This window comes from Acinetobacter sp. ABJ_C4_1 (assembly GCF_044538495.1).
GTDB classification, from domain to species: domain Bacteria; phylum Pseudomonadota; class Gammaproteobacteria; order Pseudomonadales; family Moraxellaceae; genus Acinetobacter; species Acinetobacter nosocomialis_A.
This window is the reverse complement of sequence record NZ_JBIUCQ010000005.1, coordinates 115,343-230,685: the sequence shown is the minus strand read 5'-3', so window position 1 is coordinate 230,685 and position 115,343 is coordinate 115,343. Positions and strand designations below refer to the sequence as shown.

Sequence of the window (115,343 nt, the reverse complement as noted above, 5' to 3'; positions counted from 1 at the left end):
AACCTTTAATTTTTTTATTACCAAGAAATCATCCACTCGCCAAATACGAACGTATTCCAGTAAAAGCACTGCATGGTATTGATTTTATTATTCCTGCTGCTGAACAATCTAACACTCTACACAATACGATTTTGGAATTTACGAAAACCAATGGTATTGACCTGAATATAGTACAAAAGGCCGATAGTATTTTACTCAATATTAATTCTATTGGTTCAGGTTTAGGCTGTACGATTTTACCAGCTTATGTCGCACCTTTAGGTGTTTCTAATACTGTAGTTCGTCCTTTAGATGTTGAATTACCATCTTTAGATTTATTTGTGAGTTATCGTAAAAATACAGAGTCTGTAGGTGTTAAAAAGTTTATTGATCAACTCAATAAAGTATTCCATCTCGACAAAAATCTAGATTAAGCACTATCGAGTAAATATATCTTTATTATTAAATAATAAATGGTCTAAAGAATCTAAATTAAAGTATGAAGTAAATTAAATTGAAATTTATTTGATACTTTTTATCGATTAATTAATTTGCAATAAGTTTTCTTATATTTTAGATTATCAATAAATATTAAAATAAAAAAGATAATCTAAGGTATAAAGCATATATAAAACTTAATGTTAAATTAACCAAACAGTAAAAAATAATATATTTACTATAAGCATAAGGAGCGTTGATTAAATGGTAGGACTATTACAGCACTTAGGACGTAGTATACAAAACCGCCCTCACTTCTTTATTGCTTTATTTGTTGGTTTTATTGCCGCGAGTTTACTGACATGGTTCACTTCATGGAAATGGTCTACCATTTTATTGGCAAGTTGGAATGGTGCTATCAGTTTGTATTTACTCCATGTTTGGAAACTGATGAAAAGTGCCGATCATTCACAAATGCAACAGCAAGCTAAAAAACAAGACGAAAGTAAATGGGTCATTATGCTCATTGTTTTACTTGCAATTTCTATGTGTCTGGTTGCTATTTTAGTACAGCTATCTCAGTTGCCCTCTGATCATTATGCAAAATTAGGACATGTCGCTTTGGCTTTGCTCACCATTGTTTCAGCATGGCTTTTTATGCATACCGTTTTTGCTCTACATTATGCTCACGATTTTTATATGGCTTTGTCCAGAAATGAAGAAAATGGTGGACTAGAGTTTCCGGGAACCAAAAATCCAACGTATCCCGACTTTTTGTATTTTAGTTATATTATTGGTACCTCAGCACAAACAGCAGATGTATCGGTCACCACCAGACATATGCGTTTGCTCAACTTATTTCATATCGTACTCGCATTTGGCTTTAACACGACCATTTTGGCGATTTGTATTAACGTGGCTGCTGGCTTTCTTACAAATTAAAGTCATTTGAAATTAAAAAGTCACCCATTTGGGTGACTTGTAAAAATATTCGGTTTACAGCAGTTGCCCCATAGTACTTTGCTTTAAGCCTTCGCGTTGTTTGATCGTTTCAACATAACGGGTAATGGCAGGATGTGATTCAATCGCATTCATTTTTAATTGCCATAGCAGCATTGCACCGACACTTACATCTGCTGCGGTGAACTGTTCACCACATAAATATGGATTTGCTTCACTTAATCCTTGAACCAAAGCTTGGTAAGCATCGTTGTAATCACCATAACCAACAAACATTTTTTGCTCAGGAGTTACTTGTATTCCTAACGCTTTATCGACGCCAGCTGCTTCCCAAGGGCCTGCCATCATAAACAACCAGCGATAGTACAAACCACGCTTTGGATCATTCAAGGCTGGTGCTAAACCTTTGTCACTAAACTTGTCCGCTAGATATGCACAAATTGCCCCTAACTCATAAATAACGACATCGCCATCTACCAATACAGGTACTTTTCCAAAAGGATTAAGTTTTAAATATTCTGGTGATTTCATCTCAGTTCGGTATGCGACCTCAATACGCTCACATTCAACACCAAGCTCGACTAAAAGCCAGTCGATAACTACACCACGCGATTCTTTGTTAGTATAAAGTTTAAGGCTCATTTTTATGGCTCCTTGTTTATGGTGATGCTAGTCTACAAGTATCTTTTGTCAGTTTTTGTCAGTAGTCCTTTTCGACTCTTGTGCCCACCACTGCTGGAAAAGTTGCTGTTTAAATGATGGATATAACTCTTGGGTTAAACTCAAGTGTTGAATACGATCCATTCTAAAATGCCGAAAGTCCTGTCTTAGTTCACACCATGCAGCCAACACAATTTTGTCATTAAAATAACCCAAGGCAAAAGGCCACAAAGTTCGAACGCTACTTCGCTGTTGTTCATCATGATAATGCATCAAAATTTTGACTTGCTGCCGAATGGCTAAACGTATCTGTTCGACTTGTTTTTCATCTACAGGCAGCCAAGTGTTAAATGCTCTTAAAGTCGTCTGCTGTAATAAATATTGACGATGCTCAGGCAAAACAGAATTTAATTTAGCTAAGATTGAAGTAGATGCCGATTGTAAAGATTGATCAGGCACACTCTTCAACCAATACAACGCCAAAAAAATAGCTTCAACTTCATTTTCATTGAGCGTCATTGGTGGCAATACAATATCTTCTTTAAGCTGAAACCCTAAACCCGCCGATGCATCAATTCTCACACCTTGGGCACGTAGACTATCAATATCACGGTAAATACTACGAACACTAATTCCCATGCGTTCAGCCAAGACTTGAGCAGTAACTGGATAACGGAATTCACGAAGTTGTTGTAAAAGATTTAACAAACGAATAGAACGGCTCATTTTTCTCGTCTTATTGTTATTGGACATACAATAAGAGGGAATAAATTCCCCCTTCTTATATCATTCTAAATTACGCTACATCTGCATTAGATAACTTTGCGTACCCTCTTAAAAAGTTATGCAGCTCAGGTACATCTTTAGCAATCATTAAAGGCTGAAACTGTTGTAGAACTTCGATCGAATGCACACCATAGCCAACACCAATACGTGGCATACCTAAACGCTGTGCCATCTCAAGATCATAGCTACTATCGCCAATCATGACTGCACGCTCGACACTTACTCCAGTTACAGTCAATATTTCTTGCAACATGAGTGGATCTGGTTTTGAACGAGTTTCATTGGCTGCGCGAGTAACATCAAACAAATGAGTACTTTGTGTTTTTGCAATCACACGGTCTAAACCACGGCGGTTTTTACCTGTCGCTACAGCAAGTTTTAAACCTTGGGCTTTTAAATCATGGAGTAGCTCAGAAATACCCTCAAACCATGCATCACTTGTCGAGTTTGCAATATAGTGATCGCCATATGCTTTTAAAATCGATTCATGTAGCTCTGGCGCTTCCGGAAATAAAGTTTGCATCACTTCCGGTAAACCTAAACCGATAATACTTTTTGCAGCTTCATCAGTCAGAGTTAACTCATGCTGCTCTGCCGCATGCTGTAAACTTGCAACAATCTGACCAACAGAATTATATAAAGTACCATCCCAGTCAAAAATCACTAATTCGGTTTTCAGACTCATTTTGCTACTCTCAAAGCCTCTAATAACTGGGTCATGTCTTCTGGTAAAGGTGCTTCAATCGTCGGATAACCCGGAATATCTAAACGCATCGCATGTAAACACAAACGGCGTGCTTCAGGACCCGCATAAGCAGTGTTGTGTCCATATTTATCATCACCCACCAAGGGATGTCCAATACTTAAACCATGTACACGAATTTGATGAGTACGGCCTGATAGAGGTGAAGCATGTACCAACGTGGCATTTTTAAAGCGTTCTGCAACCACCCATTCAGTTTTACTTGGCTTACCTTCTTTAGATACACGTACACGACGCTCGCCATTTGGTAACTCGTAACGAAATAAAGGCGCATCAATAAGTTGTTTATCAAGGCTCACCTGACCTTTTACAATGGCTGCATAGGTCTTACGAATTTTGTGTTCACGCAACATATCTTGTAGCAACTTTAAAGTGCTACGCTTTTTACTAATCATGACCAGACCAGATGTGTCACGGTCAATACGGTGAATCAATTCTAAATATTTTTTACCTGTCGCCGCGCGTAGTGCCTCAATCAAACCATATGCCACACCACTACCACCATGTACGGCAATACCTGATGGTTTATTTACAACTAATAGTCCTTCATCTTCGTAAACTACACGGCTTAATAAACTTTGTGCCACACCGTCGCTTACAGGAACAGCAGTTTCATCTTTTTGCTCATAGCGAATAGGAGCAACGCGAATCTGGTCCCCAATAGCAAGTTTGGTCTCGGCTTTAATACGTTTTTTATTTACGCGAACCTGACCTTCACGAATCAAACGATAAATTCGACTCTTTGGTACACCCTTCAAACGTGAAAACAGGAAATTATCGATTCGTTGTCCTGCTTGATGCTCATCCACCTCAAACCAAGTGACACTTTGCCATTGCTGTGTAGAATTCATACTAATATTTAAACCTGAAATTTTACGAAATTTGATTAATAAATGACCGATTAGCTTAGTTTTTTCACAAGAAATCTAAGCTTAGCCCATAGGCAGATGCTGCAAGGTTTGATATAGTCAGCGCACGGATACCACCGTAAGTGAACATCTAAAGGGAAATTTCCCTGATTGAAACCTCAATCAAAATGATGCTTTCATCACCAGCTCGGACAGGTCCTAAAGAATTATGCCGACGCCGAAGGCTTATTATATCGGCAAAATGACAAACTGTTGCGTTTAATTCAGTTTGTTCAAAAAAATATGTTACCAACTCTAGTTGGTTATGGAACGTAAACTGATACACATCAGACAAATCGATCCTTAATGTTGCCTTCAGGCTAAAGCGTTGATGCATTGGAACTGCCGAAAGCACCGATACGATGAGCATTCCGTATCAAACTTCCAATAAAGAAGTCACTTCGCGCCCAATGACAGTGAAAGTCATTAACCAATGCACCGCTCACCCGCCAGTGAAGCAAAAGGGAATTCCGATTTAAAGGTTGAAGCAGTATTGCCTACATCACAGACGAGAATCGAAGCTAAGGCTAAATGTAGCCGGTAACAGATGACTCAGACCACAAGTATTTTGAGATCTGGGAAATGATCCGTCATGTTCGATGTTCGTTCAGAACCTTTAAGTTTGTTAGGTTTGTTTGTGTGAGTCACTATTAGGTGTCACACCCATGAAACGTATGTTGATTAATGCAACTCATGCCGAAGAAGTTCGCGTTGCACTTATCACTGGTAATCGTCTTTACGATTTTGATTTAGAGAATCGTACCCGAGAACAGAAAAAATCCAATATCTATAAAGGCCATGTCACCCGCGTAGAACCTTCATTAGAAGCTGTTTTTGTTGAATACGGCGCAGGTCGTCAAGGCTTCTTATCTATGCGTGAAATTGCGAATAGCTATTTTCAGGCAGACCCACGTCAAACTTCAAACATTCGTGAACTTATTACTGAAGGCACAGAGCTTTTAGTTCAGGTTGAAAAAGAAGAACGTGGTAATAAAGGTGCAGCCCTTTCTACTTTTATTTCTCTTGCAGGCCGTTATTTGGTTCTTATGCCAAACAACCCGAAAGGTGGTGGTATTAGCCGTCAAATTTCAGGTTCAGTGCGTGAAGAGTTAAAAGAAATCTTGGCATCTTTAAATGTACCTCGTGGTATGAGCGTTATTGTACGTACCGCTGGTATTGGCCGTACTCAAGAAGAATTACAGCTCGATTTACAACACTTGCTTGACCTTTGGGCACAAATTCAAAGTACAGCAAGTTCAGGCCCTTCTCCGATGCTTGTTCATCAGGAAGCTGGCGTTGTAACACGTGCGATTCGTGATTACTTACGTGATGACGTTGCTGAAATCTTAATTGATAGCGAGCAAGCTTATAACGAAGCATATAACTTTGTTAAAGCAGTGATGCCACGTCAATTAGACAAATTAAAAACTTATACTTTAAACGAGCCATTGTTCGCTCATTTTGGTATTGAAAGCCAAATTCAAACTGCTTACGAGCGTGAAGTAAAACTTCCTTCTGGTGGTTCAATCGTGATTGACCAGACTGAAGCTTTAGTTTCAATCGACATTAACTCTGCGAAATCAACTCGCGGACATGATGTTGAAGAAACTGCACTGAACACCAACCTTGAAGCAGCAGAAGAAATTGCTCGTCAACTTCGTCTTCGTGATATTGGCGGTTTAGTTGTCATCGACTTCATCGATATGACTAAAGAACGCAACCAACGTATGGTTGAAGCAAAACTTCGTGAAGCAACCCAGAGCGATCGTGCCCGCATCCAGTTCGGTCAGTTGTCTCGTTTTGGCTTAATGGAAATGAGCCGTCAACGTTTACGTCCATCGCTTGAAGAAGCAACAGGTTATGTATGCCCTCGCTGTCATGGTACAGGCATGGTTCGTGACCTACGTTCGCTTTCTCTTTCAATCATGCGTAAAGTTGAAGAGATTGCTCTTCGTGAACGTCATGGTGAAGTTCAAGTTGAAGTTCCAGTTGAAATTGCAGCCTTCTTGCTTAATGAAAAGCGCCATAGTCTGGTGTATTTAGAGCAAACTTCTGGTGTACGCGTAACTGTATTACCTCACCCACACTTAGAAACTCCACATTACGAAATTGCTTATAACCCAGACGGTTTTGCTCCATCTAGCTATGAACGTACTGAAGCAACTCGTTCGAGTGAGAAAGAGTTAGGTTATGAGTCTTCTGAATGGCATTTAGAAGAAGCAGATCATGGACATGCTCATGTAACAGCTCCTGCTTCAAAAAATGGTTCTGCTCAGAAAAAGACAAGCCATGCAACTCAACCTGTAGCACAACAGCCTGCAGCTCAAAAAGCAGCAAGTCCTTGTGCATGGTTAGAAAACTTATTTGTTCAAAAACAAGCGCAAACTGTTGATCAATCTCGTTCAGCACAAAATGCAGCTGCTGCAATTGAGCAAATGGTAAATACTGGTGCTGTTAGCCGTGGTCAGTTCGGTCAAGTAGCTGTACCTGCTGTTGCAGAAGTTGCACCAGTTCAAACAAATAACGCTTATATTTCACAATCACCTGTGAAACAAGAAGTTCGTGAACATGTTGAAAAAGATGATAAATCTCAACAACAACGTCAGAACAACAAAAAGCGTAAACATAAAGAGCAACGTGAACAACATCATCAGGCTCATGAACAACAACACCAAGTTCATGAAGAAGTGGTTCAGTTGTCACGCCAAGAGCAACGTGAGTTAAAGCGTCAGCAAAAACGTCAACAACAGCAAGATCAGCAACATCAAAATAATGATGTACAACAAACTGAAAATGTTGTTCCACGTCGTGATCGCAATAATCAACAACGTCCAAACCGTCCAAATCGCCACCGCGATCCAAGCGTATTAAATGAAAATCAAAATACGCCGGCACCAGTTGTTGTTGATGAAAAACAAATTAAAGTTGATGTGATTGATGCGCCTAAGCATGATGTCATGAACACTGCTTTAATTATCAATGTTGATCAAGGTCAAAGCGAAATTGTTGCGCTTACACCTGAACGTCAAGTTGAAGTTGTGTCTGCTCCTGCTGAAGTTGCTCCAGAGCCAACACCAGCTCCTGCTGTAGAAGAGAAAGCTGTTGTTGCTGAAGCAAAAAATGAAGCTCAGCCAACTGAACAAGCTGCTCAGCCACAAATCCAACGTGCTAGCAATGACCCTCGTATGCGTCGTCGTCAGCAACGTGAGGCTAAACAAGCTAAAGCTGCTGTTCCATCTATTGCGCCATCGCAAATTCCAACTTTGGCACAATACACAATTGGTAGCTTAATTCGTCATGTATATGGTGAAGACTGCACTGTATTGATTGAACAATTTGGTTTAGTACCAACGTTTAATCGTGCTTTGCAGAAGTTTGCAGAACAGTACGCAAGTACCTTAGTAGTTGAAGTAACTTCTGAAGCAGAAGAGAAAAAACCGGTAACTCGTGATGCAGAACTTCCAAGCCATAAACCAGCTGAAGAAGCAGAACCAGCACCAGTGCTTCCGCTTACTCCATCGCAAGCACCGACCCCACGTGTTGCAAATGACCCACGTGAACGTCGCCGTTTAGCAAAATTAGCTGCGGAACAAGCATTTGAGCAAGTGAAACAACAACACTCTACTCAAGAAGAAGTAGCTGCGCCTGCTCCTGTAGTAGAAGAAACTGTTGTTACTCCTGTTGCTGAAACACAAGCGCCTGTTGAATCAAAGCAACAACCGCTTGAGCTTGATCAGTCAACTGAAGTTGCACAGCCTGAAGCTCCTGTAGCAAAAGAACCTGCACCATCAAAAGCAGCAAGCAAAGCGAAAGCAGCCGTTGAAGAAACAGCAGCTCCAACTGAAGCAACAGCTGATGCTGAGTCAGAAGACGCTAAAGCCGACAAGGACAAACCAAGTCGCCCTCGTCGTCCTCGTGGCCGTCCGCCAAAAAAAGCTAATCCTGTAGCTGAGTAAGCCATTTGCTCAATTGCAGCTAATTTAAACAAACCTAGTCATTTCGATGACTAGGTTTTTTTTGTTATTTTTAACCAATTAGGTTGATTGCACTAGAAGAAAAGTTTTAAAAGCATGGTGAACCATGAAAACTATTGGACTTTTTGCCCACACAACCTTTTTTGGATTGATCGAAAAATAAATAGGATTGATATGAGCCAGACAACACAGACCGATATCATTACGCTTGGTGATGTTGCCACAAGACTTCCTAGCTTCATTCCCAAAGTACCCCATATCCTAAATGGTCTTAAACAGGCTTATTTAAGAACATCACATACTCCAACAGGTTTGGGTATTGCTTTTGAAAAAGCTGTTAAACGAAATCCGAAAGGCACGGCATTATTATTTGAAGATCAAAGTTATTCTTATGAAGCTTTAAATGAATGGGCAAACCAGATTTCCCATTACTACCTTTCCCTCGGAGCGCGTAAAGGGGACGTCATTGCTGTAATGATTGAAAACCGCTCTGAGCTAATCGCAACAATTGTTGGTTTAGCTAAAATTGGGGTGACCATTGCACTTGTGAATACCTCCCAAGTCGGTAAAGTTCTCGCTCATAGCATCAATCTAGTAAAACCAATTGCCGTTATTGCTGGTGAAGAAGTTCGAGCTGCTATTGATGAAATTCGCCAAGACTTAAATGTGCCTAAAGACCGTTTCCATTGGTTCGCAGATCAAGCAACTCGTCAAAACTCAGGTACAGCACCTCAAGATTATGCGAATCTAGCTGAACAAATTGATCAATTTCCAAAATTCAACCCATCGACTACTCGTTCTGTGACGGGTAATGATGGTCTGTTCTATATCTATACGTCTGGTACAACAGGTTTACCAAAGGCTGTTATTTTCAAGCATAGTCGCTGGACATTAGCGTATGGCACTTATGGCCACATCTTAAACTTAGGCCCAGATGACGTTATGTACGTCACCTTACCGCTTTACCATGCAACAGGTGTGGTGGTTTGCTGGTGTGGCGTCATCGCAGGCAGTGCAACACTTGCAATTCGACGTAAATATTCGACCAGCGCATTCTGGAAAGACGTTCAAAAATTTAATGCGTCTGCAATTGGTTATGTTGGCGAACTTTGTCGCTACTTAATGGATGCTCCTGTTACCGAACTAGACCGTAACCACCGTGTCACCAAAATGATCGGTAATGGTATGCGCCCAAATATCTGGGACAAATTCAAACAACGTTTCGGTGTTAAAGAAGTTCTTGAACTGTATGCATCAAGCGAAGGTAACGTTGGATTTAGCAATATTTTCAACTTTGACAACACAGTTGGCTTCTCTCCTACACCATATGCCATTGTTCAGTTCGATAAAGAGAAAAATGAACCAATCCGCGATAAAAACGGCTGGTGTCAAAAAGTTAAAGCAGGTGAAGTGGGCCTATTAATTGGCAAAATTACTAGTCGCTCTCCATTTGATGGTTATACAGACCCTGAAAAGAACAAATCAGTGATTTGGAAAGATGTGTTCAAAAAAGGCGACTCTTATTTCAACACCGGTGATTTAGTTCGAGATATTGGTTTCCGTCATGCTCAATTTGTGGACCGTCTAGGCGACACTTTCCGCTGGAAAGGTGAAAACGTATCAACGACTGAAGTTGAAAACATGGTATGCGAATACGACAAAATTGCAGAAGCTGTCGTTTATGGGGTAGAAATTCCAAATACCAATGGCCGTGCCGGTATGGCAGCGATCACTCTCGCAGATGGTGAAGAGCTAAATGATGCAGATTTAACCGAAATGGTATCTGTATTTAAGAAGTGTTTGCCTGCTTATGCTATACCGGTGTTTTTACGTGTACAAAAAAAGGTCGAAACAACAGGTACTTTTAAATATCAGAAGAATAAACTGAAAGAAGATGCGTTTAATCCGAGCAAAACTTCTGAACGTTTACTCGCTTTATTGCCTGGTGCAAGCAGTTACTGTGACATCACAACTGAAATTTTTGACAATATTCAGGCATATAAATACCGTTTTTAGTTCATTTTTTAGCTAAACAAGAGGAAATCGTGCTTTTTATAGGCAATCATGCAAATGTTTTTAAATTTCCTCTTGTGTTAGTTGAATAACTTGCTAAAATACGCGACATCAAAACAAAGGTGGTGTTAGAAAACTTTTAGTTATCTTGCACTTCACATTCAAATGATATTTGAATGTTTGTTCAGGGTCGTTAGCTCAGTTGGTAGAGCAGCGGACTTTTAATCCGTTGGTCCCGCGTTCGAGTCGCGGACGACCCACCACTTATCTGTTTTGAACCTATTTGGGTCGTTAGCTCAGTTGGTAGAGCAGCGGACTTTTAATCCGTTGGTCCCGCGTTCGAGTCGCGGACGACCCACCAAATTCTAAAAAGCCTCTCACAATTTGAGAGGCTTTTTTTTTATTGTTATCTTATTTTCTTTTTATGACTAAAAGATGACGATGCATTTGCGATTTAAAACCTCTCCTACCCAATTCATAAAAACTTCTAATCGCTTTGGAATATAACTTCGGTTCGGATATAAAATATTAAGTGGAAGTGATGGTGCACTATAAGCACTAAGCACCTCAACCAAGATTCCCTGCTCAATCTTGTCTTGAACATCATAGTAAGGAACTTGAATAATCCCCAAACCTGCACAGGCCGCAGTACTATAAGCTTCGGTATTATTTACGCTTAAAATACTATCCATCTTCACGGTTCCCCCCTGATATACAAATTCACCCTGCTTTTCGCCTACGGCTCCAGCATAGTTAATCAGTTTGTGCTGAGATAAATCTTCTAGTTGTTCAGGCGTACCATACTCTTTTAAGTAATGGGGACTTGCACAGTTCACCATGACCAAATGACCAATCAATCTTGCAATTAAACTGCTGCTATCTAGCTCACCTACCCGAACAACACAGTCAATCCCCTTTTCAATTAAGTCAGTCATATCATCAGAACTATTGAGCTGCAGATGAATATCCGGATAGCGTTGATAAAAATCTGATAGATCAGGAATAATCACTTGATGCACAATCCGACTGGGCATTGAAATTTTTAATGTGCCGCGATAATGCTGTTTTTGCGTCTGGATCAGTTGTTCTAATTGTTCATAGTCAAACAACAGGTTTTGGCACTCTGGCAATATTCGCTGTCCATCTTGAGTAAGACTGACTTTACGGGTGGTGCGGTGAAATAAGCGTACTCCATAGTGAGTTTCAAGTTGTTGAATGGCACTGGTTACCGTTGAGCGAGGTAGATCGAGTCGATGTGCCACTTCACTAAAGCTTTGCCGTTTAGCGACTTCTGTAAAAATAAAAAATTGCTGCAACCGATCCATTTAATTGTTCGTATTTTCTGAATAGTTAAACCAAACTAGCATAATTGATCAAAAATTACCGCCAATCTAGACTAAAAACACATTAAAACAAGTCATCATAGGAACAACCATCATGGCAACTCATACACTTAAAGATAAAATTGTACTGATTACTGGCGGTGCAAAAAACTTAGGTGGACTCATTAGCCGTAAATTTGCAGAACAAGGCGCAAAAATCGCAATTCACTACAATAGTTCAGAAACACAAGCGGATGCCGAACAAACACTCGCAGATGTAAAAGCATTCGGTGTAGATGCTGTTTTAATTCAGGCAGACCTAACTCATATCGATAACATCGAAAAACTTTTCGTAGATACCAAACAGCATTTTGGTGGAATTGATATTGCCATTAATACAGTTGGAAAGGTTTTAAAGAAATCATTTTTAGAAACCACCGAACAAGAGTTTGATAGCATGAGCGATATCAACTCAAAAATTGCCTATTTCTTTATTCAATCGGCAGGTCGTCATTTAAATAACGGCGGCAAGATTTGTTCAATCGTGACTTCTCTTCTTGCAGCCTACACTGGACTCTATTCAACCTATGAAGGTTTAAAAGCACCTGTTGAGCATTACACACGTGCTGCATCAAAAGAATTTGGAGATCGCCAAATTTCTGTGACTGCTGTTGCACCCGGCCCCATGGATACACCTTTCTTTTATGGACAGGAGTCTGCAGAAGCAGTCGCTTACCATAAATCTGCTTCAGCTTTAGGTGGACTCACCAAAATTGAAGATATCGAACCTCTAGTTCGCTTTCTAGTGACCGACGGTTGGTGGATTACGGGTCAAACCATTTTTGCAAATGGCGGTTATACCACTCGCTAAAATCAAAAAAGCCGCATCTCATTGTGCTGCTTTTTCTTTAAGACTATTTGATTATAAAAACTCTTCGAGTACCGAATTTAAGAAAATATGCCCCTGCTCTGTACAAGCTAAACGAGAACTATCTTCTACCAATAACTTTCTCGAACGTAGTGAAGTAAGTACCTCTTTTAGGTCATCTAAACTTAAACCTGTACGCTGCTCATACAACTCAGCTTTTACTCCATCATTTAAGCGTAAAGCATTCATCATAAACTCAAAAGGTAGCTCATCTGCCTCAATCTTTTTCATTTGCAAATGTTCGGCAGGAACTTTAGCTAAATAGTCTTTTGGCAAACGTGTCTTTTGGAAACGATACACGCCATCTGGCTGTGTTACTTTGCCATGTGCACCTGCACCAATCGCAAGGTAATCACCAAACTCCCAGTAATTTAAATTATGGTCTGAAGGTTGTTCTTTACGCCAAGCCGACACTTCATAGTTTATAAAGCCATTTGCTTTTAAATAAGTCTCGCCTTGCTCTTGAATATCTTCTAACACTTCATCTTGAGGTAAAACAGGCTGAGTTCGGAAAAATACGGTATTTGGCTCAATGGTAAGTTGATACCAACTGATATGTGTCGCGCCATGCTCTACAGCCATCTTTAAATCATAAAGTGCTTGCTCTAACGTTTGCTCAGGCAGACCATGCATTAAATCGACATTAACTCGCTTAAAACCTGCTTGTCTTGCCTGCTCTATTGCATCCATAGCATTGTTTGCCGAATGAATACGTCCAAGCTTTTGCAAGTGATCGGTATTAAAAGTCTGTACACCAATCGACAAACGGTTAATACCTGCCTCTAAATAGCCTGCGAACGGGTCATGTTCTAATGTTCCGGGATTTGCCTCTAAGGTAATTTCACAGTCATCTTCAAAGTTAAGCCGTGACTTAAGCTGTTCAAATAGCCATGCATAACCTTTGGCAGAAATAAGTGAAGGCGTTCCCCCACCAATAAATACACTGTGAATTGAACGCCCTTGGGCCATCTCGACTTGAGTTTCAAAGTCGGCTACCAATGCTTTTAAATAAGTTTGCTCGAGTTCTGCCGAAAGCGCGCCATCAGGCACCGCATGTGAGTTAAAGTCGCAATAGGGACATTTACGCACGCACCAAGGCATGTGGATATATAAAGATAAAGGAACAGAAGCAGGATTTAATACGGCCAAGGAACAGGGTCCAATTTACACAATATTTCTATTTTAACATGACTGCATCAATGGGCTTATGAAAACATACCTTAATTGCTTTAGACTGTTTTTAAACATACTTAAATATTGATAAAAATGATGAAATTCTCTAGTCAACTTTTCCTGATCTTACCATTAGCTATGGGAATCGGTGTTGCCATGGCTTTTCAGACTGCAATTAATGCTCAGCTTCGTGAGCAATTACACTCACCTTTGCAAGCAGCATTGTTATCATTTTTCATAGGTACTATCGTCTTAGCCATTATGGTGTTCTTCCAAAGTGCCGAGAAACCGAGTTTAAGTGAAATATCCAATATTCCATGGCTTCTCTGGACCGGAGGATTTCTTGGGGTTTATGCAATTAGCATGAGCATTTATACTGCACCTAAGCTTGGTTTTTTAACCTTTACAGGGTTAGTCGTTTTTGGGCAATTGGTCATTTCTATGTTACTTGACCATTTTGGCTGGTTAGGTACCGAAAAGACACCTGTTACATGGCAACGGTTTCTAGGTGGAGTGGTCATCTTTGTTGGTGTATTACTTACCTTGCAACGCTAGTTTCATTTTTTATATTTATAAAGAGTACCTTTTGTGTCGAATGTCACGTCGTTTCGGTCTGAATTAAAACAACTCTTCCATTTAATGTTACCTATTTTAATTACGCAGTTTGCTCAAGCAGGGTTCGGGTTAATTGATACCATTATGGCTGGGCATTTATCTGCCGCAGACTTAGCCGCTATTGCGGTAGGTGTAGGCTTATGGATTCCAGTCATGCTCTTGTTCAGTGGCATCATGATTGCAACCACACCATTAGTTGCCGAAGCAAAAGGCGCTAGAAATACAGAGCAAATTCCTGTCATTGTTCGTCAGTCATTATGGGTTGCCATTATTTTAGGTGTAATGGCTATGCTCATTTTGCAGCTTATGCCGTTTTTCTTGCACGTGTTTGGCGTACCAGAAAGTTTACAGCCTAAAGCCAGTTTATTCTTACATGCAATTGGTTTGGGCATGCCCGCTGTAACCATGTATGCAGCGCTACGAGGCTATTCCGAAGCATTAGGCCATCCCCGCCCTGTCACGGTCATTAGCTTACTAGCCTTAGTGGTTTTAATCCCGCTTAACATGATTTTTATGTATGGCTTAGGACCAATACCTGCTTTGGGTAGCGCAGGCTGTGGTTTTGCAACATCCATTTTACAGTGGCTGATGCTCATTACGTTAGCAGGCTATATTTATAAGGCTTCGGCTTATCGAAACACATCTATTTTTAGCAGATTCGATAAAATTAACCTGACTTGGGTTAAAAGAATTTTACAGCTCGGTCTGCCAATTGGTTTAGCTGTGTTTTTTGAAGTGAGTATTTTTAGTACAGGGGCATTGGTCCTTAGCCCTCTAGGAGAAGTCTTTATTGCCGCACACCAAGTAGCGATTTCAGTCACTTCGGTATTGTTTATGATTCCACTTTCTCTTGCCATTGCTTTAACCATTCGCGTGGGGACGTATTATGGCGAAAAGAACTGGGCTTCCATGTACCAAGTACAAAAAATTGGTCTAAGCACAGCAGTATTTTTTGCTCTATTGACCATGTCTTTTATTGCTCTAGGCCGTGAACAAATTGTCTCTGTTTATACTCAAGATATAAATGTTGTGCCGGTTGCCATGTATTTGCTCTGGTTTGCAATGGCATATCAATTAATGGATGCCCTACAAGTCAGCGCTGCTGGCTGTTTAAGAGGTATGCAAGATACTCAGGCACCGATGTGGATCACCTTAATGGCGTATTGGGTAATTGCTTTTCCAATCGGTCTTTATTTAGCGCGTTATACCGATTGGGGCGTAGCTGGTGTGTGGTTAGGTTTAATTATTGGTTTAAGTATTGCTTGTGTTTTATTGCTCTCACGACTCTATTTGAATACCAAACGTTTAAGTCAAACCTAATAAAAAAGCCGATGAAACATCGGCTTTTTTTATTTTATGCAGTCTTTGCCCGTGGGCTTGCTCCAATTTGCCAGACAAATGGTAAATCCGTACGGTTTACTTCCCAATCCCCAATTACTTTTTCTTTGTAAATAAGCGGATTATGTGAAGACACTGTCCGAGCATTACGCCAAAAACGGTCAAGTTGTTTCACTTGGCTGCTCGCCGATGCCCCTAAAGCATTAAATAACTGGCTTGTTAAATCGAGTACTAGATTAGAAATCACCACCTGCCCTTGTGCCGACTCAAGCTCGGCATCTACATTGAATTGATGCTCTTTCACTTCGGATTCGGCAAAATGGCTTTCATAGGCTTTTTGCAGTGCCTCAGCGGTTTTTAACGTAATTGCTTCACTTGCATACGCTTGAGCTGAGGCTTTGCCGACCACTTGTAAAACTTGTGGGTCGTGACGAACCAAGTCACCATTACCATGACTAAAAATACGTTTACGTTCACGAATTTCCTGACTAAACGTCTCAACCGCGGCACGCGCAATACCCGTTAAAGTTGCAAGATGCACCACCTGATAAAAAGCGGTCTGATATTTAAAACGTTGGTCAAATGGAATAAGGTGTGAAGCTGGCAAATGAACCTGATGTACTTTTAAAGTACCACTGCCCGTTGTCTTTTGGCCAAAACCATCCCAGTCATCAATCACGCTCACCCCTGTTTCAAGGCGGTAAATAGCAGCAATCACATGACGGTCATTTACTTCATCGTAAGCAAATAAATCAATCCAGTCTGCAAAGATACTACCGGTTGAATAGTACTTTTCACCATTTACCACCAAGTTACCCGAAGCGTCTTTGGTGACACGAGTAACGACATCGCCGATCTGTACGTTTCCAACTTCTGTCCATGCATTCCCGACTAAATCACCTTGTACAAAGCGCTGAAACCAGACTTCCTGAGAATGTTCTTTATGAGCAACCAAGCGATCTTCAACAAATGCAAAATGACCTCGTAGAGCTTGCACAATATTGGAGTCAGCTTCTGCTAACTCTGCCAAAAGCTGGAACAGTTGAGGTAATGAAACCCCATCTCCACCATATTTACGGGGTATTCGTACAGCGCCCAACTTGGCTTCTTTTAACCACTGAATCGGTTCAAAAGGCAAGATTCGCTCTTTTTCCCGTTGAATTGCGCCTTGAGCAATTTTTTCAAAAATGGGACGGAATCTGTTTGCAACCTTTTCGTAATCAGCACCGACCGACAGTTCTTCTAATTCAATTTGAGCTGTTGTCATCGTTATTCTCCTAATTTTGTTTTTTCTTTCAATTTAGCTCCATGCATGACGAGGTGGCTGAACTCCATTGAGATAATAGTTACCAACAATGTGATATTTCCAACGCACAGGGTCATGCAAAGTGTGGGTACGGGCATTGCGCCAGTGACGGTCAAGGTTGAGTTCAGATAAAGTAGAACGTGTACCCGACAACTCAAAAAGTTTATTGGCTGCCAAAATAGCAATTTCTGTGGTGAGTACTTTTGCCTCGGCAACTAATAGGGTGGCTTGGTTTACATGTTCTTCGGTGGTGTTGGCAATGGCCTGATCAATTGCATCTCCAGCCAAATCCAATACCGCTTCTGCTGCACGCAGTTTGATTTTTAGGTCACCAATATTTGCAATGGTGTAAGGGTCATCACTGGCTTTTTCCAGACCTGAATCAATCCATGCACGGCTATGGTTTTTGACATATTGAATCGTTTCTTCAATTGCACCACGTGCAATACCGGCATCGACCGCAGCCTGAATAAACTGAGAAATAGCACCTGCTGGTGTTGGGCGCTCAAATGCTTGGTAAATTGGAACTAGATATTCTTCACGTACTGGCACCTGATTCAGCTCTACCGTGCCGCTAGCTGTAGTACGTTGTCCAAAACCAGACCAGTCATTAATAATATTGACCCCAGATGTTTCACGTGGCACAAGTGCAGCATAAGGTTGCCCTAGTTCATTTACAGCAACAATTGGAATCCAATGTGCGAGCAAGGCACCCGTTGCAAAGAATTTCTTGCCGTTAATTTCATAACCGTGCTCGGTCTTTCTTAATGTGGTAGTGAGGTCTGCTACTGTCTTACTGTGTTTTTCGGAAAATGCATTCCCAAAACGAATTCCTCTTAACACCAAGTTAAAGAAGAACTGTTGCTGTTCAGGTTTCGCATCTAGTCTTAAATGTTCAATAAAAGCCAAGTGGTTTTGAGGCAACTGAGCAAGAGAAGGGTCAACACTCGCAATTGTTTTGATCACTTCCGCTAAAGTTCGATACTTGACTTGCGCCCCACCAAATTGCTTAGGTACTGTAATGGCCCATAGACCACTTTGTGAGAACTGTTGAATTTCATTTAAGGGTAAACGACGTTCTCTGTCTCGATCAGATGCTTCTTGTGCAAACTCTTGAGCAAGTTGCTTGGCAATCTCAATTGCTTCTTCATCAGAACGAATAATATGTGCATCTTTCGACTGCTCAAACACAGATAAAGGAACCGCTTGAGAGCGCCCATAGGACGAATTTAGACTGGTCATAACTTTTATTGTCTCTATTTCTTATTTAACATGTCCTTCACCTTAGCACTAAAAAAACAGTGACTTTATAGATATTAAAGCTTTGTTTATGAAATGAATTTTGAAAAGCTTTTCACATTTTTTACTTTAAAAATAACATTTTGTTTTTCGAAAATTTTCTTACATGCGATAAACAATTTCATATAGGCTTTTTAAGTTTTGTCACCTATGATCAAAACTAGACAATATTATGTTGTAGTCAACGAGGTATCGAAGATATGGCAAAGAATGCAAGTTCACCTGGCAAACGATTTATGAAACTTGCAGGAATGACCGCGAGCATTGCAACAAAAACCGTTTCTAACTCGATTCGAAACCTGACTGCGGATGAAGAACAGAAACTGGCTGCAAAAACTAAATTGTTTCAAGATATCGGTCTACAGATTGCAGACACCTTAGGAGAAATGAAAGGTGCTGTCATGAAAGTTGGGCAAATTGCATCGCAATATAAAGATATCTTCCCACCCGAAGTTGCAAAAGCAATATCAAAACTACAACGCCAAGCTCCAGCTATGCCTTTTTCTGCGATTCAGCAACAAGTTGAACGTGAGCTTGGAAAACCCCTCAACGCTGCCTTTAAATCTTTTGATGAGCAGCCTTTTGCCGCTGCATCAATTGGACAAGTTCACAAAGCAGTTTTGCCAAATGGCCAACAAGTTGTGGTTAAGGTTCAATACCCTGGTGTTGATGAAGCCTGCGAAAGTGACTTAAAACAAGTACGTTTAGCACTTCGTTTAATGGGTGTTCTTAAAATTGATAAAAAGCTACAAGATCAGCTTTTTGCAGAGATTCAAGATAGTCTATCAGCAGAGCTTAACTATGAAATCGAAGCTCAAAATCTTGAAGTCTTTAAAACTTTTCATAGTAAATTAGACGACAAAATTATTATCCCGACTGTTTATAAAGATTACTCTTCAAGACGTATTTTAACCTTAAGCCTTGAACAAGGTGACAGCATTGAAACTGCTAGTTCTTGGCCTATCGAAATTCGAAACACAATTGGCCGTCGTCTAATCCGCGCTTTAGGTCAAGAAATGTTCTTTTTAAAACGTTTCCACTGTGACCCTCACCCAGGTAACTTTGCCTTCCGCCAAGATGGCAGTGTGATTATTTATGACTATGGCAGTGTTAAAACACTTTCCAATGAAATTGTGTATAGTTTCAAACGACTGGTGAATGCAGCTCGCCATGAAGATATCGATTTAATTGAAACAGAATTACTCGAACTACATTCACTAGCAGAAAAAGGTAAATTCCCGAGCGATCTTTATAAACTCTGGATTGAAGTGTTATTGCGCCCGCTTACCACAACCTATGATTTTGCAGAGAACTCATCACATCATGATGGCATGCTACTCGTGAAGAAATCTTTAAAATATTGGGATGTCTTTAAGCCTTCACCAGATACATTAATGGTCAATAGAACCATTTCAGGACACTACTGGAACCTCATTCACTTAAAAGTGCATGACAATCTTAACGATCTATTTGAAGAGCTTGTACCACTTTCTAACTAACTTAATTTACTTATCAATGTAGCCTTTTTAGGGTTACATTGACTTATTTAGTGTTATGTTATAACATTTCTTTAATCAAAAATAATTTAGGACAATCTCTCATGCGTAAAGATATTCATCCTGCTTACCAACAAGTGTTATTTCATGACACCAATGCAGACGTATACTTCTTAATTGGTAGTACTATTCAGACGAAACAAACCAAAGAATATCAAGGACAAGTCTATCCTTATGTGACTCTTGATATTTCAAGTGCTTCACATCCTTTCTATACAGGTGAAGTACGTCAAGCGAGTAATGAAGGCCGCGTGGCAAGCTTTAACAAACGCTTCGGTCGCTTCAATCGTAAGAGTTAATCTTGCGTTAAGATTTAACCAATACACTTAAATCATTGGAAGCCTAAGACTATCTCCTCCACTTAGGCTTCTTTTTTTATGTGGATTTTTTCTATACTTCTTTCAGTTGTGTATAAACTAAAACTTATCCACATCTTGTCTAAAAAATATTCTCAATTTTCCAAATATCCCATCATTTTTTTATAGCTCCCAAGCTTTCAAAGCGTGTATTCGATGCTATGCTTAAGCCCCATTTGATAGGAAGTTTAAGATTATGGCACAAGAGTTACTTGCCCAATTACAAGCAGGCACAGCAAAATTTTCAGACGTTTTAGCTCATATTGAAGCACGTTACCAACATACTCCAACGGCTTTTCAAAATGGTGCACAGCATAACGCTGCGACTGAAAATCAAGGCAGTGCAAAAGTTTTCTCTTTTGCCAAGTTACAAGGTTTAGACCAAGCTCAAACTTTAAGTTTATTTGCAGAACACTATGCATCTGTATTAGCTACGCCTGAGGGCACTGACCATCAAAATATTCGTCAGTTTATGCAAAATGGTTGGGATGGTGTGAAGTTTGAAGGTCAGGCTTTGGCTGAAAAAGCTTAATCATTTTTTAGCACAGCCTCAAATTATGAGATTTTCTAAAGCCTGTTAATAGGCAATGCCTCACTTTTGAGGGCAAAAGTGACAAAACCCTTTGTTCCGCTGATGCTACATCCATGTAGCACAGCGAAACGACGGCATCCATGCCGTCTGTCACGATAGTAAATGATTAATTATTAATTAAATTATTTGATTAATCTCTTATATTCGATACTCGGGAAGTCATCAACAGCCTGACTCAAATCAGCCATATAATGTTTTTGCAACATATTTGATAATTGTAAACAGATAACAGGTTCTGTTGATGAAAATGGTTTTGCCTACTTTTGCCAAAACAAAAGTAGGTCGAGCCGACGGCTAATCCAGATATAAAACTTTATTGAAAAGACTCAGCGGTAAACATTTCAACCAAAACAAACACTCAATGTCCCGCTACCCAATAATAAGTCGCCAACCCCAAACACGTAAAAATTAAAGAGCCAATTAAATGAATAGAAATTGCCAACATTGCCATTCCCAACTTACCACTTTGCAATAAAGTCACAATCTCAATCGAGAACGTTGAAAATGTAGTTAAAGCACCACAAAAACCAGTAATCACAAAAAGCTTATAGTTTGGACTTAAATCACTATGAGCAAAATAAGCCATCGCAAAACCAATAATAAAACCACCGACTAAATTAACCGTGACAGTACCCAATGGAATTTGCGGATAAATTGGGTTGAGTTTTAAACCTAAAAACCAACGCAACCATGCCCCTAACACTGAACCTACGGCAATTGAAAGTAAAGGATAATACATAGAACCACCCCTTTAGTAAGATGCTAAAAGAGCAAATAAAAATGCTGGGAAAAGTGACATGGCGTACTCCAAAAATAAGCAGAGTACGCAATAACCTACGTACCCAGCGATATAAATACATGAGGGTAACGTAGGCATCATTAGCCAATACGGCGGTTTTTCAAGGGAGGAATGCCATCTCCCCGTTTTAAGTATATTAAATCATCTAAAATTTGATTAAAACATACTTTTTAAATCATGGACGTTCATCGTATTGTGGTAAATCGTCACAAATGCTTTCCCACTCTGCTTTTGAAGCAGCAAAAATATGCATTGTCGGCTTCTGGTCTAATGGTGTATCGAGTGACCCAATTCTTACACGATATAGTTCAGGCTGGGCATCACGCGAGCTAATAAGCGGTGAACCACATTCGCTACAAAACCAGCGATACACACCATTCACAGCAAATTTTTTGACAAGGTCTTCACCTTGGGTAATTTTAAAATCTGTACTTTTAACAGGAGCATTGGTGGCAAATGCTGTTCCATTGGATTTTCGGCATCGTTGGCAGTGACACTGAATAATATCTCCGATATCGCCCTTAATTTCATAGCGAATACCCTGACATAAACAACTTCCTTGATAAACTGATGATGCTTGAGACATGTTCTCATAAATCCTATTATTATTGATCGCTCAAAAATAACACTTTTCACATATCAAACATAGTACCGAATTTGCCGTTATTTCTCTAAGAATGAATGCACACCTTCACCAGCCGCTCGTCCTGTAGCAAAACATGCTGTAAGCAAATAGCCGCCTGTAGGAGCATCCCAATCCAGCATTTCACCACAACAAAAAACACCTGAGGTTTGTCTAAGCTCTAAGCTTTCAGTTAATGCATTCTGCTTAACACCACCAGCACAGCTAATTGCTTCCTCAATAGGTCTAAAGCCATCTAGCTTAATTTGAAGTGCTTTAATTTGCTGTGCTATAGCCTCTGGTTGGCTCCATAGCGCTTTATCAACCACTTCTCTAATTAAGTTAATTTTGGCCGTGTCTAAGCCTGCTTTACGCCAAATATTAGTGAGCGATTGTTTTTTACTAACCTGCAATTTTTTAACTAACTGCGTAAGTTCTACATCGGGCAATAAATCCAAAAATAGATTTAAGCTTTTCCCTTGTTTTTGTTGTTCTCTTAAAGCTCGTCCAAGTTTATAAATGACACCACTTTCTAAACCATAGTAAGTAATCACAATATCGCCATGAGTAACTTGGCTAGGCTCAACCCACGCATTGATACGCTTTAAAGGTTCACCAAAACAGCTTTCCATAAAAGCTGACCAAGTGTGCAATACTCCTGCATTACTTGCTTGAAAAGGTTCAATAGTGGATTGATCCACCCATTGCTGCCATGCACCATCACTACCTAATTGTGACCACGACACCGCACCGCAAGCCAACACGACTGCATCGTATTGCTGAGTAAAAGTCTCGCTGCTTTGATTATTTTGGTTTTCTAAAGTCACGGTTGTACCTTGCAAATTAATACAACGATGACGATAAAAGAATTTAACCTGCTGTTCTGCTAAACGTTTTAACCAAGCACGCAGTAAAGGAGCAGCTTTCATTTCGACAGGGAAAATACGACCGGAACTACCCACATACGAGTCTATTCCTAGACTTTTCATCCAGTTCTGAATCCAGACTGCATCCCATTTTTCAACCCACGGTTTGAGCCATTCTGCATGGTCATAACGTTCAATGAACTGGGCTAATGGTTCAGCATGCGAAATATTTAAGCCCGTTTTGCCTGCCATCAAAAACTTACGCGCAGCCGAAGGTTTTTGCTCAAACACATCAATTTCATAATCATACTGGCTCAGTACCTCAGCTGCCATTAAACCAGCCGGACCAGCACCGATAATGGCAATGCGCTTACTCGCCATGTGTTTGCCCTTGCAGTGGCGCAAACTCATCAAATCGAGTTTTATAACCATCAGGCTTGGTCATAATGAGCTGCTGACAAAGCTCGCCACGCTCTAAATATTTAATTTCAAAATGAGTGCGCGCAGAGGTTTGCACAATTTTTTCTTTTTGGTAAGGCAGCTTCCACACATTTAATAACTGTTGTTCAGCTTCTTCAATATATTCAGGAATATTACTTGCTAAAGTAATGGTTCCACCTGTTTTCAGACGTGATAACAGGAACTCAAAAAATGGCATATTCAACCAGCGTTGTGCTGGATTATGCGGTTCTGGGTTTGGATAAAGAATAAAGAAATGTTCAACTTGAGCAGGGTGTAAAGCATGTACCACCCACGGCAAAGCATCTGCATGTACAGGTACCAGATTATCTCTTGGTTCCAAACCATGCTGCTTTTGCATTGCCAAGAATTTTTCGCGGGTTCGTTCAATCGCATATAACGTGTGCTGTGGATTTTGCCCACTAAATAGCAAAGCATGTTTACCTTTGCCCGCCCCAATTTCTACACAAATTGGAGTATTTTCAATTGAGGTAAAATCACGAGGCGCTTGCATACGTTGTGCTTGAAATTGACGAATCTGCATAATCACATCAAACTAAATAAAAATCGGCACAAGTCTAACAAGTCACCTGACTTTTGCCTAATCTATTTCTCTTCACTTTGAGGATATCGCTTTATGCCACGTACATTCCCCTGCCCACGTTGTGGTGAACCAAGTGTTTGGGAAGGCAATGAATTTCGTCCATTTTGTTCTGAACGTTGTAAACTCATTGATTTAGGCGCTTGGGCAAACGATGAATATAGACTGCCTACCCAAGATGCTCCTCAGCAAAACAAGGGTAGTCAGCATGAAGATGATTATGAGGATTAACCCGCTTTACCTGCGACAAACGGGTTAAATTTTTTTTCATAGCCAATGGTACTCATTGGACCATGACCTGAAATAAATTGAGTTTGATCTGGCAAGCTAAAGCATTCACGTTGAATCGATTCAATGAGTTGCTCATGGTTCCCACGTGGAAAGTCTGTTCTTCCTATTGAGCCTTTAAACAGGACATCGCCAGTCCAGAGTAAGCCATGATTCTTGTTATAGAACATGACATGCCCTGGTGTATGTCCTGGTGCAAAACGCACCTCAAACTCATCTTCACCTAGTTTTAGCACTTCGCCGCCTTCAAGCCATTGATCAACTTTTACTGGCTGTGGAATTGGAAAGCCATAACGTGCTGAAACTTCCTGAATCATATCTAGCCAGAACTGATCTTCTTTATGCGGACCAACAACAGGAACACTCCATTCTTGTGCGAGTTCACCTACTGCCCCTGCGTGATCTAAATGCCCATGAGTGAGCCATAGTGCCTTTACTTTTAAACCTAAAGCTTCTACTTCTTTCTTCAAAACAGCAGCGTCACCGCCTGCATCAATCAAAACTGCTTCTTTTGTTTCACTGTCCCAAACTAAAGAACAATTTTGAGCAAAAGCGGTAACTGGAACAATTTTGACTTGCAGCATAAGAACCTCTGGCTAAAACGCAATTAACGGTGGGCTAAGGTATGGGTAAGGGCATCAAGATTAGCCTGAACTAAACCTGCAAGCAAATCAATATGAGCCTGATCACTATTTAAAGCGGGAATGTAAGCATAGCTTCCGCCACCTGCTTGTTGAAATAGTTCAGCATTTTGAATCGCTAACTCTTCAAGCGTTTCTAAACAGTCGGCAGAAAAAGCAGGACTTAAAACCTGAACTGACTTAACACCTTGCTTTGCCCAATCTTGTAAAAGCTGGTCGGTATAAGGTTTCACCCATTCTTGTTTTCCAAAACGTGATTGGAAGCTAATTGCCCATTCATCCTCTTTTAAATGCAAAGCTTCAGCGACTAACTTTGCAGTAATGCGACAACGGTCTGCATAGGGATCACCTTTATCTGCATAAGGCTGTGGAATACCATGAAATGACATCAGCAATTTCTCAGGCTTACCATGCTGTGCTTGATAAGCTAAAACACTTTCTGCCAGTGCTTGAATAAACATGGGGTGCTGGTAGTAGTCTTTAATAATGGTCAAACCCGGCAAATTGCGCTGAGTAGGAATCCACTTAGCAAATGCATCGTATAACGGTGCTGTCGACGTCGCAGAATACTGAGGAAATAAAGGCAATAAAATGACATGCTCTTGTGGATGAGCTGCCAATTTTTCTAAAACTTTATCAATACCTGGATTACCATAAGTCATTGCTGGTAATACAGTTAAATCAAATTGTTTATTTTCACGTTCTAAATAAGCCTGCACACGTTTTGTTTGCTCAAACACAATTTCACGCATTGGCGAATCGGTAGACCATACCGAAGCATAGGCATGCGCTACTCTTTTTGGACGAAAAGGCAAAACAAACAGATTCAAAATAATCCACCAAATGAATTTTGGAATTTCAATCACACGTGGATCAGATAAAAACTGCTTTAAAAAACGGCGCACCGCTGGGACAGTTGCCTCATCCGGTGTGCCTAAATTCGCTAAAATGACAGTAACTTTCGGTTTTTGTTCAAACGACATGCGCAAATGCCTTTCAGTTCATCTTATGACACTAATGTAACAGTTTTCATGGTCATATCTAAATTGAATTGCTCTAAGCTTTTAATCGAGTCACCCGATGATTCCATTTATAACTCAGCAAGAGCTTTTGCGCTTTTGTCGTCACCTTCCATAAGTTATGTTGTTGATCAGTCTTGGTTGGAACAATCCAGCCTTGTGATTGCATTTGATTTTTAATGCGGAATAGCGCCTTATGATTAATCTGTGCACCAGCCACCGCATGTGCTCTTGGCAGCTCCTGACGAGCATCCTCTAGTCCCGCATGATTGAGATACTCATTAAGACAAGTTCCAAAGTTTTCTTCTGGCATGGCTGTTTCAAAATGTTTAGCCAAAATACTTAAAAGTTGTGACCAAGTCATTTGTCTCTGGCGCTTCAGCTCTTTAAAGTTACCATCTTGAAAAGCTTGAATCTGATATTCAAACGCAAAAACATCTTGCGGAGCCACTTCATTAGTTTGAGTTGATGACTCTGTGAGTTGTTGCTCTAACTGTAATACTTTATTTTTTAACCGATTAATTTCATCTTCTAACTGATGCGCTTGACGTGCAGGAACCCAGCCCTGTCCCACATGTTGTTCAACCATTAAAGGTATATTTAAACGGACAGCTAGCTCTAAATCACGTGGGCTTTTAAAGTAAAATACGTGGTGAGCTTCATGTAATAATTTTTTTCTAAATGCAAGAAATTTTTCTTTAAGCTGCGGATGCGCCTCTTGTAAATGCATATCCCTGCTTTCAGGTTGTTCATGCATAAATACCACAATAGGTTTAGCTCGACTTAAAGCATATTCATACTCTAAAGCAAAGTAACTAGCGCCAGAAATAGATTGTTCACCATACTGGCTACCTAACAGTAAAACAACATAATCCGATTCATCAATTTGCCGACGGGCAAGTGTTGTAGTTAAAGGACTTCTATACTCTAAACCCCAAGCAAAAAAACCCATACTGACTAAAGTTTGAGAGAGAACCATACGTTCAGGTTGCATCTCGCGACCTGACGTTGAAATAAAAATCTGATAGCGTGTATCGAGCATAACAATACCCTTACCCTTATCGCCCCATAATCTTAATATGGCCTAAATAAGCCAAGACTATGAACCGCCCCAAATAAGAAAAAATAAATATAAAAAAACGCTTTCTTCTGAATGCCTACAACAGAGCTTAACTCAGATTGTGCAGCGTCCATGTCAATTCTTGTGGAATCATATTCTGTAAAACAGGTTGCAATGCATCAGCATTATTACCACTTACATAACATTCAATACGTGCAACATTCTGACGTATTTGGTCACATAATAACTCATTTTTTATTAAAATACGGGCTGTTTGTCGGGCAACTGCTAATCCCGAATCAACCAGTGTGAATTGGTTATCAAAAAGATGATGAATTGCTTCATTTAAGAACGGATAATGCGTACAACCGAGCACTAAATAGTCAGCCCCTTGATCGGCTGCAGGCTGTAAAACCTCTTTTAATGCATTCAAACAAACAGGACTCATTTGCTGCCCTGCTTCGACACAAGGAACAAGTTCCAGATTAGTTAAAGTCATGACCTTAACACCCGCTGGAACAGCAAATTTTTCCACAACATCTTTAATGAGTTGCCCACGAAAAGTAGCAGGCGTTGCCAATACTGCAACTACTTTAGAACGGGTTTGTAATACGGCAGGTTTTAATGCTGGTACTAAACCAACAATTGGAAAGTGCTCGCCATAATGTTCACGTAAATGGTCAAGACTAAATGCAGAGGCAGTGTTACATGCTACCACCGCAATTTTACAGCCTTGACGATATAGCCAATCAACAGCTCGGGCTGTGAGTTCTCTGATTTCGTCATCAGAACGCGGGCCATAAGGAACATAGGCCGTATCGGCATAATAGACAATACGTTCGTTTGGCAAATATCTGGCAATTTCCGCTGCAACCGACATTCCTCCAATACCTGAATCAAAAATACCAATAGGGGCATCTGCTGATGCTTTAGGCATAGATTCTAATTCAGTAAATAAAGGCTGTATGGCTGTCATGGGAGTACTAGAGTGTCGCAAAATTTCACTCTATAAAGCTTAAACCTCAAGTGCCTAATTGCAAGTGCAAATTACCACTTTTTAACTGCAAAATGGTTTCACCTTTATCATTTTCGGTCAGTGTTCCATAGTTCACGAGATGATAAAAAGCTTGGCGTTGAATAAGCGCATTAATACCAAATCGGACATGCACATAAGGGCGTAATTCGCCTGCATATTCGCGCATAAAAATCGGGTGTTCTGCATCAACCAAAATCACATCTTGATTGGTCGTCGTCAGTTGTAAAAACTGATCACCTGAAATTTCAACCTGATCCACCTGATTGACCAATAAAGGTTCATCTTCAACTTCGATTTCAATTTGTTCTACAGGGGTTTTCAGGTAGAATTTACCCTCTTCTTTCCATAGGACTTTGGTAAACAAATCCAATAGGGCTTGGCGCTTGATTAATTGACCTTCGTGCCACCATTCTCCATTGGCTTTAACCGTTAAATCCATTTTACCGCAATGCTTTGGATGCCATTGCTCTAAAGGTGGGATTGACCTTTTGTGACTTTGCTGTACATCTTTTAAGTATTGTGCAATGTTCATTAAGTTTTTATCATCAGATAACGGTATTTTTCCCATATCCGATGGGGAATTATTTTGATTTACCATAGTTTATGCCTTGCTGACGAGAAAATATGACGACTCAGCCAATTGGCTAGATCATGGTTTAAAACTATACTAGCCAAAACGATAAAAGGCACAATAGCATATTTGCGCCTATGGATTAAAACTCACGGCAGCACCGGATGATCTGACATTACGGTTGCCACCTTTAAGTATTGAGGAGTCCTACATGGAACACATCGAACGCGAATCGATGGAGTTTGACGTTGTCATCGTAGGTGCAGGACCTGCAGGTCTATCTGCTGCGATTAAGATCCGTCAATTAGCGATTGAGAATAACTTACCCGATCTTTCAGTTTGTGTAGTTGAAAAAGGCTCTGAAGTAGGTGCGCATATCTTATCTGGTGCTGTACTTGAACCGCGTGCTATTAATGAACTTTTCCCGAACTGGAAAGAAGAAGGCGCGCCTCTTAACGTACCTGTAACTGAAGACAAGACATTCTTCTTACTTTCAGAAACCACGTCTAAAGAAGCACCACATTGGATGGTTCCTAAAACCATGCATAATGACGGTAACTATGTTATTTCATTAGGTAACGTGGTTCGTTGGTTAGGTCAAAAAGCTGAAGAATTAGAAGTTTCTATCTTCCCTGGCTTTGCTGCATCTGAAGTGCTTTACCATGAAGACGGTACTGTAAAAGGTATTCAAACTGGTGACATGGGTATTGGTAAAGATGGCGAACCAACGCATAACTTTACTCCGGGTTATGAGCTTCACGCTAAATACACTCTCTTTGCTGAAGGTTGCCGTGGTCACTTAGGTAAACGCCTCATTGCAAAATATAACCTTGATAAAGATGCTGACCCTCAGCATTACGGTATCGGGATTAAAGAACTATGGGAAATTGACCCAGCAAAACATAAGCCGGGCTTAGTGATGCATGGCGCTGGTTGGCCATTGGCTGAAACTGGTTCTTCTGGTGGTTGGTGGTTATACCACGCTGAAAACAACCAAGTGACTTTGGGTATGATCGTGGACTTGTCTTATGAAAATCCACACATGTATCCATTCATGGAAATGCAGCGCTGGAAAACTCACCCACTGATTAAACAGTATTTAGAAGGTGGTAAGCGTATTTCTTACGGCGCACGTGCTGTAGTGAAAGGCGGTTTCAACTCATTGCCTAAATTGACTTTCCCAGGTGGTTGCTTAATTGGTGATGATGCAGGCTTCTTAAACTTTGCAAAAATCAAAGGCTCACACACTGCCATGAAATCAGGCATGTTATGTGGTGAAGCTGTATTTGAAGCGATTGCTGCTGGTGTAGAAAAAGGCGGTGACCTTGCGATTGCTCGTGTTACTGAAGGCGAAGATTTATTCGTTAAAGAATTGACTTCATACACTGACAAATTTAACAACAGCTGGTTAAAAGAAGAGCTTTATAATTCTCGTAACTTTGGCCCAGCAATGCATAAATTTGGTCAATGGATGGGTGGTGCATTTAACTTTATCGACCAAAATGTCTTTAAAGTACCATTCACTTTACATGACTTGAAGCAAGACTTTGCAGTATTAAAAACTGTTGATGCAACCAACTTTAAGCCAAACTATCCAAAACCAGATGGCAAGCTTACATTTGACCGTTTATCTTCGGTGTTTATCTCAAACACTGTACATGAAGAAAACCAGCCAGCTCACTTGAAGCTTACTGATCCTTCAATTCCAGTGAACGTAAACTTACCAAAATGGGATGAGCCTGCACAGCGCTACTGTCCTGCTGGTGTTTATGAAATCATGGAAAATGATGATGGTTCTAAACGCTTCCAGATTAACGCAGCAAACTGTGTTCACTGTAAGACTTGTGACATTAAAGACCCATCTCAAAACATCACATGGGTAACGCCTGAAGGCGGCGGTGGTCCAAACTATCCAAATATGTAATTCCTTAAAAAACTCCCCTCAAATGAGGGGAGTTTTTTTATTAGAATATCTTCGATTTTTTACCAAATACCATAACTGTTGGTCCAATGGCTGTATGTGCAGCGCCATAGTCCTGATGAATCTCAATTCGATAATCATCACATTGATAGATATATTTATTGTTCTTTTGTACCCAACCTTTTTGGGGAACCTTAAAATTTTTGAGAATTCTACTTTTAAAAAGATCTAAGTCCGTCTCATAACTTGCCATAGGGCCATCAAGAAAACTCAAACTAAATGAAGTAATCACTTCGCTATTCAGATCGTAAGCAATATGATCAATCCAAGTCACCCCTGTTTTTTTGATCTGGGCATCAACTCCATCGGCAAACTCTAAATGGTAACTATCTCCTCCTAACACCACTTGCTTTACTGAAGGGTGAAGCTTTTGAAACTCACGAATATTTTGCCCAACCTTTAAACCTGCGACATTCATAGTTTGTACAGGAATTTCACAGGATTTTGCATATGCGATTGAATTGAATAAGGCATAAATAGCAAACCCTAAGCATAGATGAGAACTTTTCATCTTTAAGTCCTGAAATGAAGTGTATTCACTGTTTTATTTTTTATTAGATTCAATAATATGGAGCTAAAGCTTTAAATATTTGCTTTAGCCCTTTTTCACCAGGTAATGAAATTCTTTATGACCATTTTCATCTAAGCGTTCTTCTTGCAAAAGCAACTCGTGACCTAAATGCATACAAAATTTAGGAATATCCCACGAAGTCGAATTGTCTGTTGCGAAGACCTCAACCACGTCTCCAGATTTAGATTTACGAATGGCTTGATGCAACATCATGACAGGTTCCGGACAACGTAAACCACGTGTATTGAGTTGTACAGTAGGTGAAATAGGTTGTTCTGACATAACAAACTCGAACAAATAGAATTTTCACATTTTAGCATAAACCGATCACGGACTTATGAACTGTAACTGGTGTTTACATAACAATATGTGTTTTGTCTTTTACTTTGTTTTATAGATGCATAAGGGCCTTTTCTTCGGTATGATCAATGTATTCATTTGATACATTGAGTCTTTAGGAAAGATCATGCAAGAGGAACCGAGTCCGTCGTGGGGAATGCGAGGCTTACGAAAGTGGTTAGGTACAGCGCCAGAAACCCGAGATGAATTATTAAAACTAGTCCAAAATTCACGTCGTTTTTTAGAACCTGATACTGTTGCCATGCTTGAAGGTGTTCTTGACCTTCCTGCTACAAAAATTCGTGAAGTCATGACGCCACGAACAGCAATGATCAGTATGCAAGAAGATGATCAGTTACTTGATATTCTTCATGTATTGGTTGAGTCTGCTCACTCACGTTTTCCCGTTTTCTCGGCTGACCAACCCGATAATGTTGTCGGTATATTACTGGCAAAAGATTTACTGCCATTTTTGACTGAACCAAATACCAAATTAGATATTGGCTCGCTTATGCGCCAGCCATTATTTGTGCCTGAAAGCGCACGTTCAGATCAAGTTCTTCGTATGCTCAAACACACCCAAACCCATATCGCGATTGTCATTGATGAATATGGTTCAACGGCTGGGCTTGTTACGCTTGAAGATATTCTTGAAGAGATCGTGGGTGAAATTGAAGACGAACATGATACTGCTGATGAAGATGCACAGTACATTGTTCCAGACAGCGACCATACTGTAGCGAATGCATGGATGGTGCAGGCACTTACACCAATTGAACACTTCAACACTGTTTTAGATGCTGATTTTTCTGACGATGAAGTAGAAACTGTCGGCGGTTTATTGCTTCAAGAAATTGGTTTAGTCAGTGATTTACAAGGTCAGACTGTTGAACTTGGAAAGTGGTTATTTACGATTGTTGAAGCAGATGCCCGCACTATTCATCTGATTCGAGCTGTACGTCAATGAGAGCATACTTTGAAAAGCTGTTAGATTCTTCGCAACAACAAAAACAGCTTCCTTTAATTTTTCCATTGCTCATTGCTTTATTTTCAGGTGCCGTGTTCAGCTTTGCACTGGCACCTTATTATTGGTGGTGGCTGGCAATTTTGTCTCCTGCCCTACTCTATGCGACATTGCATAAACGCTCAGCCAAACAAGCATTTGCGATTGGCTGGAGTTATGGTTTTGGTTTATGGTTTGTAGGGGCTTTCTGGCTCTATACATCTATCCATGTATATGGCGATACCAATGCCTTTTTAAGCGTATGTATGATTGCTGTTATGGCTCTTGTGATGGGCTTATTTACAGCATTTCAAACTTGGGTTTATCGACGCTTCTTCCCTGAAACACCGCTGACTTTCGCACCTCTCTGGATTATTTTTGAGTGGGCTAAAACTTGGGTATTTACAGGTTTTCCGTGGCTATTTGTAGGTTACGCTTTTACCGAACGCCTACTTGATGGCTATGCACCGCTATTTGGTATTTATGCAATTTCTTTCGTGGCAATTGTATTGGCGTGTGCTTTAGTTGAAGTTCTACGTAAGCGTATTTTCTGGGTTATTCCTTCTGCCCTATTAGTTTTAGGTGCATGGGGAGCATCATATATTCAGTTTGTACAACCTAAAGCGGCTAAACCACTTAGTGTTTCGCTTATTCAAGGTAACATTCCACAAGATTTAAAATGGCTAACCGAATATCAAGTTAGAACATTAGAAATTTACGCAGGTTTGACTCAATCTGAATGGGGCCGTGACCTCATTGTATGGCCTGAGTCTTCAATTCCACTCTTCCAAACCGATATTGAACCGTTTTTGGATGCCATGGATGCACAAGCGAAAAAGAACCATACTGCGTGGGTAACTGGCATTCCTTATTGGGATGTCGCGAAATCACATCAAGTTGGTAGTCCTCAGTATTACAACAGTATTATGGCTTCTGGTAGCGACTCAAGCGGTCTCTATAAAAAGCAGCGTCTCGTACCTTTTGGTGAATATATTCCACTTTCAGGTTTACTGTCTTGGGTTTTACCAGCCATGCAAAATGATATTAGCATGAGCGGTTTTACACGTGGCGAGAGCAACCAGAAACCACTCTTAATTAAAGGGCATGCGCTTGCTGCTGCAATTTGTTATGAAGTGGCTTATCCGAACCTGACACGACGTAATGCAGAAGATAGCGACTTCTTGGTAACTGTATCTAACGATGCTTGGTTTACCGGAACAGCTGGCCCATGGCAACATTTACAAATGGTGCAAATGCGTGCGAAAGAAAATGGGCGCTGGTTTATTCGTGCAACCAACACAGGCGTAACAGCGTTTATCGATCAAAATGGTCATATCACTGAACAAGCACCAATTGATAAAGAGTTTGTCTTGAGAGGTGATTTACCAGCCATGCAAGGCCAAACTCTCTATAACCGCTTAGGTGATTATCCAATTTTAGGATTTGCGGTATTACTGCTGGTTTTAGGTTGGATCTATCGTCCACGTAAAGTTGATGTATCTTTTAAATCACGTCGCTAAGTTATAATAGCTTTGTACCCAGAGGAACTTCAAACTCTGGGATACAAAGTGCAACATCCCCATCTGCGTTATGAAACCCTGTCACTAAGCATTCTGACTGAATAGGACCAATTTGTTTCTTAGGGAAATTCACGACAGCAACCACTAATTTACCAATCAAATCTTGTGGTTGATAAAGTTTAGTAATCTGAGCACTTGATTTACGTACCCCCAACTCTTCACCAAAATCTACATGTAAAATATAGGCAGGTTTACGCGCTTTTTCAAAAACCTCAGCTTGAATAATTTTACCAACGCGAAGTTCTACTTTTAAAAAATCATTCCACTCGATCTGTTCCACTTTATATTTCTCATATTCTTAAATCTTCAAATCAAAAATACACAATATAAAAAAATAAATTATTTATATTTAATTTGAAAATTCCATGTTAAATTAAGTCCGCTGATTCAAAAGCCGTAAACGTTTACGTCAATCAACGTTCCAACATACCTCCAACAAGGCTTGGAGCTATTTATTCAAAGTATTTTTATATTTTGAATGGCGCGGGCGTTTGTTGGTTTACGGAGTCAAAATGGAAAACCAAAAAACTTTCTATAATTTTAAGAAACTTCCAAGTCGTTATACAGCTATTGTTTTACCTTTTCTTCTATCCATCATTATGACTTTTGTAGTGTCCATGGTCAGCACTTTACGAAGTTTAGGACTAGAAGGCTTTTCTATAAATGTCTGGATGTCTGCATGGGTCATTTCTTGGTTAATTGCTTTTCCAACGCTGCTTTTAGTCTTACCCGTCGTCCGTAAAATCACGGCACTATTGGTTGAGCCTGCTTAAACAAAAAAATAAAACGTAGATCCTGCCTCTACGTTTTATCTAAAAATTTGGTTTTAAATATCACTAAAAAGCGATTGATAATTCTAAAGATAAATAAGCAACTAAGCTTGATAAAAAGACCATAGGTACATAGCGATAAGCTTTAAAAACTAATTGCTCATATTTAGAAGAGATCTGTTTAGCTTGCCATACACTCGCTTTTAATGCCGTAAAGAAGCTCACCATTAACCACGCACTCACAATACTTAATGCAAAGAAGCCAATCATGATTTGACTACTGCCTTCTGTACTCAACCATAGCTTTAATGAAACTTCGGCAATCGGTAATAACGCTAAAATCAATAGGACAGACTTAAGCATTACCCAATGAAACTGGTTTAGTTCATCAAGTACGAGAAATGCTTTCATTTAATCTCTCCTATAAGTTTATAAAGTGCTTTTTTATTTATTATGCAAAGCTTTTATTTAAATATATAGCTTATTTCCTCTCATATTTTAACTTTCTTGTAACTATTAAATATGGGAATAATTCTTATTTTAAATCTCAAATTTAACTATTAACTTTATTTATTAATTTTCAAATAGTTATTATATTTTCGTGATTAAGAAAGATTATCAATTCGCATTATCGTTTTATCTTTTTAAACAAATCGATAATCTCTCTTACATTTTAATTAAGGCTGGTAATAAATATCGGCATCGTTACCTTCACCACCTTCTTTACCATCTGCACCAAATGAATATAGGTCAAAAGGATGGCCGTCTTTTCCAGGAATGACGTATTGAATATCATTTTTCCAACTATCTTTAGGGTAACCACCTTTCACATAACCACCCGGCATCCAGTTTTTTGCTGTAGCAGGTTGGTTAATAAGTGCATCTAGTCCACCTTCTTGCATAGTTGGGAAATGCCCGTTATCAAGCTTGTACTGATCTAAAGCACCCGCTACGCCCTTTAATGTAATTTGAGTCGTATCGATTTTAGCTTTTTCACTACGGCCCATGACGTTCGGTACGATTAAAGCAGCCAATACCCCTAAAATCACAATCACAACCATAACTTCAATAAGGGTAAAGCCTGAGACACGTTTCATTCGAGCACCATTCGAACGTGCCGCAAGTCCGAAAGCACTTGAGGAATAAACATCTGATACAGAGCTATGCTCGGAATGGCTCGTTGGCTCAAGCTGATTTGAAACCACAGATTCACTATGTTGCTTCATCACTGTTTCGCTTTGAATATTTTTTACTTTCATCATTATCTCTAATATCAAAGTTATTAAATCATATTGTTCATATTTACGATTGGCAGCATAACCGCAATTACAATGACCAGTACAATACTTGCCATTAGAACTAGCATAAGCGGTTCAAGTAATGCCAATAAGGTTGAAATAAATGTCGTCACCTCACGGTCTTGCATAGTCGACGCACGTTCTAGCATACGGTCAAGCTCACCTGATGCCTCACCACTTCGGATCATTTGTACCATCATTGGTGGGAAATAACCACTGCGCTCCAATTGCGTACCCAAGTTACCACCTTCTGTGACCCGTTCAGCGGCATGAGCAATTGAGTCGCGGATCACCCAGTTATTGGTCACAGCCGCACCAATTTTTAAAGCGTCCACCAATGGCACGCCTGAACGAGTCAAAATAGACAAGGTACTGGCAAAGCGTGCAGCATTAATACCACGGGACAGTTTACCGAATAATGGCAATTTGAGTGTTAAGCGATCAAAAGCATAATGACCAGCCGTTGTTTTTAAAAACCGCACAAAGGCAACTACACCTACAACAGCAAAAAGGATGATAAAAACCCATGCATGACGAATAAAATCACTCGCTTTCATTAAAGCGACTGTAATCCATGGTAAGGCATCTTTGCTTTGATCGAAGGTTTTTACAATCTCTGGGACGACATAGGTCATTAATCCCATCACAATACCAAATGACATCAGCATTAAAATGATTGGGTAAATCATGGCACCCTGAACTTTCTTCTGCATAGCAAAACGGTTTTCGGTGTAGTCAGACAACTGATCTAAAATCAGATCTAAATGTCCTGATCGTTCACCTGCTGCAACCGTTGCAATATAAAGGTCAGGAAAACGCCCTGACTGTTGCATGCCTTGCGCAAGTGAATGCCCTTCCAATACTCTTGAACGAACCGAAAGTAAAAGATTTTGCACATGGGCTTTTTCACTTTGTCTGCTCACGGCGCGTAAGGCTTCTTCTAGAGGAATTGCAGCAGCAACCAAAACGGAGAGTTGTCTGGTCATCAGTGCCAAATCATAAGCACTAAACTTTTTCTGGAATAACCCGTGGCTTTGATGCTTATCTTTTTGCTCAACCGGGTCAACGCTAATCGGAGTCCATGCTTTATCACGTAATTGTTGGCGAATCTGACGTGCTGAGTCTCCCTCAAGCACCCCCTTTTGCTGCTTCCCTGAAGCATCAATAGCAGTAAATTGATATGCAGGCATGGTAATGTTCTAATTTTCCAAAAATAATAGTCGCTGCTGTTGCATCTATGCTACGCAATCATTCATATTCATTCTATAGCCTGTGTAGAATACCCAAGTCCTCTTCACGACGCTATGCCGTTTTTTAAAATTGACGAAATGAGCCTCTATGACCATAACGCCAAAGCCTGATTCAGTTGTTTATCGTGTGCGTGTTGCCGTACCTGTGCATCTGTACGACACTTTTGACTATACACTCACCAAAGCACAATATGAACGGGCTCAGGTAGGTTCCCGCGTCGCAATTTCATTTGGACGGCAGAACCTGATTGGTATCATTACTGAAAAAGTTGACCCACAAGAATCATTTACAGGCACCTTTCAGCTTAAAGCCATTTCTGAACTTTTAGATGATGAACCTATTTTAGATGAACAAGTTTTAAGTTTATTGACATGGTCAGCACAATATTACCAATTTCCGATTGGTGAAGTGATGCAGACTGCCTTACCCGCATTATTGCGTCAGGGTAAACCGATGGATGTGTTGTTTCATCTATGGAAAATCATTCCTTGTGACAATGTTGAAGCCCTGTTAAAGCGTTCCATTAAGCAACAAGATGCATATCAAATTTTAAAATTGCACCCTACAGGTACTACAGAGAATATTCTTAACTTGAGTGGCGTAGAAACGGCTACACTCAAAGCGCTGCAAAAGAAAGGACTGATAGACTGTACACTTGAGCCTCATGACTTTAGCCCAGCACCTGTGCAATTGGCTCAAATGCCACTTACGTTAAATGATGACCAAAAGAAGGCAACTCAGCACGTCATTAATGTGCAGCATCAATACCAAGCATTTTTACTAGATGGCTTAACTGGAAGTGGTAAAACCGAAGTTTATTTGCACATCATGCATGAGGTGCTAAAGCAAGGTAAGCAAGTCCTAGTATTGGTTCCTGAAATTGGCTTAACCCCTCAAACTATTTCGCGCTTTAAGTCTCGTTTTAACTGTGACATTGCTTTATTACATTCAGGCTTAAATGACTCTAAACGCTTACAAGCATGGCAACAGGCACAAACTGGAAAGGCGTCTATTATTTTAGGGACTCGTTCAGCCATTTATACGCCACTGCCACGTTTGGGCCTCATCATTTTAGATGAAGAACACGACCTGTCTTACAAACAGCAAGAAGGTTTCCGTTACCATGCCCGTGATGTCGCGCTTTATCGGGGCCACTTACAAGGCTGCCCTGTTATTTTAGGTTCGGCGACTCCAAGTATCGACAGTTATTACTTAGTAGAAACTGGCAAGTTAACTTCACTGCAACTTAACCAACGTGCAGGCCATGCGCTTTTACCTAAAATGCATTTGATTGACCTTAAAATTGTCAAAAAGCAGCATGGTATTAGTCAGCCTTTAATCGAGCAGATTAAAAATACCCTAGCAAGAAAAGAACAGGTTTTAATCTTTTTAAACCGACGTGGTTATGCACCTGTATTGGTGTGTGAAAGCTGTGGATGGCAAGCAAATTGTCCACATTGTGATGCACATTTTACGTTGCACACTCAGCCTTATTCTTATTTACACTGCCACCACTGCGGCACGGTTCATCGCTTGCCCGATCATTGCCCTGAATGTCAGCAAAAAAGCTTAAAAACTTTAGGTGCAGGAACCGCTAAGGTTGAAGAGCACTTACAAGAACTATTTCCAGATCATGATGTGATTCGAGTCGATCGTGACAGTACCAGTCGTGTCGGAAGCTGGCAAAAAATCTATGATCGTATTCATCAAAACAAACCAACAATTTTACTCGGCACTCAAATGTTGGCAAAGGGTCACCATTTTCCACATGTCACATTAGTTGCCATTTTAGATATTGATGCAGGTTTACTCAGTGTAGACATCCGTGCGCCAGAACGTACGGCGCAACTGATTGTGCAAGTCGCTGGTCGTGCAGGTCGTGGTGAACACAAAGGCCATGTTTATTTACAAACCTTAAGACCTGATCATCCGTTACTTACCACACTCATTGAAAAAGATTATCGCGCAGTTGCCAAACAAACGCTGGCTGAACGTAAAGTAGCTTTGCTGCCACCTTATCGTTATGCAGTACTAATACGAGCAGAATCCAAGGATCGTGACTATACCTTACAATTTTTAAATGAAGCTGCCGAGCAACTTCGTCAAGTGGCTGGTGAGATTGTTGATATTTGGGGACCTATTCCAGCGCCGATGGAACGTAAAGCGGGACGCTACCGTGCCCACATGGTGATTTTATCTGCTGACCGTGCTCGTCTGCATTTTTACTTAAGACAATGGTGGGCTCAATTGGTTCATGCACCAAGACAGCATCAACTTAGACTCTCTATTGATGTTGACCCGCAAGAATTTAGTTAGATGATTTGAATATGATGGTGTGAAGAAGCCTTTTTGGCTTTACACTTAAAAAGATCAATACATTCGGGGTAATGAATGTCATTCCTACTGCAAGCAACAATTTTTCTTGGAGCTTCTCTGATTTTAGTCCCTTTGGGTAAACGCTTAGGGATTGCAACAGTTTTAGGTTATTTATTTACGGGCATCCTTCTTGGCCCAAGTGTTTTAAATATTGCCCATGACCCTGAAGCCATTATGGAATTGGCTGAGTTTGGGGTCATCTTACTTATGTTCCTCATTGGCTTAGAGTTACGTCCACAACGTTTATGGGAAATGCGTGACTCCATTTTCGTGATGGGAAGTTTGCAAGTGGTGATTACGGGCGTAATTCTCATGCTCACCGTATTGCTACTATTTCAGCAACAACTTGCTGCTAGCTTTGTCATTGGTTTTGCGCTTGCGCTGTCTTCTACTGCGTTTGTATTACAGTTACTGACCGAAAAACAACAGCTCAATACCACCTACGGTCAGCAATCGTTTTCAATTTTGCTTTTCCAAGATATTGCAGCGATTCCTTTACTGGCAGTGATTCCACTGTTAGCAGGAACTGAATCTACCCATCACGGTATTGCTTACTTTGCTGCCATCATCGCGACATTCAGTGGTCTGTTCCTATTTAGTCGCTATGTCATGCGTCCATTTTTCCGTTTCGTTGCAAAAAGTGGTGCAACTGAACTGATTACCGCAGTAGGGTTATTTATTATTCTTGCTGTTGTGCTACTCATGGATACTTTAGGGATTAGCACAACTCTAGGCGCTTTCCTCACTGGTGTACTTTTAGCCGACTCAGAATTCCGTCATGAACTTGAAGCAAGTATTGCTCCATTTAAAGGACTATTACTTGGTTTGTTCTTTATGACTGTGGGTATGACTACGCAACTGTCGTTATTGATTGAAATGCCTTGGCTCATTATTGGTGGAGCGATTGGCCTACTCGTCATCAAAACCCTCGTGTTAACTGCCATTGCCCGTTATAAAAAATACAGTTGGAACAATAGTCTGCTGCTTGGAACTTGCTTGGCTCAAGGTGGTGAATTTGCTTTTGTCATTTTAAGCCTTGCGAAAAGTGAAAAGATTTTAACCGATGCTTTATTAGAGCCTGTTACGCTAATTGTGACGCTATCGATGGTCCTGACACCAGTGATTTACTGGATTATGGCAACTAAAATCATTCCTTTGTTTAATAAAGAACGTCCACCTGAATATGATGAAATTCCTCAGCAAGATAATCCAATTATCATTGCTGGATTTGGTCGATTTGGACAAATTATTGCGCGTATTGCCCGCTTGCAGCACTTAGGCTTTACTGCGATCGACAACAACCTTCACCAAGTGGACTTTGTGCGTCGATACGGCGGTAAACTCTATTACGGTGATGTCACGCAACCTGATTTACTTCGCTCGGCAGGCATTGAAAAAGCCCAAGTATTTATTCTCGCAATTGATGATGTCGAAGACTCTATGAATGTTGCACGACACTTAAGATTGAACTATCCACACATAAAGCTACTAGCACGTGCTCGTGACCGCCATCATGTACACTTGTTAAGAGATTTAGGGGTTGAACATATTTGGCGTGAAACCTACTTATCATCTTTAGGTATGGCTTATCGCGCTTTACGCGAACTCGGTATTTCCGATGAACAAGCTTATAACAATATCGAAATCTTTCGAGATTATGATGAGAAATTACTCATACAGCAGCAAAGCATTTATACCGATGAACAAAAGGTTTTTGAAACCCATCGTAATGCGCTGGCTGAACTTGAGCATCTATTTGAAAGCGATGCACAGCAAGCCACATCAAGACATGACGTTAACTTAAAGCGTCATTTACAACCAAATCGTATCGACATTACACGAGATCACGAAGAATAACTTGAGATTTCGCAAAATGGCTATATTAAGGACTTATTCACATTGCCTAAATGATTGCGACAATCGGTACAAAAGTTGCCGTTGTCCTGCTTGCAGCTTCGCTGCATTCCCTAAGCTTGATTAAAACGAAGTTGTTATAATCTGCTTAGGGCCCTGGAGAATATTATGTCTGATTTACGCCAACGCTTTTATATAGAGGACTTTCCTGTTCGCGGTGAAGTAGTTCATCTAGAAGAAGCATTACAAACTATTTTAGCTCAACGCGACTACATGCCTGCGGTTAAAATTCTACTAGGCGAGATGTTGAGCGCGACTGCATTACTTGCAAGTACTTTAAAAATCAAAGGCCGTATCAGCTTGCAAATCCAGGCTAGCGGCTCTTTTAAATGGGCTATGGCTGAATGTAACCATTTAGGCGAAGTTCGTGCTTTAGCAGACTACGAAACAGATCCACGTTTTGTAGAAGCAACTGACAGCAGTACAGTCCTTGGTGCTTTAGTTAATCCAATTTTATTTATTAACATCGAACCTGAGCATGGTGAGCGTTATCAAGGGATCGTACCTCTTGACCAAACAAATCTAGCGGGTTGTTTGATGCAGTATTATGATTTATCTGCTCAAATTCCAACTCGTATTGTATTGGCAAGTACAGCTAAACGTTCTGGTGGTTTACTCATTCAGTTATTACCTCGTCATGATGAAGAAGAGCAAAAACTGGTTGATGAAGACCTATGGCCACGTTTGACCATGCTGACTGAAACGCTTAAGCCTGAAGAATTAACAGAACTTTCAGCAAATGAGATTTTGTATCGTCTCTATAACGAAGAAGAAGTACGCTTGCCAGAAGTTGAACACTTAAAATTTGGCTGTACGTGTTCTAAAGAACGTTGTGCTAAAGCATTACTTCAAATTGGTGTTGATGCTGTTCATGAAACACTAGAAGCTCAGAACCCAATTCAAATGGATTGCCAGTTCTGTAACACTCGTTACGAGTTCACTGCTGAAGAAGCACTAGGTTTATTTGGCGAACATTTGAGTTAAATACTCACCTCATAAAAAGGCGGGCAAACCGCCTTTTTATTTATCTATAGTTTTTGATGATAATTTTCAGCATCTTATTTTAAATCAGTTAATATGAGCTTACTTTATAGCCTAATAAACAAGATGCTTATATTTCATGAATTATTTTGATTATTTTCTCTTTATTTTTAGTGTCATTATTATGATTGCTACCCCTGGCCCAGTCATGATTTTAGTGGCAAGCGCTGGGCTTAAAGGCGGCTATAAAAAAGCACTCGAAACCATTTTTGGTACAAATCTCGCATCACTGGTTTTAATTTTTATTTCAGTACTCGTACTTAAAGGTGTACTCGGTATTAATGAAAGCTATTTAAATATTATTCGTGTTTTAGGCTGCCTCTATATTGGCTATTTAGGATTTAGTATTCTTAAAGAAGTCATCCAAGCTCCGCATCCTGAGGCTATACAAACTGTTTCTGCCCAAAATGGTGGTTTTAAAAAAGGCTTTTTGGTCGGTATTTCAAACCCTAAAGATATTATTTTCTTTTCGGCTTTCTTTCCTCAATTTGTCTCTATTTCACCTAACTTAAATTTCAGCTTGACCGTTCTTACGCTGACATGGATTGTTTTAGACTTTTTAACCCTATCTTTGGTTTATGTATTTTTCCGTCGCCTATCTAACAGCCACCTATACCCTAAAATACTCGGCTTATGCGGCCTATTACTTTTACTGATTGCTGTTTACGGTTTATATCAGACGTTCATTTAAGCAATGAGAGGCATAACCTTAATCGATTTATGTCTCTTCCACCTTGCTTCCCCATTTTTGTAGGAGAACAACTCTTATACAATCTAGCTCATTGAAAGCCTTAAAAATTGTTTCATAATGAAATAAACAACACCATCGTGATAAAACATTATGGCCAAAAATTATTATGAAGAATTAGGGGTTACACGAGAAGCCTCTGCTGATGAAATTAAAAAAGCATATCGGAAATTAGCTCGTAAATATCACCCCGATATCAGCAAAGAAAAAGATGCAGAAGAAAAAATGCAGGCGATTAACGTTGCTTATGACACGTTAAGCAATGCAGAAAAAAAAGCTGAATATGACCAAATGTTAGACCACCCACAGGGCTTTAATGGCTTTGGTCAAGGTGCAGCTCAAGGTGGATTTGATGGCGCGCGTTTTTATCGTCAGGGCTTTACAGGCGGCGGTGGTGAACAAGCTGATTTTAGCGGTTTTGAAGACTTATTTGGTCGCTTTGGTGCTGGTTTTGGCGGTGGGCAACAACAATACCAAAGACAACAACGTAGTTACCGAGGTGAAGATCAACATGCCAGCATAGAGGTCGATCTTGATATTGCCTATCATGGATCAACACAACAGATTACCTTACAAATTCCGACTGTGAATGTTTATGGTGAGCCTGAGGTACAACGAAAAACCCTACAGGTGAAAATACCTAAAGGGATGAAGGAAGGCCAACAAATTCGTCTAAGCGGACAAGGACAAAGTGGTATCAATGGTGGTGCCAACGGCGATCTTTATATCGAAATTCAATATAAAGATACAGATCGTGTTCATGTCGAAGGCAGTGATGTATATTTAACTATAGATGTAGCACCGTGGGAGGCAGCATTAGGTCAAGGTATTGAAGTAAAAACACCTGCTGGGTCATTACATGTCAATTTACCTAAAAATGCAAAACAAGGACAACAGCTACGTTTAAAAGACAAAGGGATACCAAATAAAACGCCAGGCCATCTTTATTTAATTTTAAATATTGTATTCCCACCTGCGCATTCTGAAAAAGAAAAAGAAGCGTATCAGCAATTGGCAGAAGCCTTTGCTTCATTCGAACCTCGTTCATCTCATTAGGGAGCAAGATCATGACAACCATCCATTATCGAGAAATTGTATGTGACGGCCACACCTTTAGTGCTGAAGTCGTTGATGAACAATGTACATTTGATCTGCAACAATTTGCTCAAGCCTGTGGTCAAAGTCCAGACTGGATTCTAGAGCTCATTGAGTACGATATTTTAGCGATTGAAAATACCCCTGAAAAACATCAGTTCATGGGTGAAGATGTCGTTCGCGCTCGTAAAGCGTATCGTTTACAACGAGACTTTGATGCAAGTCTAGCAGCAGTTGCGGTGATGTTAGATTTGATTGATGAAGTGCAACAACTTAGAAAACAGTTGAAGCATTTTCATTGAGGAATAGCATTAATACAGCATAAAACCCTAGTTGAAATCTGATAGCTGGGAAAGCCATCTGCAACCTGCGTGGTATCAATCAGATAGTACTTTTGTAATACTGTTATTTAAAAATAAGTATTGAACAGGTTTTGCAGATGGCAATGGTTTTGCCTACTTTTGCCGAAACAAAAGTAGGTCGAACCGAAGGTTAATGACTATATTAAATAACAACTCAGCAAGACCCCGACGTGCAAAAATAAAAATTTATTTTAATCGAGTAATCTTCTCTAATTCCTTCACAGTCTGTTTAATCGGCTCATATTCCAAAAACCAAAACAAATTCATCCGTTCTTCACGATGCTGTTGCGCCAATAAATCAATAACACTTTTCTCACCACGCCCCACCAAATGCTGTCGATAGAAGTAGTACAGCAATAAAACCGTACTGAGCAACATGACACCGAGCATAATCCAGAAACCTACTGGCGATTTAAGCCCCGGAATAAACTCAAAGTTCATCCCGTAAATACCGGTTAGAAGTGTGAGAGGTGCAAACACAGCGGTAATAATGGCAAGAATACGCATATTCTCATTGGTCTGGTTTGCAATCGCTGAGAAATGCAAATCAATTGCCGACTGAATCGCGCTACGTAAACGTAAAGTATGCTTTTGAATACGTTCGACATGACTCATTAAATCATTCAAACGAACTAAGAGAAGATCTTGAGAACTATGTGTCCGCTCACCAATCACATGATGATAGTTTTCTACAATTTCATCTCGAAACTCTTGCAAAGTTTCGATTTGCTCTTCGCATAAATTTTCGACCTGTTGAAAGGCCATGTTTTCATGAAACAGTTGATGCCATTGTTTAAAACGGCGATTACCCTGTAATAGTTGTTGTTGCCAGTGCTCGACCCTTCTGGTTAAAGGTGAACGAATATCAAGATAACCATCCACCATGCTATTCAGTAGACGTAAACATAAATCTACAGGTGAATTAGGCAGCTTACGGGTTTTGTTTTGTTCTTCTAGAGTTTTACATAAAATATTTTCAAGACGCTGAATATAGTTTTCAATCGACTTATTGCCCTGCTCACGTACACTAATGAGAACTTTAGGGGTAAAAATAAAACTAATTGGCGTGGTGGCTAAGCCAAATACACTCTCATGTGATTCCCCATTTTTAATTTCATCATCAGGGGTAACAAGCTTTCTAAAAATAAGCAGGTCATATTCTTCAAGCGTATCGAAAGCGCAAGGGTGCTCAATATTCGCAATATCTCGCATATGAAATTCATTAATTGCGACATCTGCAAGCTGCTGAATTTTATGTTGCCATTCTTCATTATGGTTAACAACATCAGATCTCACACTATCAATCCAGAAAAACTCCAGAACATGTTCAGTGTGCTTTTCTCGGCTCAAAAAAACATAGCCATCCTTTTGATGACGATAAAAATAATAAACCTGCATACCACGTCGATCTATTTTTGTGTTACTTGCATCATGCCATAAAAAAAGCCCGCATCAAGCGGACTTTTTTTAGTGAGTTAAGCAATTATGCTTGCTCAATATCTTTCATAGTCAATTTGATACGACCACGGTTGTCAACATCAGCAACTTGTACTTTCACTTCCTGACCTTCTTTAAGAACGTCAGTTACGTTCGCAATACGCTCATTCGAGATTTGCGAAATATGAAGAAGACCATCAGTACCTGGCATAATGTTTACGAACGCACCAAATTCTACGATACGGATAACTTTACCGTCATAGATTTTACCTGGTTCAACTTCAGCAGTAATCGCTTGGATTTTTGCAATCGCAGCTTTAGCAGCAGCTTTAGTTTCACCAAATACGCGAACTGTACCGTTATCTTCAATATCGATTGCAGCTTTAGTTTCTTCAGTAATTTGACGGATTGTTGCACCACCTTTACCAATTACGTCACGGATTTTGTCCGGATTAATTGTAATTACTTCAAATGTTGGAGCATGCATTGAAATTTCAGGACGAGCGCGTGAAATTACTTTGTTCATTTCATTAAGGATGTGCATACGACCAGCAAATGCTTGGTTTAACGCAACTTCCATAATTTCTTCAGTAATACCTTCGATCTTGATGTCCATTTGAAGTGCAGTAATACCGTTTGCAGAACCTGCTACTTTAAAGTCCATGTCACCAAGGTGGTCTTCATCACCTAAGATGTCAGAAAGTACAGCGAAACGCTCGCCTTCTTTCACTAAGCCCATTGCGATACCAGCAACTGGAGCTTTAAGTGGAACACCTGCATCCATAAGAGATAATGATGCGCCACATACAGAAGCCATTGAAGATGAACCGTTAGATTCAGTAATGTCAGATACAATACGGATCACGTACGGGAAGCGGTCAGCGGCAGGAAGAACTGCTTGAACACCACGACGTGCTAAACGACCATGACCAATTTCACGACGCTTAGGACCAGACTCACGACCTGTTTCACCTACAGAGTATGCAGGGAAGTTGTAGTGCAACATGAAGTTGTCAGTCTTAGTACCAGAAAGCGTATCAACCATTAACGCATCACGTGTGTTACCCAAAGTTGTTGTTACCAACGCCTGAGTTTCACCACGTGTAAATAATGCAGAACCGTGTGCACGGTCTAATACGCCAACTTGAACGTCGATCGCACGAACAGTTTTAGTATCACGACCATCAATACGTGGCTTACCAGACAAGATGTTGTCACGTACGGTACGGTATTTAAGGTCTTCAAATAATTCGTTTACTTCGTCAGCAAGACCAGTTTCGTCATTTTCAGGAACGAACTGAGCTAAAGCTTCTGCATAAAGTGCATCTAATGCTGCATAACGATCTTGTTTAACCGCAATTGTATACGCTTCAGAAATTTTAGCTTCGAAAGCTGCTTTTAATTGCTCACGAAGTGTTTCATTTTTAGCTGGAGCAACCCAAGTTGATTCCACTGCACCAGCAGCAGCAGCAAATTCTTTAATTGCTTGAATCGCGATTTGCATTTCGTCATGACCGAAAAGCACTGCACCAAGCATTTGGTCTTCTGAAAGTTCTTTTGCTTCAGATTCAACCATTAATACAGCCGCTTCTGTACCAGCAACCACAAGGTCAAGGTCAGACTGAGCCATTTGTTCAAAATTCGGGTTTAAAACATATTCGCCGTTAATTAAACCAACACGAGCTGCACCGATTGGGCCACGGAATGGTGTACCTGCAATTGCTAATGCAGCAGAAGTACCTAACATTGCAGCAATGTCAGCTTCCATAGTTTTGTCAGAAGAAACAACTGTTGCTGTTACTTGAATTTCGTTGAAGTAACCTTCTGGGAATAATGGACGAATTGGGCGGTCAATAAGACGTGAAATTAAAGTTTCAGCTTCAGAAGCACGGCCTTCACGCTTACCGTAACCACCAGGGATACGACCAGCTGCATATTGTTTTTCTTGATAGTTAACTGTTAACGGGAAAAAGTCTTGACCCGCTTTTGCTTTAGATTGAGCAACAACTGCAACTAAAACAGTTACGCCGCCCATTGTAATTAAAACTGTATTTGCTTGACGTGCAACGCGACCCGTTTCTAAAACGACTTGATGTTGACCGAATTGGAATTCTTTACGAACGATGTTAAACATTGACATGTATTGTATTTTCCTAATTTTATTCTAGTGAGACCCCTAAGGTTTGGCATTCAGACTACAACTATTGGTAGATAAATGACAAAGCTTAGAAGCCATCACACTAGACCAAAAATTTTAAATAATATTAAACGCAAAGAAGGAGCGCACAAGCGCCCCTTCTATAAATCGCCTAACGGTTGATTAGGCGAAACTTTCTTTCCAGAAACAAAGCATAGCAACATGCGATAAACCGAAAACAAAGCAAAATCGAATTAACGACGTAGACCTAAAGCACCGATCAAAGCAGTGTAACGCTCGTGGTCTTTACCATTTAAGTAGTCAAGTAATTTACGACGTTGGTTAACCATACGGATCAAACCGCGACGGCTATGGTGGTCGTGTTTGTGAGCTTTAAAGTGACCTTGTAAATCATTGATTTGAGCAGTCAATAAAGCTACTTGTACTTCTGGTGAACCAGTGTCGTTTTCAGCGCGAGCAAATTTAGCAATGATCTCTGCGCGGTCTGCATTAGTTAAAGCCATTCGATTTCTCCGAGATGCTTAAAAATAAAATGATATGAATCAGTTGAGCGCAACTGACTGCCGTGCATCACTACAGCAAGTTGCCTATTTTAAGGTATCTATATATGGATTGCAAAATTGTTTTCAGTTACCTGTCATTTTAGACACTGACATCAGTCTCTTAACCCTGCACACTTGGCCTTCAATAAAAAGAAAGAAACGCGAGGGACGTGTGAAAATATTTTCGACCAACACCTGTCCAGTACCAGACGATATTGGATCGGTCATTCATCACAAAAATGAAGTGCCTGCTGAACAAGGTGGAATGAATGAACGTCAGGTTCAAAGGATCTGGAAAAGTATTGAGTCGCTCTATAAAACCGGGAACTATCCGCTCATTACTTTTTGTTTACGTAGACAGGGGAAAATTTTATTAAATCGAAGCATTGGCTATGCTCAAGGCAACGCTCCAGAAGGTTTGCAAAATAATGCAATCATCGCAACGCCGGATACTCCAGTTTGCTTATTTTCAGCATCCAAAATGATTACTGCCATGTTGATTCATCTTTTAGATGAAAAAGGTGAAATCAACCTACTCGATCCTGTCAGTTATTACATTCCAGAATATGGTGTAAATGGGAAGCGCCGTGCGACGATCTTTCATTTATTAGCACATCGAGGAGGCATTCCTTATGTTGATGGAGAAGTCACTCCTGAATTACTTTTTGATAAAGATGAAATTTTAAAGCGCTTATATGCGGCAAGACCTGTTTCACCAGCAGGCAATCACCTTGCTTATCATGCTGTAACCGCAGGTTATATTTTAGGAGAAATTATTGAGCGAGTCACAGGACAAGACCTTCGCCAATTTGTGCATGAGACCATCGAGAAACCGATGGACATGCCTTATTTCAACTATGGTTTGAAACCAGAATATCGCTCCAAAGTCGCACTCAATTGTGCAACAGGTTTACATCCTCGCTTAGGAACAGATCATTATCTCAATCATGTACTAGGTGGCGGCTTACAACTCGCTGTAGATGTGACCAATGATAGCCGTTTTATGGATACCATCTGCCCTGCCGGTAACATTTATACCAGTGCCGAACAAGCTGGCCGCTTCTTTGAAATGCTTTTAAGTGGGGGAAGCTACCAAGGCAAACAAATTCTAAGTGAAAAAACAATTTTTAGAGCAACCCTCCCCACCACAGGAGTTAATATTGACCGAACCTTATTAATACCGATGCGTTATGCACTAGGTCCCATGCTCGGTAGCAATCCAGTAGGTTTATTTGGTCCAATGACGGGACAAGCTTTTGGTCATCTCGGTTTCTCTAATATTTTATGTTGGGCCGACCCAGAACGCGATATTAGTGTTTCATTACTAACCACTGGAAAATCTGTAGTGGGCACTCATCTCCCTGCTCTAGCTAACTTGCTTTATCAAATTTCTAGCCAATGCCCACGAATTCCTCGAGATCAGCGTCGTTCATTGTTTGGTAGCGATTCACATGAAACAGATCTAGTCTAAATAGTTATAACTTAGCGATAAAATAAAAAACCCAAGCATTTCTGCTTGGGTTTTTGGCGCTGTAGTTCTTGTTTATCGTGTTTATCTCTGTTTTTCTTGTTATATGTGAGATGCTTTCTGCATCTTTCTTCTTGTTTTATTCACTTCCGTTGTTTTTATTTCTATTTCCTTATGTGATGTATTTTGTCATATCCAATTATGAAGAAAAGTAGTATTTTTCTTATCATCATGTAAGCGAAAACGTACAGGTCTGTCTAATATTTAGCGTTTATCTGCAACAGCTAAATAACGTACGGTTCTGTATAACATTTAACTTAACAATTCACGCGAAAAATGACTATTTGAAACTCATATTACAAATAAATATATTAATATGTTCGAGTTAAATGATTGATAATCAGAAGAAGAAATAGCGTGACATAAACAAAGATTTATTTAATTTATTTGACGTGATAAAAACTCAAAATATAAAAAAGCCCTGTAGTCTCTCCCAAAACTACAAGGCTTAGCGGCTGTAAGTTTCCTCTTTATTCACCTACGTCATTGTAAGTTCGCAGTCTCTCGACTTAAGTTATTATTATTGTGCGATTTTGCCCGACATTCCTTGCCAAGCTCGTTGTGCGTTTATAATCTCAAAAACAGGGTGTGTTCTCTAGCAGCAAATATCTCGAATCCATGTAAGCTTTTTCTTACACGAGCAAAAATATTAAGTTTGACTTAACGAACTAACCGATTAACTTTTTCAACTAAACCGCTTTTCCTGGTCGTACGAACTGTAAAAGATTGTAATAAAGCCTCTGGATGAACCAATAAACTCACTACTTTTTTGGCTCGTGTAATCGCTGTATAAATTAGCTCTTGGCTTAACAAATTCTTGGCAGCCTGATCGAGAACAACAGCAGTGTGTGTAAATTCAGACCCTTGCGATTTGTGAATGGTTAAGGCAAATGCACTTTGAATACTTTTAGGTAATCGGTTTGCGGCCACCCACTTATTCAAACTTGGGAAATATACTTCAAACTGTTGAGGCTGGGTTCTGTGTTCAAAACATAAACCAATGTCACCATTTGAAATGCCTAGTTGGTAGTCGTTATAAGTCATCATGACAGGACGGCCTACATACCATCCTCCTAAAGTCACAATACCTAGCTGTTGCTGTAACCAACGTTCAGCATATTGATTAAGTTGCTGCAAACCAAATGGTCCATGACGTACGGCAGTTAAAATACGGTAGTCATCGAATGACTTAACGATATTTTCAATATGTTCAATTGAGCGATCATCTTGTATATAAGCTTTTAAGTTTTGCACATAGCCTTGAAAACCCACCATCAATTTTTGGTAGTAAGTTTCTAGCGCTATAGGGGACTCTTCGGGTAAATATTCAAGCTGAACCACATCGGGCATATCAGCTTCTAAAGGAATTGAACGTAACTCTGAAACCTGAACAATATCGATTTCAAACTGCTGCAAAACCTGCTCATGGTTGATTTGACTGGTTTGCATTTGAATAAATCGTGCCACCTGACCAATCAAAGCACCCTCTGCAAAACGACGGCTGGTTTGAAGGTGAACACGGTTTTCAGACAACGCCTCGATTTGCTGCAAATCTGCAAGTACCGCTCCGACATCTACAGAAGCAAGCTGGTTGGCATCGCCTAATAAAATAATTCGACAAGACTCAGGAACCGCTTCAAATAATAACGTTGCCAGATTTAAATCCAGCATAGAGGCTTCATCCACCACAATAACGTCATAAGGCAAAGGTTGTTTTTGATTAAACCGTGGAGTTTGACTATGCCCCATACCTAATAATCGATGAATGGTTTGGGTACTTTGGTTTCTTAGCTCATCACTAACTAGTCCTGACTCAAGAAGCTTAGGGTCATTAAACGAGTTTTGTAAGGCTTCTTGCATACGCTGTGCAGCTTTACCCGTCGGAGCAGCCATTGCTACACGAATGTGAGGAATTGCTTGGCTCAGCACAGCAATAATACGAGCGAGCGTATAGGTCTTACCTGTACCCGGCCCACCTGTAATAATACTCAAGCTCTGCCGAGTCACCATTTGCAAGGCAGCTTGCTGATGTGGGTCAGTGAGTAAGTCTAAATGCTCTTCACACGAAACTGGTTGAATTGGTTGCTGCTTTAATCGGCGAATTTGCTCAGCTAGACGTTGCTCTAGGTTCCAATATCGGTATAATGCCAACCCCTGCCCGTCGTGGACACAAGGGGCAACTTGAGACATCGCTTGTTCAGCAGATATCACCAGTTGACCAAGTGCTTCTGTTTGCTCTGGGCTAATCTCAATACAACTGTCACCTTGCAAGCTCGCTTCAACAAGCTGCTGCAAAAAACAAGCTGCCTCTGGAGCTTGTGTCTGTGCAGTAAACGGGGCTTGATTTAGAAAGGTACTCCAAGTCGTTAACCAGCTTAAATCGCTTTGTTCAGGGCTATTTAGATTGTCCACACACTTATCCACCTAGTTTTCCACACGCTTGTCCACATGGTTATAGACAGGCTTATCCACACCCCAAGTATTTGTTAATTCTAAAATTAGATCATTTATCAGCATTTTTTATGCAATTTTATCCTCAGCAAAGTACCCTAAAATAGCATCAAGTCGTAGAACAAATTCTGTACTTGGCTGCCAATAATAATACCCTTGCTCAGCTTCGCCATTCATACCACGCAAATAAAGATAAGTCGCCCCACCTAAATGTTGTTCAATATCATAATTCTGCATTTTGACTTTTAAATAACGATGTAGTGCAACCAAATATAAGCCTGCTTGCAACCAATAGCTGGCTAGAGACATACTTAGTGCAATACTTTCTACACTGTAATCGACAAGGTTTTCACCCAAGTAATTACTCTTATAGTCAGCAATGTGATAACGCTGCCCATCAAAATAAACTAAATCTATCGAACCATTTAAATAGCGTGCGGAACGAGCCTCTAATAACTCAGGCATTTCCATGCCATATTCAGCAAACAGCTGCTGAATACGTTTCATGGCTAACACACGATCTGACAGGGCCAAATAAAAAGGACACTCTGATAAATAGTGCTCTGGCTGTAACTGATTTAAACGAAAACCTTGATATAACGGCGTGCTTAGAATCTCTTGCAGCCATGTCGCCACAGCGTGATAAAGCGAATATTCCGCTTCTTGTTCTTCGGGAAAGCTTTCTTGGTATTTGATTAATAAATCTTGCCACAAACTACTGTAGTCATTTTTAAAACGACGACGTATTTCACTTACCCACTCATCTGAACATTGAAAATCAATATGTTCAAATATTTCATGTAAGAAATTACCTGCAAGTGTTCCTCTAGGAAAGTTGCTTTTGATCCAGCTAATTGGCTGTGCTGCGGTCACTTCAACAGAAATAACCTGATCGAGTTCATCTTCAGCTAAAACAGCGTCATGGCTCTGACTCGCGAGTAAATCTGTACCTACTTTATGTCTTAAATGCTGTGCCAGATAACTAAAACTGGTTTTGCCTCTTGAATAGAAGCGCTGATCAGGAAAATGCTGCGCCTGTATCTCAATAATATTGATGTGCTGATTTAAATGCATGGCAGCAGGTGGCTGCTCCAAAATCACTTCATCGGTGCAACAACGGTGCTGGAAAGGTTCAGCTCTGTTTTTCCAAAATGCCAAACCTGAAACAGACTTGCCATCTGTATCTTGTAAGAGTGCATAAACACGATGACTTGCCCGAGTTAAAGCAACGTACCATAGACGGTTTTGTTCCGCCAAAGCCCGTTCTTCATGCTGCTTCAGTTCGGTTTCGTTTAAATATGTTTTATCGGCAATCGCAACAACTCGTTGCGTTACGGTTTGAGCCGATTCAGGCATAGTTATATCTTGAGTCGAGAAGTTAAGTGTTTTGTTATTTTCCCGAAATGGCTTGTCAGCCCCGAGCAAAAAGACAATTTTAAACTCAAGGCCTTTTGACTGGTGAATAGTCATGAGCTGCACACCAGCTTCACTCGATAACCTCCGCTCTAACTCCCATTCACGATCAAGCGGCGATTGTAATTGCTTGAGATACCAATGATAGAGATTTTGCGCGCCCTGATATTTCTCGCTATGTTGGCTCAAAATTTCGGTCAAATGACGTAAGTTCACCACAACCCGCTCATTATCTTTACTCTGGACAGCAACCAGATTTTTCCAAATGCCAAATTGGTTTAAACATTGCTGCCATGCTACTAAAAAGCCCTGAGCTGACCACAATTCCCGAATAGCGTCAAAACCCGTCATGAACTGGCTTAAACCTTCGGCTGTTTGTTCGAGTTGCAACAGCTGTTTAAGGTCCATAGCAAATAAACGGCTAATCAAAGCTCGCTTCACTTTGGCTTCATCGTAAGGATGAAGAATCGCAGTGAGTAAGGCCCCAACATCCTGAGCAATTGTGCAATCAAAAACACTTCGTTTTGATGGTCGGTTAACGCGTATTCCTAAACGTTCTAATTCAAACTGAACTTTATCAAGACCATCATGATTACGTGATAAGACCGCAATATCATCTTCATTTAAAGCTTGGGTCTGAGTATCTTTTTGAAGATATAACTGCCCAGCATGTGAGTGATTGAGTAAATCCCGAATCTTCCATGCCACTTGCTGTGCTTCCGTTTCTTTGTCTTTAAGCATGAGCCAGCGTAAAGGGTGCGGGTTAGGCTGGTTTTGGTCGATTAAAACCGGATGAGGCCGAGTCCCTGCCCGAATTGGGTCATATTGAACTTGCTCACCGAAGTCGATTTGCCTTTGAAATAAGGCATCAACCACTTCAACCAAGTCAGCGACTGAACGATGGTTATGAATTAATTTATATTCTCGACCATGCTTTGCCTGAATATCTTTATAGGCATTTAAAAAAGTAAGCATGTCCCCACCACGGAAACCGTAAATTGCCTGCTTACGGTCACCTACCATAATCATGCAACCTTTTTGGTAACGCTCTGGATGACGCCAAATGCTGGCGAGCATATCGTCTTGATCTTGGTTAGTGTCTTGAAACTCATCGACCAAAATTAAGGGATATCGAGCCTGCACAAATACGGCGAAACGTTGCCCCTGCTCGCCCTTTAAAGCTTCTGACAAAGTGCGAATTTGCTGAGAAAAAGTCGTCTCACCCTTGTTTTGTAAAACTTGTGGTAACCGTTTTTTAACTTCGACACACAAATAGGCTTTTAAATAAATATGAAGCTGATCGAACTGTTCAGCATAGTTTTTCAGCACACCAAATAACTGCTGAATCTGCTGAATACAAGGATGCTGATAAAATCCATCCGAAATTTCGGCAGGACATTTCTTAAAAACTTTCTGATCGGCAAGTTGGCCTAAAAACTTAAAAACGAGTTCTCGTTGTACTGCCAAAGATCCATCAAAAACTAAAATACTGTCACTTTGCTTTAAAATTTGTAGTAACTGTGGCAAACATTCACTAAATAACTTATTAAAAGCCCCGTTACGAAATATTGTGCCGCTGACATGTTTATAGTGCTCGCCATCAAGTGAGTAATACGGTTCTAGAAGACTAATATCAATTTCTGTTGCCAACTGTTTAAGCTGAGCAAGTTGTTCAAATTGAATGGTAGGTTTTTCGGGAAGCTTAAAATGAGCCGAACTAAAATTCAGTGAGTCTTCGATTAGTTTGACAAAACTATCGACACTCTTTAACTCACCTGCCAGATACAACGCATCAATCACGGTTTGAGGCTGAGACTGTATCCATTCACGTAAAACATCATGAATCAGTTGTCGGCTATAGGTTTTGGCATCATCGGTAATTTGAGCACGTTCAATTTTGCCGCTCTCAAAAGCAAACTCACGTAATAGCTTTTGGCTAAAGCTATCGAGGGTTCCGACAAATAGCTCATCTAGCTGATCGATGACCAGCTTTAAACGCTCACAGGCATAGGCAATACGTGTCGCAAAATGCTTGAGAACATGTTGGAGTAATAAGTCAGATTCTTGCTCGGCCTGCAAAAGAATCTCTTTTTCAGTCAAGCTCCGCTTGGCATCTAAGTAACGGTAGGTTTCGACCAAACGTGCACGAATTCGGCTTTTTAACTCAGCCGCAGCAGCACGGGTAAAGGTGGTCGCAATGACTTGGCGGGGCAAATATTTCTCAAGAAAAATACGGACCATTAAACTCGACAGTGTATAGGTTTTCCCTGTGCCAGCCGAAGCTTCAATTAAGTGCAATCCGCTAAATTCAATATCAATAATAGGTTGATAAGACACCTGTACTCTTGAGTTCATGCCTTACTCCGAATGTTGAAATTGAAAAACCGGATGATACAGGTCATAGGCAAACTCATCACAAGCATGTTGGAGCAATGCTTGTGCATCTTGTTCTTGCAAAATGAAACGCCAGTCCTTATGCAATTTACACGCTTCATTTTGTGTCATATCAATAGCGGTAAATGACCCCGTTTCATTCCAGTATTTTAACAGCTCCGCATAGCTCTTCTCATCCAGTTTTATTTTTTCTGTCTGATTTGTTGTTTCCCATTGATATGCTTTAGCTTTTTCCAGAGGCTTTAGCATTAAAGCTGCTGGTAGCACCAGTGGCTGCTGTTGAGCATAACGCCAGATTTTAAACCACGGTTGTAAATACTGCCGAGCTTGCTCTGAACTAATGCCTTTACAAATCACGGTTTGATCACTAAAAACTACAATACGGCGTCTTTCAGTTCCTGCACTTCTCTCATTTAAATAGGCCAACCAAAGCAGGTACTCTAACCAGACTTTTGCACGTCTTTTTGCCCGAGCACTTGATGCTTCCATACTGACCCAATCCTGAGTTTCAGACTTTGGCACCGTAATATTCATGTGCAGCTGTTTGGCAATTCGCCAGCTTCGCTGAGTGGTTTGCGTGACTGCTGGAGCATAATGATGAAGGCGTTCAAGCAAACATTCCTGTTCAAAAATACCCTGTTGCCAAGCACTATATTGAACTTTGCCTACAGGCAACTGATCAAGTAGAGCCTCAGGCTGTGCCTGTTGTTCATTTTGCTGTAAAAAATGTCGAATGGTATAACGGCCTAAACCATCTAAAAGCAAAGGTTCGTTCTGATCTAGTTCCCCCACACCCCCTAAATTTTCGACACCTAAGGTTTTTAAATAGAGGCGTGCCGGGAAAGTCACATCTTGTATCCACTGATGACTATCTAAAACCAGCATTTCAGGTATTTCTAAAGGATAAGATGTATTCGCCCAAGGCTTAAGAACACCGGATGCTTGCTGAATTTGCATTGCCACATTAAACCAATGGTCTTGGTAGCGAATGTAGCTGTTCTCGGCCATAAAACCTTTAGGGTCAAACGGCTGTAAATAATGTAAATGGTAGAGTTGTTTTAATTGAGACGGAATTTCAATACCTTCAATCACTTCACGTTCGGGTGCATTTGGCTCCGGTTTTACAATAAGCGCAAGATGTTCACGGAACTCTTGAAGAATACTTGAAGGATCTCTCACTTCACCGTCATTGACGTCAAAGCCATTATAAAACAGCCATAGATTTTCTTGAGCTAAAAGTAAGGCATCTAAAAAAGCGCCTTGGTCATCCTCAAGACGGGAACGGTCACCCAGTTGTTGACGTAAGGCATCCATCAAATCAAATGGTACATGTGTATCACGATTTGGAAACTGCCCTGCATCAAGGTTCAACATCACAATTAAGCGATAAGGTAAGGGGCGAATTTGTCCAATCTGAGCAAATGTAATCTGTCCAGTCGGTTCAGCTTGTGCCGTCTGGTTTTCTAAAGTTCGCTGAATCTCATCGAGGATATAAGGCAAAGGCAAGATGATTTTACGTAAAGTGCCTGTTTCTGCCTCGGCATAGTAACTTGCAAGCGTTAACATACGCTCTTGTTTTTTCACAATTTCCCGAGCAGTTTTTAAAGCAGCAACACCGGCCTGTTCAAACTCGACAATATCTTGTGACAACACTTGTAGCCAGTATTCAACGGTATGAACTTTTCTTTGCTCATGCACAATGAGCCAGTCACGGCGCTCATTTAAATCTTGATAAATCTGAATGAGCGTACCAATGAGCTCAAAATCGCCCGGTTGAACTTTAGCGTAACTCAGCACCTGATTAAATGTAGCATGTTCGGGAATTGCGATACCGAGCGCTAACCGCTCTAAAGCAAATTTAAAACTATACCGATAATCATCATCGCCATCACATAAGCTACGTTTCAGATGCTCTGCATCAAGACCACGTTTAAACCCTGCATCGGCCAGTAATGCCAAAACTCGCTCTACTTGAGCATATTCAAGTGCATAGCGCTGCTGCGTCGCATGTAAACCAAGCCAGTCAGCGAAATCATCAAAGCTAAATCGCCCTTGCATAAGGTGAATTCGGCCAATTACGGCACGCCATGCATTAAGTGCATCGAGTGACGCAATACCGGCAATTTTTACGGGTAAATGGACACCTTGCTCAGTTGCAGTAGCAGGAAAAATACTTCGTATTAAAGGCTCTACTTCTGCCAAATTAGGTACTAAAACCAAAATATCATTTGGACGACGCGGCTGTTCATGTGGTTTAGCCAACCAGCCAATCAACTGCTCTTTCAATACTTCAAGTTGGCGCAATGTTGAGTGGCAAACATGAATTTGAATGGAGTCATCGTTCGGCGCAAGTTCGTACTGTTTAGGCTGTGGTTCTACCAGATGCAAAATATCTGACTGAACTTTGCCAAGTAGACTCTCAGGAAAATCATCTACAAAGGCATCCACCCACTTACCTTCTTCACCTGTAGACAAGTTTGAAAGTAAGGAGAAATGGTCGCGGGCTTGTTTACCCAGCCTAGTTAAAAGTGGATGTCTGGACTCACGTGCTTCAGCATTAAAGTTAAGCGTAAATTTATTAAAGAAATCGGTAATCTCAGCATCGGTTGCTTGAGGATTTTTTGCAATAAAACGCTCTTTCACTCCAAGGTCATAACGTTGTTTCCACAGGGGATCGACACTATCGGCCCAATATTCCTGTGAAGGGTTATAGTGCAAAATCAAAACATCAATGTATTGCCCTAAACGGCGCAAAAACTGAAGCTGGCTAGGAGGTAAATCCAGCAAAGTAAAAACAACAATTTGCTCCGGCAAACGAGACAGTGCTTTCTTCTGGCGCTCAGGATGGTCTAATTCCTGCCAAAACAGCTCGTCAATTTGCTGCATCTGCATAAAATCATCATGAAAATGCTGCTGCCATAACCAGCGCTGCCAACGTTCTAACTCTTGTGTTTGCTGCAAAGTAAAAGCAGAAATTTCTTTATCTTTCTGCGCAATATACTTTTCGATATCCAGCGCTCGGCCTTGTCCCCACGCTGCTAACCAGTTATTTGGACAAGTACAGGTATTTTCACACCCACGTTGGCACTGTCCCCGATAAACCATGTAGTTACTAAATAAATCGGCAGCCTGCTCGGCAACCCAATACAACATTTTTTGTTTTTTTAGCTGTTTCTCAATCCCTTGTTCAAGTCGATCTGCGCTGTCGTAAATACGCTGAACAATAGAATGTAATGGATGTGAGTCATCTATACTCATTTCATCAGGCTGAATAAATTCTTGTAATGCCTGATGTACACGCCATTTAAAAATCAAACGTGGAATATTGGCCTTACGAACCTGTTCCTTATGCGCTGTGAGGACCTGTTGATAGGCATACCACTGAAAACCACGAACACGTTGATGGAACTGGTAATTGGCGCTCATTCCTTGTTGTTCTGCAAGTTTTTGTATCAGCCATTGCTCTACCGCAGGACTTGGCACAATAAAATGCTGGGCTTTCAAAACCTGTAAAGGATGCGTTGAAGGTTGGGACGTAGATGCCAGTACGCCCTGCAACAACACATCAATACGTTGACTTTGAATAACATGGATGCCCATTTATTTCATATCCTACTCGCATAATTTATGCACAAAATCATAAACATTCATTACTATACAACTGAATCTGACTATGTCACGTTGGTTTAAACACAGCATAATCTAACTTTAGGTGTCACTTGCCTTGTGTTTGGAAGGCACCCTTAAGGAACCCATTACAGGTAAACATTATGAAAATTGATAACATTCCTGACTATATTGATCCTAGCCTAAATCTGGAACAAATTCGCGATGAGTGCCACGAGCTCATTCAGAAAAGAGCTTACGTCTCTGCTGGTGCAGCAATTGTACCCATTCCTTTTTTTGACGTGGTAGTAGATTTGGGAATTTTGTCACAGCTTATTCCCGATATTAATTCCCGCTTTGGTTTAGCACCTGAACATGTCAGCGTTTATGATCCAAAAACAAAAACCATTCATTGGGATGAACTGCGTAAACGCGGCTTTCAATTTTCAGGTTTTGTGGTCGCGCGTACCACCGTTAAAAAAACGTTTAATGGTTTCTTTGGAAAAATTGTCACCAAGCAAGTGACTAAATTTATACCATTAGGCGGGCAAATTGTTGCAGCAGGTTTAGGCTATTTTATGATGAAGAAAATAGCCCAAACGCATCTTACTGATAGCTACAACCTTGCTAAACGTATTCAACAAAAAAGTCGTGGCACGGTTGTAAACTAAAATCAAATTCACGGCTGAGAGTTTAATCTGCTCTCAGCTGTTTTAAAATAGCTCTTAACACTTCTAAACGTGCAGTATATTTATCATCAGTGGCAACAATATGCCAAGGTGCATATTCGGTACTGGTTCGTTCAAACATATCTGCTGCCGCTTTCAAATAGTCATCCCACTTATCACGATTGCGCCAGTCTTCTGCGGTAATTTTAAAGCGTTTATGCGGTGTCTCTTCTCTGGCTTTAAAGCGTTGTTCTTGCTCATCTTTACTAATCGCAAGCCAAATTTTTACCACAATGGTTTCACTATCAAATAAATCTTTTTCAAAGCGATTAATTTCGTCGTATGCCCTTTGCCACTCTAAAGGCGATGCAAAACCTTCAACTCGTTCTACCAGCACTCGACCATACCAAGTACGGTCAAAGATTGTAATTTTTTCAGCTTCATTAATACGATTCCAAAAACGCCACAAATAAGGATGCCTTGCTTCGAAACGTTCAGGTGCGCCAATACAATGAATATCATATTCACGCGGGTCTAAGTTTTTCACAATTCGTTTAATGGCACCCCCTTTACCCGAAGCATCCATTCCTTCAAAAGCAATCACAAAATTACGTTTATCAAAACGCATGGTATCGGCAATTTTTTTACTGAGTTTATCGAGCTCTTTTTTGTAATCAGCTTTATCGAGCTGTTCTTTAGAAGGTTTTAACAAACTTTCAGGAATCTTTGCCTGCTGCCATTTACCTTTGACTTCACTTTCATGTTCAGGCAATTCACGCATATGTTGCAAAAGGTATTGGGCAAAAAATTGATCTCGCTGTTTTTCATCTTCACCATCAATAATGTACCAGTCGTCGGTAAAACGGCGGCGTAACTTTTGCAAAGTGTCGTATTGTTTTTTATTGCGCCAGTCTAAACCGTGCAGTTTATGCCAATGCTGTTCAGATGGGTCTATTTTATCTAAACGTTTTTGCAGTGACTTCCACGAAAGGTCAAACCAAACCTTAATCACATCGACATAGTTATTTTTTAAATCCTGTTCAAACGCCCGCATGTTTTCAACATAGGCATCAAAACGGGCATCATCCAAAGGTTCCGATACATGCGTTGCGGTAACCAATAAGTCACTATACCAATTGCCAAACATCACCACAATTTGGCCTTCAGTTGGAATGAACTCTGAATATGACTGCCAAAAAGCTTCGGTATCTGTCAGCACACGCGGTGCATCTGCTTTTACGCGTAAATATCTTGGATCTAACCATTCTCGAAGCTGCTTAACAGCCTCGCCTTTTCCAGCCAGTTCAATACCACTCATTAAAATGAGTGTACTTTTAGCATTTTTTTTGCCCCGACTATCTTTTAAAGCATATTGTGCTTCAATCAAATCGACTGAAAGCTGTTCCTCGTCTCGAATTTCAAATTTTGGTTGTTGTTCACTCATAGTCCACTGCTCTAATCTTTTATTGTTTAATTTCATCGTTATTTAACTTATGCGCTTAGATGATGAATTGCTATACAAATTATGTCATTGCGCCAAAATTCTGTCTAAAAATTGACGCATAAATCATTTTTTTTACATCTACTCGCCATAGTAGAAGGTTACAATGCCTCTTATGATTTTTTGCAAATAGCCCAATATTAGAGCCTTAAATGTCTAAACTCGCTGCTTTTGATGATCTTTTACAACAATATAAAACATTTAATTATCACGATAATCCAGTGCTTGCCCAGCGTTTGCAAGATGTACAAACATGGCTAAAAGAGCGGATGAAAGATACTCATCACGACTTTTTTAATTTGCCAGAACACAAGCTCATGTCAGAGTATTTTTTAAACCGTTTATATGGTGGTCCAGAGTTTGATGCGCTTGCAGCTCAAATTGAACGTTTATTGAAATATGCTCATAAAGCAGAAAAAGTTCTACCTGAAAATGCAATTAAAACAGGAACAAAGTCGGTAAGTCTGGCTGTACTTGCCACACAACTTGATGAACAAGTAGCAATGCAGCTTCTTGAAGACTACCCTGCCAATACAGTACTCACTGACGAGATTATGCGCTTAACCTTAATCAAGCTTGATCAGGCAGAAGCTCGTTACCAGCAACTTGCTCTTCTTGACGACTTAGGATTAGCGTTAGATAAATACATGCGTTCATTTATGATGTTCACTGCCTTTAAAATGTGTAAAGGTCTTGCTCAAAAATATCACTTTGAATTGATGTATGATTTTATTCAGGATGGTTTTAGCGCAATGAAACCATTAAAATCGGCTGAGGCTTTTATTAAGACTTTTACGGAAAAAGAACGTCAGATTGTTGAAAAAGTACATTCAGGACATCCGAATCCGTTTAGAGTGTGATAAGGTCGGCACATAGAAAAAACTCAACCTCGCGAAGTTGAGATTTTATTCATTATATTTGCATGGTGATGCCTGTAAAAATAGACAAAATCTGTCATCATGCAGAACTTATTCCGTTTCACTTGAGTTTGAGTCTAGGAGAGACAATATGTCTAACGAAAACCAAAAGCCAACATCTCCAACTGAGCAGGCACAAAGTTCAGACAAAGTTAGCCCATTCCTAAGCTCACCTTTACCGCAAGGTACTCCTCAAGGGCAACAACAAACTTTACAGCAAACCTTAACAGATACACCTGTTAGTGGTTCTGTACCGAAATACAATTTACCACGTGGTGCTAGCAATACAGGCAATGTGGGAGAAACAACTCACTTTGGTTTCTCAACTGTTAAAACTGAAGATAAAGCTCAAAAAGTTGCTGAAGTTTTCCACTCAGTTGCAAGCAAATATGACCTTATGAATGACTTAATGTCATTTGGTATTCACCGTTTGTGGAAACGCTTTGCAATTAACATGTCTGGTGTTCGCCGTGGTCAACACGTGTTGGATATTGCTGGCGGTACAGGTGACTTAGCAAAAGTATTTAGTCGTGAAGTTGGTCCTCAAGGTCATGTGGTACTTTCAGACATTAATGAATCTATGCTGAATGTTGGTCGTGACCGTTTGATTGATGCAGGCTGTACCAATGTCGATTTCGTTCTTGCCAATGCAGAAACATTAGAGCCATTTGCAGACAACAGCTTTGACCTTGTCACCATTAGCTTTGGTTTACGTAACGTGACAGATAAAGACGCTGCGCTTGCTTCTATGTTCCGTGTGCTTAAGCCAGGTGGTCGTTTACTGATTCTTGAGTTTTCTAAACCAGTATTTGAGCCATTCTCAAAACTTTATGACCTTTACTCATTCACTGCTTTACCGATTATGGGTAAATTGGTTGCCAATGACTCAGAAAGTTATAAGTATTTAGCTGAATCAATTCGTATGCACCCAGACCAACGCACCTTAAAAGGTATGATGGAAAATGCTGGCTTCCAGAACTGTGATTATCACAACCTGACTGGCGGTATTGTTGCTGTTCACCGCGGTTTCAAACTGTAAGGGATAGCGATATGTGGTCGATTTTGGCACTCGGTGCAGTCGAACGTATCATTCATCATCTGATCGATCTGGATGCATTAACCCGCATTCAGCTCAATCAGTTACAGGGCAAAATGTTGCGTGTGGTCATAGATAGCCCGCAACTTTCTGTCGATGTATTCTTTGACCAAGAAAAAGTACGTCTTGAACCTACTGCAACTGGGCATAGCGAAAAACCTTCTATTTTTGAACAACGCCCGTTTGATCCACAATTTAAAATTTCTGAAGCCACAGCCACTTTGCATGTCAAAGATGTGGTTGAACTGATCAAACTATTGGTCAGCGATCCAGACCAGATTGGTAATATCCCGCTTCAAGGTGATTATCACCTATTACAGGATATTCAAAGAATTATGCAGCAGGCTGAACCTGATTTAGCTGCGCATTTATCAAAATGGATTGGCCCTCAACTCGCTCATGAAATTGGCAAGATTCAACTTGCACCAAAGCATTTAAAACGCTCCGTGCAAAGCCATCTATTTTTTGCTGAAGATGCCTTAAAAGAAGACAGCGGTTTATTTGCCCCACGTTGGGAAATGGACGATTTAAATCAAGCTACACGTAAGCTTAATCAAGACATTGACCGTCTAGAAGCTAAGCTACAGCAGCTCAATGCACAACTACAACCCACTCAAGACTAGGTAAGACTGTATATGATTCCGCACGTTTCACGTTTACTCGAACTTTGGCGTATTGCAGCGCACTATAGACTCGATACGTTGTTCCCTGCGGATGAATTACCTGTTAAAGCTCAACGTGCATTAAATATTATTAAGATGCATCCAGCTGCATGGTCGAGTCGTGAACGCAAAAACCCATTGAAGCTTAAAGAAGCTTTAGAAGATATGGGCCCGCTTGCAATTAAGCTTGGGCAGTTACTGTCTACTCGACGCGACCTGATTCCACCTGAAATACTCGCTCAATTGGTCTTACTTCAAGATCAGGTTAAACCTTTTGATAGCAATGTTGCCAAACAACGTATTCAAGATTCTTTAAAAGCAGACGTAAATACACTATTTGCTCGCTTTGATGACCAACCATTAGCTGCTGCTTCAATTGCACAAGTACATACAGCAGCACTGCATGATGGTCGTGAAGTTGTTGTAAAAGTCACTCGTCCGGACATTCGTAGCCAGATTTTACAAGACTTTGAAATTTTAGCTTGGCTAGGCAATACCTTAGAAAGTCGCCTAGAAGCTGCTCGCGCGTTGCATCTGACTGAAATTATTCAAGACTACCGCCAGATCATTTTAAATGAGTTGGACTTGAGTATTGAGGCAGATAACACCCGTCGTATGCGCCATTATTTTACTGGCTCAACCATGATGTATGTGCCTGAAGTCTACATGGACACCAAAGATGTCATGGTAGCAGAGCGCATTACAGGTGTTCCTATTTCAGATACGGCAACCTTTGACCGTCTAGGCATGGACCGTGCACAACTTGCAGAAAAAGGATTAACCATTTTCTTTACGCAAGTATTCCGCGATAACTTTTTCCATGCCGACATGCACCCCGGCAATGTCTTTGTAGAAACAATTAATCCAAGCAATCCACGTTTTATTGCACTCGACTGTGCAATTATGGGTGAGTTATCTAAGCATGACCAGATGACCATTGCCCGCATGTTGCTTGCTGTAATGAACAGCAACTTTATGCAGCTCATTCAAATTGTTCATCAAGCTGGTTGGATTCCACCGGGTACAGACCAAGATGCGCTATCGCGTGAAATGCGTCGCACCGTTGGCCCAATGGTGTCTAAGCCAATGGATCAACTTGATTTTGCTGGCATCTTGATTCAAGTGATGGATATTGCCCGTCGCTTCCATTTAGAGATTCCGCCACAACTCATGTTGTTGCTAAAGACTTTAGTGCATGTCGAAGGTCTAGGTACCGATCTTTACCCGCAGCTCGACATCTGGAAATTGGCAAAACCAATTTTGACTGAATGGGTTAAGTCCAACATGAACCCAGTCAAAAATGTAAAAGAACTTGGCCAGCAACTACCTGACCTGCTTTTAGGTGCTCAGGATTTCCCAAGCTTAATTATTGACAGTTTAAATGGTTTAAAGAACCAGTCTGCTTGGCAAGACCGCCAGTTACGTGAAATTCAACAGCTTCGTTTGCAAATGGAACATCAGCAACGCCGTAGCTGGATGTTCGGTAGTAGCATGCTGATTTTGCTCACCATTGCGATTATTAGCCCTTGGTTTGTTTCGATTATTTTAATTGTGCTGAGTAGCTTATTAGCACTTTGGCGTATATTGAAATAAGTTCTAAATCCCTTGCTAGTGCAAGGGATTTTTTTATGGCTAACTTTAATCTTTAAAAAATATAGATCGCTTGTTCGTTCATTGCTAAATTAGCATTCATAAATGCTTGAAAAGAACAAACAATGAAAACACCTCATTTTGCCATTATCGGTGCAGGTACCGCAGGTTTAGCGACTGCCATTTTGCTTGCTCGAGAAGGCAATAACGTTACTATTTTTGAACAAGTTGATGAGTTATCTCCGGTAGGTGCTGGGTTATTACTACAACCCGTGGGCTTAGCTGTATTTGAACATTTAGGTGTACTCGACAAAGCCTTATCCTTAGGTGCGAGAGTCACAGGCCTAGAAGGACAACTTCCGGACAAACGCCTTTTAGTTAACAGTCATTATCACGAAGCATCAGCAAACCTCTATGGTCTAGGTATACACCGGGCCACTTTGTGTCATGTACTCACTCAAAAGCTTAGCGAGTATTCAAGCCAGATTACTTGGTGTATGAGCCATTCTGTTGAAAGATTTGAAGAACATAACAATGAGGTTCGGATATTCGGCAGTCATCAAAACCAAAAGTTTGATGCTTGCTTTGATGGCCTACTCATTGCCAACGGTGCGCGTAGCCAGTTACGCCCCAAAGCATGGGTAAAGGTTGACAAAGCTTATCCATGGGGAGCGGCGTGGAGTATCGTGCCTGAGTGCCAAGTATTAGATGCTGAAATTCTGCATCAATTTTATGATCGCTCGAAAATTATGATGGGAATTCTTCCTACAGGAGCAGTTCCAACAGAACCTCAACAGCGCCTTTCAAGTATATTTTGGAGCTTACCTACCCCACAATTACAAAGCTTTTTGCAAGATGAACAGGCTAAACAAACTTGGTTAAAGCAAGTTTCTGAGCGTTGGCCCACAGTTGCAGAGTGGCTAAAAGAGATTTTGTATAACAGTCCAACTCAGCCTAAATGGCTATCTGCAAATTACCGTGATGTCGTCATGACTCAATTTGGTCAAGGACGAATTGGAGTCATTGGAGATGCAGCTCATGCAATGAGTCCACAGTTAGGACAAGGGGCCAATATGGCATTATTAGATGCTTGGGCTTTTTCTCAATCCCTGCAACAAGCTCAAAAGAATCAAAACATTGATTGGTCCCTGCTCTGGCAGCACTACCACCAGCTTCGTCGTTCATCCACCCAGTTTTATCAATTTCTTAGTCGCTTATTAACACCACTTTATCAATCTGACCATTGGTGGGCGGGAAGCTTAAGAGATTTAGTTTTCCCTTGGATGTATCAAATTCCTTATTTTCGAAAAGAAATGGCAATCACAATTTCGGGATTAAAGACAGGTTCATTTCAGCAACTTGATTATGATCAAGTCGCTCAAGCACCTAAAGAAAGCAGTGCGTTTCATTTAAAAAATGAATCTCTGTCTGACTATTAACCCAACCAAATAATAGCGAGTAACACATGAAAATCAGCCATCTTGATCATCTTGTTTTAACTGTTGCCAGTATTGAGAATACCTGTAATTTCTATCAAAACGTGTTGGGATTTAAGGTCATCACTTTTAAAGGTGATAGAAAGGCTCTACAGTTTGGAAATCAAAAAATAAATTTACACCAGCAAGGTCACGAGTTCGAACCTAAGGCATTGCAACCGACTCCCGGATCTGCCGATCTGTGTTTTATTTCAGACACACCCATTTCAGAAGTGGTAGCACACCTTAATCAGTTAAATATTCAAATTGAAGAAGGTCCTGTTGAACGTACTGGTGCGGTGCACCCTATTCTTTCAGTTTATATTCGTGATCCAGATCAAAATTTGATTGAGATTTCAAATATCCTCACGTCTTAGTCATTTGAATAAGATACCGATTGGTAAGCGTTACAAGCTATTCATTACGCTGACAAAGACAAAAAGGACAAAGAATTTTTCCGCAAAGCGACGTTGATGCCGTACACTATACAAGCTATTTTTAGCATCTGATTGAAATCAATTTATAGTTCATATTTCTTTGGTGATTCCTCATGAATAACACGCAATGGCTCGATGAAGTAAAATTTAACGAACAAGGTCTTATCCCTGCCATTGCTCAACATCATCAAACCGGACGTATTTTGATGGTGGCGTGGATGAACCGTGAATCACTTGCGCTCACAGCAGAAAAAAATCAGGCTGTGTACTTCTCTCGCTCTCGCCAAAAACTTTGGCACAAGGGTGAAGAATCAGGCCATTTCCAAACAGTTTATGAAATTCGTTTAGACTGCGATGGTGATGTAATCGTATTACAAGTTGAGCAACACGGCGGTATTGCATGCCATACAGGTCGAGAGTCTTGTTTCTACCGTAAACTTACCCCACAGGGCTGGGAAATTGTCGATGCACAATTAAAGGACCCTACTGCAATTTATGGTGACAAAGCCAAAGCTGCAAGCCACGATCATGCTCATACTACTGAACAAGTTGATGTACTTGCTCACTTAGGGCAATTAATGCAAGAGCGTAAGCAAGCAGAAGCTGATACTTCATATGTTGCAAGCCTCTACAAAAAAGGCATCAATAAAATTTTAGAAAAAGTCGGCGAAGAAGGCGTAGAAACTATTATTGCTGCGAAAGACTACGCTGCTCAAAATACAGAAAGTAATTTAAATGACTTGATTTATGAAACGGCCGATTTGTGGTTCCATAGTATTGTCATGTTGGGTTATTTCGATCTTAATCCACAACTTATTATTGACGAATTAGCTCGTCGTCAGGGTTTATCTGGTTTAGTTGAAAAAGCTAACCGTAACAAGGTTTAAAATCACTCAGTGTCGAATATCGAAAAACCTAAAGCCACCTATGAGCAAGCCATTGCCATAGATAACGGACGTCTTGGGCAATCATTTAAAGTGATTGCCTATGCGGGTACAGGTAAAACTACTACATTACAAATGATTAGTGATGCCATGCCTGAACGGCGCGGTATGTATTTGGCTTTTAACAAAGCCATTGCTGGTGAAGCTCAAAACAAATTTCATCGCAATGTAGACTGCCGTACTTTCCACTCACTCGCATTTCGCAGTGTGCCACGTGGTGTGACTGATAAATTACGCCTACCTCGCTTAAGTCCAAGCTTTATTGCCAAAGAATATCGACTAGAACCAATTACCTTACGACGCATGATGGGTGGACGTTATGAAAAATACGTCTTAATGCCAAGTCGTCTGGCGAGTCTTGTCGCAAATGCGGTGAGCTATTTCTGCTCAACAAGTTCTCAATACCCAGCTCCTCGACATATTCAGGCGCCAAATTGGTTACATCCAGACGATATTACCGAGCTACAGACCCACCTTTACCCTGCTGTTGAACGGCGCTGGTTAGAGTCTATCGACCCAAATCATCAAGCCGGAATTGGTCACGATATTTACCTCAAACTTTGGGCATTGTCTGAACCAAACATTCCAGCCGATTATGTCTTATTTGATGAAGCACAAGATGCTGATCCTTTAATGTTGGGTATCTTACTTCGTCAAAAAAGTACGCAGGTTATTTATGTAGGCGATGCACATCAGCAAATCTACGCGTGGCGTGGTGCAGTTAATGCCATGCAACAACTGCCTTTGCCAGAGTCTCGCTTAACGACTTCTTTCCGTTTTGGAGAGGCAATTGCCGATGTCGCCAATGCGTTGCTAGGTGGTTTAAATGAAACAGTTCCGCTGCTTGGCAATCCGAACCAGAAATCGAGTGTAGTCAATAAACCACATACCAAAATGCGTGATGCGATTTTGTGTCGTACCAATGCTCGGGCAATGGAGCTGTTATTGGCAGGCTTAGTTCACGGCGATAAAGTAAGTTTGCAGGCAGATCATCAAAAACTAAACCGTTTTGTAGATGCTGCAAGCCTCTTGAAGCAAGGAAAACGAGTTACTGACGTTCCCGAGTTAGCATGGTTTAACTCATGGCACGATGTACATGAATACTGTGAAACCAATGAAGGAAGTGACATCAAACCATTGGTTAAACTGGTAGATGATCATGGTACCGACCCACTGAAAAAAGCGCTTTCTAAAATTACTCCCCTTGAGCAAGCTGACTATGTCATCTCAACTGCCCATAAAGCAAAAGGATTAGAGTGGAATCGTGTCCATATTGAAGATGACTATCAATTTAAAATTAATGGTTTAGAACACAAGATTACAGATGAGGAATTAAGATTACTTTACGTGGCCTGTACTCGTGCTAAAGTAAGTCTAAACATCCATCATCTTTATGATCTGATACAACAATTAAAAGTAAGGGCGCCTTTAAGTCTTCGTAAGTCGGTTGGTTGAAGCGCTCATAATTAGGTGAGCCTATGAGACTTGAATCCATCCAATTTAAACATGTTGCTCTGTTTCATGACCTAAAGATCCAGTTTCAATATGATAAACAACCGATTACTTTAATTTTAGGTGAGCAGGCAACCGGTAAAAGTATGCTACTCAAGCATATTTACCATGCTTTAACGTGGTTTCCTGCTCGCTTGAAAGATGTTCGTACCCCGGGCGTAGTCATGCCTGATCAAGACATTACCCATTCTCGGTTACAGTCTAAAATAGAAGTCAGCATTCATATTCCATCAGAATTCGGGCAACTGCCTGAAACCACATCCGCACAGCAAACCGACACATCTATTTGTAGCTGGAAACTATTTAAAACCTTAAATGCAACTGGCGTAGGGATTAGTCAAGTTGAAACTCAGCAGCTCGATCAAACCATTACCCTTTATCATCAAGTCACAAGAAAAGACCCACTTCAAGGCCTTCCCTTACTTGCTTACTACCCATCTGAGCGATTTGTTAACGATATAAATTTGCTGAATAAAAACCTGCCAGGGATTACTCAGTCTATTTCTGCTTATGAAATTAGCTTAATCCCGTTTACCACCTTTGCTCGTTTTTTTGAATGGCTGCGTGAAATTAGCGATATTGAAAATGCACAAGCAGCTCATGTTGTACAACGAATTATTTCCCGACAATCAAACCCACAAAATCAGGAAGAACTTTTACGTCAACTTCAAATCGAATTGGCAGGGCAGCCTAAACAACTGCCTTCACCAAATTTATATGCGCTGAAATCGGCATTAAAGATTATTTTTCCAGAACTTGAAGACATCTATTTACAATATCATCCACGTCTTCAACTTACGGCCCATTACAAGGGTGAAGCTTTAGCCTTTCAGCAACTTTCCAATACAACCAAAACATGGATTGCATTGATAGGTGATGTCGTACGTAGACTTTGTTTGCTCAACCCATTGAGCCTAGACCCTTGCCTTGAAGGTGAAGGAATTTTGTTAATTGACCAAATCGATTCACAATTAGATGCTCTGCATTGCTCAGAAATTTTAAATCGACTTCATGAGGCATTTCCGCGTTTACAAATTATAGTGACTGGAAGCCGTGAAGAGTTACTTGAACATGCAGCTGCTTATCAATGCCTTAAATTAGAACATGGCAAAGCAAGCCAACTTGATTTAAATACGACTCAGCAGCAGCTTGAACACCTTTACACCCTCTTGCACCGAGATGAAGTTTTAGCGCCGCATATAGATCCATTGCCACTTGATACCGAACCTACAACCACTCAAATTGACAATTTGTACCAGCAAATCCAAAACTTAAATGAACAACAAAAAAATGAATTATTACGTATGATTCATACAGGAGATACCTCGGAAGAAACCTCATCTCTTTAAAATTTATTATCCATTTAGCTCAATTTTTATAATAAAACCGAATTCGCTAAATATATGATGAAATCTGGTTTTTGAGCTGAAAAATCACTAGATGTTGTTACCGCATGTAATAACATCAGATTTTTAATGATTTTTTAGTGTACAATAAATTTCATTTTGCGTTTTTATTATTCAAGTTGCGCAATACAACTTGTTTCTCGCTTTATTTTTCTAATTTGGTCGGGTTTTCAGAATATAAGCTTTGGAAATCTCTTTGAATTCCTATCTATTCTGAAATTAAAATTTCACCTTTAGGCTTCGGTCTAAATTATATATGGATACGAGTGTGCTACCGATAATTATCTTATTACCGTTAATATTAGGCACCACCCTTGTTTCATTGCTTCAACGGTTTTCACGTGGAGTAACGGCTTTAGGGGCGATCGGAGTCAGTTTAACCAGTTTTGGTTTATTACTGACTCAGGCTAAAACTGTGCTTGGTGGTGCAAGCATTCAACAAAGTTGGGATTGGTTACCGCAATTAGGAATTAATCTAAGCTTCAGACTCGATGCTCTTGGTTTACTATTCTCTTTACTTATTACCGGTATCGGTACACTCATTTATATTTATGCCTATTATTATTTAGGCCCTAAAAATTCATTAAGTAAACTCTATTTATTACTCATGCTGTTTATGGCAGCAATGCTGGGTATTTCCCTTTCTAACAATTTAATTATTTTATTAGTCTTTTGGGAACTTACCAGTATTTCATCATTTCTACTGGTGGGTTATTGGAGTCATTACGAAGCAGCACAACGCGGCTCGCGTATGGCACTTACCATTACAGGAATGGGGGGACTCGCCATGCTAGGTGGATTTGTCTTACTAGGACAAATCACTGGTACTTATGAAATTAATGATATTGTCGGAATGAAAGACCTTATTCAAAGTCATCATCTTTTCGTTCCGATGCTTTTGCTTATTTTACTCGGTGCTTTTACTAAAAGTGCTCAATTCCCTTTCCATTTTTGGTTACCCAATGCAATGGCAGCCCCCACCCCGGTGTCGGCTTATTTGCACTCTGCAACCATGGTTAAGGCCGGTATTTTCTTATTAGCACGTCTTCTACCTATCTTTATTGGGGCCGCGCTTTATCACAACATTGTCACGTTTGTCGGCCTATTTACACTCTGTATGGCTGCATGCTTTGCCATCTTTAAAGAAGATTTAAAAGGATTATTGGCCTACTCCACCATTAGTCATTTAGGCCTTATTGTCTGTTTGCTTGGTATTGGTTCACCTTTAGCGGTTGCCGCTGCAATTTTCCATATTATTAACCACGCAACCTTTAAAGCTGCCCTGTTTATGATTGCAGGGATTATTGACCATGAAACAGGTACACGTGATCTTAGAAAATTAAGTGGCGTTTGGCAGCTGTTACCGTTTACCGCAACGCTCACCATGATTACCGCAGCATCAATGGCAGGTGTTCCACTGACCAATGGCTTTATTTCTAAAGAAATGTTCTTTACTGAACTGTTGGCGAACCTTTCAGGCTCGGCTGTTATTTTTGCAAGTGTTATTGCAACACTTGCCGGTATTTTTGCAGTCAGTTATTCAATTCGCTTAGTTCACGGCGTATTTTTTGATGGTCCATTGGGCAAACAAGTACCAAATAAAAATGCCCATGAACCACCGATTGGCATGCGAGCACCAGCCATATTACTTGCGACGTTATGTATTTTGGTGGGTATTTTCCCTGCCCTACTGGTTGAGCCTTTAGTTAACAGCGTGACACGTGCAAGTCTAATGCAACCTGATTTTGCGGGAACTCATCTTGCAATCTGGCATGGATTTAATGCTCCTCTTGTGATGAGTATTATTGCTTTGATTGGCGGCACGCTTTTCTATTTTGCTTTAGCAAAAGATGGCATGATTCGTAAAATCGACCTCGACCCACGACTTGGTCGTTTACAAGGTCGTGTTTTATTTGATTTGTTCTTAAAACATTTGCTATTAACGAGTCGTAAAATCAAACAAAAAACTGAGAATGGTTCACTACAAAGTTACCTGTTCTTAATGATTGCTTTTAGCATCATTCTGGTCACTTTGCCTTTACTCAATCAAGGCCTTACCACAGGTACACGCGAACTCACACATGCACCATGGATTGCAGTCGTTCTTTGGCTGACCTTATTCTCGGGTTGCTGGATGATGCTCTGGTTTCACCATGAGCGCATTAAAGCTGTACTCATTAGTGGTGCAATTGGTCTCGTGGTTACTATGGTATTTGTTACCATGTCGGCACCTGACTTAGCTCTCACTCAAATTACAGTAGACGTTGTAACGACTGTACTTTTATTGATGAGTTTATCTTTATTACCACAGCTTACGCCTTATGAGTCTACTCGCTCTAGACGTTTGAGAGATGCATTTTTAGCAATCATTGGTGGCTTGGGTATTGGCTGGATTACGTGGCTCATTTTAACGCGTGACCATAATTCGATTTCATGGTTCTTTGCTCAGCAATCTTTACCACTTGGCGGCGGCTCCAACATTGTAAATGTTATTTTGGTGGACTTCCGTGGTTTCGATACCTTTGGTGAAATTACCGTACTGGGCATTGCTGCGATTGGCGCGCTATGCCTCATGGATGGCATGCGCGTACACGGCACCACCATGACACAAGGCCTCACCTACCGCTTTAACCCATCTCCGCTCATGTTCCGTATTACAGCCTCTTGGGTGTTGCCTTTAGCGCTAGTGGTAAGTGTCTATATCTTTATGCGCGGACATAACTACCCTGGCGGTGGCTTCATTGCAGGTTTAATTACCTCAATGGCACTCATTATTCAGTACATTGCTTTAGGTCAAGACCAAGCAGAACAAATGTTAAAAGCACAATCTGGTCGTCTTTATGAGGTCTGGATTGGTTCCGGTTTAACAATTGCAGGCTTAACAGGTATTGCTGCATGGTTCTGGGCACGTCCATTCTTAACCAGTGCTCATGTCTATGTTGAGTTACCAGTTTTAGGAAAACTACATCTGGCTTCAGCAGCAAGCTTTGATTTGGGTGTGTATATCACAGTGGTAGGCGCCACTATGCTACTCATTTCTGTATTAGGAGACTCTCGCCATTCGAGTATGTCTGGTCCTGTACCTCATGGGGAGAAATTATCATGATCAGTTTAGAATTCTTACTGGCCTCTGCCATTGGGCTACTTGTTGCGACAGGCATCTATCTCATTTTACGTGCACGTACCTTCCCTGTGGTATTGGGATTAGCCGTACTCGGTTATGCAGTTAACCTATTTTTGTTTGCGATGGGCCGCTTGCAAGTGAGCTCACCAGCGATCCTGACTGAAACCACTAATATTACAGACCCGCTTCCACAAGCTCTTGTTTTAACTGCAATCGTTATCGGTTTTGCGACCACAGCGTTTATTGTACAACTGGCTTTACGCAGCCGTTATGAATCAGGTAGTGACCACGTTGATGCTAAAGAAGATATTTCTCCAACATACGACCCACGTGAGGATGAGCCGTGATGTTTGATTTTTTATCTTTTTGGCAAGCTAATACACCAATTTTCAGTATCCTCATCCCGGCATTTACTGGTTTTATCTTATTGCTTCTAGGTAACCCTGGCGCTGGTGCATTAAAAGAAGATTGGCGACAACCTTGGCGCCGTGGCATTAGTTTGATCTCAGCAATAGCTGGGTTAATCACTGCTGTTAGTTATCTGCTTGTTGCAAACACTGGCCAAATTACGGTTTATCAGTTGAGCGAGTGGTCAGCTCCCTTTGGTATTGTGCTGATACTCGACCGCCTTTCAGCTTTTATGCTAGTTTTAACTTATGCCTTAGCAGTTCCGGTTTTATGGTATGCCAGTGAAAACTGGGATACGAGAGGTCGCTATTTCCACGCCATATTCCATTTTCTTTTAATGGGGCTATGTGGCGCATTTCTCACAGGCGACTTATTTAACCTGTTCGTTTTCTTTGAAATCTTGCTCATGGCATCCTACGTCCTCTTATTACATGGACAAGGAAAACCGAGATTTCAGCTTGGTGTGCACTACGTCATTATCAACCTTTTAGCCTCTGCCCTGTTCTTAATTGGTCTTGGCATGATCTATGGCAGTGTAGGTAGCCTCAATATGGCTGATGTTTCACGTTTGCTACCGACTTTAGATGCAGATCAATATAAATTAGCAGTTGCAGGTGCCTTACTATTATTTGTCGTGTTTGGTATTAAAGCGGCCATGCTACCAGTTGGTTTTTGGCTACCAAAAACTTATGCCGTTGCAAGTACACCTGTCGCAGCAATTTTTACCATTATGACCAAAGTGGGGATCTATGCCATTTTGCGTGTCAATGGAACTGTATTTAATGATGTACTCAGCCAAGAAATCTTTAAAAGCTGGTTGCTTCCAATTGGTTTAGTGACTTCTTTATATGGCGTGATTGGCGCAATTGGTGCAGATCGCCTCAGACGTTTTGTTGGCTTTATGGTGCTGTCTTCAATTGGTACTTTATTGATTGCAATTGCCATGTCAAATACACAAGCGTGGTCTGGAGCATTATTCTATTTAGTCCACAGTACATTGATTGGTGCAGCATTTTACCTGTTCTGTGGCTGGATGACTTCACAGCGCGGTGATTTTAAAGATCATTTAAAGATTGCACCGAGAATTAAACAAGAAAAAGCAGCCATGCTGACTTATTTCCTGATTGCCATGATGCTCGCAGGCTTACCACCTTTTAGTGGCTTCTTTGGGAAAGTATTTATTTTGCAGGCTACTGTTGAAACTGCATATCAAGGCTGGGTTATTGGTATTGTTCTTTTGGTGAGTCTATTAAGTATTATTGCATTAACACGTGTCGGCTTTATTTTATTCTGGCGTGCATCACCACCAGAAGAAGACCCAATCAATCCTGCTTATATTATTTATCGTGCTTTACCTGAAAAAGCACCGCCACGTAACGATACAGTCATCTATATCTTACTTGCCGGTTTAGTGGCTTATGTAGCATTTGCTTCACCTGTATTGCACTACACCACAAATACCGCTCAGCAAATTCAAGATCATGCCCTGTATCAGCAATCTATTCTTAAAACTGATCAAAATGGCGAAGTTATTAGCGTTCAGCCATATGACTCAACTTATTTACCAGAAACAAAATATGGTGGTGAAGTTGAAGATCATAATGCCTATCTTATTCCTGACATTATTTCGAAAGATACTTTCAACGGTGAGCATATTTCTGAATATAAACACCGCCAAATTCAGCAGCAAGAGAAATTGCAAACCCCAACCATTGCTGATGAAAGTCAACTGAAACCTATGGAGCCATAACAATGCAGCTATCTAAATTGCTTGACCGCTGGTTTCCGCATCCATTTGTTTCTTTTTTAATTATCATCTTTTGGTTAATGCTCTCGCATAGTCTTGATGCGAGCGACCTACTTATGGCTGTAATTTTGGGGCTTGTGATTCCTCGATTGGTTCGACCTTTTATTACTAGAACACCGCACATTCATTGGCAACCAGCAGTAAAACTATGTTTTGTTGTACTGTGGGATATTATTGTTTCCAATTTTCGCGTTGCTAAACTGGTGTTAGGGTCACCCAAAAAATTACACCCCAAATGGTACCGTGTGCCTTTAGAAACAGAACATGAGCAAGTAAATTCTTTACTCGCAATGATTATTACCACAACACCGGGTACAGTCTCTGCTGGTATTGATCAAGAGCGTGGTGACATTTTGGTACACTCGCTCAGTACAGAAAATACTGAAAGTGATGTGCAAGACATCAAACAACGCTATGAGGCTCCACTCATGGAAATTTTTGATGTGAAAAGCAAATCGGAGGACAACACATGACCATCCTACCTTATGCACTTGGCATTAGCTTGATTGCCATCACGATCTCTATGTTGCTGTGTCTTTTTCGGATGGTGATGGGACCATCAATTGTAGATCGCCTTTTAGCACTCGATACTCTTTTTCTAAATGCAACTTGTCTCATTGTTGTATTAGGTATTTATTGGACGACCACCTCTTTATTTGAAGGGGCTTTATTGGTTGCCATGCTAGGGTTTGTTTCGACAGCTGCTTTGGCACGTTATTTCACTACTGGTCATGTGATCGATTAAAGGGAGGTCAAAATGCAATTTACAATGGAAATTATTGTTTCGATCTTTCTAGTTTTCGGCTCATTCTTTATGCTGGTTGGATCGATCGGAATGGTACGCCTACCCGATTTATTTATGCGATTACATGCACCTACCAAGTCGAGCACATTAGGCTTAGGTAGCTTTTTAATTGCTTCTATGATCTTTTTTGCTTTCCAAGGTCGCTTTGGTTTTGCCGAACTATTGATCACGCTTTTGGCTTTTATTACGGCACCTGTTTCAGCCAATTTAATTGCTCAAGCAGCGCTACATTTACGCTTACGCTCGCTGAGTGGTGAAGTCCCTGAAGCTATTGAACGTCCATTACCATGGGATCGTTATAAAATCGGACAGCGCTTTTCACAAAACAAACCTCCGATGGAACCTCCTAAAGAATAAAAATTTGAACAAATAAAAAAGCCACCCAAAGGTGGCTTTTTTATTTTGAGTAGGAATTACTCTTCGTCATCTGACTTACGTTCCGGTAAATCTTGTACCGCTTTTTCAATAAGACCAAACATATAGTTACCATATGCATTGGTCTTATCGTAATGGAAACGTAAGCGAGGTGTAATACGGGTTTTAATACGACGACTAAGTTCATGACGCAAGAAACCAGAAGCTTTATTTAATACATCTAAAGTTTCTTTATTTGCTGCTTCACTTTGTTCGTCACCGAGCTCACGTCCCATAACGGTAACGTAAACTTCAGCATATCCCATATCAGCACTGACTTTCACGGCTGAGATGGTCACTAGACCACCCAGACGCGGATCTTTTAACTCCTGACGGATTAGATCAGACAGCTCACGCTGTACTGAATCCGCCATTCGCTTTAAGCGTTGGCTACCCGCCATTAAAGACTCCGTTTAATCAATTGAACATCATATACTTCGATCTTATCTTGTACTTTGATGTCTTTATAACCTTTCACCGCAAGACCACATTCCATACCGGCACGAACTTCTTCAACCACATCTTTATAGCGGCGTAATGATTCAAGTTCACCTTGGAACACAACCACGTCATCACGTAATACGCGAATCGGTTTATTACGGTGTAATGTACCTTCAAGTACCATACAGCCTGCTGCTGCACCAAACTTACTTGAGTGGAATACTTCACGTACTTCAGCAACACCCAAGATTGTTTCACGATGTTCAGGAGCAAGTTTACCGCTCATGGCATCTTTCACATCATCAATCAATTCATAGATGATGCTGTAGTAACGAATGTCGATACCGTCTTGGTCACTTCTCTGACGAGCAGCTGTATCAGCACGAACGTTAAAGCCTAACAATACAGCTTCTGAAGATTCCGCAAGAATCACATCAGACTCTGTAATCGCACCAACACCCGAACTAATTACACGAACTTTTACTTCATCAGTAGAGAGTTCATATAAAGCGGCATTCAATGCTTCTAAAGTACCACGTACGTCTGTTCTTAAAACAACGTTCACTGTAGGAACATCTTTTTTGCCCATTGACGACATGATATTTTCAAGGCGCATCGCGCTTTGACGTTCAATACGTTTTTGACGTTCACGGTCAGCACGAGCATCGGCAACTTCACGTGCTTTCTTCTCGTCATTTACAACAAGAACTTCATCACCTGCCATTGGAGCATCTGGAAGACCCAGAATTTCTACTGGAATAGATGGTCCTGCTGATTTAATCGGCTTACCGTTTTCATCAGACATTGCACGGACACGACCATAAGATGAACCTGCAAGAACAAGGTCACCAATATTTAATGTACCGTTTTGAACAAGAATAGAAGTTACTGCACCACGGCCTTTATCAACACGCGCTTCAATAACAACACCTTGCGCAGCACCTTCAGCAGATGCTTTTAATTCCATCAATTCTGATTGAATAAGAATTAAATCAAGGAGTTCATCAATACCCTGTCCAGTATGTGCAGAAACTTTAGCAATCGGAACATCACCACCCCATTCTTCTGGAACGATTTGTTTCGTTGTTAATTCATTTAACACACGGTCTGGATCAGCAGATTCTTTATCCATTTTGTTGATTGCAACAATAATTGGAGTACCTGCTGCACGAGCATGGTCAATTGCTTCTGCAGTTTGTGGCATTACACCATCATCTGCTGCAACAACTAATACCACGATATCTGTTGCTTTAGCACCACGTGCACGCATTGAAGTAAACGCAGCATGTCCCGGTGTATCAAGGAATGTAATAATTCCTTTGTCTGTTTCAACGTGATACGCACCAATATGCTGTGTAATACCGCCTGCTTCACCTGCCGCCACTTTCGAACGACGGATACGGTCAAGCAATGATGTTTTACCATGGTCAACGTGACCCATGATAGTAACAACTGGTGGACGAGTTGTTTGCTCACCACGTGCTTCTTCAGCCGCTTCAAGCAAGTTATCTTCCGCTTGTGTATCAGAAACTAGAACAGGATTGTGTCCCATTTCTTCTACAACAAGTGCCGCTGTATCTTGGTCAATAGCTTGATCTTGATTAACCAACTCACCCATTTTCATAAGTGTTTTGATAACTTCACGTACTTTAATCGCCATTTTTTGAGCAAGATCGGCAACAACGATACTTGAACCGATTTCTACATCATAGACTTGCTTTTTAACTGGCTTTTCAAATCCATGCTTATTTGCTTGGCTTGATTTTAAACCACGTTTGTTATGATTAACAAAGCTTTGCTCTTCTTGACCACGACGGCCGCCTTTCTTACCAGCACGCGGGTTAGTAGTTGCGCCACCGCGTTTAATTTCACGGTCTTCTTGCTTAAATGAATCTTCATAAGCTTGGCCAACAAGACCTGAAGCAAGTGGAGAATCATCAATTACACGAATTGTGGTAGTAGCATCATCATTTGAATATTTAGATGCCATTTTGCGCATTTGTTCAAGCGTACGTTGCTGAGCTTCTTCAGCCGCTTTACGACGTGCAGCTTCTTCAGTTGCTTTTAACTGAGCTGTTTGAGCTTCACGCGCTTTCTTTTGCTCTAATGTTTCTGCTGGTTTTGGTGCAGGTTTTACTGTACCACCACCACGTTTTTTCACTACAACAGCAGCTTTAGGAGCTGACTGTGCAGCACTATCTTGTTGGTGAGCAGCACGCATCGCATCTAAAGTTGCTTTTGCTTTTTGCTCTGTTTGAAGACGCGCTTTTTGCTCTGCAGTATCACGCGCTTGTTGATCTGCACGTGTTTTAGCTTCTGCTTCTGCACGCGCTTTAGCTTCTGCTGCAATTTGTTCTGGATTTGGTTTAGCAAAAACCTGTTTTTTACGTACTTCTACGTTAATTGTTTTTGCTTTACCTGAAGTACTTGCAACTTTAGCGGTACTGGTTGTTTTACGTTTCAACGCAATTTTTCCTGTGTTACCACTTTCCTGACCATGTACTTTTTTCAAATGATTGACCAAAGTATCCTGTTGTTCAGTGGTAATAATGTCGTCTGCTGTACGTTGAGGCAAACCTGCTTCGCGAGCCTGTTCTAGGAGCTTCTCAACAGGACGTCCTACACTGAGAGCTAACTCTTTAATCGACTTGTCCGTCATATTTCATCTCCTAGTTAAACCATGATTCGCGAGCTTTCATGATCAATTGACCAGCTTTTTCATGACCAAGACCTTCAATATCAGAGATATCGTCAGTAGCCTGATCTGCCAAATCATCAACGGTAATAATACCGCGAGCGGCAAGCGAGTAAGCGATCTCAGAAGTCATGCCTTCCATTGTGAGAAGGTCTGCGCTCGGTTCTTGAATATTTTCTTGCTGTTTCAAAGCATCAGTAAGAGCTGCTTCTTTTGCACGACTTTGCAATAACTCAACCAATTCAGCATCAAGCTCAATTTCGTCAAAAGTTTCAGCAGGAACATAAGCAATCTCTTCTAAAGAAGTGAAGCCCATTTCTACCAATGCCATTGCTAAATCTTCTTCAATATCTAAACGTGATACAAACATATCGAGATATTGCTGAGCTTCATTTTGCTGACGAGCACGATACTCTTCTTCAAGCATCATGTCGAGTTTGTAGCCAGTTAAATCAGAAGCTAAACGAACGTTTTGACCTTGTGAGCCAATCGCACGAGCTAATTGATCGCTGGTTGCAAAAATAATATCGGCACTTCTTGCATCTTCATCAAGCACGATGCCTGAAACATCAGCTGGTTCTAATGCGCTAGCAATGTATTGAGCTGGATCATCAGACCAGACCACTACATCAATACGTTCACCGTTTAACTCTTGCTGTACGGCTTGAATACGCGTACCACGCATACCAATACATGCACCTACAGGATCAATACGGTGATCATTTGTTTTCACTGCAATTTTAGCACGAACACCAGGTTGGCGTGCTGCTGCTTTAATTTCAATAATTTCTTCAGAAATTTCAGGAATTTCTTTTTTCATCAAAGCAATTAACATTTCAGGCTTAGCGCGTGATAACAACAACTGTGCGCCACGGCCTTCACGGTTAACATTATACAAGATAGCGTTTACACGTTGCTTTGGACGAAGGATTTCTTTAGGAATCATTTCTTCGCGAGCAAGATAAGCTTCTGCGTTATCACCCAAGTCAATGATAAAGCCATCTTTGGTTTGTTTTTTCACTTCACCGTAGATCAACTCGCCCACTTTAGATTCGTATGCATCAGCAACTAAAGCACGCTCAGCTTCACGGATTTTTTGTACGATAACTTGTTTTGCAATTTGTGCAGCAATACGACCGAACTCAATAGATTCTACTTCGAGTTCACGCACGTCACCAATTGACCATTTAGATGGATCAACGTCAGAGATTGCATCTTGGCAAGCTGGCATTTCATGATCTTCATCTGCCACTACAGTCCATTGACGGAACGTACGGTAATCACCAGTTTTACGATCAATCTCTACACGAAGCTGAGCTTCTTCAGCATGCGTACCTTCGTAAAATCTTTTCTTCGTTGCAGCAACTAAAGCTTGTTCTAAAGCCTCGAAGATCGCTTCACGACTAACACCTTTTTCATTACTAACCGTTTCTACAACGGTAAGAATTTCGCGGCCCATAAGTCACCTACCGATTTCTTATATAATTTAAATAAATTTAATCTTGATAGATCAAGTTTGCTTTATCGATATTGTTGCTGTCGATATCAAGCACATGCTTTCCTTCAACTTCAACCTGAATCTCTTCATTTTCAAGGTCTACAGCAAGGAGTTTTGCTTGAAATTTACGGCGATTTTCTACTGCTGCAATTAAACGCAAAGCAACTTGTTGTCCAATGTAACTTTGCAATTGTTCGAGTTGAAAAAATGGGCGATCCCAACCTGGTGAAGAAACTTCTAAAGAATACTCACCTGAAATCGGATCATGAACATCCAACATCGCGCCGACTTGTTGTGTAACTCGTACACAATCTTGTACGCCAATACCACGACCTTGTTCTACTTCACCATCTTCATTAATCACTGGTTCAGCATTTTCATCAACCGGTCTATCGATATAAATACGCAATAATGAACGTTTACCTTGTGGAAGGAATTCAATTCCCCACAGGTCAACACCACATGCCTGCACTGCTGGAGCAATCATGTCATACAATGCTTGGGATTTATTTGATAATTTCATTTACTCTCGTCATTCTCGTGCGATTCAATCGGTTGTTTTAACCGACACAGACCTACTATAGTGAAGCATGACTATTTGACCAATTGATGTCGACACTACACGATAGCGATACGATAACCAATAAAAAAGGGCGTTAATCGCCCCTATGTAGCACAGAAAACAATAGTCCACTGTGCAAAAAGGCCCACCTGTCTGTGAGCCTCTTTTAAGAAACTTGGTAGCGGGAGCTGGATTTGAACCAACGACCTTCGGGTTATGAGCCCGACGAGCTACCAGACTGCTCCATCCCGCATCAACGTGCAAAAATTATATACAAATATCGAAAAAAGTCAATGTAAACTTACCCAATATTCGCTTGATTAAGTTGCACCTTAATCAAATTGGTAGCGGGAGCTGGATTTGAACCAACGACCTTCGGGTTATGAGCCCGACGAGCTACCAGACTGCTCCATCCCGCATCAATAAACTGCTTGCACTCAACTTTCTGGTTCAAAGTTGGTGCGGAAGGGGGGACTTGAACCCCCACGCCCGAAGGCACTACCACCTCAAGGTAGCGTGTCTACCAATTCCACCACCACCGCAGCTTGTGGGACGCATTCTAGTCCTTCCAACTGCAAAAGGAAAGCCCTATTTCGAATTATTGACCCGTTTTTGGTGCATTTGGTGAAGTTTCAGGCGATGTTGTTTGAGCTGGTGCTGTTGTTTGTACAGTTTTCAAGCTATAAGCTTCCGTCGTCTGTTTTTTCGCAAAAACAGCGAGAGTTAAACTCGTTACAAAGAACAACGCAGTTAAAACAGCAGTCAGGCGAGTAAGGAAATTACCCGAACCCGATGCACCAAATACAGTTGCTGCACCGCCGCCGCCAAAAGAAGCACCAGCATCTGCGCCTTTACCGTGTTGCACTAAAATCAATGCAATCATCAGTACAGCTAAAATAATATGTACAACAAGTACAAAAGAGTGCATACCCTATCCTCGTTATTTGCTTTGCGCGAAGGCTTGTACAATTTGATAAAAAGATGCTGCATTTAATGAAGCACCGCCGACCAATGCACCATTAATGTCTGGACATGCAGCTAATTCAACAGCATTTTCAGCTTTTACACTACCACCATATAAAATAGCAATACTTGAACCCGCTGAAGTAAGCTGGCATAAGCCTTCACGAATTTTAGCGTGCATTGCTTGCGCATCTTGTGGTGAAGCTGTTTTACCAGTACCAATTGCCCAAATCGGCTCATAAGCAATCACGACTTGGTTTTGCCATTGTTCAGCAGTTACTACAGATGCAATATCGCAAATTTGCTGTAAAACAACTTGCTCTGCATGGCCTTGCTCACGCTGTTCAAGACTTTCACCCACACAATAAATGACAGTCAAACCCGCATTTAATGCATTTTGGAGTTTCGCCTTCAAAATTTCAACGTTGTCACCAAAAATATCACGGCGTTCAGAGTGTCCGACCAGTACGAAATTAATTTGGCTATCTTTTAATAATTCTGCACTAACTTCACCAGTATAAGCACCTGTACCTGCAACACGCGATACATCCTGCGCAACTGTATATACTGTTCTTGCAGCATCCTGCAATTGCGCCTGTACTGTTGTAAGTGCAATAGAAACAGGGGCAACGCCCACATGGCAGCTTTCATCTGCAATTTGGTTTTGTTGCAATAATTGTTTAAATTCTTCTATAAGTTGGTTGGCGTTAGCACGCATTGGATTCATTTTCCAGTTGCCAACTACCCAAGGCGTAATCGTCGTACCCGACATACTGCTCACCTTTCATCAAAAATGCAGCACATTCTACACGCATTTATACAAATTTCAGATACTTTTCTTTAATGGGATTACTTATATCTTTTCTACTCTTTGAAATTAAAAAAACTTTATAAGGACTCAAACTTAAACATTTTAAAAATTAATCTATAAAAACTTCGACTGGTTCAAGCTTTAACAGTCTGAGTAGGACTAGAGCAACATTTTATAAGGTAGTAATTTTACATAACAAAAGTATAATTTTTCATATACCAATTATAAACACATTAGCATAGGCAGGCAGATGTCAGCATTACATACATCTCCAAAATTTACGGGGTTTTTTCGGCGTTTAGTCGAAGAAAAGCATGTGTCGGCAGCGACCATGCAAACTGCATTAGATGCAGCAAAGAGAGCTAAGCAGGATACAGTCGCATATTTAATTGAAGAGGTTCATCTCTCCCCTTCTTTATTGGCTGAAACAATCTCTGCTGAGTTTGCTGAACCATATTTTGATCTAGATGTTTATGACACCTCTCAGATTCCTAAAGATCTGGTCGATCAAAAACTGATTTTAAAACATCGAATTTTGCCCCTTATTCAAAGAGGGCAAATTTTATACGTCGCGACCAGTAATCCAAGCAATATTGAAGCGATTGATGCGATCCGTTTTAACAGCAAACTGATGGTTGAGCCTGTCATTGTCGAGCACCATAAACTCGAAAAAGTTTTAGGTCAGCATTTTGCAGAAGAAAGCAGTTTTGACTTTAATGATGAAGAGTTTGATCTTGATGTCAGTCTTGATGGCCCTACCACTCAAGAGGATGAAGAAGAAACACCACAAGGTGATGAAGCACCTATTGTTAAATATATTAATAAGTTGCTCATTGATGCCATTCGTATGGGTGCTTCAGATTTACATTTTGAACCGTATGAAAAGTCATATCGGGTACGTTATCGTGTTGATGGCGTGTTACGTCAAATTGCCAATCCGCCTTTACAACTTGCGAACCGTTTGGCGTCACGTTTAAAAGTCATGTCTCAAATGGACATTTCCGAAAAACGTGTCCCCCAAGATGGTCGTATCAAACTCAAACTATCAAAGACCAAAGCAATTGATTTCCGTGTGAACTCACTCCCGACATTGTTTGGTGAAAAGTTAGTTCTCCGTATTCTTGACCCATCAAGTGCAATGCTGGGGATTGATGCATTAGGATACGAAGAAGAACAAAAAGCTTTATTTATGGAAGCTTTAGATAAACCACAGGGCATGCTTTTAATTACTGGGCCAACAGGTTCTGGTAAAACTGTATCTTTATATACAGGTTTGAATATTTTAAATACTGAAAGTTCTAATATTTCTACTGCCGAAGATCCAGTGGAGATTAATCTTGAAGGTATTAACCAGGTTAACGTGAACCCAAAAGTAGGGCTTACTTTTGCTGCCGCGCTTAAATCCTTTTTACGTCAAGATCCTGATATTATTATGGTGGGTGAGATTCGTGACTTGGAAACAGCAGAAATCGCAATTAAAGCTGCACAAACGGGTCACATGGTGATGTCAACACTGCATACTAACAGTGCTCCAGAAACGCTAACCCGTCTACGCAATATGGGAGTTCCCTCTTTTAATATTGCAACATCAGTAAACCTAGTTATTGCACAGCGTTTGGCACGACGTCTTTGCTCTCAGTGCAAAATACCTACTGATATTCCTAAACAAAGCTTATTAGAAATGGGTTTTACCGAACAAGATTTAGCACATCCAGACTTTCGCGTTTTTCAACCGGTAGGTTGTCCTGAATGTCGTGAAGGCTATAAAGGCCGTGTCGGTATTTATGAAGTAATGAAAGTTACACCTGAAATTTCCAAAATTATTATGGAAGATGGCAACGCTCTAGAAATCGCAGCTGCTTCTGAAAAATTGGGGTTTAATAATCTACGTCGTTCAGGTTTAAAAAAGGTGATGCAAGGCGTGACTTCCTTACAGGAAATCAATCGCGTGACCAGTGAATAAGACACTATTTAAAATAAGGATAATCTAATGGCTGTCAAAAAGGCACAAATGATGCCGACTTTTGCTTATGAAGGGGTTGACCGTAAGGGCGTAAAAATTAAGGGGGAACTTCCAGCTAAAAATATGGCTTTAGCTAAAGTGACCTTACGCAAACAAGGGGTGACTGTTCGAACCATACGTGAGAAACGTAAAAATATTCTTGAAGGTTTATTCAAGAGAAAAGTATCAACACTTGATATTACTATTTTTACCCGACAACTGGCGACCATGATGAAAGCCGGTGTACCGCTGGTACAAGGCTTTGAAATTGTCGCTGAAGGTTTGGAAAACCCAGCTATGCGTGAGGTAGTACTTGGTATTAAAGGTGAAGTTGAAGGTGGCAGTACCTTCGCTTCAGCTTTAAGAAAGTATCCTCAACATTTTGATAACTTGTTTTGCTCACTTGTTGAGTCTGGTGAACAATCAGGTGCACTTGAAACCATGCTAGATCGTGTGGCGATTTACAAAGAAAAAAGTGAATTGCTCAAGCAGAAAATCAAGAAAGCAATGAAATATCCTGCGACGGTTATTGTAGTAGCAATTGTGGTGACTATTATTTTGATGGTTAAAGTGGTACCCGTTTTCCAAGATCTATTTTCTTCTTTTGGAGCAAAGTTACCAGCCTTTACGCAAATGGTCGTAGACATGTCGAAATGGATGCAAGAATACTGGTTTATTATGATTATTGCGATTGGCGTCATTATTGCCGCCTTTCTAGAAGCAAAAAAACGTAGTAAAAAGTTTCGTGATGGCTTAGATAAACTCGCGCTTAAATTACCTATTTTTGGGGACTTGGTTTATAAAGCAATTATTGCCCGTTATAGCCGTACGCTTGCCACAACATTTGCAGCAGGTGTTCCACTCATCGACGCGCTTGAATCAACTGCAGGTGCAACCAATAATGTGATCTATGAGCAAGCTGTTATGAAAATTCGTGAAGATGTCGCAACAGGACAACAACTTCAGTTTGCCATGCGTTTATCTAACCGTTTTCCTTCTATGGCTATACAAATGGTTGCAATTGGTGAAGAATCGGGGGCGCTAGACAGCATGCTCGATAAAGTTGCGACCTACTATGAAAATGAGGTTGATAATGCTGTTGATGGTTTAACTTCAATGATGGAACCTTTAATCATGGCGGTTTTAGGGGTGTTGGTAGGCGGTCTAGTTGTTGCCATGTATCTTCCAATTTTCCAAATGGGCTCAGTTGTATAATGCAAGAAATTATTGCGTATTTTATTCAAAATTTAACTGCTCTTTACATTGCAGTTGCACTCTTGAGCCTATGTATTGGTAGCTTTCTGAATGTAGTGATTTATCGTACTCCAAAGATGATGGAGCAAGACTGGCAGCAAGAATGTCAAATACTCCTCAATCCAGAACAACCGATTATTGATCATGAAAAACTGACTCTAAGCAAACCTGCTTCATCATGTCCCGCATGTCATCAACCGATTCGTTGGTATCAAAATATTCCTGTCATAAGCTGGCTTGTGTTAAGAGGAAAATGTGGACACTGTCAGTACCCGATCAGCATTCGCTATCCAGCGATTGAACTACTCACCATGCTATGTTCACTGGTGGTGGTTATGGTGTTTGGCCCAACCGTACAAATGCTTTTCGGCCTAGTCCTCACATGGATACTAATTGCCCTCACCTTTATTGACTTTGATACACAACTTTTGCCTGATCGCTTTACCCTACCTTTAGCTGCCCTTGGCTTAGGTATTAATACCTTTAATATTTATACCTCACCCAACTCAGCCATTTGGGGCTACCTTATCGGCTTTCTATGTCTTTGGATTGTCTATTACCTCTTTAAAGTGATTACCGGCAAAGAAGGTATGGGTTACGGCGACTTTAAGTTACTTGCAGCCTTAGGTGCATGGATGGGACCATTGATGCTGCCATTAATTGTGTTATTGTCATCGTTACTTGGCGCAATCATTGGCATCATTTTATTAAAATTAAGAAATGACAATCAGCCTTTTGCGTTTGGACCCTATATTGCCATTGCTGGTTGGGTTGCCTTTTTATGGGGTGATCAGATTATGAAAATTTATTTGGGAGGTTAAGATGGCTTTTATTCTGGGAATCACAGGTGGAATTGGCAGTGGAAAATCTGCTGCAACACAATGGTTTGAGTCCCAGGGAATCCAAGTCGTCGATGCCGACATCGTTGCGCGTGAAGTGGTTGAAAAAGGCCAACCTGCTCTTCAAAAAATTCAACAAACTTTTGGAGACTGGGTACTTCAACCCGATGGTAGTTTAGACCGCCGCGCCCTACGTGAATATATTTTTCAAAACCCTGAAGCAAGACAAACACTTGAGAAAATCACGCATCCAGCCATTCGCCAATCTATTATTCAACAACTACAAAATCCTAAAAGTCCGTATGTGATTTTAGTTTCACCATTACTTTTTGAGACCAACCAGCATGAATTGGTTAATCACACTTTATTAGTTGATGCGAGTGAACAAACTCAAATTCAGCGTGCAAGTCAGCGCGATGGGCAAAACCAAGAACAAATCCAGAAAATCATTGCTGCACAAATGCCACGCGAGCGTAAACGCGAACTTGCTAATGACATTGTGTTTAATGACGGATTACTCGAACATTTATATCAGCAATTAGAGCCTTTACATCAAAGCTATTTGAAGCGCACAAACTAATTTTGCTTATTTTGCTGCTGAATCTTTTGTGCCAAGCTATCTTGCCTAAACCAACGCCAAGGCTGTAAAGCACCTATTCCCATACCTACTAAGCCCACCACAATCGATGGGCTTAATGACTCGCCAAGTAAAGGTACAGCTAAAATAGCAGCAATAAACGGCGCCAAAGTCACAATACTTCCCGTTTTAAAAGCGCCTAGTCGTTGAATGGCAGCAACATAAGTCAAAGTTGCGATAATAACGACAAATACACCGTGGAAAATGCCCTGTATCGCTAAATGAACAGGACTAACTTCCATAAAATGCTTAGGCAAAAATAAAGCATAGATGGGTAAATAGATAATTGCAGACCAAATCGCAACACTTGCCATAGAGTGCCATGCGGAAAGTTTCCACTGTTTAAGTAATACAGTGAAAATACCCCACCAAATCGCACTAATAAAAAGAAGCAAATCCCCCAGGCCAAAAGCAGAAGCATTATCTTGCAACATCAACACACTCATGAGAGCCAAGGCAGTGATCATAATTGCCAGACTCACCCATGTATGCTTATCAAATGGTTGTCTAAATAAAATGTATGCTGCAATTGCAGTACAAATTGGAATACAACCATTTAAGAAAATTGCAGCCTGTGCAGCAGGGGCATAAAGAAACGCGGTATAGACGGTAAGACAATAAATCACTCCACCAATGAGCGCCAAAATAACCGCATGCTTACTCCATAAAAAAGCGAGATCTTTTTTATAAATTAAGATAGGCATTAAAATTAGAAAGGCGATAGCGAAGCGCAGTGCGGCAATGTCCCAAGCACTGATGTGCCATTGTGCATTTAAACGGGCAAAAAGTGTAAACCCGCCCCAAATGCACATGGTCACCAATACAAAGAAATAACCTTGCTTACGGGGAGACATATTAAGACTGCTTTAAAACGAGAAAGGCAGCTCTATTATACCTCAGAACGCTGACGGCAGGCCTCATAAAGTGCCATACCTGTTGCCACGCTTACATTTAGGCTCTGCAAGTTTCCAGACATTGGAATATAAACTTTATTATCACACTGTGCCTGAGTAATTGGACGTAAACCCGTATCTTCAGCTCCCATCACGATTACGACTGGACCAGAGAAATCACATTTTTGAATAGGCAAAGCGCTTTCATCAAGCATGGTGCCAATCACACGTGTATGAGTGGTTTCTTTTAGATGGGCTAATGTACGAGCTAAGTTTGTTACTTGAATGAACTTAACTTTCTCGGCTCCACCCGCTGCAACCTTACGAGCAGTTGGGGTCAAACTTGCTGAGCGATCACGAGGCACAATTACGGCCTGAACACCCATTGCAGCGGCTGTACGAATACAAGCACCTAAGTTATGTGGATCGGTCACCTGATCTAATGCCAGCAATAAAGCATCTGGAGTTTCAGCCAAGATCTGATCCAGATCTTTTTCATTTAAAGTCGGGTGCGGACGTACTGCTGCCACTACACCTTGGTGGAATGGCAAGCCCGCAAGCTTTTCGAGGCTATCACGGCTTGCTTTTTGTACACTAATTCCAAAAGGCTCAGCCAATTGCAGAATCTTCTGCAAACGTTGATCGTCGCGCCCTTTCAATGTAAACAAGGTCAGCACGCGCTCCGGCTCAAGTTCTAACAATGACTCCACTGAGTGAACGCCATAATAATATTCCGGTTTTGCCATGCATGACCTCTAACAACGTTTAAGCAAAAAATAAAAATCCTGTAAAGCCAACTTCACAGGATTTCTTTGGGCATAGTGTACCCGATTTAAACAGTAATTTCTTAGCCTTCTAAGTGGCAAACATAATCGAGTACTTCATCAGTCTCGATTTTGAAAACGCTATTACCTGGTACATAAAATGATTGACCAGCACGGAACAATTCACTTTCATTGCTGTCTGCAATTTTAACGCGACATTCACCTGAAATAATTTCCATACGCTCAGGAACGTGTGTTTCAAATGTTAAAGGCTGCTCAGTCGGCAAAATAACACCTAATGTTTTTTTCGTTCCATCTTCAAATTGCACGGTATGGCTGATACATGCTCCACCAAAATAAACATTTGATTTTTTGATGACCGTTACATGATCAAATTGGGTTGAACTCATGCACACTCTCCAGATAATGCCGCATTTATATAAATTATGATGAATGTAGTTTAATTGTGCCTAAATAACTAATCAATCAGTTTTCATATGGATAGACTTGTAATTTCCACTGCTGTAACTGAATTTTTTTAGCAAAAGCGTGGGGTAAATTTACTTCAATATTTCGACTCTTCGACACTATTGCATCATATCTGCAAACTTCATCGTAATTTTCATCGAGTAAAACCCAATAAACTTTCTCTGCTGTTGGGTGAGTAACAGCAGTTGTAACCACTGGTGAACCATTATCCATGCCAATATGAAAATTGTCTGGGTCATTTTGCATTGAAGCTGACTCATAAACCGGAAAATCGGCACTATTTTCATCAAATTGCTGGCTATCATGTACGAGTACACTTTGTTTTAAAGTCGGCCAAATACAATAACGCAGATAATGTTGATCTATGACTCGATTGTCCGGATACCTTCCAGTGGCAACATAATCTCTGATATGTGCTTCAATATTATGAAAAATACCTGAGCATCCACCCCACATACCCGCCAAAATCAATTCAGTATGAGAGTAGCTATCTCTCATTAAATGAAACCATTCATCACTTTTGAGCCAAGCATCAACGGCAGCTTTCTCACGATAAGACACAATAGAGTCAGCATCACGTATCAAAAAGCGCTTAACGGTTGGATCATCCATAACTAAAAAGCGCCAAAATAAGCCGGATAATTGTTTCTGTGAGGTACTCACCTGTACCACTTGTGCCCCATTTGCTTGTAAACGCTGCTGCACAAATTCAGGAACGGTATCATCTATATAGAACCGACAAGTCCATTCTGGGTATATCTCTTGAGCTAACTTAGTATTTAAAATTGAAGTTTCACAATAACGCGGATTTGCTCCAAATAAAGAAAAAGCAATAATGTTTTCATGTGGATTTAAGCTAAATGCTGGTGGTGCATGATTGGGAATTATCAAAATAGGTTCGCTCTTAGCTAATTCTTTTTTGGTTGTAATTGCCAAGCGTCCAAATTTAATCTTTTCTTCTTTTTTATTTAAATGATGGCAAACTTCAGTTAATCCATCGTATAGATTTGTATTAACGTTAGAACCACTTGCTTTAATGGCTTGCATATAATGTTGATATGCATCGTCATAACGGCGTAACCGCAGCTCAGTATAAGCTAAATCAGATAGTGCTCCTGGATGCTGTGGTACTAGATTTACCGCTTTTTTTACATGTTGATAAGCTTTGGCATAATCGCCTTGTGCAGCAGCCTGTTTAAATGCATTAAAATGCTGATTTAAAACTTTATTCATTTCAGCAGGATTAATTCTTTTATGGCGGTTCATCATTCCTATTGGTGCTTTCGGTAAGCTTAATGTTTTTTTCATTGTAAAGATCCGCAATCTTGCTGTTCTATTATTTCAGTTAGAATAATAGATCACTTGTAGCAAATTCAAAACTTCTCTATCTTTAACCCATAATTTGGCGCGTTGGATGCGTTTATGCTCACACATTTAACTTTAATCAATTTTGCATTAGCTGATCATTTAGCTATTGATATAGAACAAGGATTTAATGTTCTAACAGGTGAGACAGGTGCCGGAAAATCATTATTACTGGATGCACTTTCTGCCTGCTTAGGGGAACGTACAGATACAAATTATGTCCGCTATGGTTCGGACAAAGCGGATATCACCGCTGTTTTTACTTATCAGGACAATAGCCCAGAAGCAAAATGGCTACAAGATCATGAGCTAGATGATGACTCTGGGGAAATTCATTTACGTCGTGTTATTTTCGCAACTGGCCGTAGTAAAGCATGGGTGAATGGCCGCCCAAGTAGTCTCTCTGAGCTTAAAGAATTAGGTCGTTTATTGGTTCAATTATATAGCCAGCACAGCCAGCAACAGCTTCTTGAACCACCTTATCCAAAGCATTGGTTAGACCGTTATAACAATTTTTATGTAGAAGCAAACGATGTTCGTGAGGCCTATAGCACATGGCAGTGTACAATTCGCTTGCACCAAGCGGCTTTAGATGCTCAAGCAACCCGTCTACAACGTATTGCGACCTTAGAGCTACAAATCGAAGAGCTTGAAGAGGTTATTCAAACCGATTACAAAGAAATCGAGCAAGAGTTTGACCGTCTCAGTCATCATGAACATATCATGCAAGATTGTAGCTATAGCCTGAATGCGCTTGATGAAGCTGAGCAAAATATTACTCAAGAAATGTCATCGATCATTCGCCGTCTAGAATCTCATGCTGGGCGTAGTGAACAGCTTTCTGAAATTTATAATTCTTTACTCAATGCTCAAAGTGAAATTGATGATGCCACATCAAATTTACGTCAATTTATTGACCGCCAGAGCTTTGATCCTGAACGGATGGAAGAACTCAACTCCAAGCTAGAGGTTTTCCATCGCCTTGCTCGTAAATACCGTACTCAACCAGAAATACTTAAAGAAGAGTACGAGACTTGGCAAAATGAGCTTGAGCAGTTGCATCAACTTGAAGACCCAGAAACTCTGGCAGAGCAAGTAGAAAAGTCACACCAAGAATTCTTAGAAAAAGCCCAGCATTTAGACAATATTCGTCGTGAAGCTGCTACTCCACTTGCAAAACAATTAACCGAGCAGGTTAAGCCTTTGGCACTACCTGAAGCACACTTTGAGTTTAAGTTTGAACCACTAGAACAACCAAGCTCAGAAGGTTTAAGCTTTATTCAACTTTTATTTACTGCCAACAAAGGTATACCACCACAACCATTAGCTCGTGTGGCATCGGGTGGTGAACTTTCACGTATTGCACTTGTCATGCAAGTGATGAATGCTGAAAAGACTGAGGCAGAAGTTTTGGTATTTGACGAGATTGATGTCGGGATTAGTGGTGGTACGGCTGAAGTGGTTGGACGTTTACTTGCCGATTTGGCTCAACATGTCCAACTGCTATGTATTACTCACCAAGCACAGGTCGCTGCACAATCTGATCAACATTTGTTAGTTAAAAAGCAACAAACTGATCCGGCAAGCAGTACCATTGTACAACTCGATGAAAATCAGATTATTTCTGAGTTGGCACGTATGTCGGGCGGTGTTGAAATTAATGAAACAACCTTGCAGCACGCAAAACAATTACGCCAACTCAAATTTCAGGCTTCTTCAAATTAATAAAGAAAATGAGAGAAAAAGATTGGCGAAATCCGATTAACTCTTGTATGTTGATAAAAAGAACCTATATAGATAAAAGGGTCGAGAGACCCTATAGCGACATTTTTTGAGGGAGAACCGCTTAGGTGACCAAACAATATATGACTCACCGTTGTCTGATTGCCCCGCCAGAAATGGCAGATGACTTTTTTGCAAATACTGTAATTTATCTTGCCCGTCATGACGAAGAAGGTGCTCAAGGTATTATTATCAATCGCCCTGCTGGCATCCAAATTAAAGAACTACTCAATGATTTAGACATTGATGCAGACAATGTAAATCCGCATGAGGTTTTACAAGGTGGCCCTTTACGCCCTGAAGCAGGCTTTGTCCTTCATACTGGTCAACCAACATGGCATTCCTCTATTGCTGTGGGTGAGAATGTCTGTATCACCACTAGTAAAGATATTCTCGATGCGATTGCGCATAACGAAGGTGTTGGCCGCTACCAAATCGCCCTTGGTTATGCGAGTTGGGGTAAAAACCAGTTAGAAGATGAAATCGCTCGTGGTGACTGGCTTATCTGTGATGCCGACATGGATCTGATTTTTAACTTGCCGTATGACGACCGTTGGGATGCAGCCTATAAAAAAATTGGTGTAGATCGTACATGGCTGGCTTCTGAAATCGGGCACGCCTAATGATCGCAACGCAATCAAAATCAATTATGGCTTTCGACTTTGGCACTCAAAAGATGGGAATGGCGATTGGTCAGTCTGCAATTGAAAGTGCTAACCCATTACCACTTTTTGTGATGAAAGATGGGATTCCCAACTGGGACCAACTTTTAAAAATTGTGAAAGAGTGGCAGCCGGATTTGTTTATTGTTGGTCTTCCATTAAATATGGATGATAGCGAGTCAGAACTTTCTACACGTGCCCGCAAATTTGCAAGACGTTTACGTCATCAAACCAATATTGAAACTTGGATGGTAGATGAGCGTTTAACTACGCGTGAAGCGAGAGAAGAACTCGGTTTTTATCAAGAACAAGGCCGTGCAAAGAAATTATCAGCAGATAGTTTTGCCGCAGCTTTGCTAATTCAGAGTTGGTATCGTAATCCCGTTGGCTTAACGCCATAAAATAAAAAAGCATGTTTTACACATGCTTTTTTATTGAGTTTAAAAACTTAAGCTTTTTATTTTTCAATAATATGTACTGTCGCAGTACGGCCAGATACAAACGCCAACTGATTTTTTGGTGCTTCATCTAATACAATTTTTACAGGCACACGCTGTGCTAAACGAACCCAGCTAAAAGTTGGATTTACGTTTGCAAGCAGTTTAGAACTACTTGAACGCTCGCGGTCTTCAATACCCGATGCAATACCTTGCACATGTCCTTTAATTTTCTGACTGTCACCCATTAATTGCACACTTGCCTGATCACCAATATGAATACGATCTAATTTTGTTTCTTCAAAATATCCCACAACATAAAGCTGTTTACGATCGAGCAATGCTGCAACTGCTTGTCCCACTTGAATATAGTTACCAGGACGCAAATCAAAGTTAGAAAGTGTGCCATCTGCTGGTGCAACAACAGCTGCACGGTGCATATTGAGTTCTGCTAAATGTAAATTACTTGTCGCTGCTTCAACCAGTGCTTGCTGCTGTTTAATAGTGGCTTCAGCTTGTTGAATAGCCGCTTGGAGTTGCTCATGTTCCGCATGTGATTGATCGCGAGTTGCAAAAACCTGATCTTGTTCTTGTTTAGAAATCGCGCCATCCATTAAGTTTGAATAACGGTTTGCATTTTTCTCGGCTAACTTAATGTTCGTGCTCGACTTAATCAAGTTTGCTTTGGCTTGAGCCAAACCTGCTTGTGCTTGAGCATATGCCGCTTTTGCTTTTGCCAAATCAGATTTTGCTTGCTCTACATCTAAAGCTCGGCGAGAGACATCAATTTTAAAAAGTACCTGACCTTTTTTGACAGTCTGGTTATCTTGAACCAATACTTCCGTTACAAGTCCTGCTACATCTGAGGAGACTTGAATAACGTCACCACGAACTCGGCCATCACGTGTCCACGGCGCTGCATTATAGTAGTTCCATAAATGCACAATGGTATAGACCGCAATCATTAATGCGACAATCAAAATCACTGGACGAATGACTTTTTTCAACTCCAATTGATTCATTTTACTCACCTAACTCAATCTTTAATCTGGCAATCATCTTTAAGCACCTAACCCAACAAAAATTTGGTGTATCACCAAAAGTAGTAAAAGGTAAAAACACAAATTGAAAATGCTGGGTAGTGCAATCCAGCCTTGTGCAATCCATTTGTTAGTTAAAGGACTTAACAAGCGAAAACATATATATGCAAATAAGGCTTGGACGAGCAAAGCGGGCACGTAAATACCGTAGACATTAAACTCACCCATGCGCTGTGGCTCCTGTAAGCGTACGATCTGCATTCATTTGGTTTGATGAAACATGACACATGCTATAAGCAATATTATTTAGCGAAATAAATAATCTTTGACGCAAAGTCATATCTTCAATATTTGAAGCAAGTTGTTTAAGTTCAAACAAGGTCTGATGAATGTGCTGTACCAATACATCACTTTCATCTTTTTCATTTTCTTTGGCTCTAAACAGCTCATCTAAATCTTGTTGCAAACGGCCAATGTGATGAGCTAGTTCTGAAGATGGCTGAAGCTGATTTGCTAACTCTTGAAGTCGGCTTAAATCAACAATAGCGCTTGATTCAACCAATGCTTGATGAATCGATTTTTTAATCTCTTCTGATTGAACCATTTTGGTATTTAAAACACCTACACGGTCTAACATCGCACGTAAATGAACTTTAAAGTCAATACCATACGGGATATAAATCGCTTGACGCATTGCACGATAATGTAAAGCCAGAATACGATTTGCACTGGTATCTGGTGACATGGCACGCACGACATCTATCACAATGAGAGACACCAATACACCCATGACCATACCAAATGAACTGTCTAGGTAAGACACTGCATCCATGCTATAAGCATTGTGCAAGTTCAGACCCATCATGGTATTAATACCCAGCACCATACCCACTGGCATGAGTGCTTGATTCGCCATCATAGAAACCGCAAATAAGAACATCGGTAACAAAACGAGTCCCAGTTCCCAAAATGTGGTGACATGAGGGAAAACACCAAAAGCATAAATAAATACTAAAACAGCCGATGCCACACTACCCCATATAAAAATACGTAAGACAGGAACAGGGTTATCTAAGGCCGTTAAAATACAAGCAGTTACTGCACCAATCTGTGCCATCATAAATCCAGCTTTCCAGCCAGACAGAATCCACACGCCAGTCACAATAAATGTAATGAGTACCGCACTAATACCGCCTCTGACGGCTACGCCATGATCTCGGTGCAAACTTGGATATTTAGTTGTCATTGGGGTAATGTTATCTGGTATCTCTTTATTACCCTGCTTGATGCGTTGCCATAAAACTTTTACAGCTAGAACATTACTAATAAAGTGGCGGACATCCATTTTCATGGCAGCCAATAGCACTTGTTGATGTTCAGAAGCAGAGTCATTTAAGTTCAAAAAGTCATTTTCAAACTCGTTAGGTAACTGTAAAACATTTTCATCAGTCATCTGATCTTTTTGTTCCAGAAAATGAATCACATGACCTGAAAGCTGTTTTAATTTGACTGAATGACTTTCAATAAAATTCAGTTCTTGCAACTGTTTAATTCGTTCAGATAAGGCAACCAAGTTTGCAACCACCATCGACATTTGATGGAGCATTTCTTGCAAAGGTTTGGTCATGCCATGCAATTCACCTTTTTCATAGCTCAAATGAACTGCTAATGCATGAATATCGGTCGTATCCCGAGTAATCGCAGCTAAAAGCTGTGTATTATTTTGCTGTTGGTCTGCGTTTAACAAGTTTGCAAACAGGTTCTCTGTATCTTTGAGTGTTTTGGTTACACGTTGCTTAATTGCCGAACCAATATGCATAGGCAAAATAGTTGCGGAAACCACTGCACTCGAAATCACACCAATTGAAATCTCAAGTACGCGCGCCAAAGCGATATCAAAAATATTGTACTGATCAATATAAGTAATCGCGTTATACGCAATCATTGCAGTTGAATAACCCGCCAGCATAAATGCATAACTGCGAGGCGTCCGGTCGAGTAAGGATACATAAAGCGCAAAGCCCACCCACAGTGATAACACTACCGTAAAGATCCACGGCGTATTAATCAGATGAGGTGTTATTGTTAACGCAACAATGGCACCACCCACCGTACCTAAAACACGGTAGACACACTTAGACGATACCATGCCCGAATAAGGGTTGGCGATAATCAGGACAGTACCGATCGACCACATTGGATTAATCAGGTCTAATTCAAACGAGACAAATAATGCCAACATGCCGGCAATAAATGTCTTTATTGCAAAAATTAGATCAAGCTTACTCGGGCGAAAAGCCAGTATTTGCTTTAATAACATGAACTCATCTCAAATACAGATTTGAACTGATGAGCATGCTCCTCAATGTCCCCTTGCCTTTTAAAAAGACAACACGACTTTGTCATTTGCTTTATAGACAAATGAGTTAATGAGAGCATCCTTCAATACAATGATTTTTCCTACATCTTTGCATGATGTGCCGAGATGATTTCAGATTGACCGCTATTTATACGACCAAGCTTAGGAAAGGAGAGACATCGAAAAAGTCGGCAGAGTAAACCAATTTCTCGATTAGATATTTTGTTGCACAATTTTTTCAAATTAAAGTAATTTAGTCAACTAAAATATCTTAATTTGATAATTTGATATGTTTTTAGTTAATCATATATGATGTGCGAATCAAGAGAACTTTTCTGATTCTGAGCGTAAAATATTTAAATCAGGTAGTTATCTTGGAATTGAGACAAAGCTTCAATTTTTCTGTTATAAGAACTCAAGTGTGACCCGTTTATTAAGGATACGAATAAGACATCATGGCAATTTCAAGTTTTGGCAAAATTTTAACCGTACTGGATTTATTTTCAGTTTCACGACCAGTGATTAATGTCGATATTATTTGCGAAGAACTTGGCTTGTCTAAACCGACCAGCTACCGTTATCTAAAAGAACTCGTATCAGCCGACTTATTAAAACGTATTAATGGTACTTCTGGCGATTACACTTTAGGCTCAAAAATAGCAGTTCTTGACTATGTATCGAGAACAACAGACCCATTGGTCCAAATCAGCACGCCGTTTATGCGAAATATTGTAGAGCGTACCGAACTTTGCTGTTTACTGACCTACTTAAATGATGACTACTGTATTGATATTCATCATGAAATTTTCAAAGATACTGAATTACTTTCGTATGGCCGAGGCTGCCCACGCCCGATTTATGTCGGTGCATCACCAAAAACAATGGTGTCACATTTAAGTAAACAGCGCATGCATGACTACTATGAACGTTTTAAACATGAACTGTCGCAGTCAGGGTTTGCTCTAGACGAACCAAGCTTTATTCAACGCATGCGTAAAATAAAGAAACAAGGCTTCTATTTCTCACAAGGTGAGATTGACCCTAATGTTTCAGGCCTTGCCGTACCCGTTCGTTTTTCGAGTAAAGAAGTTCCTTTAGCATTAACGCTAGTTGCATCCAAGAACCGTTTTGACTTTTTAAATATTCAAAAACTGATTGAAATTTTGCAAGAAAATGCTGGATTGATTGAGCAGCGTTTTATGGAACTTTCAGAAAAAGGTGAAATCTAAAATAATATTTTTGATAATTTAAAGTTTTCTTACACTTTAGAGCATTGAAAATATCTAAATATTCTCATATTATGATTTTAGCACCTATTGATGATTCTTTTCATCAGCAGCTCATCAATAGAAGGCTCTCCCTCAGAGGAATAAGCTCATGCTGCCATCATGGGCTTTTTTCTTGCCTAATTTTTAGCAAAAACTTATGAAAACTTGAACTGACGAAAAGTCAAATTAATACGTGGTTGTAAAATTTTTGTCGAACGATTTAAACGGTGTTGCCAATATTGTTGAGTCTCACCGCGCATCACAATGAGTTGACCTGGCTGTAACCACATTTCAACTTTTTCTTTGCTTTGAATATGCCTAAAAGAGAACTTTCGCGTTGCTCCAAAACTTAAGGAAGCAATTGTAGTAGTTCTGGCTAAAGATACATCCGAGTCACTATGCCAAGCCATCCCTTGAGTTCCGTCTTCATAAAGATTGGCTAAGCAAGAATTAAATTTTTCTGAAAGTATCTGCTCTACCTGATGTTTTAGCTTGGCAAGTGCTCTGTCCCACGGTAAAGAATCACGAAAGACACCAGAATATTTATATCGATAATGTTCGTCACCATACCAAGCGACTTTACGGGGAGTAATAAAATGCTTGCCGTATAACTTCGCTTCATCATGTCGCCATGCCAGATGTCGGTACAAATAATGAAAATATTGCTCGGCTTCTTCAGCACTTAAAATACATCCGTAGTCTTGAACTTCACCATCATACGGTAATAAATTTGTACAAGGTTCTGGAGAAAATAAATCTAGTGTCATGCAATCTCCCCTTGCTACTTAGCCATTTCTCAAGCTAACAATGCCATTTTACGCCCTTTTTGCCAATGATATTTATTAACCACACCAATTGCGAGAGTCACTCTATTTTTGCATTTTGCAATAAAAAAAGCCTTTCTCAAGGAAAGGCTTCTTAGAATCTTATTTGGTTTTATGGCTGCTTTAGATATGGCCACGCGGCTTTTAAATAAATAAACATTGACCACAAAGTCAGAATGACAGCGGTATATAACAAAGCATAAGCCAGCATTTCTAAAGGCTGCCAATTCAGTAGGAATACACTAATCGCAATCATTTGAAATGCGGTTTTATATTTACCTACAGTTGACACTGCTACACTGGTTCGCGCACCAAGTTCTGCCATCCACTCACGTAAAGCAGAAACAGTAATTTCCCGTGAAATAATAACAATTGCAGCAAAAGCCATCGCAATTGTCGGTTTCCACTGCACTAGAACAATAAGTGCAGCTGCGACCATCAGTTTATCTGCAACCGGGTCTAGGAATCGGCCAAATGCTGAAGTCTGGTTTAACGTTCGTGCCAGATAACCATCAAACCAATCGGTTACGGCAGCCAGCACAAAAATTGCAGTCAAGATAATATGACGAGTCATACTTCCTACGTGCTCACCAATACCTATTGCAGGCGGCCAATATGCAATCACCAAAAATACAGGAATAAGCGCGATACGCGCCAAAGTTAGGATATTTGGGATATTCAGGATTCGCCCTGTGGTCATAAACACCGCCAATTTAGTCTTCACGCATCTTTTAACAGACAAAGACACATACTTCAATATTGTATCTATCTGTAACAGCCACTTTATACGAAATAAGTGAATCGAGAAAGTAGATTGCTTAGGTAAATACCGTAACAGTTTGCCGCAAAATTGCAATTAAATGATCACTTTGGTCCCAAAGATATGCATATTCTGTGGAATAACCCTCAGCAGCATGTTCTGTGACAACTTTATATTTAAACCAGTCACACAATTGATGCTGGACTGAGTTCACATAAGTAATATGCCACGTTAAAGAACTCGCAGGTGCAACTTGCTTAAACATAGGCAAAACACCCGGCGGCCAAATATCCATCAAAACAATCAAATCAGGCAATGTTAGTTGACGATTTTCATGTTGCTCTGGGGAGAACCTTGACCAACCACCAAAGTCTGGATGCTCACTTGCTGTCACTGGATAATTACCCTCAGCCCAACAGACTTCGAAATGCTGAAAGCATTCAGGCATATGTTTGGCAAAAGGAATGACAGATAAATTTTCAGGTTGAACATATGTAGGAGCAACGGGTTCTTGTTTTACCTCAATACTCGATGCGCGGGATGCCCCAAAACTTGCAACCAAAATGGTTTGCACTGCGTCATCTTGCCATAAGCGTGCCTCAAGCGTAGTGACTGACTTCCCCTCTCTTAAAACTTCAATAGTCAATCGGGCAGAACCTCGCTGTACAGGACCCACAAAAGTAACACTACAACTTAATAATCTTTTATTTGAATCTTGAATATGGGAGTATGCTTTTTGCATTAATAGCCCAGCAACAAGGCCGCCAAAAACCGTACGGCCCTGTAACCATCCTGCAGGTATATCAATCCATTCATTTTGTTTTACATCTTCAAATAGCTGTAATAATGACATGCATATCCCAAAGTCATGTGCGTAATTAGGAAGTATCTTTCATTATTTTGACCATCATGTGAATGATCATTCAGCTATTAATTTACGAGCGCTTTTGTCACTCAAATTTTAAATACGTGGCTACTCATGCAAAATTTTATAAATCGTTCTTGCCATCACTTCACCTAAGCCCGGCACTACCGTCAACTCTTTTTCCGATGCTTTTAACACGCCTTGAATCCCACCAAAATGTGTTAACAAATCTCGACGGCGTTTAGGCCCTAAGCCCGGAATTGCTTCTAAAACAGAGGTGCTACGGCGTTTATCACGTTTAGCGCGGTGTTTAGTAATGGCAAAACGGTGAGCTTCATCACGCACCTGTTGAATCAAATGTAGAGCCTTATTATCTTCGGGTAACTGGATTTTTGTACCGTCAGTAAAATGAAGCGTTTCAAGTCCCGGTTTACGTCCTTCACCCTTTGATACACCAATCATGAAAGCTTCAAGCCCAAGCTCTTGCATCACTTCCATGGCCATATGAAGTTGACCTTTACCACCATCAATTAAAAGCAAGTCAGGCAGCATCGCCTTTTTATAGCGACGCGTTAAAGCTTGTCGCATCGCAGCATAATCATCGCCCGCGGTAATATCTTGAATGGCAAATTGTCGGTAGTCCCGTTTACGTGCACCGCCTTGGTCGAACACTACGCATGATGCGATCGGTGCTTCGCCCATGGTATGACTAATATCAAAACATTCGATACGATCAACTGGACGGCCAACCACCTGCTCAAGCTGGTGGAAACGCTCATTGAGCTCTAAGTGGTTACTCAACTGCCCTTTAATCGCATGTTGAACATTCATTTCGGCAAGTTCTAACCATTCAGCACGTGTTTCTCGTACACTGCTCTTAATCTGGACTTTCTTTCCAAACTGCTGTGCTAAGGCTTCTTCCAACTCTTTACGGTCAGGTAAGGCAGTATTTACAATCAGTTCGCTTGGTACTTCATCGGCAACCTGAAAGTAAAAGTTTGCCATAAAGTCACTTAGCATTTGACCAAGGTCATCGCCTAACATGTCAGGGAAATAGCTTTTACCGCCTAGCATACGTCCATTACGTACATGCATAATCTGCACACATGTCACGCCAGCCTGATAGGCAATTGCCAAAATATCAGCTTCACCTTTCACTTTGAAAACAGCTTGTTGTGCCTGTACTTCACGGAGTAAAGACAATCGATCCCGATAAAAAACAGCTTTTTCAAATTCAAGATCTGCCGCTGCCTGCTCCATTTTCGCAATCAGCTCTTGATTTAATTCTTTGGTGTCACCTTGTAAGAAACGAATACTATTATTCACATCCTCTTTGTAATCTTCTGGTGAAACTAAGCCTACACACGGGGCCGAACAACGTTTGATTTGATATTGCAAACATGGACGCTTGCGCTGTGAGAAGTAACTATTTTCACACTGACGGACATTAAAAAGTTTTTGTAAAACCAGTAAGGTATCTCGGGCACTATAAGCACTTGGATAAGGTCCAAAGAATTTACCAATTTGGTGCTTACCTTTGCCACGTCCACTGGCAATTCGTGGATACGGTTTATCTGCCGATACAAAGATATAGACGTATGACTTGTCGTCTCGCAACATGATGTTATAAGGCGGACGATGTTGTTTAATTAAGTTTTGTTCTAAAAGCAGCGCTTCAGTTTCTGAACGCGTAACAAGCGTTTCAATATCATAAATTCGCGCAACTAAAGCCTGAGTTTTCGGATGCTCAATGGTTTTAACAAAATAACTCGATACCCTATTTTTTAGGTTTTTTGCTTTACCGACATATAACAATTCGCCCTCTTTCCCTAGCATTTTATAAACGCCTGGAAGTTGGGTCATATGGGCTAAAATTTTTTCAATATGGGGACGAGCGTTTTGATTCACTATTGGCATGCATGGCTTAATACTGAATACCTAATGTGATGTTTTCATCCTTACTTTTCAAGTGCTTTACTGTGCCAGAACCTAAATTTGACAAGGGATGACGAAGTAGACCGACAAAGTATGTCGTACATCTTTAAGAATCGAGACGATAGTAACTATATTTCACGTCTTTTTCTTTATATACCGCATAGGTTTTTTGACGGAAATCAGAGAACCAACCATTCCCCGTATAGCCAGCAATATGTCCGTAGGTATGACCACTGGTACGTTCAATAATATAGATATCGCCTTCTTGAGGACGGTTGAATGCTGGTTTGATTTTCTTATAGCCGTTCTTTTCTAGAGTATGCCCCCAGTCAGATGCAGCTACTGGATGCTTTGAAACGTCTGCGCCAGCCGCTTGTAAAGCAATACGGATATTCTTGGCACATTTTTCTTTACTGTGTTTTGCTGACATGCTTTCAAGTTTGCTTGAGAACTTATGCAGATCGATATTTTGGTCTTCTACTTTATGTCTTTTAGAAGTTGATCGGCTATGCTTTTTAGTCTCAGCCGAAGCTTTGTTTAACATCGCTTTCGTTTTTAAGTCACCCTGAGAACTTTCTTCTTTTCTCAATTTAATGTGGTGAACATGTGCATGAGCTACGTGATGAGCATGAGCCATTTTGAAACCTACTTCCGCTAACCAGTCTTCGAAAAAACGGAGCAATTGTAGAATCAAAATTATGCGTTGGCTTTTAATAGTTGTAACAAATTGCCAGCACTGTGAAATGGATCACAAAAACAATTTATCGAATTTATTCTATCAAAAAATCTCTTTCGAGCTTACTAAAGATTGGTCAATCCCATCTATTTCAACACGATTGACCAAGCACTTATAGAAAGTTTCAGATTAGTTTAAATTATTTAAATAAACTGTTCGCTCTGCAGTTTTTTGAATAAAGCACTGAGTATATTGCATCTCTTGGTTTTGCTTACGCATATCAGCAGTCCAATAATCGGATTGCTTTTGGTAAGTTTCTAGGTCCTTTTCAGGAATTTCTTCCACACTTTTTTGTGCCAGTACTTTACATTCAACATCACGTTTTTTAAACCAATCCGATTGATCTTGTTTAAATTGAGTTTTTTTATCGGCACTCAATTTATCCCAAGTCTGATTTAAGCGTTCCACTTGCTTCGCTTTGTCGCTATCTAATTCTTTTTTACGAACATCCATGGCTTCTTGAGCCAAAGCAGTCTGCTCTTCATTATTTTGTTCAGACTTTTGTCGATTTTCTTCAATATTTTCGTCAATCAACTCATTTTCTTTAACATAAGCCGCATATTGCACAGCTTTAGTGGCAACAAAAACTAATCCTTCAATCACAGTGTTTTGACTTGGCAAATCAAACACCAACCCCTCTTTATCTGTTTTTGTGATGTTATAGAAAAATTCACCTTTCAATTGGTCATTTTCAAGAGTCAAAGATGAGTCATTATCCGAAAAATAGTCATTAAGCGTTTGCGATTCTTCATTAGAGTGACGCAATTCTTCAACATATGCTTTTTCCGCACGTTTTTGTAAACCTTTAGGAAATGAAACAACTAACTGGCTTTCACAGCTGAGTTGTGTATTTTTTTGGCTATCATCTTCTAACGGTAAAGTGCGAATATTTTTAATTTCAAACTTCAAACCTTGATTAATTTTATTAAGAATATCTGCATCAACCTGATATTGACTTTGTCTTAAGCTACGTTCGATTTGCTTCAAATATTCTTTTTTCAAAGAGGTTTGAATCTGATTTAAATTGTCAGGATGCGTACAGCTCCAATCCGAAATTGCCTCAACTTTTTCTGTTTTTGATTTTGGCTCTGGCTTAGATTTACCACATCCAGTTAATATTACTGCTGCACTAAATGTAGTTATTACTAAAGCTTGTTTCATCACCGTATTCATTTATATTCCACACAAATTTTTAAAATTTATTAAGTACAAGAAAGGTATATATTTACCAGCCGCATTATCATCCCAATAATTAATATAAAATTCACCTAAAATTTTAAATAAAATACTCCCTACACTAATAAACATCGTTTTAAATGCATAAAAATAAATCTAAATTATTTAAATAATCAGAATAAAAAAACGCCCTTTCGGGCGTTTTAATTAAAATACATATGGTCGTACAAAAATCAGGAAGAAAATTCCAAGCATGAGGAACCATTTTAAGAAGTAATATAACTTGCGGTTTTTAGCTTTTAACGCTTTGGCTTTAATACGAATTTGGTACACATAACCAAATGCTTTATTTAAACCACCCGTTTGGTCACCTGTTTCATTCGGTGAACTTGCTGCAGTCATCACGTTACGACCAAACCAATGGTTAAAACGTTCCATCCATTTCACTTTCATCGGACGCTCAACGTCTGCGAAGAAAATGATACGGTTTTGATCGGTCTTATTTTCAGCATAGTGAATATAAGTTTCATCAAACACAACACTTTGTCCGTCACGCCAAGAGTATCTTTCACCATCTACATCAATAAAACAACGGTCATCATTTGGTGTAATCAAACCCAAGTGATAACGAAGTGAGCCTGCGTATGGGTCACGGTGTCTAACCAAACGGCTATCAGGAGCAAGTTCGGTAAACATTGCCGCTTTAATCGTTGGTAATGTTTTCAGTAAAGCAGTCGTTTTTGGACAAAGCTCAGCTGCCGAAGGATGGCTCGACTCATACCATTTAAGGTAAAAACGTTTCCAACCTGTTTTAAAGAAAGAGTTGAAACCTAAGTCGTTGTAGGTACTCGAAGCTTTAATCCCACCTTGGTCATATAAAGCTTTCGCTTCATCTCGAATCATTTCCCAATTTTCATCTAACACTTTTAAATCTTTAAAGTGTTGAGTGTCGATATAAGGCTGATTCGGTACCTTTGAAAAGATGTACATTAAAAAGTTAATCGGTGCGAGCAAGGTTGAATGGTCAAAAAATTGACGATAAAACGAGTGACGCACTTTGCCGCGATGTTGGATATACAATGCAGATATTACAAAAATCGCTAATACGATCCACTTAATCATATTGCTACTCTTTCAAAAGTTTAGGGCAACATTACCTTAATTTTCGAAGGTAATAGTAACCAGAAGAATATTTAATTGGCGCAAATTTTAACAAAATTGACTTATAAAAAGCGAATGCAAAAAATTAAAGAACCTATTTAGATGTATCAACCCCTTAAAAATATAAAACATAACTTATTTTTTATAGGTATAAATAACCCAAGTTTAGTGAATTTATAGCTCAGTTTTTTAAGCAGTATTACTAGGCAATTGACTTTTTTGACAAGAAATCAATTTCTTATAAATGCCATTTTTTATATAGAAAATTCACGACTAAAGCCTCTCATAAATAAAAACTTAAACTAAAACAAAAGCCTTTAGATACTCTCTATGTATATGATTTTCTTTATGCATTTAAGTGGTATGAATTCAATAAAAAATAAGATGACCCTTGCGTCACGGCTTGATACAACTTGTCGGGTTCTTTTTAGATATAGTTATCGTAAGATTAGCGAAGCATAAATGTGTACCGGAGCTGTACACACGCTTCATAACATCAACTTAGAAATCCTCCAAAACTAAGGAGATCAGGCATGATCCACGCTGGCAATGCCATTACCGTCCAAATGCTTGCGGACGGAATTGCAGAATTCCGCTTTGACTTACAAGGTGAGTCGGTCAATAAATTTAACCGTGCAACAATTGAAGATTTCAAAGCTGCTATCGCGGCTGTAAAAGCCAATAACGATATTAAAGGCTTAGTTGTAACTTCTGGTAAATCTACATTTATTGTTGGTGCAGATATTACCGAATTTGGTCAAAACTTTGCACAAGGCGAAAAAGCGATTGTTGACTGGCTTATGCCTGTTCACGAAATCTTCAATAGCTTTGAAGATTTAGACCTTCCAAAAGTTGCTGCTATTAATGGCATGGCTTTGGGTGGCGGTTTTGAAATGTGTTTAGTGTGTGACTATCGCGTGATGTCAGAAGTTGCACAAGTAGGTTTACCAGAAATCAAACTTGGTATTTATCCTGGTTTCGGTGGTAGTGTCCGTTTAAGCCGAGTTATTGGTATCGACAATGCGGTTGAATGGATGGCAATGGCTGCTCCTAAAAAACCAGCTGCTGCGCTTAAAGATGGTGCTGTAGATGCGATTGTAGCTGCTGATAAATTACTTGATGCTGCAACTGACTTGGTTAAACAAGCGATTTCTGGTCGTTTAAACTGGAAAGCAAAACGCCAAGAAAAACTTGATGCTGTAAAATTGAACCCGCTTGAACAAATGATGGCGTTCAACACAGCAAAAGGTGCTGTACTTGCTAAAGCAAACCCTGCTCAATACCCTGCTCCAAAATTATTACTTGATTCATTACAAGCGGGTGCAAGCCTTGCACGTGATGAAGCATTAAAAGTTGAAGCTGAAGGCTTTGCTAAAGCAGCAATTACTCCACAAGCTGGTGCATTGATTGGTTTATTCATCAATGACCAAGTTGTGAAAAAAGCATCTAAACAACATGAAAAAGGTGCTCACCCTGTAAACCAAGCAGCTGTACTTGGCGCTGGTATTATGGGTGGTGGTATTGCTTACCAAGCGGCAAGCAAAGGCACACCAATTATCATGAAGGATATTGGTAACCCACAACTTGCACTAGGTATGTCAGAAGCAAACAGCTTGTTAACTAAACAAGTTGAACGCAAGAAAATGAAACCTGCGCAAATGGGTGAAACACTTGCTCGTATCCGTCCTACTTTAAGCTACGATGAGTTTAAAGAAGTTGATATCGTGATCGAAGCGGTAACTGAAAATCCAAAAGTTAAAGAAATCGTACTTGCAGAAACTGAGAAAAATGTTCGTGAAAACACGATCATTGCGTCTAACACTTCTACAATTTCAATTACACGTTTGGCAAAAGCATTACAACGTCCTGAAAACTTCGTTGGTATGCACTTCTTCAACCCAGTTCACATGATGCCGCTTGTAGAAGTTATTCGTGGTGAAAAAACTTCTGAAGAAGCAATTGCAACAACAGTCGTTCTTGCTCAAAAAATGGGTAAAACACCAATCGTTGTAAATGACTGCCCAGGGTTCTTGGTTAACCGTGTATTGTTCCCTTACTTCGGTGCATTTGACCTTCTTGTAAAAGACGGCGCAGATTTCCAGCAAATTGACAATGTAATGTCTAAGTTTGGTTGGCCAATGGGTCCTGCTTACCTGATTGATGTTGTAGGTATCGACACAGGTGTACATGGTGCTGAAGTCATGGCGGAAGGTTTCCCTGACCGTATGAAGCCAGACTACAAAGGCGCAATCCAAGCAATGTATGAAGCGAAGCGTCTTGGTCAAAAGAATGACGTAGGTTTCTACAAATACGAACTCGACAAGAAAGGCAAGAAAGCAAAAACTGTTGATCCAACAGCGTATGAAGTGATTGCTCCATTCGTCACTGGCGAAAAACGCGAATTTGATAACCAAGAAATCATTGACCGTATGATGCTTGCTTTCTGTAACGAAACAGTTCGTTGCTTAGAAGACAAGATTGTAGCAACTGCATCTGAAGCAGACATGGCGATGATTATGGGTGTAGGTTTCCCTCCATTCCGTGGTGGTCCATGCCGTTACATCGACCAAACAGGTGTTGCTGAATACGTTGCGCTTTGCGACAAATATGCACACTTAGGTAAGGCTTATGAAGCGCCGCAAATGTTGCGCGACATGGCTGCTAACAACAAAAAATTCTACGGTTAAGGAGCGACGTGAATGGCTACTTTAAATCCACGTGACGTTGTGATTGTTGATGGCGTTCGTTCTGCCATGGGCAAATCTAAAAACGGTATGTTCCGTAATGTACGTGCCGACAGTTTATCTGCTGAACTTGTACGTGCGCTCGTTGCCCGTAACCAGTTTGATGTAAATGAAGTTGAAGATCTGATCTGGGGCTGTGTAAACCAGACTCTAGAACAAGGTATGAACATTGGCCGTAACATCGGTTTATTGGCTGACTTGCCTAAAACTGTTGCTGGTCAAACAGTGAACCGTCTTTGTGGTTCGTCTATGCAGGCAATCCACACTGCGGCAGCACAAATTGCGACTAACCAAGGTGACATCTTCATTATTGGTGGTGTAGAGCATATGGGCCACGTAGGTATGATGCACGGCATCGACCTTAACCCAGAAGCATCTAAACATTATGCGAAAGCATCTAACATGATGGGCTTGACTGCTGAGATGTTAGGTCGCATGAACGGCATTACGCGTGAAGAACAAGATGCGTTCGGTGTTGAATCTCACCGCCGTGCTTGGGCTGCAACTCAAGAAGGTCGTTTCAAAAACGAAATCGTTGGTGTTGAAGGACACGATGCAAATGGCTTTAAAATCCTTTGCGATATTGACGAAGTAATTCGTCCAGATGCAAACCTTGAAGCGTTCAAAGCATTAAAACCTGTGTTTGATCCTAAAGGTGGTTCAGTAACAGCAGCAACTTCTTCTGCTCTTTCTGACGGTGCTTCTGCAATGTTGCTTATGTCTGCTGAACGTGCTCAAGCATTAGGTTTAAAACCACGTGCTGTCATTCGCTCTATGGCAGTTGCAGGCTGTGATGCAGCAATCATGGGTTACGGTCCAGTTCCAGCAACTCAAAAAGCGCTTAAACGTGCTGGTTTAACGATGGCAGATATTCAAACTATCGAATTAAACGAAGCATTTGCTGCTCAAGGCTTGTCAGTAATGAAAGGCTTAGGCATTTATGACAAGCAAGACATCATTAACTTAAATGGTGGTGCGATTGCTTTGGGTCACCCACTAGGCTGTTCTGGTGCACGTATCACCACTACGTTGTTAAACGTAATGGAGCAACAAGATACTCAAATTGGTCTTGCGACGATGTGTATCGGCCTTGGTCAAGGTATTGCAACGATTATCGAACGTGTTTAATTAACACCTAGATAAAAAAATCCCCGCTCAATGCGGGGATTTTTATCTTATCGGCCTTTTAAACCATCTTGGATTTGTTGCTGTAATTTCAAAATATCATTTAAATTTACTTTCATCGTACCATCACGATAAGCATCAACATTACTTCGGTTAATGTTCAGCGGCTTTAACATTTCAAAAATACCATTGGTTGGGTCAGAAGACTGAATCCCACCTGCTACTGCCAAAATATATTCTCGTAAAAATGGAGAAAGTTGTGAGAGATCAGGCTGCGCCATAACGGGCTGATAATCTATGGTCGTCATCCCTTCTGGGACGAAAGCATTCTGTATATCATTATGTATTTTATATTCATGGTGTTGTAGTGCTTGGCGTACCTTCTTATCTTCTTGAAACGGCACAAAGCCCACCTCATCACGTAGCTCAGATTCAGCCATAACGCGAATAGTGGGTAAAGTCGTTACTTCTTCTGCCTGAACAGTTGGTAAACCCATAAAAGCAAATGCAGCGATTAAAGCTGATTGTTTTAGAAAGTTCATAACTAGCTCCAAAAAATCAGTCATCCTATTTCAATCAAAAGATGAAGATTCAAATAAAGGTCTCTATAAATAAGCTACAACAAACTGCTTTTTGATTCAGTAAGGCTCAGATAAACGGTAAATATAATTAAAATTTTTAATGTAATAGTAAGGGACTTTCTTAATAAAAAACTGAATAGAAAACCACCCTATAAATGAGTTATAACCATTTATAGGGTGAGATTTATCTTATAGATTTTATTTATTCTCTAACATTTCTTTTAAAGAATTCACGACTTGCGGAAATGACGTATAACCTTCCCGACCTAAAAAATGTCCGCCATTAGGAACTGTAATGTACGGCGCATCAATATCCTTAGCCAATTGAACTGTCAGTTTTGGTGGAACCAAATCATCATTATCAGATAAATACACCAGCTTTTTCTTTATGCCCTTAAAGTAATTGGTATCGACTTTGCTCTTTGTTATATAAGCTGTGAGGGGTGAAGAATCTGCAATTGGTCCAGAGAATCCAGATACTAAAATCATTCCTCCAATATTTTTATAATCATGTCTTTGCAAAAAGTGCAGCAAAGTAATGACACCCAAACTATGTGCCACAAAATAAGTATTTTCATTAACCTCTGGTATCTGTTCATCTAAAACCTTCTGCCAAGCATCTACATTGGGATGCTCAGAATCTGGAAATGGTATTAAAGTAACAGAGGTATTTTCGTCTTCTATTTGATGTTTTAGATCCAAGAACCAGTGATCATTTATAGAAGCTGAATAACCGTGAAGTACAAATATTTGACGCATGTTCTTCTCCTGAAGTTCCAATGTTTTGGCATTTGCAACAAATGACATCAATCCGAATAACACCAATAAAATAAGTTTTCTGATCATGGAACAAGTACCATTTTGAAAGATAAAAACATGCTAAACTATGACGCCACTGTTAAGGTCAAGCCTATTTTATGAACCTAGCTAAAGTCGCCGAGCTTACAAAAGTTAGTCCGCGTATGCTGCGTTATTATGAAAGTTTAGGGCTAATACAACCGCATCGAGCAAGTAATAACTATCGAAGTTATACGCAAAAAGATATTGAAAATATTAAGAAAATTAAAATATTAAATGATGCGGGTATGACCCTAAAAGACATTCAGGTGTTATTACCATGTTT

Annotated in this window: 101 protein-coding genes, 5 tRNA genes, 1 pseudogene and 1 riboswitch (2 of these 108 running past the window's edge); of the genes and pseudogenes, 51 read left to right on the top strand and 56 right to left on the bottom strand. The window is 40.4% G+C overall.

What is annotated here, in order from left to right:
* Positions 1 to 413, top strand: partial view of a DNA-binding transcriptional regulator HcaR gene (hcaR, locus tag ACIF8R_RS09200; RefSeq protein WP_263612846.1) — the end only. Its footprint begins 487 nt before the window's first position; the window shows 413 of its 900 coding nt (coding positions 488–900); the start codon falls outside the window, past its left edge; it ends in the stop codon at positions 411 to 413.
* Between the two features lie 268 nt (positions 414 to 681).
* Entirely contained in the window at positions 682 to 1,359 is a 678-nt protein-coding gene (locus tag ACIF8R_RS09195) for a DUF1345 domain-containing protein (RefSeq protein WP_311069514.1), read from the top strand.
* Between the two features lie 54 nt (positions 1,360 to 1,413).
* On the opposite strand, the gene ACIF8R_RS09190 is transcribed toward ACIF8R_RS09195, so the two are convergent.
* The 4 genes from ACIF8R_RS09190 to ACIF8R_RS09175 form a co-directional block, all read right to left on the bottom strand.
* A complete protein-coding gene (locus ACIF8R_RS09190) occupies positions 1,414 to 2,019 on the bottom strand; it encodes a glutathione S-transferase family protein (protein WP_022575817.1) in 606 nt (201 codons plus the stop codon).
* Positions 2,020 to 2,067: 48 nt separating this feature from the next.
* A complete protein-coding gene (locus tag ACIF8R_RS09185; RefSeq protein WP_396480364.1) occupies positions 2,068 to 2,763 on the bottom strand; it encodes a helix-turn-helix transcriptional regulator in 696 nt (231 codons plus the stop codon).
* A 70-nt stretch (positions 2,764 to 2,833) separates the two neighbouring features.
* Positions 2,834 to 3,508 carry an HAD-IA family hydrolase gene (locus ACIF8R_RS09180; protein ID WP_396480362.1) on the bottom strand — a complete coding sequence of 225 codons (675 nt, stop codon included), beginning with the start codon at positions 3,506 to 3,508 and terminating at the stop codon, positions 2,834 to 2,836.
* The gene (locus tag ACIF8R_RS09175; RefSeq protein ID WP_212511967.1) at positions 3,505 to 4,437 is read right to left on the bottom strand and encodes an RluA family pseudouridine synthase; all 933 of its coding nucleotides are present in this window, start codon (positions 4,435 to 4,437) and stop codon (positions 3,505 to 3,507) included. The genes ACIF8R_RS09180 and ACIF8R_RS09175 overlap by 4 nt, the downstream gene beginning before the upstream one ends.
* Before the next feature lie 722 nt (positions 4,438 to 5,159).
* Between ACIF8R_RS09175 and ACIF8R_RS09170 the strand changes: the two genes are divergently transcribed.
* From ACIF8R_RS09170 to ACIF8R_RS09155, 4 genes are all read left to right on the top strand, one after another.
* Positions 5,160 to 8,450, top strand: a complete 3,291-nt coding sequence (locus ACIF8R_RS09170; protein ID WP_396480360.1) for an Rne/Rng family ribonuclease — start codon at positions 5,160 to 5,162, stop codon at positions 8,448 to 8,450.
* 192 nt (positions 8,451 to 8,642) lie between these two features.
* Positions 8,643 to 10,484, top strand: coding sequence for a long-chain-acyl-CoA synthetase (locus ACIF8R_RS09165; protein WP_396480358.1), 1,842 nt, complete (start codon positions 8,643 to 8,645; stop codon positions 10,482 to 10,484).
* Positions 10,485 to 10,668: 184 nt separating this feature from the next.
* Positions 10,669 to 10,744 (top strand) — tRNA-Lys (locus ACIF8R_RS09160).
* Positions 10,745 to 10,766: 22 nt separating this feature from the next.
* Positions 10,767 to 10,842 (top strand) — tRNA-Lys (locus tag ACIF8R_RS09155).
* 67 nt (positions 10,843 to 10,909) lie between these two features.
* On the opposite strand, the gene ACIF8R_RS09150 is transcribed toward ACIF8R_RS09155, so the two are convergent.
* Positions 10,910 to 11,806, bottom strand: a complete 897-nt coding sequence (locus ACIF8R_RS09150; RefSeq protein WP_396480356.1) for a LysR family transcriptional regulator — start codon at positions 11,804 to 11,806, stop codon at positions 10,910 to 10,912.
* A gap of 112 nt (positions 11,807 to 11,918) precedes the next feature.
* On the opposite strand from ACIF8R_RS09150, the gene ACIF8R_RS09145 reads away from it, so the two are divergent.
* Positions 11,919 to 12,674, top strand: coding sequence for an SDR family oxidoreductase (locus ACIF8R_RS09145; protein ID WP_396480354.1), 756 nt, complete (start codon positions 11,919 to 11,921; stop codon positions 12,672 to 12,674).
* Between the two features lie 51 nt (positions 12,675 to 12,725).
* Here ACIF8R_RS09145 and hemW read toward each other — a convergent pair whose 3' ends face one another.
* Positions 12,726 to 13,880 carry a radical SAM family heme chaperone HemW gene (hemW, locus tag ACIF8R_RS09140; protein ID WP_396480352.1) on the bottom strand — a complete coding sequence of 385 codons (1,155 nt, stop codon included), beginning with the start codon at positions 13,878 to 13,880 and terminating at the stop codon, positions 12,726 to 12,728.
* A 117-nt stretch (positions 13,881 to 13,997) separates the two neighbouring features.
* On the opposite strand from hemW, the gene ACIF8R_RS09135 reads away from it, so the two are divergent.
* Both ACIF8R_RS09135 and abeM read left to right on the top strand, forming a co-directional pair.
* Complete coding sequence (locus ACIF8R_RS09135; protein ID WP_001984522.1) at positions 13,998 to 14,459, top strand: DMT family transporter; 462 nt, start codon at positions 13,998 to 14,000, stop codon at positions 14,457 to 14,459.
* Positions 14,460 to 14,492: 33 nt separating this feature from the next.
* Entirely contained in the window at positions 14,493 to 15,839 is a 1,347-nt protein-coding gene (gene abeM / locus ACIF8R_RS09130; RefSeq protein WP_396480350.1) for a multidrug efflux MATE transporter AbeM, read from the top strand.
* 34 nt (positions 15,840 to 15,873) lie between these two features.
* Here abeM and ACIF8R_RS09125 read toward each other — a convergent pair whose 3' ends face one another.
* Positions 15,874 to 17,124, bottom strand: coding sequence for an acyl-CoA dehydrogenase family protein (locus tag ACIF8R_RS09125; protein ID WP_396480348.1), 1,251 nt, complete (start codon positions 17,122 to 17,124; stop codon positions 15,874 to 15,876).
* Between the two features lie 33 nt (positions 17,125 to 17,157).
* Positions 17,158 to 18,405: an SfnB family sulfur acquisition oxidoreductase gene (locus ACIF8R_RS09120; protein WP_029423698.1), complete on the bottom strand. Its 1,248-nt coding sequence runs from the start codon at positions 18,403 to 18,405 to the stop codon at positions 17,158 to 17,160.
* Between the two features lie 257 nt (positions 18,406 to 18,662).
* Here ACIF8R_RS09120 and ACIF8R_RS09115 point away from each other — a divergent pair, with 257 nt between their 5' ends.
* The 3 genes from ACIF8R_RS09115 to ACIF8R_RS09105 all read left to right on the top strand — a co-directional run bounded on the left by ACIF8R_RS09115 (position 18,663) and on the right by ACIF8R_RS09105 (position 20,906).
* Positions 18,663 to 19,961: an AarF/ABC1/UbiB kinase family protein gene (locus tag ACIF8R_RS09115; RefSeq protein WP_032018770.1), complete on the top strand. Its 1,299-nt coding sequence runs from the start codon at positions 18,663 to 18,665 to the stop codon at positions 19,959 to 19,961.
* A 101-nt stretch (positions 19,962 to 20,062) separates the two neighbouring features.
* The gene (locus ACIF8R_RS09110; RefSeq protein WP_347016624.1) at positions 20,063 to 20,317 is read left to right on the top strand and encodes a type B 50S ribosomal protein L31; all 255 of its coding nucleotides are present in this window, start codon (positions 20,063 to 20,065) and stop codon (positions 20,315 to 20,317) included.
* 253 nt (positions 20,318 to 20,570) lie between these two features.
* A complete protein-coding gene (locus ACIF8R_RS09105) occupies positions 20,571 to 20,906 on the top strand; it encodes a HopJ type III effector protein (RefSeq protein ID WP_004794912.1) in 336 nt (111 codons plus the stop codon).
* Between the two features lie 418 nt (positions 20,907 to 21,324).
* On the opposite strand, the gene crcB is transcribed toward ACIF8R_RS09105, so the two are convergent.
* From crcB to ACIF8R_RS09085, 4 genes are all read right to left on the bottom strand, one after another.
* Complete coding sequence (gene crcB, locus ACIF8R_RS09100) at positions 21,325 to 21,705, bottom strand: fluoride efflux transporter CrcB (protein ID WP_151682962.1); 381 nt, start codon at positions 21,703 to 21,705, stop codon at positions 21,325 to 21,327.
* 124 nt (positions 21,706 to 21,829) lie between these two features.
* A riboswitch (Fluoride riboswitch) is annotated at positions 21,830 to 21,896 on the bottom strand.
* Positions 21,897 to 21,940: 44 nt separating this feature from the next.
* Complete coding sequence (locus ACIF8R_RS09095; RefSeq protein WP_216985739.1) at positions 21,941 to 22,351, bottom strand: GFA family protein; 411 nt, start codon at positions 22,349 to 22,351, stop codon at positions 21,941 to 21,943.
* Positions 22,352 to 22,428: 77 nt separating this feature from the next.
* Positions 22,429 to 23,634, bottom strand: coding sequence for a TIGR03862 family flavoprotein (locus tag ACIF8R_RS09090; RefSeq protein ID WP_396480345.1), 1,206 nt, complete (start codon positions 23,632 to 23,634; stop codon positions 22,429 to 22,431).
* Complete coding sequence (locus ACIF8R_RS09085; protein WP_396480343.1) at positions 23,624 to 24,262, bottom strand: SAM-dependent methyltransferase; 639 nt, start codon at positions 24,260 to 24,262, stop codon at positions 23,624 to 23,626. The genes ACIF8R_RS09090 and ACIF8R_RS09085 overlap by 11 nt, the downstream gene beginning before the upstream one ends.
* A gap of 87 nt (positions 24,263 to 24,349) precedes the next feature.
* Here ACIF8R_RS09085 and ACIF8R_RS09080 point away from each other — a divergent pair, with 87 nt between their 5' ends.
* Positions 24,350 to 24,544, top strand: coding sequence for a DNA gyrase inhibitor YacG (locus tag ACIF8R_RS09080; protein ID WP_004698974.1), 195 nt, complete (start codon positions 24,350 to 24,352; stop codon positions 24,542 to 24,544).
* Here the strand turns inward: ACIF8R_RS09080 and ACIF8R_RS09075 are convergent.
* From ACIF8R_RS09075 to ACIF8R_RS09055, 5 genes are all read right to left on the bottom strand, one after another.
* Positions 24,541 to 25,185 (bottom strand): MBL fold metallo-hydrolase, encoded by a 645-nt coding sequence (locus ACIF8R_RS09075; protein WP_019456911.1) that lies wholly within the window; start codon positions 25,183 to 25,185, stop codon positions 24,541 to 24,543. The two genes, ACIF8R_RS09080 and ACIF8R_RS09075, sit on opposite strands and share 4 nt — an antisense overlap.
* A 23-nt stretch (positions 25,186 to 25,208) precedes the next feature.
* On the bottom strand, positions 25,209 to 26,225 hold the full coding sequence (gene hemH / locus ACIF8R_RS09070; RefSeq protein WP_396480340.1) for a ferrochelatase: 1,017 nt from the start codon (positions 26,223 to 26,225) through the stop codon (positions 25,209 to 25,211).
* A 73-nt stretch (positions 26,226 to 26,298) separates the two neighbouring features.
* On the bottom strand, positions 26,299 to 27,303 hold the full coding sequence (locus tag ACIF8R_RS09065; RefSeq protein WP_396480338.1) for a DUF4062 domain-containing protein: 1,005 nt from the start codon (positions 27,301 to 27,303) through the stop codon (positions 26,299 to 26,301).
* A 127-nt stretch (positions 27,304 to 27,430) separates the two neighbouring features.
* A complete protein-coding gene (gene murI, locus ACIF8R_RS09060) occupies positions 27,431 to 28,297 on the bottom strand; it encodes a glutamate racemase (protein ID WP_039251168.1) in 867 nt (288 codons plus the stop codon).
* 46 nt (positions 28,298 to 28,343) lie between these two features.
* Entirely contained in the window at positions 28,344 to 28,955 is a 612-nt protein-coding gene (locus ACIF8R_RS09055) for a DUF1285 domain-containing protein (RefSeq protein ID WP_107972866.1), read from the bottom strand.
* 184 nt (positions 28,956 to 29,139) lie between these two features.
* On the opposite strand from ACIF8R_RS09055, the gene ACIF8R_RS09050 reads away from it, so the two are divergent.
* Complete coding sequence (locus tag ACIF8R_RS09050; RefSeq protein ID WP_396480336.1) at positions 29,140 to 30,852, top strand: 4Fe-4S dicluster domain-containing protein; 1,713 nt, start codon at positions 29,140 to 29,142, stop codon at positions 30,850 to 30,852.
* A 40-nt stretch (positions 30,853 to 30,892) separates the two neighbouring features.
* On the opposite strand, the gene ACIF8R_RS09045 is transcribed toward ACIF8R_RS09050, so the two are convergent.
* Both ACIF8R_RS09045 and tusA read right to left on the bottom strand, forming a co-directional pair.
* Entirely contained in the window at positions 30,893 to 31,420 is a 528-nt protein-coding gene (locus ACIF8R_RS09045; RefSeq protein WP_396480334.1) for a hypothetical protein, read from the bottom strand.
* Positions 31,421 to 31,504: 84 nt separating this feature from the next.
* Positions 31,505 to 31,762 (bottom strand): sulfurtransferase TusA, encoded by a 258-nt coding sequence (gene tusA / locus ACIF8R_RS09040; RefSeq protein WP_002053527.1) that lies wholly within the window; start codon positions 31,760 to 31,762, stop codon positions 31,505 to 31,507.
* A gap of 184 nt (positions 31,763 to 31,946) precedes the next feature.
* Here tusA and ACIF8R_RS09035 point away from each other — a divergent pair, with 184 nt between their 5' ends.
* Both ACIF8R_RS09035 and lnt read left to right on the top strand, forming a co-directional pair.
* Positions 31,947 to 32,786 carry an HlyC/CorC family transporter gene (locus ACIF8R_RS09035; protein ID WP_004883488.1) on the top strand — a complete coding sequence of 280 codons (840 nt, stop codon included), beginning with the start codon at positions 31,947 to 31,949 and terminating at the stop codon, positions 32,784 to 32,786.
* Positions 32,783 to 34,342 carry an apolipoprotein N-acyltransferase gene (gene lnt, locus ACIF8R_RS09030; protein ID WP_396480332.1) on the top strand — a complete coding sequence of 520 codons (1,560 nt, stop codon included), beginning with the start codon at positions 32,783 to 32,785 and terminating at the stop codon, positions 34,340 to 34,342. The genes ACIF8R_RS09035 and lnt overlap by 4 nt, the downstream gene beginning before the upstream one ends.
* 1 nt (position 34,343) lies before the next feature.
* Here lnt and ACIF8R_RS09025 read toward each other — a convergent pair whose 3' ends face one another.
* On the bottom strand, positions 34,344 to 34,682 hold the full coding sequence (locus tag ACIF8R_RS09025) for a tRNA-binding protein (protein WP_000434938.1): 339 nt from the start codon (positions 34,680 to 34,682) through the stop codon (positions 34,344 to 34,346).
* 232 nt (positions 34,683 to 34,914) lie between these two features.
* On the opposite strand from ACIF8R_RS09025, the gene ACIF8R_RS09020 reads away from it, so the two are divergent.
* On the top strand, positions 34,915 to 35,175 hold the full coding sequence (locus ACIF8R_RS09020; protein ID WP_396480330.1) for a DUF2798 domain-containing protein: 261 nt from the start codon (positions 34,915 to 34,917) through the stop codon (positions 35,173 to 35,175).
* A 63-nt stretch (positions 35,176 to 35,238) separates the two neighbouring features.
* On the opposite strand, the gene ACIF8R_RS09015 is transcribed toward ACIF8R_RS09020, so the two are convergent.
* The 3 genes from ACIF8R_RS09015 to gspF all read right to left on the bottom strand — a co-directional run bounded on the left by ACIF8R_RS09015 (position 35,239) and on the right by gspF (position 37,660).
* The gene (locus ACIF8R_RS09015; RefSeq protein WP_311070272.1) at positions 35,239 to 35,583 is read right to left on the bottom strand and encodes a hypothetical protein; all 345 of its coding nucleotides are present in this window, start codon (positions 35,581 to 35,583) and stop codon (positions 35,239 to 35,241) included.
* A 266-nt stretch (positions 35,584 to 35,849) separates the two neighbouring features.
* Complete coding sequence (gene gspG / locus ACIF8R_RS09010) at positions 35,850 to 36,431, bottom strand: type II secretion system major pseudopilin GspG (protein WP_311070271.1); 582 nt, start codon at positions 36,429 to 36,431, stop codon at positions 35,850 to 35,852.
* A gap of 23 nt (positions 36,432 to 36,454) precedes the next feature.
* Positions 36,455 to 37,660, bottom strand: a complete 1,206-nt coding sequence (gene gspF, locus ACIF8R_RS09005) for a type II secretion system inner membrane protein GspF (protein WP_002157042.1) — start codon at positions 37,658 to 37,660, stop codon at positions 36,455 to 36,457.
* Between the two features lie 148 nt (positions 37,661 to 37,808).
* Between gspF and ACIF8R_RS09000 the strand changes: the two genes are divergently transcribed.
* The 6 genes from ACIF8R_RS09000 (at position 37,809) to ACIF8R_RS08975 (ending at position 45,197) form a co-directional block, all read left to right on the top strand.
* On the top strand, positions 37,809 to 40,037 hold the full coding sequence (locus ACIF8R_RS09000; RefSeq protein WP_396480328.1) for a primosomal protein N': 2,229 nt from the start codon (positions 37,809 to 37,811) through the stop codon (positions 40,035 to 40,037).
* A 75-nt stretch (positions 40,038 to 40,112) separates the two neighbouring features.
* On the top strand, positions 40,113 to 41,954 hold the full coding sequence (locus tag ACIF8R_RS08995) for a monovalent cation:proton antiporter-2 (CPA2) family protein (RefSeq protein WP_396480326.1): 1,842 nt from the start codon (positions 40,113 to 40,115) through the stop codon (positions 41,952 to 41,954).
* 165 nt (positions 41,955 to 42,119) lie between these two features.
* Positions 42,120 to 42,995: an Hsp33 family molecular chaperone HslO gene (locus ACIF8R_RS08990; RefSeq protein WP_004699009.1), complete on the top strand. Its 876-nt coding sequence runs from the start codon at positions 42,120 to 42,122 to the stop codon at positions 42,993 to 42,995.
* A 136-nt stretch (positions 42,996 to 43,131) separates the two neighbouring features.
* A complete protein-coding gene (locus ACIF8R_RS08985) occupies positions 43,132 to 43,743 on the top strand; it encodes a LysE family translocator (protein ID WP_396480324.1) in 612 nt (203 codons plus the stop codon).
* 150 nt (positions 43,744 to 43,893) lie between these two features.
* A complete protein-coding gene (locus ACIF8R_RS08980; RefSeq protein ID WP_396480322.1) occupies positions 43,894 to 44,856 on the top strand; it encodes a DnaJ C-terminal domain-containing protein in 963 nt (320 codons plus the stop codon).
* An 11-nt stretch (positions 44,857 to 44,867) separates the two neighbouring features.
* The gene (locus tag ACIF8R_RS08975) at positions 44,868 to 45,197 is read left to right on the top strand and encodes a chaperone modulator CbpM (RefSeq protein ID WP_209045781.1); all 330 of its coding nucleotides are present in this window, start codon (positions 44,868 to 44,870) and stop codon (positions 45,195 to 45,197) included.
* 246 nt (positions 45,198 to 45,443) lie between these two features.
* On the opposite strand, the gene ACIF8R_RS08970 is transcribed toward ACIF8R_RS08975, so the two are convergent.
* The 3 genes from ACIF8R_RS08970 to rpsO all read right to left on the bottom strand — a co-directional run bounded on the left by ACIF8R_RS08970 (position 45,444) and on the right by rpsO (position 49,355).
* Positions 45,444 to 46,655, bottom strand: a complete 1,212-nt coding sequence (locus tag ACIF8R_RS08970) for a magnesium transporter CorA family protein (protein ID WP_396480320.1) — start codon at positions 46,653 to 46,655, stop codon at positions 45,444 to 45,446.
* An 85-nt stretch (positions 46,656 to 46,740) separates the two neighbouring features.
* Positions 46,741 to 48,828: a polyribonucleotide nucleotidyltransferase gene (gene pnp / locus ACIF8R_RS08965; protein ID WP_288422346.1), complete on the bottom strand. Its 2,088-nt coding sequence runs from the start codon at positions 48,826 to 48,828 to the stop codon at positions 46,741 to 46,743.
* Between the two features lie 257 nt (positions 48,829 to 49,085).
* Positions 49,086 to 49,355 (bottom strand): 30S ribosomal protein S15, encoded by a 270-nt coding sequence (rpsO, locus tag ACIF8R_RS08960; RefSeq protein WP_001229357.1) that lies wholly within the window; start codon positions 49,353 to 49,355, stop codon positions 49,086 to 49,088.
* Between the two features lie 211 nt (positions 49,356 to 49,566).
* On the opposite strand from rpsO, the gene ACIF8R_RS08955 reads away from it, so the two are divergent.
* Positions 49,567 to 50,865, top strand: coding sequence for a serine hydrolase domain-containing protein (locus tag ACIF8R_RS08955; protein WP_396480367.1), 1,299 nt, complete (start codon positions 49,567 to 49,569; stop codon positions 50,863 to 50,865).
* A gap of 717 nt (positions 50,866 to 51,582) precedes the next feature.
* Here ACIF8R_RS08955 and recD read toward each other — a convergent pair.
* The 3 genes from recD to ACIF8R_RS08940 form a co-directional block, all read right to left on the bottom strand.
* Positions 51,583 to 53,334: an exodeoxyribonuclease V subunit alpha gene (recD, locus tag ACIF8R_RS08950; RefSeq protein WP_396480319.1), complete on the bottom strand. Its 1,752-nt coding sequence runs from the start codon at positions 53,332 to 53,334 to the stop codon at positions 51,583 to 51,585.
* A gap of 108 nt (positions 53,335 to 53,442) precedes the next feature.
* Positions 53,443 to 57,141 (bottom strand): UvrD-helicase domain-containing protein, encoded by a 3,699-nt coding sequence (locus ACIF8R_RS08945; protein WP_396480317.1) that lies wholly within the window; start codon positions 57,139 to 57,141, stop codon positions 53,443 to 53,445.
* Between the two features lie 3 nt (positions 57,142 to 57,144).
* Complete coding sequence (locus ACIF8R_RS08940; RefSeq protein ID WP_396480315.1) at positions 57,145 to 60,780, bottom strand: exodeoxyribonuclease V subunit gamma; 3,636 nt, start codon at positions 60,778 to 60,780, stop codon at positions 57,145 to 57,147.
* A gap of 170 nt (positions 60,781 to 60,950) precedes the next feature.
* Between ACIF8R_RS08940 and ACIF8R_RS08935 the strand changes: the two genes are divergently transcribed.
* Positions 60,951 to 61,457, top strand: coding sequence for a hypothetical protein (locus ACIF8R_RS08935; RefSeq protein WP_263612819.1), 507 nt, complete (start codon positions 60,951 to 60,953; stop codon positions 61,455 to 61,457).
* A 22-nt stretch (positions 61,458 to 61,479) separates the two neighbouring features.
* Here the strand turns inward: ACIF8R_RS08935 and ACIF8R_RS08930 are convergent, their stop codons facing one another.
* The gene (locus ACIF8R_RS08930; protein WP_263612818.1) at positions 61,480 to 62,898 is read right to left on the bottom strand and encodes a phosphate--AMP phosphotransferase; all 1,419 of its coding nucleotides are present in this window, start codon (positions 62,896 to 62,898) and stop codon (positions 61,480 to 61,482) included.
* Positions 62,899 to 63,107: 209 nt separating this feature from the next.
* On the opposite strand from ACIF8R_RS08930, the gene ACIF8R_RS08925 reads away from it, so the two are divergent.
* The 15 genes from ACIF8R_RS08925 (at position 63,108) to ACIF8R_RS08855 (ending at position 79,495) form a co-directional block, all read left to right on the top strand.
* Complete coding sequence (locus ACIF8R_RS08925; protein ID WP_396480312.1) at positions 63,108 to 63,815, top strand: FFLEELY motif protein; 708 nt, start codon at positions 63,108 to 63,110, stop codon at positions 63,813 to 63,815.
* Positions 63,816 to 63,963: 148 nt separating this feature from the next.
* Positions 63,964 to 64,911 (top strand): bifunctional demethylmenaquinone methyltransferase/2-methoxy-6-polyprenyl-1,4-benzoquinol methylase UbiE, encoded by a 948-nt coding sequence (ubiE, locus tag ACIF8R_RS08920; RefSeq protein WP_263612816.1) that lies wholly within the window; start codon positions 63,964 to 63,966, stop codon positions 64,909 to 64,911.
* Between the two features lie 11 nt (positions 64,912 to 64,922).
* Complete coding sequence (locus ACIF8R_RS08915) at positions 64,923 to 65,591, top strand: SCP2 domain-containing protein (protein WP_396480310.1); 669 nt, start codon at positions 64,923 to 64,925, stop codon at positions 65,589 to 65,591.
* 12 nt (positions 65,592 to 65,603) lie between these two features.
* Positions 65,604 to 67,223: an ABC1 kinase family protein gene (locus ACIF8R_RS08910; RefSeq protein WP_396480308.1), complete on the top strand. Its 1,620-nt coding sequence runs from the start codon at positions 65,604 to 65,606 to the stop codon at positions 67,221 to 67,223.
* Positions 67,224 to 67,345: 122 nt separating this feature from the next.
* Entirely contained in the window at positions 67,346 to 68,659 is a 1,314-nt protein-coding gene (locus ACIF8R_RS08905; protein ID WP_396480306.1) for an FAD-dependent oxidoreductase, read from the top strand.
* Positions 68,660 to 68,685: 26 nt separating this feature from the next.
* Complete coding sequence (locus ACIF8R_RS08900) at positions 68,686 to 69,072, top strand: VOC family protein (protein WP_396480304.1); 387 nt, start codon at positions 68,686 to 68,688, stop codon at positions 69,070 to 69,072.
* 173 nt (positions 69,073 to 69,245) lie between these two features.
* Positions 69,246 to 70,019, top strand: coding sequence for a bifunctional phosphoribosyl-AMP cyclohydrolase/phosphoribosyl-ATP diphosphatase HisIE (hisIE, locus tag ACIF8R_RS08895; RefSeq protein ID WP_311070255.1), 774 nt, complete (start codon positions 69,246 to 69,248; stop codon positions 70,017 to 70,019).
* A gap of 9 nt (positions 70,020 to 70,028) precedes the next feature.
* A complete protein-coding gene (locus ACIF8R_RS08890; RefSeq protein WP_396480302.1) occupies positions 70,029 to 71,531 on the top strand; it encodes a UvrD-helicase domain-containing protein in 1,503 nt (500 codons plus the stop codon).
* A 23-nt stretch (positions 71,532 to 71,554) separates the two neighbouring features.
* Entirely contained in the window at positions 71,555 to 72,937 is a 1,383-nt protein-coding gene (locus ACIF8R_RS08885) for an AAA family ATPase (protein WP_396480301.1), read from the top strand.
* Between the two features lie 313 nt (positions 72,938 to 73,250).
* A complete protein-coding gene (locus ACIF8R_RS08880; protein WP_396480299.1) occupies positions 73,251 to 76,100 on the top strand; it encodes a monovalent cation/H+ antiporter subunit A in 2,850 nt (949 codons plus the stop codon).
* A complete protein-coding gene (locus ACIF8R_RS08875) occupies positions 76,097 to 76,465 on the top strand; it encodes a Na+/H+ antiporter subunit C (RefSeq protein ID WP_000624229.1) in 369 nt (122 codons plus the stop codon). Before ACIF8R_RS08880 ends, ACIF8R_RS08875 begins: the two co-directional genes overlap by 4 nt.
* Positions 76,465 to 78,276: a monovalent cation/H+ antiporter subunit D gene (locus ACIF8R_RS08870; protein ID WP_396480297.1), complete on the top strand. Its 1,812-nt coding sequence runs from the start codon at positions 76,465 to 76,467 to the stop codon at positions 78,274 to 78,276. The genes ACIF8R_RS08875 and ACIF8R_RS08870 overlap by 1 nt, the downstream gene beginning before the upstream one ends.
* Before the next feature lie 2 nt (positions 78,277 to 78,278).
* On the top strand, positions 78,279 to 78,806 hold the full coding sequence (locus ACIF8R_RS08865; protein ID WP_311070250.1) for a Na+/H+ antiporter subunit E: 528 nt from the start codon (positions 78,279 to 78,281) through the stop codon (positions 78,804 to 78,806).
* Positions 78,803 to 79,078, top strand: a complete 276-nt coding sequence (locus ACIF8R_RS08860; protein WP_002053531.1) for a monovalent cation/H+ antiporter subunit F — start codon at positions 78,803 to 78,805, stop codon at positions 79,076 to 79,078. Before ACIF8R_RS08865 ends, ACIF8R_RS08860 begins: the two co-directional genes overlap by 4 nt.
* A 12-nt stretch (positions 79,079 to 79,090) precedes the next feature.
* Positions 79,091 to 79,495 carry a Na+/H+ antiporter subunit G gene (locus ACIF8R_RS08855; RefSeq protein WP_396462689.1) on the top strand — a complete coding sequence of 135 codons (405 nt, stop codon included), beginning with the start codon at positions 79,091 to 79,093 and terminating at the stop codon, positions 79,493 to 79,495.
* Between the two features lie 56 nt (positions 79,496 to 79,551).
* Here the strand turns inward: ACIF8R_RS08855 and ACIF8R_RS08850 are convergent, their stop codons facing one another.
* The 9 genes from ACIF8R_RS08850 to tpiA form a co-directional block, all read right to left on the bottom strand.
* Positions 79,552 to 79,953 carry a ribosome-binding factor A gene (locus ACIF8R_RS08850; RefSeq protein WP_002157043.1) on the bottom strand — a complete coding sequence of 134 codons (402 nt, stop codon included), beginning with the start codon at positions 79,951 to 79,953 and terminating at the stop codon, positions 79,552 to 79,554.
* Complete coding sequence (infB, locus tag ACIF8R_RS08845; RefSeq protein WP_311070247.1) at positions 79,953 to 82,652, bottom strand: translation initiation factor IF-2; 2,700 nt, start codon at positions 82,650 to 82,652, stop codon at positions 79,953 to 79,955. The genes ACIF8R_RS08850 and infB overlap by 1 nt, the downstream gene beginning before the upstream one ends.
* Before the next feature lie 10 nt (positions 82,653 to 82,662).
* Positions 82,663 to 84,147, bottom strand: a complete 1,485-nt coding sequence (gene nusA, locus ACIF8R_RS08840) for a transcription termination factor NusA (RefSeq protein ID WP_263612804.1) — start codon at positions 84,145 to 84,147, stop codon at positions 82,663 to 82,665.
* Between the two features lie 37 nt (positions 84,148 to 84,184).
* Complete coding sequence (rimP, locus tag ACIF8R_RS08835; protein ID WP_151283486.1) at positions 84,185 to 84,709, bottom strand: ribosome maturation factor RimP; 525 nt, start codon at positions 84,707 to 84,709, stop codon at positions 84,185 to 84,187.
* A gap of 215 nt (positions 84,710 to 84,924) precedes the next feature.
* Positions 84,925 to 85,001, bottom strand: a tRNA-Met gene (locus ACIF8R_RS08830).
* A gap of 89 nt (positions 85,002 to 85,090) precedes the next feature.
* A tRNA-Met gene (locus tag ACIF8R_RS08825) sits at positions 85,091 to 85,167 on the bottom strand.
* Between the two features lie 38 nt (positions 85,168 to 85,205).
* Positions 85,206 to 85,290 (bottom strand) — tRNA-Leu (locus ACIF8R_RS08820).
* 56 nt (positions 85,291 to 85,346) lie between these two features.
* Positions 85,347 to 85,676 (bottom strand): preprotein translocase subunit SecG, encoded by a 330-nt coding sequence (secG, locus tag ACIF8R_RS08815; protein WP_002156913.1) that lies wholly within the window; start codon positions 85,674 to 85,676, stop codon positions 85,347 to 85,349.
* A 12-nt stretch (positions 85,677 to 85,688) separates the two neighbouring features.
* Positions 85,689 to 86,483: a triose-phosphate isomerase gene (tpiA, locus tag ACIF8R_RS08810; protein WP_396480294.1), complete on the bottom strand. Its 795-nt coding sequence runs from the start codon at positions 86,481 to 86,483 to the stop codon at positions 85,689 to 85,691.
* Between the two features lie 289 nt (positions 86,484 to 86,772).
* On the opposite strand from tpiA, the gene pilB reads away from it, so the two are divergent.
* From pilB to coaE, 4 genes are read left to right on the top strand one after another with little or no spacing between them, the layout of a single operon-like run.
* On the top strand, positions 86,773 to 88,485 hold the full coding sequence (gene pilB / locus ACIF8R_RS08805) for a type IV-A pilus assembly ATPase PilB (RefSeq protein WP_396480292.1): 1,713 nt from the start codon (positions 86,773 to 86,775) through the stop codon (positions 88,483 to 88,485).
* A gap of 27 nt (positions 88,486 to 88,512) precedes the next feature.
* On the top strand, positions 88,513 to 89,739 hold the full coding sequence (locus ACIF8R_RS08800; protein ID WP_396480291.1) for a type II secretion system F family protein: 1,227 nt from the start codon (positions 88,513 to 88,515) through the stop codon (positions 89,737 to 89,739).
* Positions 89,739 to 90,599 carry a prepilin peptidase gene (locus ACIF8R_RS08795; RefSeq protein WP_396480289.1) on the top strand — a complete coding sequence of 287 codons (861 nt, stop codon included), beginning with the start codon at positions 89,739 to 89,741 and terminating at the stop codon, positions 90,597 to 90,599. Before ACIF8R_RS08800 ends, ACIF8R_RS08795 begins: the two co-directional genes overlap by 1 nt.
* A 1-nt stretch (position 90,600) precedes the next feature.
* The gene (gene coaE, locus ACIF8R_RS08790; protein WP_396480287.1) at positions 90,601 to 91,197 is read left to right on the top strand and encodes a dephospho-CoA kinase; all 597 of its coding nucleotides are present in this window, start codon (positions 90,601 to 90,603) and stop codon (positions 91,195 to 91,197) included.
* On the opposite strand, the gene ACIF8R_RS08785 is transcribed toward coaE, so the two are convergent.
* The 4 genes from ACIF8R_RS08785 to ACIF8R_RS08770 all read right to left on the bottom strand — a co-directional run bounded on the left by ACIF8R_RS08785 (position 91,194) and on the right by ACIF8R_RS08770 (position 94,708).
* On the bottom strand, positions 91,194 to 92,108 hold the full coding sequence (locus ACIF8R_RS08785) for a DMT family transporter (RefSeq protein WP_396480285.1): 915 nt from the start codon (positions 92,106 to 92,108) through the stop codon (positions 91,194 to 91,196). The genes coaE and ACIF8R_RS08785 overlap by 4 nt on opposite strands.
* Positions 92,109 to 92,143: 35 nt before the next feature.
* On the bottom strand, positions 92,144 to 92,893 hold the full coding sequence (rlmB, locus tag ACIF8R_RS08780; protein WP_396480283.1) for a 23S rRNA (guanosine(2251)-2'-O)-methyltransferase RlmB: 750 nt from the start codon (positions 92,891 to 92,893) through the stop codon (positions 92,144 to 92,146).
* 101 nt (positions 92,894 to 92,994) lie between these two features.
* Positions 92,995 to 93,321 carry a pyrimidine/purine nucleoside phosphorylase gene (locus ACIF8R_RS08775; protein ID WP_000099685.1) on the bottom strand — a complete coding sequence of 109 codons (327 nt, stop codon included), beginning with the start codon at positions 93,319 to 93,321 and terminating at the stop codon, positions 92,995 to 92,997.
* 76 nt (positions 93,322 to 93,397) lie between these two features.
* Positions 93,398 to 94,708 carry a tetratricopeptide repeat protein gene (locus ACIF8R_RS08770; RefSeq protein ID WP_396480281.1) on the bottom strand — a complete coding sequence of 437 codons (1,311 nt, stop codon included), beginning with the start codon at positions 94,706 to 94,708 and terminating at the stop codon, positions 93,398 to 93,400.
* A gap of 114 nt (positions 94,709 to 94,822) precedes the next feature.
* Here ACIF8R_RS08770 and recN point away from each other — a divergent pair, with 114 nt between their 5' ends.
* The 3 genes from recN to ruvX all read left to right on the top strand — a co-directional run bounded on the left by recN (position 94,823) and on the right by ruvX (position 97,610).
* On the top strand, positions 94,823 to 96,490 hold the full coding sequence (gene recN, locus ACIF8R_RS08765) for a DNA repair protein RecN (RefSeq protein ID WP_396480279.1): 1,668 nt from the start codon (positions 94,823 to 94,825) through the stop codon (positions 96,488 to 96,490).
* 125 nt (positions 96,491 to 96,615) lie between these two features.
* On the top strand, positions 96,616 to 97,170 hold the full coding sequence (locus ACIF8R_RS08760) for a YqgE/AlgH family protein (RefSeq protein ID WP_001979301.1): 555 nt from the start codon (positions 96,616 to 96,618) through the stop codon (positions 97,168 to 97,170).
* Positions 97,170 to 97,610, top strand: a complete 441-nt coding sequence (ruvX, locus tag ACIF8R_RS08755) for a Holliday junction resolvase RuvX (protein ID WP_272370366.1) — start codon at positions 97,170 to 97,172, stop codon at positions 97,608 to 97,610. The genes ACIF8R_RS08760 and ruvX overlap by 1 nt, the downstream gene beginning before the upstream one ends.
* 56 nt (positions 97,611 to 97,666) lie before the next feature.
* Here the strand turns inward: ruvX and ACIF8R_RS08750 are convergent, their stop codons facing one another.
* Genes ACIF8R_RS08750 through ACIF8R_RS08740 form a run of 3 tightly spaced genes read right to left on the bottom strand, consistent with a single transcriptional unit; the run spans position 97,667 to position 101,006 of the window.
* Positions 97,667 to 98,668, bottom strand: coding sequence for an HlyD family secretion protein (locus ACIF8R_RS08750; RefSeq protein ID WP_396480277.1), 1,002 nt, complete (start codon positions 98,666 to 98,668; stop codon positions 97,667 to 97,669).
* Positions 98,669 to 98,707: 39 nt separating this feature from the next.
* The gene (locus tag ACIF8R_RS08745) at positions 98,708 to 98,914 is read right to left on the bottom strand and encodes a DUF1656 domain-containing protein (protein WP_263612794.1); all 207 of its coding nucleotides are present in this window, start codon (positions 98,912 to 98,914) and stop codon (positions 98,708 to 98,710) included.
* Positions 98,907 to 101,006, bottom strand: coding sequence for an FUSC family protein (locus ACIF8R_RS08740; RefSeq protein ID WP_396480275.1), 2,100 nt, complete (start codon positions 101,004 to 101,006; stop codon positions 98,907 to 98,909). Before ACIF8R_RS08740 ends, ACIF8R_RS08745 begins: the two co-directional genes overlap by 8 nt.
* 494 nt (positions 101,007 to 101,500) lie before the next feature.
* Between ACIF8R_RS08740 and ACIF8R_RS08735 the strand changes: the two genes are divergently transcribed.
* Positions 101,501 to 102,274, top strand: a complete 774-nt coding sequence (locus tag ACIF8R_RS08735; protein WP_263612792.1) for an IclR family transcriptional regulator C-terminal domain-containing protein — start codon at positions 101,501 to 101,503, stop codon at positions 102,272 to 102,274.
* A 194-nt stretch (positions 102,275 to 102,468) separates the two neighbouring features.
* Here ACIF8R_RS08735 and ACIF8R_RS08730 read toward each other — a convergent pair whose 3' ends face one another.
* The 8 genes and pseudogenes from ACIF8R_RS08730 to lpxO form a co-directional block, all read right to left on the bottom strand.
* A complete protein-coding gene (locus tag ACIF8R_RS08730; protein ID WP_396480273.1) occupies positions 102,469 to 103,080 on the bottom strand; it encodes an alpha-ketoglutarate-dependent dioxygenase AlkB family protein in 612 nt (203 codons plus the stop codon).
* Positions 103,081 to 103,249: 169 nt separating this feature from the next.
* The gene (gene pgsA, locus ACIF8R_RS08725; protein WP_002156973.1) at positions 103,250 to 103,837 is read right to left on the bottom strand and encodes a CDP-diacylglycerol--glycerol-3-phosphate 3-phosphatidyltransferase; all 588 of its coding nucleotides are present in this window, start codon (positions 103,835 to 103,837) and stop codon (positions 103,250 to 103,252) included.
* Between the two features lie 118 nt (positions 103,838 to 103,955).
* The gene (locus ACIF8R_RS08720; protein ID WP_396480271.1) at positions 103,956 to 104,750 is read right to left on the bottom strand and encodes a thioesterase family protein; all 795 of its coding nucleotides are present in this window, start codon (positions 104,748 to 104,750) and stop codon (positions 103,956 to 103,958) included.
* 120 nt (positions 104,751 to 104,870) lie between these two features.
* Entirely contained in the window at positions 104,871 to 106,670 is a 1,800-nt protein-coding gene (uvrC, locus tag ACIF8R_RS08715; protein ID WP_396480269.1) for an excinuclease ABC subunit UvrC, read from the bottom strand.
* 133 nt (positions 106,671 to 106,803) lie between these two features.
* Positions 106,804 to 107,334 carry a CHAP domain-containing protein gene (locus tag ACIF8R_RS08710; RefSeq protein WP_077162870.1) on the bottom strand — a complete coding sequence of 177 codons (531 nt, stop codon included), beginning with the start codon at positions 107,332 to 107,334 and terminating at the stop codon, positions 106,804 to 106,806.
* Positions 107,335 to 107,562: 228 nt separating this feature from the next.
* Positions 107,563 to 108,606: a DUF1311 domain-containing protein gene (locus ACIF8R_RS08705; RefSeq protein WP_396480267.1), complete on the bottom strand. Its 1,044-nt coding sequence runs from the start codon at positions 108,604 to 108,606 to the stop codon at positions 107,563 to 107,565.
* Positions 108,603 to 108,741: pseudogene (locus ACIF8R_RS08700) on the bottom strand (hypothetical protein). Before ACIF8R_RS08700 ends, ACIF8R_RS08705 begins: the two are co-directional and overlap by 4 nt.
* A 75-nt stretch (positions 108,742 to 108,816) precedes the next feature.
* On the bottom strand, positions 108,817 to 109,731 hold the full coding sequence (gene lpxO / locus ACIF8R_RS08695; protein WP_004699120.1) for a lipid A hydroxylase LpxO: 915 nt from the start codon (positions 109,729 to 109,731) through the stop codon (positions 108,817 to 108,819).
* A 572-nt stretch (positions 109,732 to 110,303) separates the two neighbouring features.
* On the opposite strand from lpxO, the gene fadB reads away from it, so the two are divergent.
* Both fadB and fadA read left to right on the top strand, forming a co-directional pair.
* Positions 110,304 to 112,457, top strand: a complete 2,154-nt coding sequence (gene fadB, locus ACIF8R_RS08690; RefSeq protein ID WP_396480265.1) for a fatty acid oxidation complex subunit alpha FadB — start codon at positions 110,304 to 110,306, stop codon at positions 112,455 to 112,457.
* Between the two features lie 12 nt (positions 112,458 to 112,469).
* Positions 112,470 to 113,642, top strand: a complete 1,173-nt coding sequence (fadA, locus tag ACIF8R_RS08685; RefSeq protein ID WP_396480263.1) for an acetyl-CoA C-acyltransferase FadA — start codon at positions 112,470 to 112,472, stop codon at positions 113,640 to 113,642.
* A 47-nt stretch (positions 113,643 to 113,689) separates the two neighbouring features.
* Here fadA and ACIF8R_RS08680 read toward each other — a convergent pair whose 3' ends face one another.
* A complete protein-coding gene (locus tag ACIF8R_RS08680; protein ID WP_396480261.1) occupies positions 113,690 to 114,181 on the bottom strand; it encodes a hypothetical protein in 492 nt (163 codons plus the stop codon).
* Positions 114,182 to 114,418: 237 nt separating this feature from the next.
* The gene (locus tag ACIF8R_RS08675; RefSeq protein ID WP_396480259.1) at positions 114,419 to 115,066 is read right to left on the bottom strand and encodes an RBBP9/YdeN family alpha/beta hydrolase; all 648 of its coding nucleotides are present in this window, start codon (positions 115,064 to 115,066) and stop codon (positions 114,419 to 114,421) included.
* Positions 115,067 to 115,137: 71 nt separating this feature from the next.
* Here ACIF8R_RS08675 and ACIF8R_RS08670 point away from each other — a divergent pair, with 71 nt between their 5' ends.
* On the top strand, positions 115,138 to 115,343 hold the 5' portion of the coding sequence (locus ACIF8R_RS08670) for a MerR family transcriptional regulator (RefSeq protein WP_396480257.1). The gene runs 160 nt beyond the window's last position; the window shows 206 of its 366 coding nt (coding positions 1–206); the start codon lies at positions 115,138 to 115,140; its stop codon lies off the right edge, out of view.

Bases quoted from the DNA above. Each gene is read 5' to 3' on its own strand.
- ACIF8R_RS09000 (WP_396480328.1), top strand. From the start codon at position 37,809: ATGACCATAACGCCAAAGCCTGATTCAGTTGTTTATCGTGTGCGTGTT.
- tpiA (WP_396480294.1), bottom strand. From the start codon at position 86,483: ATGTCGGGTACGACGATTACGCCTTGGGTAGTTGGCAACTGGAAAATG.
- ACIF8R_RS08915 (WP_396480310.1), top strand. From the start codon at position 64,923: ATGTGGTCGATTTTGGCACTCGGTGCAGTCGAACGTATCATTCATCAT.
- ACIF8R_RS08990 (WP_004699009.1), top strand. From the start codon at position 42,120: ATGTCTGATTTACGCCAACGCTTTTATATAGAGGACTTTCCTGTTCGC.
- secG (WP_002156913.1), bottom strand. From the start codon at position 85,676: ATGCACTCTTTTGTACTTGTTGTACATATTATTTTAGCTGTACTGATG.
- ACIF8R_RS08855 (WP_396462689.1), top strand. From the start codon at position 79,091: ATGCAATTTACAATGGAAATTATTGTTTCGATCTTTCTAGTTTTCGGC.
- fadB (WP_396480265.1), top strand. From the start codon at position 110,304: ATGATCCACGCTGGCAATGCCATTACCGTCCAAATGCTTGCGGACGGA.
- ACIF8R_RS08985 (WP_396480324.1), top strand. From the start codon at position 43,132: ATGAATTATTTTGATTATTTTCTCTTTATTTTTAGTGTCATTATTATG.
- gspG (WP_311070271.1), bottom strand. From the start codon at position 36,431: ATGAAAGTAAAAAATATTCAAAGCGAAACAGTGATGAAGCAACATAGT.
- ACIF8R_RS09135 (WP_001984522.1), top strand. From the start codon at position 13,998: ATGATGAAATTCTCTAGTCAACTTTTCCTGATCTTACCATTAGCTATG.
- ACIF8R_RS09020 (WP_396480330.1), top strand. From the start codon at position 34,915: ATGGAAAACCAAAAAACTTTCTATAATTTTAAGAAACTTCCAAGTCGT.
- pgsA (WP_002156973.1), bottom strand. From the start codon at position 103,837: ATGACCACAGGGCGAATCCTGAATATCCCAAATATCCTAACTTTGGCG.
- crcB (WP_151682962.1), bottom strand. From the start codon at position 21,705: ATGTATTATCCTTTACTTTCAATTGCCGTAGGTTCAGTGTTAGGGGCA.
- ACIF8R_RS09110 (WP_347016624.1), top strand. From the start codon at position 20,063: ATGCGTAAAGATATTCATCCTGCTTACCAACAAGTGTTATTTCATGAC.
- ACIF8R_RS09065 (WP_396480338.1), bottom strand. From the start codon at position 27,303: ATGCTCGATACACGCTATCAGATTTTTATTTCAACGTCAGGTCGCGAG.
- ACIF8R_RS08880 (WP_396480299.1), top strand. From the start codon at position 73,251: ATGGATACGAGTGTGCTACCGATAATTATCTTATTACCGTTAATATTA.
- ACIF8R_RS09190 (WP_022575817.1), bottom strand. From the start codon at position 2,019: ATGAGCCTTAAACTTTATACTAACAAAGAATCGCGTGGTGTAGTTATC.
- ACIF8R_RS08710 (WP_077162870.1), bottom strand. From the start codon at position 107,334: ATGGCTCATGCTCATCACGTAGCTCATGCACATGTTCACCACATTAAA.
- ACIF8R_RS08870 (WP_396480297.1), top strand. From the start codon at position 76,465: ATGTTTGATTTTTTATCTTTTTGGCAAGCTAATACACCAATTTTCAGT.
- ACIF8R_RS09105 (WP_004794912.1), top strand. From the start codon at position 20,571: ATGGCACAAGAGTTACTTGCCCAATTACAAGCAGGCACAGCAAAATTT.
- rlmB (WP_396480283.1), bottom strand. From the start codon at position 92,893: ATGGCAAAACCGGAATATTATTATGGCGTTCACTCAGTGGAGTCATTG.
- lpxO (WP_004699120.1), bottom strand. From the start codon at position 109,731: ATGATTAAGTGGATCGTATTAGCGATTTTTGTAATATCTGCATTGTAT.
- ACIF8R_RS08875 (WP_000624229.1), top strand. From the start codon at position 76,097: ATGATCAGTTTAGAATTCTTACTGGCCTCTGCCATTGGGCTACTTGTT.
- ACIF8R_RS08850 (WP_002157043.1), bottom strand. From the start codon at position 79,953: ATGGCGGGTAGCCAACGCTTAAAGCGAATGGCGGATTCAGTACAGCGT.
- ACIF8R_RS08995 (WP_396480326.1), top strand. From the start codon at position 40,113: ATGTCATTCCTACTGCAAGCAACAATTTTTCTTGGAGCTTCTCTGATT.
- ACIF8R_RS08800 (WP_396480291.1), top strand. From the start codon at position 88,513: ATGGCTGTCAAAAAGGCACAAATGATGCCGACTTTTGCTTATGAAGGG.
- rpsO (WP_001229357.1), bottom strand. From the start codon at position 49,355: ATGGCTTTAACTAATGCAGACCGCGCAGAGATCATTGCTAAATTTGCT.
- ACIF8R_RS08680 (WP_396480261.1), bottom strand. From the start codon at position 114,181: ATGAACTTTCTAAAACAATCAGCTTTAATCGCTGCATTTGCTTTTATG.
- ACIF8R_RS09185 (WP_396480364.1), bottom strand. From the start codon at position 2,763: ATGAGCCGTTCTATTCGTTTGTTAAATCTTTTACAACAACTTCGTGAA.
- ACIF8R_RS08900 (WP_396480304.1), top strand. From the start codon at position 68,686: ATGAAAATCAGCCATCTTGATCATCTTGTTTTAACTGTTGCCAGTATT.
- ACIF8R_RS08750 (WP_396480277.1), bottom strand. From the start codon at position 98,668: ATGAATCAATTGGAGTTGAAAAAAGTCATTCGTCCAGTGATTTTGATT.
- ACIF8R_RS08770 (WP_396480281.1), bottom strand. From the start codon at position 94,708: ATGAAAAAAACATTAAGCTTACCGAAAGCACCAATAGGAATGATGAAC.
- ACIF8R_RS08675 (WP_396480259.1), bottom strand. From the start codon at position 115,066: ATGATCAGAAAACTTATTTTATTGGTGTTATTCGGATTGATGTCATTT.
- ACIF8R_RS08730 (WP_396480273.1), bottom strand. From the start codon at position 103,080: ATGACACTAGATTTATTTTCTCCAGAACCTTGTACAAATTTATTACCG.
- ACIF8R_RS09170 (WP_396480360.1), top strand. From the start codon at position 5,160: ATGAAACGTATGTTGATTAATGCAACTCATGCCGAAGAAGTTCGCGTT.
- ACIF8R_RS08935 (WP_263612819.1), top strand. From the start codon at position 60,951: ATGAAAATTGATAACATTCCTGACTATATTGATCCTAGCCTAAATCTG.
- gspF (WP_002157042.1), bottom strand. From the start codon at position 37,660: ATGCCTGCATATCAATTTACTGCTATTGATGCTTCAGGGAAGCAGCAA.
- ACIF8R_RS09095 (WP_216985739.1), bottom strand. From the start codon at position 22,351: ATGTCTCAAGCATCATCAGTTTATCAAGGAAGTTGTTTATGTCAGGGT.
- hisIE (WP_311070255.1), top strand. From the start codon at position 69,246: ATGAATAACACGCAATGGCTCGATGAAGTAAAATTTAACGAACAAGGT.
- ACIF8R_RS08925 (WP_396480312.1), top strand. From the start codon at position 63,108: ATGTCTAAACTCGCTGCTTTTGATGATCTTTTACAACAATATAAAACA.
- ACIF8R_RS08905 (WP_396480306.1), top strand. From the start codon at position 67,346: ATGAAAACACCTCATTTTGCCATTATCGGTGCAGGTACCGCAGGTTTA.
- ACIF8R_RS09180 (WP_396480362.1), bottom strand. From the start codon at position 3,508: ATGAGTCTGAAAACCGAATTAGTGATTTTTGACTGGGATGGTACTTTA.
- ACIF8R_RS09075 (WP_019456911.1), bottom strand. From the start codon at position 25,185: ATGCTGCAAGTCAAAATTGTTCCAGTTACCGCTTTTGCTCAAAATTGT.
- ACIF8R_RS08740 (WP_396480275.1), bottom strand. From the start codon at position 101,006: ATGTTATTAAAGCAAATACTGGCTTTTCGCCCGAGTAAGCTTGATCTA.
- ACIF8R_RS08795 (WP_396480289.1), top strand. From the start codon at position 89,739: ATGCAAGAAATTATTGCGTATTTTATTCAAAATTTAACTGCTCTTTAC.
- ACIF8R_RS09195 (WP_311069514.1), top strand. From the start codon at position 682: ATGGTAGGACTATTACAGCACTTAGGACGTAGTATACAAAACCGCCCT.
- ACIF8R_RS08940 (WP_396480315.1), bottom strand. From the start codon at position 60,780: ATGGGCATCCATGTTATTCAAAGTCAACGTATTGATGTGTTGTTGCAG.
- ACIF8R_RS08705 (WP_396480267.1), bottom strand. From the start codon at position 108,606: ATGAATACGGTGATGAAACAAGCTTTAGTAATAACTACATTTAGTGCA.
- ACIF8R_RS08720 (WP_396480271.1), bottom strand. From the start codon at position 104,750: ATGTCATTATTACAGCTATTTGAAGATGTAAAACAAAATGAATGGATT.
- ACIF8R_RS09145 (WP_396480354.1), top strand. From the start codon at position 11,919: ATGGCAACTCATACACTTAAAGATAAAATTGTACTGATTACTGGCGGT.
- ACIF8R_RS09080 (WP_004698974.1), top strand. From the start codon at position 24,350: ATGCCACGTACATTCCCCTGCCCACGTTGTGGTGAACCAAGTGTTTGG.
- pnp (WP_288422346.1), bottom strand. From the start codon at position 48,828: ATGTTTAACATCGTTCGTAAAGAATTCCAATTCGGTCAACATCAAGTC.
- ACIF8R_RS08860 (WP_002053531.1), top strand. From the start codon at position 78,803: ATGACCATCCTACCTTATGCACTTGGCATTAGCTTGATTGCCATCACG.
- ACIF8R_RS08980 (WP_396480322.1), top strand. From the start codon at position 43,894: ATGGCCAAAAATTATTATGAAGAATTAGGGGTTACACGAGAAGCCTCT.
- ACIF8R_RS09035 (WP_004883488.1), top strand. From the start codon at position 31,947: ATGCAAGAGGAACCGAGTCCGTCGTGGGGAATGCGAGGCTTACGAAAG.
- ACIF8R_RS08970 (WP_396480320.1), bottom strand. From the start codon at position 46,655: ATGCAGGTTTATTATTTTTATCGTCATCAAAAGGATGGCTATGTTTTT.
- recN (WP_396480279.1), top strand. From the start codon at position 94,823: ATGCTCACACATTTAACTTTAATCAATTTTGCATTAGCTGATCATTTA.
- ACIF8R_RS08745 (WP_263612794.1), bottom strand. From the start codon at position 98,914: ATGGGTGAGTTTAATGTCTACGGTATTTACGTGCCCGCTTTGCTCGTC.
- rimP (WP_151283486.1), bottom strand. From the start codon at position 84,709: ATGAAATTATCAAATAAATCCCAAGCATTGTATGACATGATTGCTCCA.
- ACIF8R_RS08885 (WP_396480301.1), top strand. From the start codon at position 71,555: ATGAGACTTGAATCCATCCAATTTAAACATGTTGCTCTGTTTCATGAC.
- pilB (WP_396480292.1), top strand. From the start codon at position 86,773: ATGTCAGCATTACATACATCTCCAAAATTTACGGGGTTTTTTCGGCGT.
- ACIF8R_RS09045 (WP_396480334.1), bottom strand. From the start codon at position 31,420: ATGAAAAGTTCTCATCTATGCTTAGGGTTTGCTATTTATGCCTTATTC.
- murI (WP_039251168.1), bottom strand. From the start codon at position 28,297: ATGACAGCCATACAGCCTTTATTTACTGAATTAGAATCTATGCCTAAA.
- ruvX (WP_272370366.1), top strand. From the start codon at position 97,170: ATGATCGCAACGCAATCAAAATCAATTATGGCTTTCGACTTTGGCACT.
- ACIF8R_RS08945 (WP_396480317.1), bottom strand. From the start codon at position 57,141: ATGAACTCAAGAGTACAGGTGTCTTATCAACCTATTATTGATATTGAA.
- ACIF8R_RS08735 (WP_263612792.1), top strand. From the start codon at position 101,501: ATGGCAATTTCAAGTTTTGGCAAAATTTTAACCGTACTGGATTTATTT.
- ACIF8R_RS08865 (WP_311070250.1), top strand. From the start codon at position 78,279: ATGCAGCTATCTAAATTGCTTGACCGCTGGTTTCCGCATCCATTTGTT.
- nusA (WP_263612804.1), bottom strand. From the start codon at position 84,147: ATGGGCCGCGAAATTCTTACCGTTGTAGAAACGGTTAGTAATGAAAAA.
- ACIF8R_RS09125 (WP_396480348.1), bottom strand. From the start codon at position 17,124: ATGACAACAGCTCAAATTGAATTAGAAGAACTGTCGGTCGGTGCTGAT.
- ACIF8R_RS08910 (WP_396480308.1), top strand. From the start codon at position 65,604: ATGATTCCGCACGTTTCACGTTTACTCGAACTTTGGCGTATTGCAGCG.
- ubiE (WP_263612816.1), top strand. From the start codon at position 63,964: ATGTCTAACGAAAACCAAAAGCCAACATCTCCAACTGAGCAGGCACAA.
- ACIF8R_RS09015 (WP_311070272.1), bottom strand. From the start codon at position 35,583: ATGAAAGCATTTCTCGTACTTGATGAACTAAACCAGTTTCATTGGGTA.
- lnt (WP_396480332.1), top strand. From the start codon at position 32,783: ATGAGAGCATACTTTGAAAAGCTGTTAGATTCTTCGCAACAACAAAAA.
- ACIF8R_RS09115 (WP_032018770.1), top strand. From the start codon at position 18,663: ATGGCAAAGAATGCAAGTTCACCTGGCAAACGATTTATGAAACTTGCA.
- ACIF8R_RS09050 (WP_396480336.1), top strand. From the start codon at position 29,140: ATGGAACACATCGAACGCGAATCGATGGAGTTTGACGTTGTCATCGTA.
- ACIF8R_RS08775 (WP_000099685.1), bottom strand. From the start codon at position 93,321: ATGAGTTCAACCCAATTTGATCATGTAACGGTCATCAAAAAATCAAAT.
- hemH (WP_396480340.1), bottom strand. From the start codon at position 26,225: ATGTCGTTTGAACAAAAACCGAAAGTTACTGTCATTTTAGCGAATTTA.
- ACIF8R_RS08930 (WP_263612818.1), bottom strand. From the start codon at position 62,898: ATGAGTGAACAACAACCAAAATTTGAAATTCGAGACGAGGAACAGCTT.
- fadA (WP_396480263.1), top strand. From the start codon at position 112,470: ATGGCTACTTTAAATCCACGTGACGTTGTGATTGTTGATGGCGTTCGT.
- ACIF8R_RS09055 (WP_107972866.1), bottom strand. From the start codon at position 28,955: ATGGTAAATCAAAATAATTCCCCATCGGATATGGGAAAAATACCGTTA.
- coaE (WP_396480287.1), top strand. From the start codon at position 90,601: ATGGCTTTTATTCTGGGAATCACAGGTGGAATTGGCAGTGGAAAATCT.
- ACIF8R_RS09090 (WP_396480345.1), bottom strand. From the start codon at position 23,634: ATGGCGAGTAAGCGCATTGCCATTATCGGTGCTGGTCCGGCTGGTTTA.
- ACIF8R_RS09120 (WP_029423698.1), bottom strand. From the start codon at position 18,405: ATGACCAGTCTAAATTCGTCCTATGGGCGCTCTCAAGCGGTTCCTTTA.
- ACIF8R_RS09165 (WP_396480358.1), top strand. From the start codon at position 8,643: ATGAGCCAGACAACACAGACCGATATCATTACGCTTGGTGATGTTGCC.
- ACIF8R_RS09175 (WP_212511967.1), bottom strand. From the start codon at position 4,437: ATGAATTCTACACAGCAATGGCAAAGTGTCACTTGGTTTGAGGTGGAT.
- tusA (WP_002053527.1), bottom strand. From the start codon at position 31,762: ATGTCAGAACAACCTATTTCACCTACTGTACAACTCAATACACGTGGT.
- ACIF8R_RS08785 (WP_396480285.1), bottom strand. From the start codon at position 92,108: ATGTCTCCCCGTAAGCAAGGTTATTTCTTTGTATTGGTGACCATGTGC.
- ACIF8R_RS09150 (WP_396480356.1), bottom strand. From the start codon at position 11,806: ATGGATCGGTTGCAGCAATTTTTTATTTTTACAGAAGTCGCTAAACGG.
- infB (WP_311070247.1), bottom strand. From the start codon at position 82,652: ATGACGGACAAGTCGATTAAAGAGTTAGCTCTCAGTGTAGGACGTCCT.
- ACIF8R_RS08975 (WP_209045781.1), top strand. From the start codon at position 44,868: ATGACAACCATCCATTATCGAGAAATTGTATGTGACGGCCACACCTTT.